The 111319-nt window shown below is 62.0% G+C and carries 112 protein-coding genes and 4 pseudogenes (1 of these 116 cut by a window edge); 82 read left to right on the plus strand and 34 right to left on the minus strand.

Translation table 11 applies throughout. The features are described from left to right. Positions 1–506: 506 nt before the first annotated feature. Positions 507–1220: a GntR family transcriptional regulator gene (locus tag J4E58_RS18735; RefSeq protein ID WP_087087804.1), complete on the plus strand. Its 714-nt coding sequence runs from the start codon at positions 507–509 to the stop codon at positions 1218–1220. 6 nt (positions 1221–1226) lie between these two features. Here J4E58_RS18735 and J4E58_RS18740 read toward each other — a convergent pair whose 3' ends face one another. Next, a complete protein-coding gene (locus tag J4E58_RS18740) occupies positions 1227–2177 on the minus strand; it encodes a PDR/VanB family oxidoreductase (RefSeq protein WP_087087802.1) in 951 nt (316 codons plus the stop codon). 120 nt (positions 2178–2297) lie between these two features. Continuing rightward, positions 2298–3353, minus strand: a complete 1056-nt coding sequence (locus tag J4E58_RS18745; RefSeq protein ID WP_087087800.1) for an aromatic ring-hydroxylating dioxygenase subunit alpha — start codon at positions 3351–3353, stop codon at positions 2298–2300. Between the two features lie 246 nt (positions 3354–3599). On the opposite strand from J4E58_RS18745, the pseudogene J4E58_RS18750 reads away from it, so the two are divergent. The 4 genes and pseudogenes from J4E58_RS18750 to J4E58_RS31995 all read left to right on the plus strand — a co-directional run. After that, positions 3600–3701 (plus strand): annotated as a pseudogene (locus tag J4E58_RS18750) (tautomerase family protein); the annotation flags it as partial. A 105-nt stretch (positions 3702–3806) separates the two neighbouring features. Beyond that, positions 3807–4901: an alpha/beta fold hydrolase gene (locus J4E58_RS18755; RefSeq protein ID WP_053260806.1), complete on the plus strand. Its 1095-nt coding sequence runs from the start codon at positions 3807–3809 to the stop codon at positions 4899–4901. Between the two features lie 56 nt (positions 4902–4957). Next, complete coding sequence (locus tag J4E58_RS18760; RefSeq protein WP_007932039.1) at positions 4958–6004, plus strand: alpha/beta hydrolase; 1047 nt, start codon at positions 4958–4960, stop codon at positions 6002–6004. Positions 6005–6057: 53 nt separating this feature from the next. Beyond that, positions 6058–7324: pseudogene (locus J4E58_RS31995) on the plus strand (cupin domain-containing carboxymuconolactone decarboxylase family protein). A 20-nt stretch (positions 7325–7344) separates the two neighbouring features. On the opposite strand, the gene J4E58_RS18775 reads toward J4E58_RS31995, so the two are convergent. The 7 genes from J4E58_RS18775 to istA form a co-directional block, all read right to left on the minus strand. Next, positions 7345–8238: a LysR family transcriptional regulator gene (locus tag J4E58_RS18775; RefSeq protein WP_087087793.1), complete on the minus strand. Its 894-nt coding sequence runs from the start codon at positions 8236–8238 to the stop codon at positions 7345–7347. Between the two features lie 100 nt (positions 8239–8338). Next, a complete protein-coding gene (locus tag J4E58_RS18780; RefSeq protein ID WP_087087791.1) occupies positions 8339–9019 on the minus strand; it encodes a phytanoyl-CoA dioxygenase family protein in 681 nt (226 codons plus the stop codon). Positions 9020–9024: 5 nt separating this feature from the next. Then, positions 9025–10098, minus strand: a complete 1074-nt coding sequence (locus tag J4E58_RS18785) for an FAD-binding oxidoreductase (RefSeq protein WP_087087789.1) — start codon at positions 10096–10098, stop codon at positions 9025–9027. 108 nt (positions 10099–10206) lie between these two features. Next, on the minus strand, positions 10207–10506 hold the full coding sequence (locus tag J4E58_RS18790) for a hypothetical protein (RefSeq protein WP_007932027.1): 300 nt from the start codon (positions 10504–10506) through the stop codon (positions 10207–10209). Positions 10507–10660: 154 nt separating this feature from the next. After that, on the minus strand, positions 10661–11056 hold the full coding sequence (locus J4E58_RS18795) for a GFA family protein (RefSeq protein WP_087087787.1): 396 nt from the start codon (positions 11054–11056) through the stop codon (positions 10661–10663). Between the two features lie 76 nt (positions 11057–11132). Next, the gene (gene istB / locus J4E58_RS18800; protein WP_087087785.1) at positions 11133–11876 is read right to left on the minus strand and encodes an IS21-like element helper ATPase IstB; all 744 of its coding nucleotides are present in this window, start codon (positions 11874–11876) and stop codon (positions 11133–11135) included. 102 nt (positions 11877–11978) lie between these two features. Next, complete coding sequence (istA, locus tag J4E58_RS18805) at positions 11979–12866, minus strand: IS21 family transposase (RefSeq protein ID WP_256583245.1); 888 nt, start codon at positions 12864–12866, stop codon at positions 11979–11981. A gap of 107 nt (positions 12867–12973) precedes the next feature. Here istA and J4E58_RS18810 point away from each other — a divergent pair, with 107 nt between their 5' ends. The 6 genes and pseudogenes from J4E58_RS18810 (at position 12974) to J4E58_RS18840 (ending at position 18477) form a co-directional block, all read left to right on the plus strand. After that, positions 12974–13387 (plus strand): hypothetical protein, encoded by a 414-nt coding sequence (locus J4E58_RS18810; protein ID WP_143481863.1) that lies wholly within the window; start codon positions 12974–12976, stop codon positions 13385–13387. Positions 13388–13449: 62 nt separating this feature from the next. After that, positions 13450–13680 (plus strand): annotated as a pseudogene (locus tag J4E58_RS18815) (hypothetical protein); the annotation flags it as partial. Positions 13681–14253: 573 nt separating this feature from the next. Beyond that, on the plus strand, positions 14254–15312 hold the full coding sequence (locus tag J4E58_RS18825) for a YncE family protein (RefSeq protein WP_087087781.1): 1059 nt from the start codon (positions 14254–14256) through the stop codon (positions 15310–15312). A 70-nt stretch (positions 15313–15382) separates the two neighbouring features. Next, positions 15383–16477, plus strand: coding sequence for a DNA glycosylase AlkZ-like family protein (locus J4E58_RS18830; protein ID WP_087087779.1), 1095 nt, complete (start codon positions 15383–15385; stop codon positions 16475–16477). Positions 16478–16480: 3 nt separating this feature from the next. Beyond that, positions 16481–17740 (plus strand): MFS transporter, encoded by a 1260-nt coding sequence (locus J4E58_RS18835; protein ID WP_143481862.1) that lies wholly within the window; start codon positions 16481–16483, stop codon positions 17738–17740. Positions 17741–17811: 71 nt separating this feature from the next. Then, complete coding sequence (locus J4E58_RS18840; RefSeq protein WP_143481861.1) at positions 17812–18477, plus strand: hypothetical protein; 666 nt, start codon at positions 17812–17814, stop codon at positions 18475–18477. 529 nt (positions 18478–19006) lie between these two features. On the opposite strand, the gene J4E58_RS18845 is transcribed toward J4E58_RS18840, so the two are convergent. Continuing rightward, the gene (locus J4E58_RS18845; RefSeq protein ID WP_146023027.1) at positions 19007–19522 is read right to left on the minus strand and encodes a hypothetical protein; all 516 of its coding nucleotides are present in this window, start codon (positions 19520–19522) and stop codon (positions 19007–19009) included. Between the two features lie 631 nt (positions 19523–20153). On the opposite strand from J4E58_RS18845, the gene J4E58_RS18850 reads away from it, so the two are divergent. Further along, positions 20154–21206 carry an alpha/beta fold hydrolase gene (locus tag J4E58_RS18850; protein ID WP_087087773.1) on the plus strand — a complete coding sequence of 351 codons (1053 nt, stop codon included), beginning with the start codon at positions 20154–20156 and terminating at the stop codon, positions 21204–21206. 129 nt (positions 21207–21335) lie between these two features. Here the strand turns inward: J4E58_RS18850 and J4E58_RS18855 are convergent, their stop codons facing one another. Next, on the minus strand, positions 21336–21872 hold the full coding sequence (locus J4E58_RS18855; protein ID WP_087087771.1) for an AAA family ATPase: 537 nt from the start codon (positions 21870–21872) through the stop codon (positions 21336–21338). Between the two features lie 256 nt (positions 21873–22128). Here J4E58_RS18855 and J4E58_RS18860 point away from each other — a divergent pair, with 256 nt between their 5' ends. Further along, positions 22129–22473: a cupin domain-containing protein gene (locus J4E58_RS18860; RefSeq protein WP_087087769.1), complete on the plus strand. Its 345-nt coding sequence runs from the start codon at positions 22129–22131 to the stop codon at positions 22471–22473. Between the two features lie 55 nt (positions 22474–22528). Here J4E58_RS18860 and J4E58_RS18865 read toward each other — a convergent pair whose 3' ends face one another. Beyond that, positions 22529–23014 carry a MaoC family dehydratase gene (locus tag J4E58_RS18865; protein ID WP_087087767.1) on the minus strand — a complete coding sequence of 162 codons (486 nt, stop codon included), beginning with the start codon at positions 23012–23014 and terminating at the stop codon, positions 22529–22531. Between the two features lie 75 nt (positions 23015–23089). After that, on the minus strand, positions 23090–23707 hold the full coding sequence (locus tag J4E58_RS18870) for a LysE family translocator (RefSeq protein WP_087087765.1): 618 nt from the start codon (positions 23705–23707) through the stop codon (positions 23090–23092). Between the two features lie 181 nt (positions 23708–23888). Between J4E58_RS18870 and J4E58_RS18875 the strand changes: the two genes are divergently transcribed. The 8 genes from J4E58_RS18875 to J4E58_RS18910 all read left to right on the plus strand — a co-directional run bounded on the left by J4E58_RS18875 (position 23889) and on the right by J4E58_RS18910 (position 32216). Then, a complete protein-coding gene (locus J4E58_RS18875; RefSeq protein WP_053260817.1) occupies positions 23889–24341 on the plus strand; it encodes an Lrp/AsnC family transcriptional regulator in 453 nt (150 codons plus the stop codon). A 45-nt stretch (positions 24342–24386) separates the two neighbouring features. Further along, positions 24387–24848, plus strand: a complete 462-nt coding sequence (locus J4E58_RS18880; protein WP_087087763.1) for an NUDIX hydrolase — start codon at positions 24387–24389, stop codon at positions 24846–24848. Between the two features lie 131 nt (positions 24849–24979). Beyond that, on the plus strand, positions 24980–25321 hold the full coding sequence (locus J4E58_RS18885) for a hypothetical protein (protein WP_087087761.1): 342 nt from the start codon (positions 24980–24982) through the stop codon (positions 25319–25321). Between the two features lie 98 nt (positions 25322–25419). Continuing rightward, positions 25420–26676, plus strand: a complete 1257-nt coding sequence (locus J4E58_RS18890) for a TolC family protein (RefSeq protein ID WP_087087758.1) — start codon at positions 25420–25422, stop codon at positions 26674–26676. Continuing rightward, complete coding sequence (locus J4E58_RS18895; protein WP_087087755.1) at positions 26673–28145, plus strand: efflux RND transporter periplasmic adaptor subunit; 1473 nt, start codon at positions 26673–26675, stop codon at positions 28143–28145. Before J4E58_RS18890 ends, J4E58_RS18895 begins: the two co-directional genes overlap by 4 nt. Further along, positions 28142–31297 carry an efflux RND transporter permease subunit gene (locus J4E58_RS18900; protein WP_087087753.1) on the plus strand — a complete coding sequence of 1052 codons (3156 nt, stop codon included), beginning with the start codon at positions 28142–28144 and terminating at the stop codon, positions 31295–31297. The genes J4E58_RS18895 and J4E58_RS18900 overlap by 4 nt, the downstream gene beginning before the upstream one ends. Next, positions 31294–31659, plus strand: coding sequence for a copper-binding protein (locus J4E58_RS18905; protein ID WP_087087751.1), 366 nt, complete (start codon positions 31294–31296; stop codon positions 31657–31659). The genes J4E58_RS18900 and J4E58_RS18905 overlap by 4 nt, the downstream gene beginning before the upstream one ends. Before the next feature lie 104 nt (positions 31660–31763). Continuing rightward, complete coding sequence (locus tag J4E58_RS18910) at positions 31764–32216, plus strand: hypothetical protein (protein ID WP_087087749.1); 453 nt, start codon at positions 31764–31766, stop codon at positions 32214–32216. A 59-nt stretch (positions 32217–32275) separates the two neighbouring features. On the opposite strand, the gene J4E58_RS18915 is transcribed toward J4E58_RS18910, so the two are convergent. Beyond that, on the minus strand, positions 32276–34027 hold the full coding sequence (locus tag J4E58_RS18915; RefSeq protein ID WP_087087748.1) for a phospholipase D-like domain-containing protein: 1752 nt from the start codon (positions 34025–34027) through the stop codon (positions 32276–32278). A 255-nt stretch (positions 34028–34282) separates the two neighbouring features. Between J4E58_RS18915 and J4E58_RS18920 the strand changes: the two are divergent. Next, positions 34283–34603 (plus strand): annotated as a pseudogene (locus J4E58_RS18920) (LysE family translocator); the annotation flags it as partial. 393 nt (positions 34604–34996) lie between these two features. On the opposite strand, the gene J4E58_RS18930 reads toward J4E58_RS18920, so the two are convergent. The 7 genes from J4E58_RS18930 to J4E58_RS18960 all read right to left on the minus strand — a co-directional run bounded on the left by J4E58_RS18930 (position 34997) and on the right by J4E58_RS18960 (position 42553). After that, positions 34997–35473, minus strand: coding sequence for a MarR family winged helix-turn-helix transcriptional regulator (locus J4E58_RS18930; RefSeq protein ID WP_007931992.1), 477 nt, complete (start codon positions 35471–35473; stop codon positions 34997–34999). 346 nt (positions 35474–35819) lie between these two features. Beyond that, on the minus strand, positions 35820–36584 hold the full coding sequence (locus J4E58_RS18935; protein ID WP_053260822.1) for a class II aldolase/adducin family protein: 765 nt from the start codon (positions 36582–36584) through the stop codon (positions 35820–35822). A gap of 23 nt (positions 36585–36607) precedes the next feature. Beyond that, on the minus strand, positions 36608–37594 hold the full coding sequence (locus J4E58_RS18940; protein ID WP_007931987.1) for a ketopantoate reductase family protein: 987 nt from the start codon (positions 37592–37594) through the stop codon (positions 36608–36610). Between the two features lie 81 nt (positions 37595–37675). After that, the gene (locus J4E58_RS18945; RefSeq protein ID WP_172963059.1) at positions 37676–38470 is read right to left on the minus strand and encodes an ABC transporter ATP-binding protein; all 795 of its coding nucleotides are present in this window, start codon (positions 38468–38470) and stop codon (positions 37676–37678) included. Beyond that, the gene (locus J4E58_RS18950) at positions 38467–40269 is read right to left on the minus strand and encodes an ABC transporter permease subunit (protein ID WP_007931983.1); all 1803 of its coding nucleotides are present in this window, start codon (positions 40267–40269) and stop codon (positions 38467–38469) included. The genes J4E58_RS18945 and J4E58_RS18950 overlap by 4 nt, the downstream gene beginning before the upstream one ends. Beyond that, positions 40266–41297: a branched-chain amino acid ABC transporter permease gene (locus tag J4E58_RS18955; RefSeq protein ID WP_087087746.1), complete on the minus strand. Its 1032-nt coding sequence runs from the start codon at positions 41295–41297 to the stop codon at positions 40266–40268. The genes J4E58_RS18950 and J4E58_RS18955 overlap by 4 nt, the downstream gene beginning before the upstream one ends. Positions 41298–41404: 107 nt before the next feature. After that, complete coding sequence (locus J4E58_RS18960) at positions 41405–42553, minus strand: ABC transporter substrate-binding protein (protein WP_007931979.1); 1149 nt, start codon at positions 42551–42553, stop codon at positions 41405–41407. A 790-nt stretch (positions 42554–43343) separates the two neighbouring features. Here J4E58_RS18960 and J4E58_RS18965 point away from each other — a divergent pair. From J4E58_RS18965 to J4E58_RS19020, 12 genes are all read left to right on the plus strand, one after another. Continuing rightward, a complete protein-coding gene (locus tag J4E58_RS18965; RefSeq protein WP_037036061.1) occupies positions 43344–44456 on the plus strand; it encodes an amidase in 1113 nt (370 codons plus the stop codon). Between the two features lie 27 nt (positions 44457–44483). Continuing rightward, a complete protein-coding gene (locus J4E58_RS18970; protein ID WP_007931976.1) occupies positions 44484–45656 on the plus strand; it encodes an acyl-CoA dehydrogenase family protein in 1173 nt (390 codons plus the stop codon). Between the two features lie 25 nt (positions 45657–45681). After that, on the plus strand, positions 45682–46041 hold the full coding sequence (locus J4E58_RS18975) for a hypothetical protein (RefSeq protein WP_007931975.1): 360 nt from the start codon (positions 45682–45684) through the stop codon (positions 46039–46041). A gap of 16 nt (positions 46042–46057) precedes the next feature. After that, complete coding sequence (locus tag J4E58_RS18980; RefSeq protein WP_007931973.1) at positions 46058–46588, plus strand: nuclear transport factor 2 family protein; 531 nt, start codon at positions 46058–46060, stop codon at positions 46586–46588. Between the two features lie 47 nt (positions 46589–46635). Continuing rightward, a complete protein-coding gene (locus J4E58_RS18985; RefSeq protein ID WP_007931970.1) occupies positions 46636–47910 on the plus strand; it encodes a Rieske 2Fe-2S domain-containing protein in 1275 nt (424 codons plus the stop codon). A 19-nt stretch (positions 47911–47929) separates the two neighbouring features. After that, positions 47930–48406 carry an aromatic-ring-hydroxylating dioxygenase subunit beta gene (locus J4E58_RS18990; protein ID WP_037036083.1) on the plus strand — a complete coding sequence of 159 codons (477 nt, stop codon included), beginning with the start codon at positions 47930–47932 and terminating at the stop codon, positions 48404–48406. A gap of 10 nt (positions 48407–48416) precedes the next feature. Beyond that, positions 48417–49157, plus strand: a complete 741-nt coding sequence (locus J4E58_RS18995; RefSeq protein WP_053260825.1) for an SDR family NAD(P)-dependent oxidoreductase — start codon at positions 48417–48419, stop codon at positions 49155–49157. 80 nt (positions 49158–49237) lie between these two features. After that, the gene (locus tag J4E58_RS19000; protein ID WP_087087744.1) at positions 49238–50197 is read left to right on the plus strand and encodes a PDR/VanB family oxidoreductase; all 960 of its coding nucleotides are present in this window, start codon (positions 49238–49240) and stop codon (positions 50195–50197) included. A 19-nt stretch (positions 50198–50216) separates the two neighbouring features. Then, entirely contained in the window at positions 50217–50717 is a 501-nt protein-coding gene (locus J4E58_RS19005; protein WP_007931961.1) for a flavin reductase, read from the plus strand. Between the two features lie 228 nt (positions 50718–50945). Next, entirely contained in the window at positions 50946–52223 is a 1278-nt protein-coding gene (locus J4E58_RS19010; RefSeq protein ID WP_102673045.1) for an OprD family porin, read from the plus strand. A 141-nt stretch (positions 52224–52364) separates the two neighbouring features. Then, positions 52365–53546: an alpha-hydroxy acid oxidase gene (locus tag J4E58_RS19015; protein ID WP_007931959.1), complete on the plus strand. Its 1182-nt coding sequence runs from the start codon at positions 52365–52367 to the stop codon at positions 53544–53546. 169 nt (positions 53547–53715) lie between these two features. Beyond that, entirely contained in the window at positions 53716–54339 is a 624-nt protein-coding gene (locus J4E58_RS19020) for an NIPSNAP family protein (protein WP_007931954.1), read from the plus strand. 84 nt (positions 54340–54423) lie between these two features. Here J4E58_RS19020 and J4E58_RS19025 read toward each other — a convergent pair whose 3' ends face one another. Further along, positions 54424–55467 carry an alpha/beta fold hydrolase gene (locus tag J4E58_RS19025; protein ID WP_087087742.1) on the minus strand — a complete coding sequence of 348 codons (1044 nt, stop codon included), beginning with the start codon at positions 55465–55467 and terminating at the stop codon, positions 54424–54426. Positions 55468–55876: 409 nt separating this feature from the next. Here J4E58_RS19025 and J4E58_RS19030 point away from each other — a divergent pair, with 409 nt between their 5' ends. The 7 genes from J4E58_RS19030 to J4E58_RS19060 all read left to right on the plus strand — a co-directional run bounded on the left by J4E58_RS19030 (position 55877) and on the right by J4E58_RS19060 (position 62844). Further along, positions 55877–56893: a TRAP transporter substrate-binding protein gene (locus J4E58_RS19030; RefSeq protein ID WP_087087740.1), complete on the plus strand. Its 1017-nt coding sequence runs from the start codon at positions 55877–55879 to the stop codon at positions 56891–56893. 37 nt (positions 56894–56930) lie between these two features. Beyond that, positions 56931–58871, plus strand: a complete 1941-nt coding sequence (locus J4E58_RS19035; protein ID WP_256583211.1) for a TRAP transporter large permease subunit — start codon at positions 56931–56933, stop codon at positions 58869–58871. Positions 58872–58879: 8 nt separating this feature from the next. Beyond that, positions 58880–59932 carry a LacI family DNA-binding transcriptional regulator gene (locus J4E58_RS19040; protein WP_037005878.1) on the plus strand — a complete coding sequence of 351 codons (1053 nt, stop codon included), beginning with the start codon at positions 58880–58882 and terminating at the stop codon, positions 59930–59932. 2 nt (positions 59933–59934) lie between these two features. After that, on the plus strand, positions 59935–60939 hold the full coding sequence (locus J4E58_RS19045) for an NAD(P)-dependent oxidoreductase (protein WP_087087736.1): 1005 nt from the start codon (positions 59935–59937) through the stop codon (positions 60937–60939). A gap of 18 nt (positions 60940–60957) precedes the next feature. Further along, the gene (locus tag J4E58_RS19050; RefSeq protein WP_053260832.1) at positions 60958–61767 is read left to right on the plus strand and encodes an amidohydrolase family protein; all 810 of its coding nucleotides are present in this window, start codon (positions 60958–60960) and stop codon (positions 61765–61767) included. Between the two features lie 142 nt (positions 61768–61909). After that, the gene (locus J4E58_RS19055; protein ID WP_087089275.1) at positions 61910–62605 is read left to right on the plus strand and encodes a tRNA (adenine(22)-N(1))-methyltransferase TrmK; all 696 of its coding nucleotides are present in this window, start codon (positions 61910–61912) and stop codon (positions 62603–62605) included. A gap of 80 nt (positions 62606–62685) precedes the next feature. Further along, the gene (locus tag J4E58_RS19060; RefSeq protein ID WP_007931951.1) at positions 62686–62844 is read left to right on the plus strand and encodes a DUF2986 domain-containing protein; all 159 of its coding nucleotides are present in this window, start codon (positions 62686–62688) and stop codon (positions 62842–62844) included. Between the two features lie 57 nt (positions 62845–62901). Here J4E58_RS19060 and J4E58_RS19065 read toward each other — a convergent pair whose 3' ends face one another. Both J4E58_RS19065 and J4E58_RS19070 read right to left on the minus strand, forming a co-directional pair. Further along, complete coding sequence (locus tag J4E58_RS19065) at positions 62902–64128, minus strand: MFS transporter (RefSeq protein ID WP_087089273.1); 1227 nt, start codon at positions 64126–64128, stop codon at positions 62902–62904. A 276-nt stretch (positions 64129–64404) separates the two neighbouring features. After that, positions 64405–66531 carry a TonB-dependent receptor domain-containing protein gene (locus J4E58_RS19070; RefSeq protein WP_087087733.1) on the minus strand — a complete coding sequence of 709 codons (2127 nt, stop codon included), beginning with the start codon at positions 66529–66531 and terminating at the stop codon, positions 64405–64407. A gap of 293 nt (positions 66532–66824) precedes the next feature. Here J4E58_RS19070 and J4E58_RS19075 point away from each other — a divergent pair, with 293 nt between their 5' ends. From J4E58_RS19075 to J4E58_RS19085, 3 genes are all read left to right on the plus strand, one after another. Continuing rightward, complete coding sequence (locus J4E58_RS19075; protein WP_087087731.1) at positions 66825–67307, plus strand: cupin domain-containing protein; 483 nt, start codon at positions 66825–66827, stop codon at positions 67305–67307. 356 nt (positions 67308–67663) lie between these two features. Beyond that, positions 67664–69409, plus strand: coding sequence for a SulP family inorganic anion transporter (locus J4E58_RS19080; RefSeq protein ID WP_087087729.1), 1746 nt, complete (start codon positions 67664–67666; stop codon positions 69407–69409). 55 nt (positions 69410–69464) lie between these two features. Continuing rightward, positions 69465–69857, plus strand: coding sequence for a GFA family protein (locus J4E58_RS19085; RefSeq protein ID WP_087087727.1), 393 nt, complete (start codon positions 69465–69467; stop codon positions 69855–69857). A 12-nt stretch (positions 69858–69869) separates the two neighbouring features. Here J4E58_RS19085 and J4E58_RS19090 read toward each other — a convergent pair whose 3' ends face one another. Beyond that, entirely contained in the window at positions 69870–70898 is a 1029-nt protein-coding gene (locus J4E58_RS19090) for a sterol desaturase family protein (RefSeq protein WP_087089271.1), read from the minus strand. A gap of 172 nt (positions 70899–71070) precedes the next feature. Here J4E58_RS19090 and J4E58_RS19095 point away from each other — a divergent pair, with 172 nt between their 5' ends. The 7 genes from J4E58_RS19095 (at position 71071) to J4E58_RS19125 (ending at position 78035) form a co-directional block, all read left to right on the plus strand. Next, positions 71071–71985, plus strand: coding sequence for a helix-turn-helix domain-containing protein (locus tag J4E58_RS19095; protein ID WP_087087725.1), 915 nt, complete (start codon positions 71071–71073; stop codon positions 71983–71985). Between the two features lie 67 nt (positions 71986–72052). Beyond that, positions 72053–72703: a 2Fe-2S iron-sulfur cluster-binding protein gene (locus J4E58_RS19100; protein WP_087087723.1), complete on the plus strand. Its 651-nt coding sequence runs from the start codon at positions 72053–72055 to the stop codon at positions 72701–72703. 4 nt (positions 72704–72707) lie between these two features. Further along, positions 72708–73703 (plus strand): xanthine dehydrogenase family protein subunit M, encoded by a 996-nt coding sequence (locus J4E58_RS19105; RefSeq protein WP_087087721.1) that lies wholly within the window; start codon positions 72708–72710, stop codon positions 73701–73703. Next, entirely contained in the window at positions 73700–75952 is a 2253-nt protein-coding gene (locus tag J4E58_RS19110) for a xanthine dehydrogenase family protein molybdopterin-binding subunit (RefSeq protein WP_087087719.1), read from the plus strand. The genes J4E58_RS19105 and J4E58_RS19110 overlap by 4 nt, the downstream gene beginning before the upstream one ends. A gap of 118 nt (positions 75953–76070) precedes the next feature. Then, positions 76071–76691 (plus strand): LysE family translocator, encoded by a 621-nt coding sequence (locus tag J4E58_RS19115; RefSeq protein WP_087087717.1) that lies wholly within the window; start codon positions 76071–76073, stop codon positions 76689–76691. A 108-nt stretch (positions 76692–76799) separates the two neighbouring features. After that, positions 76800–77420 (plus strand): LysE family translocator, encoded by a 621-nt coding sequence (locus J4E58_RS19120; protein WP_087087715.1) that lies wholly within the window; start codon positions 76800–76802, stop codon positions 77418–77420. A 153-nt stretch (positions 77421–77573) separates the two neighbouring features. Then, positions 77574–78035: a GNAT family N-acetyltransferase gene (locus J4E58_RS19125; RefSeq protein WP_087087713.1), complete on the plus strand. Its 462-nt coding sequence runs from the start codon at positions 77574–77576 to the stop codon at positions 78033–78035. 92 nt (positions 78036–78127) lie between these two features. Here the strand turns inward: J4E58_RS19125 and J4E58_RS19130 are convergent, their stop codons facing one another. The 3 genes from J4E58_RS19130 to J4E58_RS19140 all read right to left on the minus strand — a co-directional run bounded on the left by J4E58_RS19130 (position 78128) and on the right by J4E58_RS19140 (position 80093). Further along, a complete protein-coding gene (locus J4E58_RS19130; protein WP_087089269.1) occupies positions 78128–78610 on the minus strand; it encodes a GNAT family N-acetyltransferase in 483 nt (160 codons plus the stop codon). A 166-nt stretch (positions 78611–78776) separates the two neighbouring features. Continuing rightward, entirely contained in the window at positions 78777–79736 is a 960-nt protein-coding gene (locus tag J4E58_RS19135) for an HlyD family secretion protein (protein WP_087087711.1), read from the minus strand. A gap of 3 nt (positions 79737–79739) precedes the next feature. Beyond that, on the minus strand, positions 79740–80093 hold the full coding sequence (locus tag J4E58_RS19140) for a DUF3302 domain-containing protein (RefSeq protein WP_087087709.1): 354 nt from the start codon (positions 80091–80093) through the stop codon (positions 79740–79742). Positions 80094–80326: 233 nt separating this feature from the next. On the opposite strand from J4E58_RS19140, the gene J4E58_RS19145 reads away from it, so the two are divergent. Continuing rightward, positions 80327–81529 carry a PrpF domain-containing protein gene (locus J4E58_RS19145; protein WP_087087707.1) on the plus strand — a complete coding sequence of 401 codons (1203 nt, stop codon included), beginning with the start codon at positions 80327–80329 and terminating at the stop codon, positions 81527–81529. A 32-nt stretch (positions 81530–81561) separates the two neighbouring features. On the opposite strand, the gene J4E58_RS19150 is transcribed toward J4E58_RS19145, so the two are convergent. Then, complete coding sequence (locus J4E58_RS19150; protein WP_087087705.1) at positions 81562–82503, minus strand: AraC family transcriptional regulator; 942 nt, start codon at positions 82501–82503, stop codon at positions 81562–81564. A gap of 171 nt (positions 82504–82674) precedes the next feature. On the opposite strand from J4E58_RS19150, the gene J4E58_RS19155 reads away from it, so the two are divergent. Further along, the gene (locus J4E58_RS19155) at positions 82675–83373 is read left to right on the plus strand and encodes an alpha/beta hydrolase (RefSeq protein ID WP_087087703.1); all 699 of its coding nucleotides are present in this window, start codon (positions 82675–82677) and stop codon (positions 83371–83373) included. 44 nt (positions 83374–83417) lie between these two features. Here J4E58_RS19155 and J4E58_RS19160 read toward each other — a convergent pair whose 3' ends face one another. Next, positions 83418–84542 carry an endonuclease/exonuclease/phosphatase family protein gene (locus tag J4E58_RS19160; RefSeq protein ID WP_087087701.1) on the minus strand — a complete coding sequence of 375 codons (1125 nt, stop codon included), beginning with the start codon at positions 84540–84542 and terminating at the stop codon, positions 83418–83420. A gap of 215 nt (positions 84543–84757) precedes the next feature. On the opposite strand from J4E58_RS19160, the gene thpR reads away from it, so the two are divergent. Together thpR and J4E58_RS19170 are read left to right on the plus strand one after the other, a co-directional pair. After that, complete coding sequence (thpR, locus tag J4E58_RS19165) at positions 84758–85303, plus strand: RNA 2',3'-cyclic phosphodiesterase (RefSeq protein WP_087087699.1); 546 nt, start codon at positions 84758–84760, stop codon at positions 85301–85303. Positions 85304–85406: 103 nt separating this feature from the next. Then, a complete protein-coding gene (locus J4E58_RS19170) occupies positions 85407–85598 on the plus strand; it encodes a hypothetical protein (protein ID WP_007931882.1) in 192 nt (63 codons plus the stop codon). Between the two features lie 33 nt (positions 85599–85631). Here the strand turns inward: J4E58_RS19170 and J4E58_RS19175 are convergent, their stop codons facing one another. Both J4E58_RS19175 and J4E58_RS19180 read right to left on the minus strand, forming a co-directional pair. Continuing rightward, a complete protein-coding gene (locus J4E58_RS19175) occupies positions 85632–86117 on the minus strand; it encodes an adenosine-specific kinase (protein WP_007931881.1) in 486 nt (161 codons plus the stop codon). A 202-nt stretch (positions 86118–86319) separates the two neighbouring features. Further along, positions 86320–89883: a hypothetical protein gene (locus tag J4E58_RS19180; RefSeq protein WP_087087697.1), complete on the minus strand. Its 3564-nt coding sequence runs from the start codon at positions 89881–89883 to the stop codon at positions 86320–86322. 358 nt (positions 89884–90241) lie between these two features. On the opposite strand from J4E58_RS19180, the gene J4E58_RS19185 reads away from it, so the two are divergent. The 4 genes from J4E58_RS19185 to J4E58_RS19200 all read left to right on the plus strand — a co-directional run bounded on the left by J4E58_RS19185 (position 90242) and on the right by J4E58_RS19200 (position 93222). After that, entirely contained in the window at positions 90242–90520 is a 279-nt protein-coding gene (locus J4E58_RS19185) for a DUF3303 domain-containing protein (RefSeq protein WP_087087695.1), read from the plus strand. 108 nt (positions 90521–90628) lie between these two features. Then, positions 90629–90901, plus strand: coding sequence for a DUF4242 domain-containing protein (locus J4E58_RS19190; protein WP_087087693.1), 273 nt, complete (start codon positions 90629–90631; stop codon positions 90899–90901). Positions 90902–91198: 297 nt separating this feature from the next. Beyond that, complete coding sequence (locus tag J4E58_RS19195) at positions 91199–92188, plus strand: DUF2157 domain-containing protein (protein WP_007931873.1); 990 nt, start codon at positions 91199–91201, stop codon at positions 92186–92188. Beyond that, on the plus strand, positions 92185–93222 hold the full coding sequence (locus J4E58_RS19200; protein WP_087087691.1) for a hypothetical protein: 1038 nt from the start codon (positions 92185–92187) through the stop codon (positions 93220–93222). Before J4E58_RS19195 ends, J4E58_RS19200 begins: the two co-directional genes overlap by 4 nt. Before the next feature lie 52 nt (positions 93223–93274). On the opposite strand, the gene J4E58_RS19205 is transcribed toward J4E58_RS19200, so the two are convergent. Beyond that, the gene (locus J4E58_RS19205; RefSeq protein ID WP_007931870.1) at positions 93275–93628 is read right to left on the minus strand and encodes a hypothetical protein; all 354 of its coding nucleotides are present in this window, start codon (positions 93626–93628) and stop codon (positions 93275–93277) included. Positions 93629–93927: 299 nt separating this feature from the next. On the opposite strand from J4E58_RS19205, the gene ltnD reads away from it, so the two are divergent. The 6 genes from ltnD to J4E58_RS19235 all read left to right on the plus strand — a co-directional run bounded on the left by ltnD (position 93928) and on the right by J4E58_RS19235 (position 99998). Then, positions 93928–95013, plus strand: a complete 1086-nt coding sequence (gene ltnD / locus J4E58_RS19210) for an L-threonate dehydrogenase (protein WP_256583210.1) — start codon at positions 93928–93930, stop codon at positions 95011–95013. A gap of 10 nt (positions 95014–95023) precedes the next feature. Continuing rightward, the gene (otnK, locus tag J4E58_RS19215) at positions 95024–96316 is read left to right on the plus strand and encodes a 3-oxo-tetronate kinase (protein WP_087087687.1); all 1293 of its coding nucleotides are present in this window, start codon (positions 95024–95026) and stop codon (positions 96314–96316) included. Further along, positions 96313–96963, plus strand: a complete 651-nt coding sequence (locus tag J4E58_RS19220; RefSeq protein WP_087087685.1) for an aldolase — start codon at positions 96313–96315, stop codon at positions 96961–96963. Before otnK ends, J4E58_RS19220 begins: the two co-directional genes overlap by 4 nt. Before the next feature lie 193 nt (positions 96964–97156). Then, entirely contained in the window at positions 97157–98617 is a 1461-nt protein-coding gene (locus tag J4E58_RS19225; protein ID WP_087087683.1) for an SLC13 family permease, read from the plus strand. A gap of 19 nt (positions 98618–98636) precedes the next feature. Beyond that, on the plus strand, positions 98637–99419 hold the full coding sequence (gene otnI, locus J4E58_RS19230; RefSeq protein ID WP_087087681.1) for a 2-oxo-tetronate isomerase: 783 nt from the start codon (positions 98637–98639) through the stop codon (positions 99417–99419). 165 nt (positions 99420–99584) lie between these two features. Next, positions 99585–99998, plus strand: coding sequence for a hypothetical protein (locus J4E58_RS19235; RefSeq protein WP_062825650.1), 414 nt, complete (start codon positions 99585–99587; stop codon positions 99996–99998). Between the two features lie 21 nt (positions 99999–100019). Here J4E58_RS19235 and J4E58_RS19240 read toward each other — a convergent pair whose 3' ends face one another. Further along, positions 100020–100853, minus strand: coding sequence for a DeoR/GlpR family DNA-binding transcription regulator (locus tag J4E58_RS19240; protein WP_007931857.1), 834 nt, complete (start codon positions 100851–100853; stop codon positions 100020–100022). 200 nt (positions 100854–101053) lie between these two features. Here J4E58_RS19240 and J4E58_RS19245 point away from each other — a divergent pair, with 200 nt between their 5' ends. From J4E58_RS19245 to J4E58_RS19325, 17 genes are all read left to right on the plus strand, one after another. Beyond that, positions 101054–101356: a hypothetical protein gene (locus tag J4E58_RS19245; protein WP_087087679.1), complete on the plus strand. Its 303-nt coding sequence runs from the start codon at positions 101054–101056 to the stop codon at positions 101354–101356. Positions 101357–101495: 139 nt separating this feature from the next. Continuing rightward, positions 101496–102092, plus strand: coding sequence for an antitoxin Xre/MbcA/ParS toxin-binding domain-containing protein (locus J4E58_RS19250; protein ID WP_087087677.1), 597 nt, complete (start codon positions 101496–101498; stop codon positions 102090–102092). Next, positions 102092–102595, plus strand: coding sequence for an RES family NAD+ phosphorylase (locus tag J4E58_RS19255; RefSeq protein ID WP_087087675.1), 504 nt, complete (start codon positions 102092–102094; stop codon positions 102593–102595). The genes J4E58_RS19250 and J4E58_RS19255 overlap by 1 nt, the downstream gene beginning before the upstream one ends. Before the next feature lie 160 nt (positions 102596–102755). After that, positions 102756–103010, plus strand: a complete 255-nt coding sequence (locus J4E58_RS19260) for a pyocin S6 family toxin immunity protein (protein WP_062825653.1) — start codon at positions 102756–102758, stop codon at positions 103008–103010. A 67-nt stretch (positions 103011–103077) separates the two neighbouring features. Beyond that, positions 103078–103317: a pyocin S6 family toxin immunity protein gene (locus J4E58_RS19265; protein ID WP_087089267.1), complete on the plus strand. Its 240-nt coding sequence runs from the start codon at positions 103078–103080 to the stop codon at positions 103315–103317. A 184-nt stretch (positions 103318–103501) separates the two neighbouring features. Continuing rightward, positions 103502–103741 carry a pyocin S6 family toxin immunity protein gene (locus J4E58_RS19270; RefSeq protein ID WP_087087673.1) on the plus strand — a complete coding sequence of 80 codons (240 nt, stop codon included), beginning with the start codon at positions 103502–103504 and terminating at the stop codon, positions 103739–103741. A gap of 60 nt (positions 103742–103801) precedes the next feature. Beyond that, positions 103802–104044 carry a pyocin S6 family toxin immunity protein gene (locus J4E58_RS19275; RefSeq protein ID WP_310650901.1) on the plus strand — a complete coding sequence of 81 codons (243 nt, stop codon included), beginning with the start codon at positions 103802–103804 and terminating at the stop codon, positions 104042–104044. 109 nt (positions 104045–104153) lie between these two features. Next, a complete protein-coding gene (locus J4E58_RS19280) occupies positions 104154–104396 on the plus strand; it encodes a pyocin S6 family toxin immunity protein (RefSeq protein ID WP_087087668.1) in 243 nt (80 codons plus the stop codon). A 17-nt stretch (positions 104397–104413) separates the two neighbouring features. Continuing rightward, positions 104414–104653, plus strand: a complete 240-nt coding sequence (locus J4E58_RS19285; protein WP_087089266.1) for a pyocin S6 family toxin immunity protein — start codon at positions 104414–104416, stop codon at positions 104651–104653. Positions 104654–104841: 188 nt separating this feature from the next. Continuing rightward, complete coding sequence (locus tag J4E58_RS19290) at positions 104842–106302, plus strand: PAAR domain-containing protein (RefSeq protein WP_087087666.1); 1461 nt, start codon at positions 104842–104844, stop codon at positions 106300–106302. Next, the gene (locus J4E58_RS19295) at positions 106299–106688 is read left to right on the plus strand and encodes a hypothetical protein (RefSeq protein WP_087087664.1); all 390 of its coding nucleotides are present in this window, start codon (positions 106299–106301) and stop codon (positions 106686–106688) included. Before J4E58_RS19290 ends, J4E58_RS19295 begins: the two co-directional genes overlap by 4 nt. 24 nt (positions 106689–106712) lie before the next feature. Next, positions 106713–107123 carry a hypothetical protein gene (locus tag J4E58_RS19300; RefSeq protein WP_087087662.1) on the plus strand — a complete coding sequence of 137 codons (411 nt, stop codon included), beginning with the start codon at positions 106713–106715 and terminating at the stop codon, positions 107121–107123. A gap of 239 nt (positions 107124–107362) precedes the next feature. Then, entirely contained in the window at positions 107363–107647 is a 285-nt protein-coding gene (locus J4E58_RS19305; protein ID WP_087087660.1) for a DUF3077 domain-containing protein, read from the plus strand. 400 nt (positions 107648–108047) lie between these two features. Further along, on the plus strand, positions 108048–108875 hold the full coding sequence (locus J4E58_RS19310; protein WP_087087657.1) for a formyl transferase: 828 nt from the start codon (positions 108048–108050) through the stop codon (positions 108873–108875). 531 nt (positions 108876–109406) lie between these two features. Next, entirely contained in the window at positions 109407–109691 is a 285-nt protein-coding gene (locus J4E58_RS19315; RefSeq protein ID WP_087087655.1) for a DUF3077 domain-containing protein, read from the plus strand. 192 nt (positions 109692–109883) lie between these two features. Beyond that, positions 109884–110504 carry a dihydrofolate reductase family protein gene (locus tag J4E58_RS19320; protein WP_087089264.1) on the plus strand — a complete coding sequence of 207 codons (621 nt, stop codon included), beginning with the start codon at positions 109884–109886 and terminating at the stop codon, positions 110502–110504. A 424-nt stretch (positions 110505–110928) separates the two neighbouring features. Beyond that, positions 110929–111319 carry the start of a hypothetical protein gene (locus J4E58_RS19325; RefSeq protein ID WP_087087651.1) on the plus strand. 1757 nt of this gene lie beyond the right edge of the window, so only the first 391 of its 2148 coding nucleotides appear in the window; its start codon is at positions 110929–110931; the stop codon falls past the right edge of the window.

Below are 111319 nucleotides of genomic sequence, written 5' to 3' on the forward strand. Positions count from 1 at the left end.
TGCCCCACCACTCGGTGCCTCGCTAAGGCTCGGCATGCCCGAACGAAGGCATCGATCCGTGGGCCGCCGCCACAGGCCATCCATGGCCTGGGGCGGCTAACCCGGCATCCCTGCCGGGTTACCCACGGCTCAATGCCTGCGTTCGGCCATCGTGGTTAACGGGGCGTTCAGATCAAAAGCCAAAGCCAAAGCAAGACGGCGGCCTGCCGGCCGGCCTGGGTGGGTGTGTTTCCTGTAGCCGCTGCCGAGCCTGCGAGGCTGCGATCGACCCCGAAGGGGGCGCACGGTCTTGAGATCACTGAAGGCCTGCGGCCTTATCGCAGCCTGCGGCAGCGGCTACAGGGAGGCGTGTGCTGTGAGGCAGTAGGTTACGCATTTTCTGTAGGAGCGAGGCTTGCCCGCGATGGCGTCCGTGAGGTCGCCATTGTCGGCACGGTGCTATCCGCATGCCGCCGGCACAAGGCTTGCGGTACTATGGCCGCCCACGTTTTCTGGAAGTTGCCTGGATGAGTAAGCCCGGTCAATTGGTGCTGGTCGCGTTGCGCAAGATGATCGCCTCGGGCGAGCTGGCGGCCGGTGAACGGCTGATGGAGATTCCGACCGCGGAGTTGTTCGGGGTGTCGCGGATGCCGGTGCGTATGGCGTTCCGTACCCTGGAGCAGGAAGGCCTGCTGGTGCGGTTTGGCGGGCGGGGGTTCCAGGTGCGTTCGGTGAGTGCCGAGGACATTGCCGGCGCGGTCGAGGTGCGGGGTGTGCTCGAAGGGCTGGCGGCGCGTCAGACTGCCGAGCGCGGCTTGTCGGAGGCGGCGCGGGCGGCCCTGGAGTTGTGCCTGGCCCAGGGCGACCAATTGTTCGCCAAGGGTTATGTGACCGAGGACGACCTGGAGGTCTATCACGACCTCAACATGCGTTTTCACCAGGTGATTGTCGAAGGCAGCCACAACCCGGCGATCGCCGATGCCCTGGCGCGCAACGATAATCTGCCGTTCGCCTCGGTGACCGCGCTGGCGGTGGATCGCCAGGACATGGCTCGCGAATACCGGCGCTTCAACTACGCCCATATGCAGCACCATTCGGTGTTCGACGCCCTGGTCAATCGCCAGGGCGCGCGGGCCGAGGCGATCATGCGCGAGCATGCCAACGCGACCCTGCGTTATGCCGAGATCTTCAGCAGCGCAGCGGCGGACGAGCGGATGAAGGTCATCCTCCGCCCCGCCTGACTCCCTTCAGATATCCAGCACCAGCAGCGGCGTTTTCGAGCGCGAGCAGCAGGGGGTGAACTGGTCGTTGCGCGCCTGCTCGTCCTCGGTGAGGAACAGGTCGCGGTGCTCCGGCACGCCCTCCAGTACCCGGGTCAGGCAGGTGCCGCAAATCCCTTGTTCGCAGGACATGGCAATGTCGATGCCATGGCTTTCCAGGACCTGCACCACGCTCTTGTCCGCAGGCACTTCGAAGACCTGACCGTTGCTGGCGACCTTGACCGAGAAACTGCCGTCGGCGCGGGTATCGACGGGGGCGGCGGCGAAGTATTCGCGGTGCAGGCAGTCCTCCCGCCAGCCCGCGGCCTTGGCCGTGTCCAGCACATGCTGCATAAAGCCGCCGGGGCCGCACACATAGACATGAACATCGTTGCGCGGCGCGGCCAGGACCTTGGCCGCGTCCAGCGCCGTCTCGGGTTCCTGGTCGAAATGCAGGAACACCCGCTCGGCGAAGGATGAATCGCGCAGGCGTTGGACAAAGGCCGCGCGCTCGCTGGAGCGGGCGCAGTAATGCAGTTCGAAATCGGCGCCGCTGTGGGCCAGGCGCTCGGCCATGCACAGGATCGGGGTGATGCCGATGCCGCCGGCGAACAGCAGGCTGCGCCGGGCTTCATGGGCCAACGGAAACAGGTTGCGCGGCTCGCTGATGTGCAGACGCGTGCCGGGGTGGATCTGCTCGTGCATGGCCAGCGAGCCGCCGCGGGAGGCCGGGTCCTTGAGCACGCCGATCAGGTAGCGATGGCGTTCTTCGGGGTGGTTGCACAGGGAGTATTGGCGGATCAAGCCGCCGGGCAGGTGCACATCGATATGCGCGCCGGCGCTGAAGCCCGGCAGCGGGCGGTCATCGGCACTGGCCAGCTCGTAGCTGCAGATGTCCTGGGCTTCGTCGTTACGGGATACCACCACCACATCGATCATCGTCGGTCCTCCGAGTGCTGCCGCCCAGGGCGGTCACTTCTGTTTCTTTTCTTGGATAAAAGGCTGGGGAAAGGGCAGGGCGCGGCACCGGTGCACTGCCGGCGTAGCGCCGCGCAGGGCTCAGGCCGTGGCGATCAGTTGTGCTTCGCCGGCGCGCTCCTGGGCGATCAGGCGCTCCAGAACCCGCCGCGACTGCACGCCGCCGGCGTCGATATTCAGCTTGAGCAGGTTGCGCGTGGGGTGGGCCAGCAGGCTCTGCTGCTGGCGTTCGAGCATCTCCAGGTCTTCGCTGAAAATCTTGCCCTGGCCCTCGCGAATGCTCGCGGTCAGCGCCTCGTCCTGTGGGTTGAAGTTGCGCGCCATGCCCCAGAAGTACCAGATCGAGGTGTCGCTCTCTGGGGTGATGAAATCCACCACTATGCTCGATGCCTTGAACTGCGCCGGCGCGTTGTAGCCGCCCTGGCCGGCATGGGCCACGCCGACTTCGATCAGCACATGGCTGGGCGGGGTGAAGCGGCAGATCTGCCAGCGGTCCACCGGCACGTCGTCGGCCAGGCCGTTGCCGCGCAGGGCCATGCGCCAGAACGGCGGGGCCATGATGTTTTGCATATGCCGCGCGGTGACCACTTCATTACCCTCGACCGTGGTGGTCGGTGGCGCCTCGTCGATTTCCTTCTGGCCGATGCTGGAGGCGTGGACGTAGGTTTCGTGGGTCAGGTCCATCAGGTTGTCGATCATCAGGCGGTAGTCGCACTGGATATGGAACAGCCCGCCACCGTAGGCCCACTCATCGCTGACCGCCCATTCCAGATGATGGATCAGCGCCGGGTCGGCCAACGCCTGGTCGCCGGGCCAGACCCAGATAAAGCCGTAGCGCTCGACCACGGCAAAGGTCTTGTTGCACGGGAAGCCGCGCACCCGTTGCCCGGGCATTGCCACGGTCTTGCCATCGCAGCCCATCACCAGCCCGTGATAACCGCACACCAGGTTGCCGTTTTCCACATACCCCAGGGATAGCGGCGCGCCGCGATGGGGGCAGAAGTCCTCGACCGCCGCGACCCGGCCCTCCAGGCCACGGTAAAACACCATCTTCTCCCCACAGATCTGCCGCCCCAGGGGCTTGTCGGCGATTTCATCGGGGGTGCAGGCAACGTACCAAGTGTTCTTGGGGTACATGGAGGGCTCTCCTGGGAGTGATTGTTTTTATTTAATGGATCCATTAGAGGGGCTGCGGTGTTTGAGTGTCAACGACAAGGTCCAGGTTTAAGGTTTGTTTGTGGGCGATTATCGGACTGATAGCTGTTGCTTTCGCTTTTAATGGATCCATTGATAGGTGTTGTTAAACACCCCCCCCAATGACAGAAAAAACGCCAGTGATGAAGGAGGGATGTCGACGTGCGTCGACCCGAGCTGGCGAGCGTGCGACTGGGCCGGGCGCCAGGCATCGATGCCGAGGATGTGATGGTGGTGATTACCACCACTGAGGCAGAGGAATGGTCATTTGGCGGTGGGCGGGACAATTAGTCTACCTATGCGTTTCTGGTATCAGTCCTATCCAATCCGTGCCATTTATCAATCAATGGCCGAGGGGTAAGTTGGGGTTCTGCGATTTCCAATCGAGAGCCCTCCATGACCCAGCACCTGATCCGCAAGTACATGCCCGCCGCCGCTAGGGCGGGCACCCTCTGTTTTGCCCTGTGCAGCGGCGCGGTTGTTGAGGCGAGCGAGCGCGGTCCGCTGGTGATCGAGGATCAGGGCAGCCTGATCGCGGGCGGTGGCGTGCACACTCAGCCGGGCACCTTCGATCCCTACAACCCGATGAATCCCAATGGCCAGACCTACCACGGCGACCATGTATATGCCTTCTACCAGAAGCCGGTTAACGCACGCCCGCTGCCGATTGTCATGTGGCACGGCGCGGGGCAGTCGGCGAAGTCCTGGGAGACCACGGCCGATGGGCGTGAAGGTTTCCAGAACATCTTCCTGCGTCGCGGTTTCTCCACCTACCTGATCGACCAGCCGCGCCGTGGCGATGCGGGGCGCAGCCTGGTCGAAGCGACGATCAAGCCGGTGGCGGACGAGCAGTTGTGGTTCAACCAGTTCCGCATCGGCCTGTGGCCCGAGACCTTCGCGGGCAGCCAGTTCCCGCCGGGGCGGGCGGCGCAGGAGCAGTTCTTCCGTTCGATGACCCCCAACACCGGCCCTTACGACATCGAGGTGGTGTCCGATGGCGTGTCGGCGCTGCTGGAGAAGACCGGCCCGGCCATTCTGTTCACCCATTCCCAGGGGGGCGGGCCGGGTTGGCTGACGGCGATCAAGAGCCGCAACGTGCGGGCCATCGTCGCGTTCGAGCCGGGCAGCAGCTTCGTGTTTCCCGAGGGCGAGGCGCCGGCGCCGATTCCCAGCGCGTTCGACACCGTCGCCGCGCAGGTCGTGAGCCAGGCGCAGTTCGAGGCGCTGACGCGCATTCCTATCCTGATCCTCTATGGCGACAACATCCCCGCCCAGCCGGTGCGTTTGCCGGCCCAGGACAGCTGGCGCGCCCGGCTCGAGATGGCGCGCCTGTGGCGCGATGCGGTGAACCGGCATGGCGGTGACGCCAGGCTGATCCACTTGCCGGAGATCGGGATCAAGGGCAACAGCCACTTCCCGTTCTCGGACCTCAACAATGTCGAGATCGCGGACCTGGTTTCGAGGTTTCTTGCAGAGAAGTCTCTGGATTGACTATGGGCACGGCGGCTGGCTGCCGTGTTCTTCAAAAGCAGGGCAGGAGTATTCAAATGAAGCAAACGCTGAAGGCCACGCTTATGGCCGCGATGGTCGGGATGTCGGCCGCCGAGGCCGCGGACTACAAGCAGAATCCGTTCACCCTGGTCTACGAGGGCGCGATCAGCAAGAACGAGCCGGGCAAGGTCAACATCCATCCGGTCAGCTACAAGCTCAATGGCCTGGACATCTCCGCCAACGTCTACACCCCGGCGAACTATGACCCGGCGAAGCAATACCCGGTCGTGGTGGTGGCGCACCCCAATGGCGGGGTCAAGGAGCAGGTCGCCGGCCTGTATGCCCAGCGCCTGGCCGACCAGGGCTACATCACCATCGCCGCGGATGCGGCCTACCAGGGCGCCAGTGGCGGCCAGCCGCGCAGCGTGGACAAGCCCGCGTACCGCATCGAGGACATCCATGGCATGGCGGATTTCATCGCCGGATATCCCGGCGTCGATAACACGCGCCTGGGCCTGCTCGGCATCTGCGGCGGCGGTGGTTATTCGTTGGCCGCGGCGCAAACCGACAAACGCTTCAAGTCGATTGCGACGGTGAGCCTGTTCAACTCCGGGCGGGTTCGCCGCAATGGCTACAACGACTCGCAACTGGACAGCATCCAGCAACGCCTGCAGCAGGCTTCGGCGGCCCGTGCCCAGGAAGCGGCCGGCGGCGAAGTGCTGTATTCGGGGGATGCCAACCTGACTGACGAACAGATCGCCCAATTGCCCTTCGCGCTGTATCGGCAGGGCTACGAGTACTACTGGAAAACCCACGCGCACCCCAACTCGACCTTCAAATACACCACCAGCAGCCTGCTGGACCTGATGCGCTTCGACGCCACCCAGCAGATCGAACTGATCCGGCAGCCGTTGCTGATGATCGCCGGCAGCAAGGCCGACAGCCTCTACATGACCGAGGATGCGTTCGCCAAGGCCACCGGCACCCAGGACAAGGAGCTGTTCAAGATCGACGGCGCCACCCATATCGAAACCTACTGGGTGCCCCAGTATGTGGACGCGGCCATCAGCAAGCTGACGGCGTTCTACGCCAGGACGCTGTGATCGCCGCAACGGCTCGCCATTTCAATAGGCTCGACCAACGAGGAATTCTCATCATGAACAAGACCCTGTTGGGGCTCGCGGTATGTGCCGCGGCGCCCTTGGCTGACGCGGCCGGCCAGGCTGAAAACCCCAGCGAGCCTTTCGCCACCCAGCAGATCAGTCGTGCAGGTAGCCAGGCTTCGGTCGCGGGCCCGGAGGATTACTTTTCCGGGCGGGTGCGCGTCGATCCGCTGTTTCCCGCCAGCAGCTCGATCAATGCCTCCGGCGCCTACGTGACCTTCGAGCCGGGCGCGCGCTCGGCCTGGCATACCCATCCCGCGGGGCAGCGCCTGGTGGTAGTTTCCGGCGTGGGCCTGACGCAGGAGTGGGGCAAGCCGGTGCAGGAAATCCATCCGGGAGACGTGATCGTCTGCCCGCCGGGCGTCAAGCACTGGCACGGAGCCGCGGCGACGAGCGCCATGACCCACCTGGCGGTGACCGGCGCGGTGGATGGCAAGAGCGTGCAATGGCTGGAGAAGGTCACCGATGACCAATACAACGCCCGTTAAGCGGTGCAGGCCCGGAGGGATGACAGTGGCCTTCGCGCTGCTGAGCCTTAACCTGGCGATGACGTCGAGCCACGCCGCGCAGAACCCTAGGGAGCCTCAAGCCATGTCCTCCGTACCCACCGCTTCCGAGACGCTGTCCCACAAGCAGCAGGCCATCCCGTTGATCGCGGCGGCCATGGCCACCAGCAATATGCCGCGGCTCAATGCCGCCTTGAACCAGGGGCTGGATGCCGGACTGACCGTCAGCGAGGCCAGGGAAGTCCTGGTGCAGCTCTATGCCTACGCCGGCTTTCCGCGCAGCCTCAATGCCCTTGGCGAGCTGATGAAAGTGCTCGAGGCGCGCAAGCAACGCGGCATCGAGGACGTTCCAGGGCGCGAGCCCAGCGCCGGCATTCCCACGGGTGACGCGCTGCTGGCGACGGGCAAGGCCAACCAGACGCGGATTTCCGGCGCGCCGGTCCAGGGGCCGCTGTTCGACTTCGCCCCGGTGATCAACCAGTACCTGCAGGCCCATCTGTTCGGCGACATCTTCGAGCGCGACAACCTGGATTGGCAAAGTCGTGAGCTGGCCACGGTCGGCGCGTTGGCTGCCACCCCCGGCGCGGAGCCGCAACTGCGCTCGCACATGGCCGCCAGCATCAGGGTAGGGCTGAGCGCCGGGCAACTGCGGCAACTGGTCTGGGTGCTGGCCGAGCAGGGCGAGGCCGATGCGGCCAAGCGGGCCGGCGAGGCGTTGGAAGAACACCTGGCGGCAAGCGCCGGGCGGCCATGAGTCGGCCCCCGCTCAGGGCATCAGTTCGCGTAACGCAGGGCGTCGCGCAGCAGGGTGAAGGCCGGTGAGCTCTGGCGCCGGCTGGGGTAGTAGAGGTGGTAGCCGGAGAAGGGTTCGCACCAGTCCGCCAGCACGCGAATCAAGCGACCCTGCTCGACATGGGCCAGCACCAGGTCTTCCGGCATATAGGCCAGCCCCAGCCCCTTGAGGGCGGCGTCCAGGCGCATGGCGATGTTGTTGAACACCAGCTGGCCCTCGACCCGCACCTTCAGTGCCTGGCCCTTTTTCTCGAACTCCCAGGAGAAGATCCCGCCGTAGGTCGGCATGCGCAGGTTGATGCAATTGTGCTGCATCAGGTCGCTTGGCACTTTTGGCTTGGGGTAGCGGGCGAAGTATTCCGGGGAGCCAACCACGGCCATGCGCATGTCGGGGCCGATGCGCACCGCGATCATGTCCTTGGCGACTTGCTCGCCCAGGCGCACGCCGGCGTCGAAGCCTTCCGCGACGATATCGGTCAGGCCGTAGTCGACGATGATCTCGATGTTGAGGTCGGGATGCTCAGGCAGCAGCTTCTCCAGCGCCGGTTGCAGGACCGTGATCGCCGAATGCTCGCCAGCGGTGATGCGCAGTTTGCCCGCCGGCTTGTCGCGGAACTTGCTGAGCAAGGCCAGCTCGTCGTTGATTTCCTCGAACCGGGGGGAGACCACCCGCAGCAGGTGTTCGCCGGCTTCGGTGGGGGAGACGCTGCGGGTGGTGCGCGCCAGCAGCCTGACGCCCAGGCGTTCTTCCAATTGGCGCATGGCCCGGCTCAAGGCCGGCTGCGACATGCCGAGCCTGGCGGCGGCGCGGGTGAAGCTGCGCTCCTGGGCCACGGCGGCGAAGATCGCGAGCAGGTCGTAGCTTTCAGTGGTCATTTATCCGCCCCTGTTATGAACGATGGGGGATTATGCCATCCGATACAGGCAATCGTTCAGCACTTCATGGCCCTTGAGGGGAGGCGCGGCGGCGAGCGGACTAGACCCGGCCGAGGGCAAAGTCCGCCGGATCGAAGCGCTCGCTCGTGTCCATGCGGATATTGCGCAGGCCCAGGGTTTCCAGGTGCGAGGCATAGAGCGGTTCGGAAAAATAGCTGATCAGCAGCGAGCGGCGGCGTGCGCCGCTCGGGTTCAGGCAGCCCGCGTGCACCAGATCGACATCGAACACCAGGATGTCCCCGGCGGAACCTGAAAGCTGCACCGACCGGGACTCGTCGGTGAAGTCCAGTGGCGGCTCTCCCGGCCCGGGGCGATGGCTGCCGGGGACGATGCGGGTGGCGCCGTTCCCGGGGCCATAGTCGTCGAAAAAAGCCAGGGCGTTGGCTATGTCGCCTGGCCGCTGGGCCGACAGGTCGCGGTGCAGTTGCTGATGGCCGCCACCGGCAAGAGGTTCGCGACCTTCCACCTGGGAGAGGAAGAAGCGTTCCCCGATCAACTCGCCCACCACCGCCAGCACCTGCGGCAGGCGACACACCGCCTGAACCGTCGAATCCGCGTCCAGCAGCGAATGGCGCCAGTCCATGCCACGGGGCACAGGCCATTGGCTCGACGGCATCACGCCTGCGTCGAACACGGCACGCAGCTCACCCAGCCACTCGGCCGGGATCGCTTGGCGCAGCAGCACGTAACCCTCTCGATGGAGTTGCTCGCGGTCGGTCATGGTCCCTATGCCTGGAAAAATCGCCCGGGACGGCAGAGGGCAAGGGCAGGGGATGTCGTGTCGTCGATGATCTCCTCGCTGGCCAGGCGGCCGACTATCGCCGCCAGCGTGACGCCAGGGTGCATCGCACACACATACACATCGCCGATATCGGGCAGATAGCCGATGATGGGCGTGCCATCGACCGGCATGGGCCTGAGCCCGACACAGGCCGACTCCAGCTCGATGGACGCAACCCCGTGGAGCTCGTTCCGGATGGCCTGGGCGGTGCGCAGCGCTATCGCGGCTGGCTGGTTTTCCAACGTGTCGTCCAGGTAGTCTTCCGCCGCCAGCAGCGTGCCGTCCGGGCCTTGCCGCACTTCCATTTCCGGGCTGGAGATAAGGGTGCGCACGAGGTCGGGTTGTGAGGCGTAGCGGATCAATATGGCTGGGGAGGCCGCTATTGGCAGGGGCAGGTTCAGCAACTCGGTCAGCTGCTTGATGCCCGTCCCGGCGGCCAGCACGACAACGTCGGCCTCGATACGGCCCCTTGCGGTTGCGACGCCTGTCACCTGCGCACCCTGGGTGGTAAAGCCGAGCACCCGCGTCTGGGTGAGCACCTGCGCGCCATGAGCCTGGGCGCCGGCGATCAACGCCTGGGTTGCTTGCACGGCGTCCAGCGCGCCTTCTTCGGCGGCGTACATGGCCTGCTGCGGGGGATGCTTGAGGTTTGGCTCGAGGTCGAGGATCTGTGAGCGCGACAGCTGGGTTGCCGAAGGCGGGTGACCCGAGGCGTGCAGCGCTTCACTCGGGTTTGTGCCGTAAGACAGGGCACCGCTCCAGCGCACCTTCAGGCCAGGCAGCTCGGTTTCGAGCCGGCGGTATTCCTGGATCGCCGCACCGCGCAATGAGGCGATGGGATCGGGCCCGTCGTGGGCGGTGTTGATCCAGGCGAATGAGCGTCCCGTCACCCCGGACGCTATGTCTTCAGCCTCCACCAGAATGACCTTCGCGCCTCTGCCCGCCAGGTGATACGCCAGGGACGCGCCCACTATGCCCGCGCCAATGACCACGACGCGTTTGTTTACCGCGTTCCCCATATCAACCTCCATGTTGTCGACCTGATGAGGGTAGGGCATCCAGATAAACGAATACCCTGAGAACCGAGCGGCCTGCTTCGCAAGCTCCCTGTTATTTCTTTTGCACTGCTATTTCTTGCACTCCGCCAACACCACTTTGCAAGTGCCGGGCGTGCCGCCGGAGCGACCGGCATATCGGATGCAGTTATTCAGGGATTTCTGGCGCGCCATGCCCAGGGTGGAACCCCAGGCCAGGCCACCCTCGCCGGAAGTGGGCAGCGCTTTGGCGTAACAGTTCGAGCCGATGCTGGCGGTCGAATAACGATACTTGGCGGCTTTGCTTGAACATCCCGCGATCAGCGCCAGGTTGATGGCGAGCAGGGAAAACAGGATCCATGACGAGTATGGGCGTACTGCTGTTCTGGTCATTCCGGTTCCCCTGTATCAAGACGGTAGAGGCGTGTTCGCAGTGCTGTTCTATTCAGCTTAGAGGGTATCGCGCCTGGCCCTGGGGCCGTCTGGCGGAGTGGATGCGTTTGGGGGTGCCTTGCGTCGGTTGCCATCCGTGTTTGCCTTATCGCAGTCATGGTTCTTGCGGCCAATTGTCCTGGATTTCGTACCACGAAGCCTTGAACGCCACCTGAATGTGTTTCTGTTTATCCGCGGTGAAGGGCGTATCCAGAGTGCCCAGGGCGATCGAGATCCAGTCGGCGTATTCGCCCTGGTCCCTGGACCAGAACAGCGACGAACCGCACTGGCCGCAAAACTGGCGCAGCACCGTTTCGGACGATCGATAGGACTGGAGGTTCCCGGCGCCCTGCACGATGCGCAGATCGCTGCGCAACACGCTGCCATAGCTGGCGAATGCCGCCCCATGGCTTTTCCGGCACTGGCTGCAATGGCAGTGGGAAAGCGCCTTGGGGCGTGACGAGAGCTGGTAGTTGAAGGCAGCTTGCGAAATTGCATCACACTTGACCACCTAATTGCATTGCCACTGACCAGTCGTTTGCATTCGACTTGACCACTCCACCCAAAGGTGGAGTGGTCGTCAGTCTTCAGCGCTTTCTGCTTTTGAGTTTGCGCATCGATTCACCCTTGAGCGGAATCACATGCGCCTTGTGAGCGATCCGGTCCAACACCGCATCGGCAATCGTCGGATCGGTAAAAAGGTCGTACCATTTTTCCTTGGGGTACTGGCTGGTGATCAGCAAGGAACCATTATGTGATTGCTGGTCGATGATATCTAAAAGGAAGGGACCGAGCTGGGAGTCAATGCCCCCGATGCCCAGGTCATCGATAATCAGGAGTTGCGCCTTGATCAATTGCCTACGCAGTTTCGGAAGTGTGTGGTCCGCATAAGAGAGTGTGATGTCTTCAAACAGCTGTGTGGCCGTACGGTAGTAGGTATTGAACCCCAGGCGGCAGGCTTGATTACCAAAGGCGCAGGCTAACCAGGTTTTTCCGGTGCCGGTAGCGCCGGTCAAAATGAGATTCTGCCGGCGACGTAACCATTCACAATCTGCCAGTGTCGTGACCGCGTTGCGATCCAGCCCTCGGCTCGCCTTGTACTCAACGCCTTCCAATGTGGCCTGTGACTCGCGCAGTTTGGCACTTTTCAGAAAACGCTCAACCTTACGGGTTTCACGCTCACTCGTTTCGGACTCCATCATCAGGCCAAGACGTAAGTCGAACGGTTGTTTCTGAAGATTCGGTTGGTTCAACTGATGCTCATAGGCACGGGCCATACCTTTCAGGCCTAGATCAAGCAGTTGTTGGCAGGTATTCAATAACTGTTTCATACAGGCTTCTCCTCTTGGGAGGCGTAGTAGGTCGCTCCCCGGATATTCGAATGTTCAATGGCAGGCGTCGTAATCATTGGCGGACGCCGAAGGTCCGAGCCATTACGCAAAATGGCGCGAAGCCGTTCGGAGCTGACAATGCCAAGTGAGTTCGCATATGCGCAGGCTGACTCCAGACGCTGGTGAGGTGTATTGCCTTTCCGGGAGTGGCTTTAAGGCGGGTGAATCCGTTTCCTGAAATCGCACCAACCGACTTTTGGGATAGGAGCGCGTTACCCGTTGGTTCAGTTGCTCCATCCAATAGCTAATCTGCTGATTGAGTTTGTCCAGGGAGAAAAACGTCCGATCACGCAATCGCGCCAAGACAAAGCGTTGGACAATTTGCACACCGACCTCGGCCAGCGACTTGTCCTTTGGTTTGCGTGGCCGGGAGGGAATGATGGTGAAGTCGTAGTGCTCGGAGAGTTCTGAATAAGCCTTGTTGAGGACGAGACTGTTACGGGTAGTTTTGAGAGCCGCGGCCTTGAGGTTGTCTGGTACGACAAAGCGCGGCACACCGTCGAAGTATTCCAGTGCTTCGATGTGGCAACGAAGCCAGTCTTGTGTCGTTTGACTGGCGACAGCTATCGCAAATAGATAGCCGGAAGAGCCTAGGGTGGCAACAAACACTTGGCAGGCGGTGACTTCACCAGCATCAGGATCGGTGATCGGCATCGTGCGACCGCAGAAGTCGACAAACATCTTGTCGCCTGGTGCGTGCACTTGCCGCATGCTGATTTTCTGCGTTTTCACCCAGGCCCGATAGTGTCGGGTGAACTGCGCGTAAGACACCCCGTCGGGCTCTTTTTCCCGGAACTCTTGCCAGAGTAAGTCCAATGTCATGTCACGAAAGCGCAATTGCTCATGAATCTCATGCCACGGCGGTACGACTTTGCGTAGAGTTGGAGCACGACGGCGCTTAGTTAAAGCGCAAACTGAAGGTGGCGTCATCGAGTACCTTGAGGGACTCCTAGCGTTCACCGCTCAGTTCGAGTTGATCACGCAATGCCCGTACCGTGTTGTGCGATACGTGAACGATTTGAGCAAATGTGTTGTTGATGCTGAGCATTGAACTGCATGCGCGCAAAACCGGTTTGCCACTGCTGGGTTTGTTCATTCGCGACATTCTGCCGCTTGGGCTTGAGCCGCATCTCAAAATGTGGATGGTTGAAAACGACTTTATGCAGGCATCCGCCCATCTCAATCTGCTGGTCTACAACACAGAGCACGGTTACAAGCGCTCCCTGAGTTGGCCGCAGCGGGTCAAGGTCATGCAACGCTTGCTCAAAGGTGATTTCGGGCTGGATGTGCAGTTCGCTATGGCCCCACAATTTGACCTGAATGATGAAACGAATACCCCAGCGGTTGTCGTCAAGAATTACTGGCGTGCGACACGGCTACGCGAGTGGGGCTGGGAGCAGATTGCGAACGGTCGGTGTGAAAAGTTTCCACCGAGCGAACTCATGCTGTAAGCCAGATTCATTGGGGAACTTGGGGAGCAATGGACCCCAAAACCAACGCAAGCCCGAATTTGGAGGCCGGCAGCCTGATTCGGGAATACCTCTCTCCCAATGGCAACCTGGACCGATTGCGCGAAACCTGTGCAGAAGTTCAGGCCTCCGGCGGTAACAACTATTTACCGCTGATCTGGAAGCACTTTAAATCCCATCGTTCGCTATTGTTCCGCCTCAGTCATCTTCTCCGCTTGGAACCCACTACTCAAGATCATGCACTAATTCAGGCGCTTCAGTTCCAGGATAGCGAAAAGCCGGCAGTTTGATTCGTGATATCTGTCCCTCGAGGAAAATCTTGATCAACGTCGCCAAGCCTGTGCCGAAGTCCAGGCTACGGGCGGCAGTAACTATCTCCCGCTATTCTGGAAGCACTTCATATCCCATCGATCATTACTGTTCTGCTTGAGCCATGAAGCCAACAACCCAGGATCGCTCGCTGATCGAGGCTCGGCTGTTGATCCAGGACAATGCGAACTTGCATAGGGAGTTGATCGACGAGCATGCGGCCCCGCCGTTCGCCTCATATCTCTACGCCGTCGGCCTGCCAATAAGGCACCTATAAAGTGCGCAGCGAAGAAAAACGCACCGTCGCGCGACAAAATAATGCCCTCTGATAGTCGTACAATAAGGCCTTCAAAGCATCGATGCCCCACGAATTAACGTCATAAACCACTTTACCTGCATTTGGTATATATATTGCTTTCACGCAGGAGGCCCTTGACTGGAACGTGTCTGGGCAAACCTCGGAACGATCAATTTAGACTGTGGTGGCAGACAGAGCTCAGTTTTATTACTGAGCTGTGCCTGCCTAACAAGGAGTTCTAATGGCTATTGAATTTTACTCGACCGATACAGATCAAGGCACCATTTCGGTTATCAGGAAAGATGACCATGGTTACCAAGTTGTGAAACAGATAAAAGTTGGTAACGCCCCGCGAGGCTCTGTGAAGTTTACGAAAGCTGGGCGGGGATTTGTTTCCAATACAAGTGGTTGCACTGTTTCGGAGCTTGACCCATTCAATCACCGTGAAGTGCAACGAATCACGGTGGGCATGGGCCCACGCGGGATTGGCATCATTCCTGGCGACAGGTATATGCTTGTGTCGAACTCTGGGTCCGACACAATGTCTCTCGTGGATTTAAGTATCAGCAAAGAAGTGTTGCAGTTACCCGTTGGCCGAGATCCGCGCCACCTGGGGATAACAAAAGATGGCAATTGGGCATACGTATGCATCTGGGGAGACAGCTACATCTCGAAGTTGGATCTTTCCAGTCTCAAGGAAAATGTTGTGGAGGGCGTCAAGGAGGTCGCACGCATCGAGCTCCCTGAAAACTCAAATCCTTATAGCCTTAACATTGATCCTAGCGGTCGCTTCGCTTTGGTAGCGTGTAATGCTACCGATCACGTTCCAGTTATCGCGCTGGACTCCGATACAGTTCAATATAGGGTCGATGTAGATTGTGATGATGGGTTGTGTGGTGCTCGCGCAGTAGCCTTTTCGTCTGATGGTCAATTCGCATTCGTTACTCTGGAGCGGACAAATGCAGTAGCTGTCATTTCTTTAGAAACGTTCAGCATACAGCGCTATATCCAGGCAGGCTCGGCACCTCGAGGTATTATTCAAGATAACGATATGATCGTTATCTCGAACTTTTCAAGAGTTCTGATGGGGGCTGTGGCTGTCAACTCTGTCAAGCTGATACCTCACTCAATAACGTTTGTTAATTTAAAGGGCATCGACATAGCGAGTAAAGTCGCCATGCCGGCATCAAGTTATTCACAGACAAGGGTAGGTAACGGCCCCTGCAGTATTTCTATGTTTGATCCTGCAACAGTCCTTTTAGGTAATAGAAGCAACCTGCAGATGACTGTAGAGGCCTAAAGTGAATGGGCGCTATATTTAGCGCCCATTTTCTCTGCCTCCCCCGCTTTATAAAAGAATTACAAATAATATGAGTATCGCTATTTCTTCTAGAGAAGCCCGTAATATTGCTATCTTCAGCCAAGGATTGGGGCATGACGTATTATCGGTTACAGATATTTTTTCGAAAGTTGGATGCATTCAACTAGACCCTCTTAGGGCTGTTCGTGAGTCCCATGAACTAGTTTGCCTTTCAAGAGGTGCCTCTATGCTCGAGGCAACTTCACTACTGAGTAGCCAGTGCGCTAATCTTAGATTCGTCTACCCAGGTCATGCGCTAGCTTTGCTTCCAATAGAGTCTTGGCCTTGGTTTGGTTTTTTAAGACGCCGAATTTTACAATATGGCTGGCGTGGACCCACTCCGCAGCCCCAGTCTATAGTAAAAATTAGATCGATGATTTTGGAGGATTTTAAAATCTCTAGTCGAGATTTCAAAGATGGAAAGGGTGAAGGCTGGGCTAGATCCTCATCCTTGCGGATAGCAGCCGAATGGTTACTTTGGACAGGCGAATTGATATCTACGAGTAGGGCAGGGATTCATCGAGAGTACTCTGCTACGGAAAACGTTGTTCCACCTTACATTTTGAAAATGGAGATTACTGATTCAGATTGTTTTCATGAACTTGTTTCCAAGGCGATGAATGCACTAGGCGTGGCTAGTTTGGATGATATAGTAGATTACTTTCGTTTGCCAAAGGCCATAGTAGCACAGTGTATTGAGCAGTTAGAGTTCCCAGAAGTTAAGGTGGAGGGATGGAATTGCCGCGCTTGGGCTTCGCCACAGGGGTTGACGTTTGCGTCTTTCCAGGCTGAGCGATTAGTACCATTATCCCCCTTTGATTCTTTGATATGGCATAGACCCCGTCTTAAAAGACTGTTTGCAAAGGATTACCTTCTGGAGGCTTATAAACCTGCCAATCAACGGAGCTTTGGCCATTATTTTGTGCCAGTACTTGCAGGGGATGAGATAGTCGGCAGGGTTGCACCTCGTCGTGTTCGAGACCAATTAATAATTGAAAATAGGGAGTGTGTTAGCGACAATGATAATTGCTTAATTGACGAGGCTATTAATATTTTGATCAGCTGGAGCGCGGGAGCCAATTACTTCAAGGGAGAGAGGCTTTAATTGATGGATATATCTAGTGTTTCTTATAAGTCTCTATTGTCGCGACGTGGATTTGTTGGGCTCCTTTTATCCGCAAGCCTGGGGCGGCTAGCTGCCGGACTTATACCTTTCGGTCTTACTGCAGTCTATATGCAGGAGGATGAGTTTTTATCTGCTGGAGTTGCATCCATTTGCTTTATGTTTGCATCATCGCTTACAGCACCTGTCCGCGGTCGAATAATTGATAGATATAGCCCAAAAGTTATTTTGCCAGTTATGACGTTCTTGACAGCGATATCGCTATTTTTTGCGTTTGTTTTGTTAAGGAGTAACGATACTATATATCATGGTACTTTTTTTGTATTGATAGCTTCTGCGGTAGCACCTTTAAATAGTGTGGTTTTACGCTCAACTTGGTCGATTGTCGCCCCGAACGAAGACGAGCGAAGAGCTCTACATGCTTTAGATTCAATATTAGAAGAAAGTGTTTTTGTGTGCTCCCCGCTGTTAGTTGCGGTTCTATGGTCTTTCATAGGTCCTCAATGGGCGATACTTTTGGGTTCCGCAACCGTATTGTTGGGAACACTACTGCTTTTTTATTTTGCTTATCGCTCAGGGCCTCAAGTGATTGATGTTTTTGAGGCTAAGACACTGCCAAAAGTAGTGGTTAGATATTTTAAGAAGCCGATCGCGATGACAGCGCCAGGACTTGTTCTGAGCTTGCCCATGCTCAGCTTTGCATTCACCATAGGGTTTTGTAATATAGCATTTTCAGCTTGGTCGAGTTTTTACAGCACAGTGGCATTCACGGGTGTATTAGCGGCAGTTACTTCAGTCGGCGGTATTGTAGGAGGTTTGATTTATGGAAAGTTAAAGTTGTCGGATAGACATGCTGGAATAGCCTATTTTGCTATGCCATGCCTGTCGGCAATTTTTATTTCATTTATAGCGTTCTCAACCAGCTCAATTTTTTCGCTGGCTATAGCTTTTGTAGTAGGCCTAGCAATGACGCCGATGTTTATCGCTGCTTTTGTTCGCGTCCCTAAGGCGTTCGCAAGGGAAAATATAAATGAGGCGAATGCTTCGATCGGAGCCACATACAATGTCGGTTCCGGGATAGGTGCCTTGTTAGCTGGATATTTAATTGAAACCTATACATTGTCATTTGCTTTTTATACTGTGGTATTTTTCACAATAAGTACTATTGCGTTGGCGGTGCTTATTGCTCTCAAACTCCAATCTCGCCAACCAGTAACTCGCGAGCCGAAAGGTGCAATCACTTGATTATAATATGAATCATGATTGATTGTTGACAGCATGCAAGCAAGCTTAAACTTATTTCCTGAGGAGGATATATGAGTTCCTTCGTTTTCAAGAAAACACTTTCATGGGCAATCTTGCCGTATGTACGAGCCAGCAGGGGCTCTGTTACTGATGATAACAGTTCGGTTTATAACTCATTCCGGTATTTACGCCAAAGCAGGCGCAAAGAGAATTGCTGGCCTTGGCGGCTATACGATCAAATGGGCTGGGACGTTTGCTCCCCGGTTGATGTAGTGCTTGAGCCTCTCTTTGATGTGGAAATCTCGGCGTTACTTGAGGAGGAAGAAATACTCTCGATTGCTAACAGTGCAAATTTAAAAGAACTATGGAGAAGGGGGAGTTCATATATCGCTTTCCCTTCCTCCAACTGGCTGAGACTTTACGATTTCGATCGAGATGGAAAATGGGTTCCAATGTTTACACCCAATGGCCAAGGCACCGTTGAGTGGAATTTTGGGTGGAGTTTGAGTATTCCTGACGACATGGCAATATTGACTCTGGGGGCGGACAACTCGATAGCAGGTATTGATATACCCGGCGGGTTGATTTTATCAAAAAAAGCTAAAGATTTTGTTGATTTTTCAATTGCTATTAATATCAAAGAGCGAACTATGATCAGGCGAGGGGATGTGATAGCAAGACTGGTTCCGGTATCTAAGTCCGTGCTGAAAGTATCCTCAGAGTTTATCGATTTGTAACTTCTAGATTGGTGGTTTTCAGGAAGTCTAATTTCGATGCCTCCTCAATATTGGTACCTTTACTCGTTATAAATAGAGGCGTGATTTGGGCGTGCTCCGCACTTCATACTGTTCAGATTCTCAATCTGGCCAACATTTCCACATACTTGTGTTCAATAACGACTAGAAATGTGAAGCTACGTGTCCGCTATGGGGGCAAGTGTGTAAAGATACGAGATCATTCATCTCATGAGGCCTAGAGTTTTCGGCTAGTGAGGAGCTGGCAATTCGTCAAGGCTACGGTATTCAGTTCGTTCACAGGCTTGGCCGCCAGGCCACCAAAGGAGATGGCGGGGTCGATGTAGTGCATGCCGATTTGATGTCCTTCCAGCCCACATAACTCATCAGCGTCTTGAAACCCCAACCATTGGCCGTTACCTAGGTGACAAAGCCACGGCGCAGTGAGTGGCTGGTATACAGCTCGGCGAAAATGCTAGCGTGCTGCAGGATCTGCCGCAACAAGCTGATCAGACTGCCGGGATGTAGGTTGTTACCCCCAACGATCCAGATGACGGAACACTGCGCTGTGGGTGATGCCCGCGACACAGATCCAGTCGAGATAGGCCTGTACCGGGCAGAGGCGCTTCAGGGCCGGCATGTAATGAGTTGTGCCCAGGTTTTCCCGATCACCCTTGCTCTGCGGTAGGAATAGGCTCATGCCAGCACCTGCTCTGGCCTGAATATGCTCAACCTGCAGTCGACACAGCTCGTCGCTGCGAAAACCCCGCCAGAAGCCAATCAAAAGTAATGCCGTGTCACGCCGACTGCGCAGCAGGCTTATCAAATTGCCAGACTGCCGAGCCCGTTCGGCTTCCTGAGTCAACCACTGGACTGTCTGCTCCAAGTGTTGCAGCTGCAATGGGGTCGCCTGCTTGACTTGCGCTGGATGCAAGGTACGGATGTCTTTGAGTACCTGTCGCACGGTGGGCGTCTTGGTCGGATCGGGAAAGCCCTGGGTGATATGCCACTGGGCCAAGGCGGCCAAGCGCTGCTTGAGGGTGTTCAAACTCAGGGTGTTAGCGTAGTCCACTAGGTAGCGCACGATGCTGTCGCCGGTAGCGGGCAGGAACGCTTACGCTGGAGCATCCTCAAAACGCATACAAGCGGTCCTTTGCGTACAATTTTCCCCTCTGGGCGGCTGAATATATTCCTGCCCCAAAGTCAGGGCAGCCTTGCTGCGACTCGAGTTACATGGTCAAGTCAAATGCAATTAGGTGGTCAGTGCGAACGCAAATGGCTGGTCAGCGGTAATGCAATTGGATGGTCATTGCGAATGCAAATGACTGGTCAAGTTGAATGCAAACGGGTGGTCAAGTGCAATGCAATTGAGTGGTCAAGTCCATGCAATTACGCAGGCAGCTACCCTGGAAGGTGTCAGTCATTTAAGGGCGCCCATTTAAGCAGTCGGTGCTGGGGATGTCGAACGGTTGAACCCACAACCAAAAGCGGACGTTCAACCTTCTCACCAAAGACCGCGAACAGCGTTAACGATGAAAACTATGCACGGCGGTTCGAGTGTGGGCTTTAATGCTCGTGCTTAAATGCAGCCACATTGCTTCGACTCCGTACGAAGGTGGATGCGCCTGACGGCGGATTCAGGTTGCTGCGCACTTGTCTCATTCAAGGAAGAAACGACATTGAAAATAGCTTTCGGCGCCCTGTTGTTGACCTGGCTGGCTACTACCGCACTCGCTGACGAGAACCCTGTCGGCTTCCAAACTTCCATACTGGCGGACTCGCACAATGGGCGCGCGCTGGAGATGGTCGTCTGGTACCCCAGCGCAACTACCGCAGCCACGCAGATGATTGGCGATGATGTGGTGTTCGTCGGGGCTCCTGCCGTTCGTGACGCGCCGCCCGCTGCTGGCAAGCATCCATTGTTGGTGCTCTCCCACGGGTACAGAGGTAACTGGAACAACCAGATCTGGCTTGCCAGTGCCCTGGCTCACAGGGGTTACATCGTCGCCGCACTCAATCACCCTGGCACCACCACTCATGACCTTAGCCCTCAAGCCTCGGCGCAGTTATGGCAGCGGCCCGTCGATTTGCGCCGAGTCATTGACAGGGTCACGACTCAACCTGAAGAATTCGGCTCGGTCGCCAATGGCCGAATCGCAGTAGTGGGCCATTCACTCGGCGGCTGGACCGCCCTGGAGATCGCCGGTGCTCGTTTCGATCCAGACCGCTTCGCCCAGGAGTGCAAAGCCCACCCGCAGTTATCAAGTTGCACCAACTATGGAAAGATAAAACCCGCAAGCACCTCGGAATCAAAGGCCGCGTTGGCCGCCGATTTGCGCGATAAACGCGTCACTGCCGTGGTTGCATTGGACTTGGGTTTTTCACGTGGGCTGACCGATGAAAGCCTGGCCGCGCTGCCGGTACCAGCGCTGGTGATCGCTGCCGGCGCACCATCGCACGACCTTCCCGCTGAGTTGGAGTCTGCCAACCTGGCCAAACGCCTGCCTCCGGCGTCAAGCCGCTACGTCGAAATCAGCGACGCAAGCCATTTCAGCTTCTTGTCGGTATGCAAACCTGGCGCGGAGCTCATGCTCGAAGAAGACGTACCAGGCGATGGCATCATTTGCCGGGATGGCGACAGCGCTCGCCCGCGTGAGGTGATTCAACAGCAGGTTGCAGCGCTGATAGCCGAGTTTCTTCAGTCATCCATCGACAAAGAAGACAGTTTGTAGACTCGTGGTGCGGGAGCTGCCGCAGTTCAACAAAAAACCGCTGGAGCAGTTTCAGCGCCGGTGCAATCTGTCGGATCGGTTGAGTCCTCAGCCCAAAGCGGACGTTGTGCCGGGATGGCGACCCTGGATTCATTCAAGGCAGGCTTCAGGCGTCGCCGGCAGGCTATCGAGAAACGCGGTAATCTGCCGGCGGCCGCGCAAGTGCAGCGTGGGAATCTGCGGACCTATGGCCAGGCGTACCGCCTCGATACCCGGGCGGTAGCCTCGATCGAAAGTCCATACGAAGCGCAGGAAGGTCAGGAATGCCCGATCGAGCTTTTCCGCGCAGCCTGCGGCAAGGTCAGGCCGGGGACGGTTCATGATGCTGCGTATGATCACCCGGGTGAAACAGGTGAGCCGTGGCGTATCGAGCCAGATGATCAGGTCGGCACGGGGCAGGCGAAGGTCGAAGGTCCGCCGGGCATAGTTGCCTTCACACACCCAGGCAGCCGGTGCGAGCGCCGCGCGGACCCGTTCGCGGAACTGCTCGGCGTCGGGTTCGACCCAGCCGGGCTCCCAGAACAGCGTGTCCAGGTGGACCACAGGCAGGTTCCGGTGCTTGCCGAGGGCACGGGCGAGGGTGGATTTGCCACTCCCGGCATTACCCAGAATTACAATCCGTTGCATGGGCGCTTCCTGTCGCGAAAAAAGCCGGCGATTGTGCAGGTTTTGCATCGCCAGTTAAAGGCGAATAGCGGGGCCGACCGCGCCGGGAATGGAATGTGTGTTGCCAGTGTGGGGCCTGAAGCCGAGAGCAGGATGTCGATCCATCCTGGTCCCCATTGAGCGCCTGCTCCCGACCCTTTGTCGCCTGTCGGCAGCGCTCGCCTTTTCGGGGTGTCTACTGCTAGTGAGGCCCTGTAGGTACAGGGAGGAGAGCAGCATGAGCAATGAACAGGTGGCACCGGAAACCAAAGGGGTTGCAGTGCAGGTACTGGCAACCATTGACCTGGGTCCCGAAATCGAGGGCATGGCCGGGCGCCAACTCAGAATGCGCCTGGTGACCATCGAGCCTGGAGGCGTATTCGGGCCGATCCACAACCATAAAGACCGGCCAGGCGTCGTCTACATACTGGAAGGCACCATCACTGACCATCGCGATAGCGGCGACACCGACTATGGCCCGGGAGTGGGGTGGCCCGAGGACCGGGACACCACGCACTGGCTTGAGAACAAAGGGCCGATTCCGGCGCGGGAGATCTCGGTCGATATTATCCGGCAAGAGTGAGCCCGGGCCGAACATCGATACGGGCGAGCCAGACGCGCGGTTCGCCCAATGCCCATTATTCCCCCGCACCCGCCGCGCCATTGCTCGGGTCGCCCTCGGCCAGCATGCGCATCAGGATTGCCCGCTCCTTCGGCCCTGGCACCAGGCCGCTGGTCTGGCCTTCCAGGACGATGATGCCGTCTTCGTTGGTCATGCTGATGGCCGCCGTAGCCCGGCCTTGTTCGTCCAGCGCCTGGATGACCCAGTGGCAAGTGATGGTGTCGCCGGCATACACCGGCTGCTTGAACTGGAAGCTCATGGCCGAGGCCAGCCAGCCGATCTGTCCGCCGATTTCGGTGAGCAGGCTGGCGGTCAGCAGGCCATGGGAAACCGGTGCCCTGAAGCGCCGGGCCGCGGCGAACTCGGCATCGAAATGCACCGGGTTGTAGTCGCGGGACAGCGTGGCGAAGCCCTGGATATCCGCCTCTGAAAAACAGCGGGAGAGGGTGAAGCGGTCGCCTGCCTGAAGCCCTTCGGTGGCGCGCTGTCGGAAGCTTTTCATTGCGGTTCCTGGTCCTTTTGCGTATTCGGGGGAGTGCGGTTTCGAGCCTTTTGGATACCCGTGGAACATACCGGTTCAGCGCAGGATCTGCTCGATGAACAGCAGCACCGCGATGATGATCATCAGCGCCCCCGAGAGCCGGCTGACCGCTTGCGCGGCCACCGGGCGCGTCTGCAACACGGCGCGGGAAGCAAAGCCCACCAGCAGGTAGATCACCGCACAGCTGAAGGCATGCAGCAGCCCCAGCGCGACGATTTGCAGCGGCACCGGCCAGGCGGCCAGCGGGTCGGTGAATTGTGGCAGCAAGGCCAGGAACAGCAGGAACACCTTGGGGTTGAGGCCACTGACGCAGGCCCCCTTGAGGGTCCAGCGAGCCCAGGACGCGGAAGGCTGGGCCTCCCCGGCGCGGGGCACGGACGGGTTGCGCAGCATATTGATCCCCAGCCAGAGCAGATAGCCAGCCCCGCCAAGGGTCAGCAGCGAGAGGGCCAGGGGATTGCTGGCGATCAGCCCGCCGACCCCGGCGGCCACTATCAGCGTCGCCAGCAGATGCCCGATCAACAGGCCCGCCACCGCGGGTATCACCACTCGCCCGAACAGGCCGGCCGATATCGCGTAGGCCCAATCCGCCCCGGGGGTGATCACAAATAGAAACGACACCGCCCAGAACGCCGCGAAAATACTCAGGCTCATGGCCGTCTTGCCTTGTGCTGCTGGGCGAATGCTGTTTCTGGGCTGTCGACGGTGGTGTTAATCGGGGAGGGCATGCTTCTTTCTCGCAAAGATCAGGTTTGCCGAAAGATTAATGGAGTGCGGTGAGAATATTTTCTCTATTATTCCAGTCCTAATAAGGTTTTTGGGTAGATCCTTCCATATGGACAGAATTGATCAGAAGATTCTTGCCGAGCTGCAGGCGGACGGGCGTTTGTCGGTGACCGAACTGGCGGAACGGGTCGGCCTGAGCCTGTCGCCGTGCCATCGTCGCGTGCGGGCGCTGGAGGAGTCGGGGGTGATCCAGGGCTATCGCGCCCAGTTGTCGCCCAGCGCCCTGGGCCTGACGTTTTCGGCGATGGTCTTTGCCACGCTGCGTGAGGGCGATCACCAGGCGGTGGCCGCCTTCGAAGCGGCGCTGCTGCCGATCCCGCAGGTCGTCGAGGCGCAACGGCTGTTTGGCGAGCCGGATTACCTGCTGCACGTCATCACCCGCGACCTGCCGGCCTTCCAGCAGCTTTACGATGACCGCCTGTCCAAGCTGCCCAACGTCCAGCGCCTGACCTCGACCCTGGTGATGAAACGGGTGATTCAGGACCGCTCGCTGCCGTTGTGAGACGCGTCGACAAACACATCAGAACAACACTTCAGGGAGATACCGATGCGTGAACGAAAATCGGCAAGATTGCTGGTCATCAACCCTTCGCGAAAGGTCCTGCTGTTCCGCTTCCTGCACAAGGAAGGAGCGCTGGCGGGGGATGACTATTGGGCCACGCCCGGTGGCGGGCTTGAAGGGGACGAAACCTTCCAGGTCGCGGCGATTCGTGAACTGCACGAGGAAACCGGTATTCAGGTCAGCGCGGTGGGAGAGCCGGTGGCCGGTCGCCGGTTCCCCATGCAACTGCCCAGCGGCGAATGGGTGACCTCCGTCGAGCAATATTTTGTGGTGCACGCGCCAGATCAGCCGCTCTCTCGTGCCGGCTGGACCTCGGCCGAGGCCCAGGTGATGGCCGACCATCATTGGTGGTCCGCCGATGATCTGCGAGCCACCGAGGCCACCGTCTGGCCGCAAGCGCTGGTGCACATGCTGGAAGAGGCGGGGGTGTTCGAGCGGTCCTTGTAGCGTTTTTTTCGCGGGCTAATCCTGGCTTAATCCAGCTCCGCTGATATGGCGCGCAGCCGGGCTTTTTCGGCGGCCGGTTTCTGCGATCGGCGCAATTGTAAGAGCGGCTTTCCACCCCTAGACTCCAGCCCATGAAACGCTACCTGCGATTTTGTCTTGTCTTCCTGATCAGCCTGGCGCTTCCCCTCAGCGGGATGGCGGGCGTCCAGGCGCCGACCGAACCCTGCCCGATGAAGACCCAGGGCATGGCGATGATGGACGACATGGGCATGGACTGCTGCAACGACCTGAAAAGCCCGGTCGAGCACGGCAAACCCTGCAAGCCGGGCCAGGAATGCAAGACCGGCGGGATGCTGCAAGTCTCGATCGTCAAGCCTGCCGTAACCCTGAGCCACCCCGTTGTCCTGTCCTTCTCCAGCGATTTTCTGCCCGTGCAAAACCTTTCCGGGGTATGGCGACCGCCCCGGGCCTGATTCCTGTATCCCCCTGAACCTCATTCCGTATTAACGGGATGACATGGCTGCGTGCCTGTCTTTCGGGCGCGCGGTGGATCATCACAGGAATCGTCAACATGAACCCCAAGTGCTATTGCACCGGCTGGTCCCTCGTGGCCGGCCTGGCGGCGGGCGCGCTGGTGTGGCCGAGCCTCGCTGGCGCCTTGACCCTCGACGAGGCGTTGCGGCTGGCCGAGAACAACGCGCCGTCGCTGACTGGCCAAGACGCGAAAATCCAGGCCGCCAGCAGCGCGGCCATCCCCGCCGGCGAACTGCCCGACCCCAAGTTATTGCTGGGGGTACAGAACTACCCCATTGGCGGCCCGGATCGCTGGCGTCTCGACCAGGACGGCATGACCATGCAGATGGTCGGCATCCGCCAGGAAATGCCCAACAGCGCCAAGCGCAAGGCCCGCGTCGAGGTCGCCGCCGGAGCGGTCGAACGGGCCGCCGCCGAGCGTCGGGTGGAGTTGCTGAACGTGCGCCAGGCCACGGCCCTGGCCTGGATCAACAGCTATTCGGTGGAGCGCAAGGAAGTGTTGCTCCAGGACTTGTACAAGGAAAATCGCCTGCTGGGCGACACCGTGCGCGCACAGATTGCTGGTGGCCGCGGGCTACCGGCGGACGCGGTGACGCCCCGGCAGGAAGCCGCGCAATTGGCGGAGCGCGAGGACGAACTGAGCAGCCAGCGGACCCAGGCTCGGGCCGCGCTCAAACGCTGGATCGGCGGCGCCGCCAACGACCGGCCCGAGGGACGTTTGCCCGAGTGGCCGGTGGACAGCGCAGGCTACGCGCACAAGCTGCAACACCATCCTGAACTGGCGGCGTTCGCGCCCATGACCCGCGAGGCGCAAGCCAGGGTTCATGAGGCCGAGGCCGACAAGCAGTCGGACTGGAGCTGGGAGCTGGACTATCAGCGCCGCGGCCGTGAGTTCGGCGACATGGTCAGCGTGCAGTTTTCCTGGGACTTGCCGTTGTTTCCCGGCTCGCGCCAGAACCCCAGAATCGCCGCCCGGCAGGCCGAGCTGAGCCAGTTGGAGGCCGAGCGCGAAGCCCTGTCCCGGGAGCACGCCCAGCAGTTGGAAGCGCAGTTGGCCGACTACCAGCGCCTGGATCGTGCGGTGCGCCGCAACCAGCAAAGCCTGGTGCCGTTGGCCCGGGAAAAGGTCGACCTGAGCCTTGCCAGCTACCGCGCCGGCAAGGGCGACCTGGCGGCGGTGGTCGCCGCCCGCCGCGAACTGATCGAAGCCCGCCTCAAGCAGATCGACGTCGAGGAACAGCGTGCCCTGACCAACGCTCGGCTGTATTTCGCCTATGGGGAGACCGCGCAATGAATGCATCGATATGGAAAGTCGCTTCGCTGGTCGGCGTCTCGCTGGCCCTGGGAGGGGCGGGTGGTTACTGGCTGGCCCAGCCGCGCAGGGGTGAAATGCCGGTGGTGGCGGTCGGGCAGGAGGCATCGGCCGAGCCCAAGGCGCTGTACTGGTACGACCCGATGTACCCGCAGCAGAAGTTCGACAAGCCGGGCAAGTCGCCCTTTATGGACATGCAACTGGTGCCGCGGTACGCCGAGGGCCAGGGAGCCCAGGGGGATGGCGCGGCGGTGCGCATCGATCCGAGCCTGACCCAGAACCTCGGCCTGCGCCTGGCCAGCGTCACGCGCGGGGTGTTGGCCAGCAGCGTCGATGCCGTCGGGGTGCTGGCGTTCAACGAGCGCGAGGTGGCGGTTGTTCAGCCGCGCACCGCGGGTTTTGTCGAGCGGGTGTATGCGCGGGCCCCGGGGGATCTGCTCAAGGCCAATGCGGCCCTGGCGGAGATCCTGGTGCCGGAATGGGCAGCGGCCCAGGAAGAGTTCCTCGTCCTCAAGGCCAGTGGCGATGCCGCTCTGCTGGCGGCCGCTCGCCAGCGACTGCGCCTTAGCGGGATGCCAACAGCCGTGATTGCCCAGGTCGAGCGCAGTGGCAAGGCCCAGCCGACCCTGACCCTGAGCAGCCCCATCGGCGGTGTGCTGCAAGAGCTGAATGTCCGCCAGGGCATGACCCTGGCCGCCGGCGAGACCCTGGCCCGGGTCAACGGTTTGAATAGCGTCTGGCTGGCCGTCGCGGTTCCGGAGTCGCAGGCTGGCTCGCTCGTCACCGGGCAGGTGGCCGAGGCTCGTTTGCCGGCTTTTCCGGGGGAGGTGTTCGCCGGCAAGGTCGACGCGATCCTTCCAGAGGCCAATGCCGACAGCCGCACGCTGCGGGTGCGGGTCGAGTTGCCTAACCCGCAAGGTCGACTGCGGCCGGGCATGAGCGCCCAGGTCAGCCTCAAGCGTGCGACCCAACAAGCCCTGTTGTCTGTGCCCAGCGAGGCGGTGATTCGCACCGGCCGCCGGGCCCTGGTGATGCTCGCCGAAGACGGGGGGCGCTACCGCCCGGTGGAGGTGCAGCCAGGGCCGGACAATGCTGGCCAGACGGCGATTTTGAAAGGCCTGGAGGAAGGGCAGCAGGTGGTGGCGTCCGGGCAGTTCCTGCTGGATTCGGAAGCCAGCCTCAAGGGCATAGTCGCCGCTTCCTTGGCGGCCCCCGCAGCCGTCTTGCATGAAGCCGAAGGGCAGATCCTGGCCATCGACCGTCAGGAAGTCACGCTGGCCCATGGTCCCTTCAAGAGCCTGGGCATGCCGGCCATGACCATGACCTTTCCTCTGGCCAATCCTGGCCTGACGCAGGGCCTCAAGGTGGGCGACAAGGTGCGGGTGGCGCTGAGCCAGAGCGGCAATGAGCTGCGGGTCCAACGCCTGGAAAAAGCGGGGAACCAGCCATGATCGCGGCCGTGATTCGTTGGTCGGTGGCCAACCGTTTTCTGGTGTTGCTGGCGACGCTGTTCGTCAGCGCCTGGGGTGTCTGGTCGGTGCAGAGCACGCCGGTCGATGCGCTGCCGGACCTGTCGGATGTGCAGGTGATCATCCGCACGCCCTATGCCGGGCAGGCACCGCAGATCGTCGAGAACCAGGTGACCTACCCATTGGCCACCACCATGCTCTCGGTGCCGGGGGCCAAGACCGTGCGCGGTTATTCGTTCTTCGGCGACAGCTTTGTCTATGTGTTGTTCGAAGACGGCACCGACCTGTACTGGGCCCGTTCGCGGGTGCTGGAGTACCTGAGCCAGGTCCAGAGTCGCTTGCCGGCCAGTGCCAGGCCGGCGCTGGGGCCGGATGCCACCGGGGTTGGCTGGATTTTCCAGTACGCCCTGGTGGACCGCAGCGGCGGGCATGACCTGGCGCAACTGCGGGCCCTGCAGGACTGGTTCCTCAAGTTCGAGCTCAAGACCCTGCCGAACGTGGCGGAAGTCGCCACGGTGGGCGGTATGGTCAAGCAGTACCAGGTACTGCTCGATCCGCTGAAACTGGCCAGCTTCGGTATCACCCAGGCCGAGGTCGGCGCGGCGATCGGCAAGGCCAACCAGGAAACCGGTGGCGCGGTGCTGGAGATGGCGGAGACGGAGTTCATGGTGCGGGCATCCGGTTACCTGAAGACCCTCGATGATTTCCGCGCCATTCCACTCAAGCTGACGGCGGGCGGGGTGCCGGTGACCCTGGGGGAGGTCGCGACGATTCAGCTCGGCCCGGAAATGCGCAGCGGCATCGGCGAACTCGACGGCGAGGGCGAAGCGGTGGGCGGCGTGGTGATTCTGCGCAGCGGCAAGAACGCCCGGGAAACCATCGCGGCGGTCAAGACCCGGCTTGACGAGCTGAAACGCAGCCTGCCGGCGGGGGTGGAAATCGTCACCACCTACGACCGCAGCCAACTGATCGACCGCGCGGTGAGCAACCTCGGCCACAAGTTGCTGGAGGAGTTCATCGTCGTGGCGCTGGTGTGCGGGATCTTCCTCTGGCACCTGCGTTCCTCCCTGGTGGCGATCATCTCCTTGCCGATCGGGGTGTTGATCGCCTTTGTGGTGATGCGGCACCAGGGGCTCAACGCCAACATCATGTCCCTGGGCGGGATCGCCATCGCGATCGGGGCCATGGTCGATGCGGCGGTGGTGATGATCGAGAACGCCCACAAGAAGCTCGAGGCCTGGCACCAGGCCCATCCCGGGCAAACCCTGCAAGGCGAGCCGCGCTGGCAGGTGATCACCGAGGCGGCGATCGAGGTCGGGCCGGCGCTGTTCTTCTGCCTGTTGATCATCACCCTGTCGTTCATCCCGGTGTTCACCCTGGAGGCCCAGGAAGGGCGGCTGTTCGGCCCGCTGGCGTTTACCAAGACCTACGCCATGGCCGCGGCGGCGGGGCTGTCGGTGACCCTGGTCCCGGTGTTGATGGGTTACTGGATTCGCGGGCGGATTCCCAACGAGCAGCAGAACCCGCTGAACCGCTGGTTGATCGGTATCTATGAACCGGCCCTGGAGGCGGTATTGCGCAGGCCCCGGGCGACCTTGCTGGTGGCCTTGCTGGTGTTTCTCAGTGCGCTATGGCCGATCTCGCGTCTAGGGGGAGAGTTCCTGCCGCCGCTGGACGAAGGCGACCTGCTGTACATGCCGTCGGCGCTGCCGGGGCTGTCGGCGCAAAAGGCGGCGCAGCTGCTGCAACAGACCGACCGGCTGATCAAGAGCGTACCTGAGGTCGAGCATGTGTTCGGCAAGGCCGGCCGCGCGGAAACCGCCACCGACCCGGCGCCCCTGGAGATGTTCGAGACCACTATCCAGTTCAAGCCCCATGACCAGTGGCGCCCGGGCATGACCCCGGAGAAACTGGTGGCGGAGCTGGACCGGGTGGTGCGGGTCCCGGGGTTGACCAATATCTGGATTCCGCCGATCCGCAACCGTGTGGACATGCTCGCCACTGGCATCAAGAGCCCGATCGGGGTCAAGGTGGCCGGCAGCGATCTGCGGCAGATCGATGCCGTGACCCAGGCCGTCGAGCGGGTGGCCAGGAACGTGCCCGGGGTCAGTTCGGCGCTGGCCGAACGCCTGATAGGGGGCCGTTATATCGACGTGGACATCGACCGCCAGACGGCCGCGCGCTACGGCCTGAACATCGCCGACGTGCAGTCGATCGTCAGTGGTGCCATTGGCGGTGAAAACATCGGCGAGACCATCGAAGGGTTGGCCCGCTTCCCGATCAGCCTGCGTTACCCCCGTGACTGGCGCGACTCGCTGGGGGCTCTGGAGCAGTTGCCGATCTACACCCCGCTGGGCAGCCAGATCACCCTCGGCACCGTGGCCAAGGTCAAGGTCAGCGAGGGTCCACCGATGCTCAAGAGCGAAAACGCCCGGCCTTCGGGCTGGGTGTATGTCGATGTGAGGGGGCGGGATATTGCCTCCGTGGTCGCCGACCTGCGTCGGGCGGTGAGCGAGCAGGTCCAGCTGCAGCCGGGCATGAGCCTGAGCTACTCCGGGCAGTTCGAGTTTCTCGAGCGGGCCAACGCCCGGCTCAAGCTGCTGGTCCCGGCCACCCTGCTGATCATCTTCGTGCTGCTGTACCTGACCTTCACCCGCTTCGACGAAGCCTTGCTGATCATGGCCACGTTGCCGTTCGCCCTGACGGGCGGGGCGTGGTTCCTCTATTGGCTGGGCTTCAACCTGTCGGTGGCCACCGGCGTCGGTTTTATCGCCCTGGCCGGGGTGTCGGCGGAGTTCGGCGTGATCATGCTGCTGTACCTGAAGAACGCCTGGGCCGAGCGCGAGGAATCCGCCGAGCGTACCGAGGCTGGATTGCTCGCGGCGATTCGCGAAGGCGCGGTGCAGCGCGTGCGCCCCAAGGCCATGACCGTGGCGGTGATCATCGCCGGCCTGCTGCCGATCCTGCTGGGCAGCGGCACCGGCAGCGAAGTGATGAGCCGCATCGCCGCGCCCATGGTCGGCGGCATGCTCACCGCGCCCCTGTTGTCCCTGTTCGTCATACCGGCGGCCTATCGCCTGATGCGCCGCCGGCACCTTCGCGCTGTCTCCATCACACAAGGAAAAAACCTATGAAACCGATCCAGATCGTTATCGCTGGCACCCTGGCCGCGCTGTCCCTTGCCGCCCACGCGCAGGACATGCCCGGTATGAAAATGGATGGCATGAAAATGGACGGCATGAACGGCATGCAGATGAAGCAGGAAGCCCGACAGGTTCAACAGGCCAGTGCCGAGGGCACGATCAAGGCCATCGATGCCTCGAAGCAGCGGGTGACCATCGCCCACGGCGCCGTCCCCGCCGTGCAATGGCCGTCGATGACCATGACCTTCGCCGCGACCGCAGAGCAGTTGGCGGGACTGGCGATTGGCGACCGGGTGACCTTCGCATTCCGCCTGGACGGCGGCGCGGCCACTATCGTTTCCATCAGGAAATAAAACCACTAGGCCGGCATGCGCAGGCATGCCGGCCTCACGCTCATTATTCACAACGGCGCCGTCGGCTCGTTCCTCTCTCTACCAACCATTAGAGGGAACGCCCGATGAAAAACACCGAACTCAGCCACATCATCCTCAGTGACCACTCGCGCATCGAGGCCGCCATCAGTACCGGTGCGGCCTGGGAAGTCTGGTTCCAGGTCGAGTTTCTGATGCTGCTGCGCGCAGCCCACCTGGGAGTCGCCCGCGAAGTGCCTTACCCACCGCCGAACCAGGCCCTGCACCTGGATGTACTGGCCAGCCAGGGTGTCGAGAGCTATGCCATCGAGGTGAAAGTCGAGAGCGCCACCAATGCTGGCAACAAACTGTTGGCGGAAACCCGCAAGGACATCGAGAAAATCGCCAAATACACCGAGCCGGTCGAGGCCCGCTGGGTGGTTTCCCTGGCCTATAGCGACGTGGCCAAACGCTCGTTGCGCGGGTTCACGGTGGAGAACAGCGGCCACGCCATCTACCACGAGGCCGGTGCGATCGGCTGCATGATCTTCTCGGTTTGACCCGCACAGGCGCCAGCAGGGCATGAGGCCTTCCTGGCGGCTTTCGACAGTTCGTGCCCTTAGTGAGAGAACAACTGCCGGTCGCCTTGTTTCTGCGAACCTGCGACGTAGTACGCCTCGAACCAGGCGGGCTGGCCCGAGATCGCCGTGGGTTTTTTCAGCAACAGTGGCGGTGGCTGCTTCCCCTGGGTCTCATCGGCGCTGGTGAAGGCTTTTTGCATCACGCTGCGAAAGTGCAGGTGATCGAATATCAGCAGGGCCTGGATGGCATAGACCACGGCGATTTTCTGGTCCTCGATCAGGATCAGGTGATCGCCGTTTTTTTCTTCCCCCGAAATGGACAGGTTCGAGGAACCGGTGAAGACCTTGGCGCTCGGCAGGTTGAAGTCGGTGACGACGAACTTGTTGTGTACCGAAATACCGGTGCCGCCGGACCACTCGCTGCGAAAAGGTTCCGGTGCGTACTTGGCGAGATAGGCGAAATCCACCTCGGCCGAGGTGCCATCGGGCTTGATCACATCCATGCCCGAGGCCTTGTCGGTCACGCCATAGTTGAACACCGGACGCTTGTAGAGGCGGCTGATCGACTCGTACAGGGGGCCGCTGGTGATCTGGTTGAGGAAGGCGATGTTGAACAGCACCGAGCGGCTGGCCTGGTCGATCGCGCCGCCGATCGGGCTGAGCGACAGGTCGCTGCCGTTGTGTGGCGAGAAACAGAAATGCAGGCGCGGGCCGGCGGTCGTTGCGGTGCCGGTTTCGATCACGTGCCATTTCTGCGCCAGGTCGCTGGCCTCGAAGTTTTTCGGATCGCTGAAGCTGGCGTCGAAGACCCGACCGAACAGGTCCGCTACCTCGAGGTGCTTGAACAACAGCGCATTGTTGTTCTGCACATAACAGCCGCGGAAGCTGAAGTTGGTGGAGCCGCACAGCACCTGGTAAGGCTTGCCGTTGCGCCGGGCGATCAGCACCTTGTGATGCTGCAGGCCATGGAAATGGCTGCGTCGAACCCGGTCCGCGCCGGCCGAGGCCAGCAGGCGGCTGGCGGCCCGGGTCTCGCAGCTGTCGGGGGCGGCGTGATCGCCGGCGTCGTCGATAATGATGCGCAGGCGACTACCCAGCGCCTCCAGTCTGGCGAGGATGTCCGGTTCGTTGAAGTCGTAGGCGAAGACATCGAGGGTGGTGTCCGGCTGCCGTAGGACTTCATCCAGCACCGCGAAAATCATCGACACCGCCTCGAAGCCGAGCCACTGGTACATGGCCGTCTCGGTCTTCGGGTGGTCGAGCCCGTCCTTGGTTTTCGATGGAATCAGGCTCTTGCCATACACATCGACCTTGACGCCCGCGGGCACCCGGTCGCGGAAGGCCTGCGAGGAGGTAAAGCCCCGGGTGAAACCAATGTCGAGGATGCCTTCGTAGCTGATGGGGTCGAGGTCGATCGACAGTTCGATGGCCGTGCCGGGAACCAGCTGGCCGTCGTTGGCCATGTGCATCATCTGGCCCCGGTAGGTGAAGGTGCCTTGGTCGACCTCATGGGGGACGTGAACCCAGCGAAACTTCTGGAAGGGCGCTTCCAGCGAGGAAAACTTGCGCTGGCCATCGACCGCGCTGTGGGTTGGCTCGTCGTAGGCGAAGGCGATGCGGTTGGGCAGGGGCTTGAAGTCGGTGCTGCCGGGAAACCGGCATTCGATGGCGAACCCCACCAGGTCGGGGGGAGGGGTGTCGACATCGAAACCGATCAGGCACATGCGTTCGCCGCGCCACAGCTTCATGGTGAAACCGTCGAGCGTCTGGGTGTTGTAGAAATCGGCCATGGGGGTGCTCCTTGCGCGGGGGGACGAGTCAAGCCGGGGCTGGATGTGTGCAGCGTAGAACAGCGCGGCGGGCGGTGGCGGTTTTAGCACGGGCCGGGTCGCGGGGGCGGGTTGTATTGCGCCCCGATGCTCTTATATGTTGCAAGCCCGACCCGTTCGACTCCTTGCAGAGAAGCCCTCGATGAACCTCGCCACCCTGTTGCTGTTTCTCCCGGCCTGCTTCGCCCTGAACATGGCGCCCGGGCCGAAACCGAAAAAAAGACCGCGCCCCTGGGGCTGGCCGCGCTGCCCCGGCAGGAGTTCCTGGTGGCCATCGGCAACCCCAAGGCGATCCTGATCTTCACCGCCTTCCTGCCGCAATTCGTCGACCCCGCGGCCCCGGTCCCCGGCCAGTTCCTGGTGCTCGGCGCCTTGTTCCTGCTGCTGGAATGGATAGCCATCAGCGCCTACGCCTGCATGGGTCTGCACATGCGCCGCTGGTTCGCCGAGCCGCGCGGCAAGAAGATCTTCAACCGCTGCTGCGCGGCGTTGTTGTCGGCGGCGGCTTCGGTGTTGCTGTTGGCGCGGCGGGCTTGAGTTGTCCGTAGATGTGCGTGCTCTTGCCGGGGGCCGTTGACGTCGCCTTCCAGCGTGATGGTTGGCACTTTGAACGATATGCAGATCGCTTCGCAGCACCTGCCCTAAGGGGCGAATGCCACCCATGGCTTTTACGGCGCTGGCTGCAATGGCCAGTGGGAAAGCGCTTTGGGGCGGGACGAGCGCTGGTATTCAATGGCGCCGCACAGGCAGTTGCCCTGGAAGGTGTCAGTCATTCAAGGGCGCACCTTGAAGCGCAAGGGCGCTCATATAAACGGCCGGTGTTGGGGAGGTAGAAGGGCTGGTTTCGGCCGTGGATTCAATCGGCCGATGCAGCGGATTGGCCATAAGCGGGTACTCAAGCTACGGGCCTGGCGTTTTGCTCGCTGCGGTTCAGTCTTCCGGCAGGTTATTGAATATTTTTTCCAGGGTTCCGTTCAGTTTGGTGATCTGGGCCTCGGTCAGGCCTTTGAAACTGGTGCGGAAGATATCGCTGGTGCAGTGCTGGACTTCTTCGATGGTATGGCGGCCGATATCGGTGAGGGAGACCTGAGTCACGCGCCCATCGCTGGCGCTGGTGTTGGTCTCCACCAGGCCATCGGCTTTCATGCGATAGACAATTTTGGTGATGGTCGAGAGCTTTGCGATGGCATGGATGGAGATTTCCGAAATGCTTGATTCGCCATTTTCCTTGAGGATGAACAGAATCCGCCAGCGCGGGATATCCATATCGATTTTTTTCAGCGCTTTCTCCATGGCCATGGAGTAGCGGCCATGCAGGCGAGCCAGCCAGTAGAAGGGAAAATCTTCCTTCTTGAAGTCTTCACTGGCGGGGTTGTATCGGCTCAGGCGCTTTTTCGGGGTGGTCATAAAGGTTGGCGTAGTCTTTCTGGTGAGCTGGGTTGATAGCGGGCGCCATTGTCGCGCCGCACGCAGCAAAAAACCAGCAGACAGGTCACAGCGTGCCTTGGGCAAGGCCTTCAGGTCGGACGCTCGTGTGTGAGGTTTTGACGAAAGTATCGGCCACCCTTGATCGGCTAAAACAGGGTGGGTAGGAGTGCGAAGGCCGGGGTACGGTTGAGCATGCAGAGCCGCGCCTGGGGCTGTTCGGCGCTGCTGCGAATCGCAGGGCGAGCCCGCTGATTGGCTCGATCGATTCCGTCAGGCGGCTGGCCGCCTGACGGACCCTTGAACCAGCCACTGAGCGCTCTCGCGATTACCAGCGCGGGCCGAGTTCGGCGCACATTTTGCGAACCATGGCGTCGAAGAATTTCACCGCGAAACCGCTGTCCCGAATGAGCATGGCCGTGAGTTCGGCGCACTTGCGGCTGATCGCCTCCGGCAGCGGATTGTCTTCACCGCCCAAGGCGCCGGCCTGGCACTGGATTTCGGCGGCGCGCTGCACCGTCCACAACAGGAAGAACGCCTTGGCGATACTGCTTTCGCCGACGGCAATGCCGTGGTTGCGCAGCACCAGAATGTGCTTGTCGCCGAGGCTGTCGATCATTCGGGTTTTTTCGTCATCAAACAGCGTGATGCCTTCGAAGGTGTGGTAGCCGATCCGACCGTAGAGTTGCGCCCCATAAAAGTCGTTATGAGCAAAACCGGCCTTTTTCATGACAATCGCCGAAATCGGCGTGGTGTGCGTGTGGATCAGGCACTGAATATCTGCGCGCGCACCGTGCACTGCGCTGTGCAGGGCGAAGCCGGCAGGGTTGCCGTCATAGGGCGAGTCTTCGAGCTTCTTGCCGTGCAGGTCGACCTTGAGCAGGTTGGCCGGCGTCACTTCGGTGTAATTCAGGCCGAACGGGTTGACCAGATAGTGGTGCGCCGGGCCGGGCAGGCGTGCGGAAATATGGTTGAAGATGGTCTCGGTCCAGCCAAAGAAATCCACCAGGTGGTAGCAATGCGCAAGTTGCACGCGCAGTGCCCATTCTTCGTCGCTGCACGTCTGGGGTGTTGCCGATGGGGTCTGGTCCATGTCGATGTCCTGGTTGTAGTGAGTCAGTGACGGGCCTGTTCGCCGCGAAAGCGTGCCAGGGCAATGAGGTGGCGAGTGATGGGCATCGGGATCGCCATGCCATCGGCCAGCTCCAGCACCGCATCGCCGATGGCGGCCAGCTCCAGAGGGCGGCCTTTCTCATAGTCCTGCAGCATTGAGGTGCGCACGGCGCCCATGCCGGCGCCGAGTTCGAGAAAGGTCCTTGGATCGATGCTCACGCGCGCGCCATAAGCGGCGGCCGTCAGCAGGGCTTCGTGCAGACAACTGCTGACCAGGTCGCGGAGCTCCGGCAGGCTGTAAAGCTGCTCGAGGGTGGCGCCGGTAATCACCGAGAGCGGGTTGGAGGTGAGGTTGGCGATGATCTTGGTCCACAGGTTGTCGCGGATGCGGTCGGTGGCTCGCGCTTCTATTCCGACACTTTCAATCAGTGCGCGCACACGCTCCAGGCGCGGGCTGAGACGGTTGTCGGGTTCGCCGAAAATCATCAGGTGCGGGGTGCGCGATTCGGCCACGGCGCTGGCCGGGCAGTGTGCGGTGATGAACACTACGCAGCCGATCACGTGACGCAGATCCAAGGTCCGGCTGAGAATCGACTGCGGATCGACCGCGTTCACCTGTTGCCCCGCGTAGCGTCCACCCTCGCCGTGGAAGTACCACCACGGCACGCCGTTGACCACCGGGATCACCACCGTCTCGGCAGTCATCATCGGTTGCAACTGCGGCAGCAGGGTGGCCAGGGCTTGTGCCTTGGCGCAGAGAAAAATCAGGTCTTGCTCGCCGAGGCTGGCGGCGTCGTCGCTGGCGTCGACCCGTACATGGTGGTGGCCGTCCAGGTCGTTCAGGTGGATGCCGTCACGGCGGATGGCGCTCAGGGTTTCTCCTCTGGCCAGTACCTTGACCATGTGGCCGCTAGCAGCCAGACGTGCTGCCAGGGTGCAGCCGATAGCACCGGCACCGGCGATGCCGATGCGTAGGGGGATAGCGTTCATCGCGACTCCAGATGTTCAAAGGCCGGATAAGACCGTGCTCGACGCGCCCGGCGCCCTTCGGTCGCCGGGGCAGGGCAGCCGTCAGTTGGCGAGCATTTCCTGGTGCTTGCTGGCCAGGCCCAGATAGGCTTCGATCACGCGCGGATCGTCGGCCAGTTGCTGCGCCGGGCCCTGTATGGCGATCTGGCCGGTTTCCAGCACATAGGCGTAATCGGCCACCCGCAGGGCGGCGCGCGCGTTCTGCTCCACCAGCAGAATCGATACCCCTTGCTCGCGCAGGGCGGTAATGATCCGGAAAATCTCCCGGGTAATCAGCGGCGCCAGGCCCAGGCTCGGTTCGTCGAGCATCAGGAGCTTGGGCTTGGCCATCAGTGCCCGACCCACGGCGAGCATTTGTCGTTCACCGCCAGACAATGTCGCTGCCAGTTGTTCACGGCGCTCCCAGAGACGCGGGAACAGCTCATAGATTTCGGCCAGCGTCTCGCTGTAGCGCCGGTCGCCCCGGCGATGGCGCTGGAAGGCGCCGAGCAGCAAGTTGTCGGCCACGCTCATGCTGGTGAACAGCTCGCGTTTTTCCGGCACCAGTCCCAGGCCCCGTGAGACCATCACTTCCACTTCCGGCAAGGCTTCCAGGCTGCCATCGAAATGAACCTGCCCCCGGGAGCCAAGCACGCCCATGATTGCCGAAAGCAGGGTGGTCTTGCCGGCGCCATTGGGGCCAATCACCGTCACGATCTGGCCCTTGCCCACCGTCAGGCTGGCGTCGCTCAGCGCTTCGACTTTGCCATAGGCCACGCTCAGGTCCTTGATCTCCAGCACGGCGTCGTCGACCTGGTTGCGCGGTGTGAGGTGCGGTTCCACTTGCATGTTCATCATTCGGCTCCTCCCAGATAGGCTTCCAGTACCGCGGGATCCTTCTGTACGTCTTCAGGCAATCCCTGGGCGATCCGCTGGCCGAACTCCATGACCACCACGCGGTCGACCAGGCCCATGACGAAGTCCATGTCGTGCTCGACCAGCAGGATCGCCATGCCTTCGCTGCGCAGGCGGCTGAGCAGGACGCCCAGGGCTTCCTTTTCTTTCAGACGCAGGCCGGCCGCGGGTTCGTCGAGCAGCAGCAGGTACGGGGCGGCGCACAAGGCGCGGGCAACTTCCAGAATCCGTTGTTGGCCCAGGGCCAGGCTCCCGGCCTCTTCATACAGGTAGTCGCCGAGGCCCACGCGCTCCAGTTGATGCCTGGCTTCGCCGAGCAACCGGGCTTCCTCGCGACGATCCAGGTGCAGGGCCGCCGACAGCACGCCTTGCTTGCCACGCAAATGCGCGCCAATGGCGACGTTCTCCAGCACGCTCATGTTGCCCAGCAGTTTCACGTGCTGGAAGGTGCGGCTCATGCCCATGCGTGCCACTTGCCGGGCATTCAGGCCATTGATCTTCTGGCCCATGAACAGCACATCGCCGCTGCTCGGTGTGTCGACACCGGATAGTTGGTTGAACAGGGTGCTTTTGCCGGCGCCGTTGGGGCCGATCAGCGCGAGGATTTCGCCGGAGCGGATTTCCAGGCTCATGTCGTTGTTGGCCACCAGCCCGCCGAAGCGTTTGGTCACATGCCGCGCTTCAAGGACTCGTTCGCCATGTTCAGGCCGTCGCCGATGTGCCAGCGGCACAGCCGGGGCGTCGGTGCTGTGGACCTGGCGGCGTACCTTGGCGCGGGCCGGTATCAGGCGCGCCAGCAATGGCCAGAGACCGGCGGGCGCACGCTGCATGAGGACCACGATCAGAATGCCGAACACGATGATTTCGTAGTTGCCGGTATGCCCCAGCAGAGCCGGCAACCAGTCCTGCAACCACTGCTTGAGCAGGGTCAGGATGCCCGCGCCGAGCAGGGCGCCCCAGACGCTGCCGACACCGCCGATCAAGGCCATGAACAGGTAGTCGATGCCCATGTTCAAACCGAATGGCGTCGGATTGACGAAGCGTTGGGTGTGGGCATAGAGCCAGCCGGAAATCGCCGCGAACACCGCGGAAATGATGAAGATCACCATCTTCGAACGGAAGGTGTCGACGCCCATCGATTCGGCCATTGCCTGGCCACCCTTGAGGGCGCGGATGGCGCGGCCTTCGCGAGAGTCGAGAAGGTTCTGGGTGATGACGATCGCCAGCAACAGCAGGGCCCAGATCAGGTAGAAAATGTTCTCGCCCTTGTCCAGCTTCAGGCCGAACAACGAGATCGACGGCAGGCCACCGACGCCGGTATGGCCGCCCAGAGATTCCAGGGTGCCGAACAGGTAGTATAGCGAAAGCCCCCAGGCAATCGTCCCTAGCGGCAGGTAATGCCCGGACAGCTTGAGCGTCAGCGCGCCGAGAATCAGCGCGACCGAAGCGGTGAGCACCACGCCCACCAGCAGCGTCAGCCAGGGTGACGTTCCGGCCCAGGCCAGCCAGGCTGGCAATTGTTCGGCGGTGGTCAGGTAGGCCGAGGTGTAGGCACCGAGCCCGACGAACGCGGCCTGGCCGAAACTGGTCATGCCGCCGACGCCTGTGAGCAGCACCAGCCCCAGCACCACCATGGCGTACATGCCGATGTAGTTGAGCAGGGTGACGTAGTAGGGGGGCAACAGCAGCGGCGCAATGCCCACCGCCAGCAACAAGGCAAGTAACAGGTAGCGCGAATTCATTCTTCTTCCTCCACATGACGACGGGTGAATGAACGCCAAAGCAGGAACGGAATAATCAGCGTGAACACGATGATTTCTTTATAGGTGCTGGCCCAGAACATGGAGAAGGCTTCGATCAGGCCCACCGCCAGGGCGCCGAGTGCGGCGACCGGATAGCTGACCAGCCCGCCAATGATCGCCCCGACGAAACCTTTGAGGCTGATGACGAAACCGGAGTCGAAGTACAGTGTGGTGATCGGCGCGATCAGGATCCCCGAAAGCGTGCCGATCAGCGCGGCGAGCAGGAAGGTCGACTTGCCCGCGAGCGTCGGGGAAATCCCCATCAGCCGGGCACCCATGCGGTTGATCGCGGTGGCACGCAAGGCCTTGCCATAAAGCGTGCGCTCGAAGAACAGGTACAAACCGACGATCAGCCCCAGGGACACGGTCAGGACCCAGAGGGTCTGGCTATTGAAGGTCACCGGACCGAGTTCCAGCCCGGCTTCGGAGAAGGGCCTGGTGCGGGCGCCTTCGGGGCCGTACAGCAATAGCGCCATACCGGTCATGCTGACGTGCACGGCGATCGACACAATCAGCAGGACCAGCGAACTGGCCGAGGCGATCGGTTGGAACACCAGGCGGTAGATTTGCGGCCCCAATGGTACCACCAGCGCCAGCGTCAGCAGCGCCTGGAGCGCCATCGGCAACTCGGCCAATGGCAAGGTGTTGATCAGCACCGCCAGCAGCCCCGCGTAGCCGAGCTTGAAGAGAATGCGTACGGCAAGCCGAAGGCTCGCACGTGCCGCCCCCCACAGGTCGAGCGCGCAATCGATCAGTGTCAGGCCGAGTAGCAGCCAGACCAGGGCCGTCGGGTGGCCGTTCTGCAACGTGGCCATGGTCAAGGCGCCGTAGGTCACGAATTCACCCAGGGGGATCAACAGGATCCGGGTCACGGTGAACACCAGAAGGATCGACAGGGCCAACAGCGCATAGATCGCGCCGTTGGTCATGCCGTCCTGGCCCAGCAGCATGGCTATCTGGAAATTCATAATGAGAGCTCTTGTCTACGGATTGAATATCAGGCCCGCGTGCAGGTGCGGATCGCCTCGTCGGCAATCGAGCGGGGCGTGCGGCGGGCCGTGCAACCAGGCTTCGATCAATGGTCTTGCAGCAGCATCCAGGTGCCGTTCTTGACCACGATCAATTCGCGGCCGCGTTCGTCAAAGCCGCTGTGGTCTTGCGGTGTCATGTTGTAAACACCCTGGGTGCCGGCCAGTTCGTGGCTTTGCTCGAGTGCATCGCGCAGGGCCGCGCGAAACTCGGGAGTTCCGGGTGCGCCTTTCTTGGCTGCAATCGGGATTGCCTGCTGTAGCAGCAAGCCGGCGTCGAAGGTGTTCCCGCCGAAGGTCGCCGGTTTGCTGCCATTGAGCTTTTCGTAGGCCGTGGTGTAGTCGCTGGCGATTTTCTTCGAGGGGTGGCTGTCCGGGATTTCATCGATTACGAGCATCAGGCTGGCAGCCAGAATGGTGCCTTCGACCTTTTTTCCGCCCAGCTTGAGGAAGTCCGGCAGTGCCGCGCCGTGGGTCTGGTAGATCTGCCCGCGATAGCCCTGATCGAACAGTGTGGTCTGCGGCATCACCGCCGAGCTGCCGGGCGCGGCGACCAGTACCGCGTCGGGACGGCTGGCGAGTATTTTCAGGCTCTGCCCGGTGACGGACGTGTCCTGGCGCTGGAAGCGCTCGTTGGCCACGACCTTGATGTTGTGCTGCGCCGCCAGGCCGCTCACAACCTTGGCCCAGTTCTCGCCATAAGGGTCACCGGTGCCGATGAAGCCGAGTGTCTTCACGCCCTTCTTGGCCATGTGTTCGAACAGCGCCTTGGCGATCAGGTCATCGTTCTGCGTGGTCTTGAATACCCATTTCTTCTGCTCGGTCATCGGCAGCACCACCGCGGCGGTGCCAACCGGGGCCAGCAGCGGCACGCCAGCTTCGGCGACGAACTGGATCACACCCATGGCATTGGGCGAGCCGCTCGGGCCGATGATGGCGTCGACATTTTCTTCGTCGATCAACTTCTTCAGCGCCTTCACCGTAGCGCTCGGGTCGCTCGCATCATCCAGAGAAATGTACTTCACCGCCTGATCGCCAGCCTGGGCCGGCAGCAGGGGGATAGTGTTTTTCTGGGGTAGCCCGACCAGTGCGATCGGCCCGGTGGAGGAGGTAATGACCCCGACTTTCACATCTGCCTGGGCGGCAGCGCAGACGGCACTCAACAACAACGTGGACACGGCTTTTCTGAAAAGCATGACTTTCTCCGAAGAGTTTCAACGCGGCAAAAGGCTAATGGTCAGCCGCCCCGACCACGACGTGGTGCGAGTACGGCCCAAGGTACGGCCCTGTTTTTTTGGGCGAACTGCTGCGACACCCCTGGGGCGTTACCGAGCCATTGAGATGGCGCTCGACCATGAGCTATCGATCGAAGGCGATGAGGGCAAAAGCAGGTTGCATGCCAGAAATTTTTTGGTGCAGGGCGCAAACCCGTCATGGCGATACCCGGAGCGGGCAGTGTCGAGGCGATCCTGCCAAGGCCTTCCGGCGGTCTGTCACAGGGGCATCTGGAAGGCGGATAAAACCGGCACCACACCATGCTGGGCAAGGCTTTGATCTGGATCAATAAAGGCCTTGATCGACCCCGAAAACCAAGAATTTGAACACTGAAAAATCAGTGTTTTTTTATGTTTTTTAAGTGGTTTTTTTCACGGTTTTATTTTTTTGTTTTTGGGTTTTCTGACGGAAGAGTCAACTCGATATTTTTCAAATGTTTTGTTGTTAATCGTTATTGATATCTAATTAACTTATTGATTTATAAGGGTAAATATTATGTTTTCCGGTTTTTCCTATCTCTGTGCCGGTGTTACCAAACTGCACGTCACTGGTGCGAAAAGTGAAAATCTGCACCGAAAATACACATCTTTTTATTTGGTAAAATTCAATTGACATTTCACGTAATTATTATGATTTTAGATTTAAGCGTTCACCCAGGCTTTCATGCCGAGGGCATCCGTTCTGGCGATACACAAAGAGCAGGTAAAGAGCATGTCGATCGTTGTCCAGGATTTAGCTTTAGGGGGAGATGGCCTTTCGGTCATGGTGAAGGACACCATCGATATCGCGGGCTATCCGACCCGTGCTTCAAGCAACGCACTGGTCGATGCTCCGGCGGCCGGCGAGCATGCCCAAGTGGTCCGGGCGCTCCTGGGTGCGGGCTGCCGGATCACCGGCAAAACCAGCCTGCATGAACTGGCTTTCGGGACTACCGGCCTCAACGCCTGGACGGGCACGGCAGCCAATCCGCGCTACCCGGGCTATATACCGGGTGGCTCCTCCAGCGGTTCGGCGGCGGCGGTGGCGGGCGGGCTTTGCGACTTCGCGCTGGGCACCGATACCGGGGGCTCGGTACGGATTCCCGCGGCGTGCTGCGGGGTTTTCGGCCTCAAGCCTACCTTTGGCCGGATCAGTCGCCAGGGTGTCATGCCGACGCACAGCACCCTCGATTGCGTAGGCCCCCTGGCGCGGGATATGGATCGCTTGATCGAAGCGATGGGCATCATCGATCCCACGTTCGCCCCCGTCCCGCTGCCCGAGCATCTTGCTATCGGCGTAGTCGCGGTGGAGGTCCACGAACAGATCCAGGCGGTGGTTAACCAGGCGCTGGGGCGTTCGCACTTCAAGCTGCTTGAGCAGACGCTGCCTGGTATGTCCGCAGCGTATGGCGCCGGGATGGCGATCATCAACGCCGAAACCTGGGCCGCGTGCGGTCATCTGCTGCAAACCGGCCGGGTCGGCAGCGATGTCGCCGACCGTTTGCGCGCAGCCAGCCTGACCACGGCCAAGTTCGTTGAAGAAGCCGAAATCACCCGTCGCGCGTTTACCGCAGAAGTGGACGCAGCCCTGGCGATCACCCCAATCCTGGCCATGCCGACCATGCCCGACTTCCCATTGCGGGTCGTCGATGCGGCCGACACTCGCGCCGCCCTGGGCATGACCTCACTGGTGCGCGCTTTCAATCTTTCCGGTCATCCGGCTCTGAGCATTCCTCTGGAAAGCGCTTCGGGGCTCCCGATAGGCCTGCAACTCATTGCCGCCCATGGCGCGGACGAACTGCTGTGTGCAGTCGCCCGCGAGCTGGTCCGGCGCCTGGAAGAGTAAATCGTCATGCTTACTATGGAGAAACCCATGACTGCGCCAAGCGAGCTGAATCACCAGCGCCGTGTGCCGATCACGGCGAATGAAGCCTTTCAGAATCTGTTGGTCGAGATTCGCACGCGTGCCCGGAATGAAGAATTCGACCAGCAAAAATGCATCTCGCAGGATGTCATCGAACAGTTCCGCACGCTCGGCGTCTATCGTGCCCTGGTGCCCAAGCGCTTCGGCGGTGACGAGCGCTCACCGGCCGAGTTTTGCCAGATGGTCGAGGACATCTCCATCGCCGATGGGTCCGCCGGCTGGGTCGCCAGCTTCGGCATGAGCCCGGTTTATCTGGCGGCGCTACCGCTGGAAACCCTGCAGAAAATCTACGCCGACTCGCCTGACGTGGTATTCGCCGGCGGGATCTTCCCACCGCAGCCCGCGCCATTTGTCGAAGGTGGTCTGGAGGTGAACGGGCGCTGGAAATTTTCCAGCGGCTGCATGGGGGCGTCGCTGATCGGGGTGGGCATCAGCCCGAAGAACGGCGAGATGCTCGGCCTTCCACGGCTGGCGGTGATGCCTCGGGAAAAGGTGCGGATCGAGCAAACCTGGAACGTCGTCGGCCTGGTCGGCACCGGCAGCCATGACGTCGTCGTCGAAGGCGTCGTGGTGCCTGAGGAGTGGACGTTCGTTCGCGGCGGTCCTTCGAGTCTTGACGAGCCGTTTTTCCGCTATCCGTCCCTGTCGTTCGCCACTCAGGTCTTGTCGGTGGTCGGCCTGGGCGTTGCGCGCGCTGCCCTCGACGAGTTGAGTGGCATGGCCAGTGGCCGAATCTCCGTGACCGGTGCGCCGTCATTGTCCGACCGGCCGCTGGCTCAGGTCGAAATGGCCAAGGCCGAAGCGGCGCTGCGCGCTGCGCGGTCGTGGTTCTACCAGGCGATCGACGATGCCTGGGCCAGCGTCCTGGCCGGCGATCCGGTGAGTGTCGAGCAGACCAATATGCTGCGCTTGTCCTCGACCCATGCCACTCGTGTCTCGGCCGATGTAGCGCGCACCGCGCAAATGCTTTCGGGTATGAGCGGGGTGTACCGTACCAGCCCCCTGTCGCGCTTCGTCAACGACACCCAGGTCATTACCCAGCACGCCTTCATGGGCGACATGACTTACCAGAACGCCGGCGCGATTTTCTTCGGCAATAAGCCGCTGCCGGGCTACCTGTAATTTTCCCTACTGATTGGTGAACCCCATGACCGATAAAAAATCCCTGCGAGTCCTGTTCTGCATCGGCATCAACCAGAACTTCTTCGATGCTCCGCGTCCCGAGGCGCTGGAGGTATGGGCCGCGTTCGGCGTCATGTGGAACGGCATCGCCGATCTGCCTGGCGTGACCGTGCTGGGCAACATGGACGATGACCAGAGCATGGTCGGCCCCTCCGCCGGTTGGCCCTGGACCACGTATCTGCTGGCCGATGTGCCGGACATCGAAACCGTCCACGCCGCCTGCAATCTGTTTCGCACCACGGAGGTCGGCGATGGCCCCTACAAACTTTGGAAGTACTGCAAGGTCGAGGCCCGTACCGGTCGCGAACTGATCATCCAGCGCTGAATCGAGAGCAGTCGCCATGTCATCACAAGAGCATTTGCGCGCACTGGAGCAGCGGCTCCAACAGCTGGAAAGCGAGAACGCCATTCGCGCCTGCATGAACCGCTACATGTTCCTGTGCGATGAACTGGGCGTGGGCTCCCCCCTCGAGGAGCTGGCCGCTCTGTTCACGGCGCAGGCGATCTGGGAAGGCAAGGGAGCCAGGTACCAGAACAGCTTCGGCGGTTACCGCGGGCGTGAGGCGATCAAAGCGATGTTTGCGACCTACATGGTCGAACCTGCGCACTTTTCGCTGAACGTGCATTTCCTGACCTCGGAGCTGATCCGGGTCAGCGGCGAGACCGCGGATGCCAGTTGGGTGATGTTGCAGGCCTCGACCTTTGCCTCGGGTGCCTCGCACCTCAACAGCGCTCGCCTCAGCGTGCGGTTCGCCCAGGAACAGGGGCAGTGGCGCATGGCGCACTTTCAGACCGAGAACCTGTTCAGTCGCCCGGTCGATACCTGGAATAGCGCCGCCCACCTGCCCGTACCTGGCCAATCCGGGGAGTGACACCCGGAATTCTTGAAGTCGGCGACGCCTGCCGACGAGGAGTGATCGTGAATAACCTGATAAACACCGTAACGCTGGACGCCAGCCCCTCCGACCTGGTTCTGCATGACCGTGTTCACACGTCGATGTACACCGATGGCAAGCTCTTCGAGCAGGAGCTGGACAAGATTTTCTACAGCACCTGGATCTGGGTCGCGCATGCCAGCGAGATTCCCGATTCCGGCAGCTACAAGAGCACTTACGTCGGCAAGCAGCCGGTAATCGTCGTACGCGACCGCAAGAAAGACGTGCATGTGTTGCTCAATCGATGCCGCCATCGTGGCGCAACGGTGTGCGAACACAAGAAGGGCAAGACCAACAGTTTCGTCTGCCCTTATCACGGCTGGAGCTACGCCCTGGATGGCAGCCTGCGTGGTGTGCCGCACCCGGAAAGTTACGGCGATTGCCTGGAAAAGGCCGACTTGCCTTTGGTCGGCCTGCGTGTCGAGCAATACAACGGCATGATCTTCGCCACCTTCAAGGATGATATCGAGCCCCTCGTCGACTTCCTCGGCCCGGCGAAGAAGTGGATTGACCTGTTCATGAAGCAGGGCGCCGGTTACCCGGTCAAGGTGGGAGGCGAGCATCGCTTCCGCTTCCCCGGCAACTGGAAAATCCAGCTGGAAAACACCACCGATGCCTATCACTTCCCGCTGGTGCACAAGTCGTTCCTGTCGTCCGTGGATGAACAGACGCTGGAGCTGTTCGATTTCGTCAAAGGGCCGGGCTACGTCGAAGACCTCGGCAACGGCCACAGCGTGATGGTGATGATCCCCGACCTGGTCGATCTGGAGGCCAATCTCGATTTGCCGATCCCGGCGCGCTTTGAGGATCTGGCCGCGCAACTGCGCGCCGAAGGCCAGGACGAGGAATCGGTCCGCCGTATCGTACGCGCGGTAGGCGGTTCGGGCTTCAACCTCAACCTGTTCCCGAACGTCGCTTGTTCCATGGCGTTCTTCCGGGTGCTGCAACCCATCGCAGTGGACGAAACCGAAATCCATCACGCGGTGATCACCATGGACGGTGGCCCGGCCGTGGCCAACCGTTATCGCCTGCGCCTGCATGAGCACTTCCAGGGCCCGATGGGGTTTGGCACGCCGGACGATTCCGAGGCATGGGAGCGCGTACAGCGCGGCGCCAGTGCCGGCACCGATCTGTGGATCATGCTCAATCGCGGCCTGCCGGGCGAAAAGGAGTCGGAAGACGGGCGGGTGAGCGATGTGAGTGCCGAGACCGGCATGCGCGCTGGCTACCAGCAGTGGAAAAAAATGATGTCGGCCTGAGTCGATGGAGAACACCATGATCAATCTGCAATTGCTCAACCAGGTCAGCGCTTTCATTTGGCAGGAAGCGGACATGCTCGATCACGGCGATTTTGTCGAATGGCTCGATCTGTGGACCGAGAACGCGACTTACATCATCCCGATCGATCCGCTGGAAACCGATTTCGAGAACACCCTGAACTACGCCTACGACGATCACCACATGCGTCAGTTGCGCGTGGCCCGATTGACCAGCGGCGAATCGATTTCGACCACCCCGCGGGCGCGCACCGTGCGCAGTCAGTCGCGCTTTCGCCTGTTGTCGGATCGAGACGGGGTGGTCACCGTGCGTTGCGCACAGAACCTGCGCGAGTTCCGCAAGGATGTGCTCAAGCAGTACACCGCCGATGTCACATTCGAGCTGGTGCTCAGCGGTGACAGTTTCAAGATCCAGCGCAAGCTGATTCAACTGATCAACTCCACCGATACCCTCGCGGGTATCGGTTACATCCTCTGAGGACGCTGCCATGACACAGGTTGCATTGGTCACCGGAGCGGCCCAGGGGCTGGGCAGGAGCATTGCCGAGCAACTGCTGAACAGCGGCTACCGGGTCGTGATCAGCGACCGCTCGCTGGAGTCGGCGCAAGCCACCGCCGCTGAGCTGGACGCTACTGGCGAACGGGTGCTGGCGCTCAAGCTCGACGTGTCGAGCAAGGTCGATTTCGAGGACGCTCTGGCGGCTGTCGTCGCGCATTGGGGGGCGTTGCAGGTGGTGGTGAACAACGCCGCGATGACCATGACCACGCCCGTGATGCAGATCAGCCCGGAAGAGTTCGACCGGGTGGTGAGCGTTAACCAGCGCGGCACGTTTGTCGGCTGCCAAGTGTTCGGCAGCTATCTGGCGACCCGGGGGTACGGGAGGATCATCAATATGGCCTCCCTGGCCGGGCAGAACGGCGGCACCGCGACCGGCGCGCATTACGCCGCCTCCAAGGGCGCAATCATCACCTTGACCAAGGTCTTTGCCAAAGAGCTGGCGGCCTCCGGTGTCACGGTCAACGCCATCGCCCCGGGCCCTGTCGAGTCGCCGGCGGTACGTGCCGCCGTGCCGCCCGAGCGCCTGGAAAAACTGATAGAGGCGATTCCGGTCAAGCAATTGGGCAACGCCGCATTCATCGGCAGGCTGATCGTGCAACTGGCCAGCGAAGACGCCTACTTCACCACCGGGGCGACCTGGGACGTGAACGGCGGGCTCTTCATGCGCTGAGGTCATTGGCGCCACGTTTTGCAACAGCAGCAGGGCGTGCCCAGGTGCGCGCCCGTACAACCAATTCGGGACAGTCCGGTATGAGCGATCAATTATTGAAAGTTGTCGTGCGCAAGCGCGAAGAGCAGGGCGAAGGTGTCGTCGTGCTGGATCTGAGCGATGCGTCGGGACAGCCCTTGCCCGCGTTCGAGGCGGGCGCGCATGTCGATATCCATCTCAAGGCTGGGCTGGTTCGTCAGTATTCGCTGTGTGGCGATCCGGCCAACGCCAGCGCCTATCGCTTGGGGGTACTCAAGGATCCCGCCTCGCGGGGCGGTTCGGTGGCGGTGCATGAGTGGTTGCAAGAAGGGCGCGAGATCGAGATCAGCCTGCCGCGCAATCACTTTCCGCTGGCCAGCGATGCCAGGCGCTCGATCCTGATCGGTGGCGGTATCGGCATTACCCCGATGGTCGCCATGGCCTACGCATTGAATGCCCGCGGCAGCGATTTCGAACTGCACTATTGCGGCCGCTCGCGCAGTCGCAGCGCCTTTCTCGACGAGTTGGGCAGCGCTGCGTTTGCTTCCCGGTTGCACACGCATTTCGACGACGAAGCCGTCGAACAGAAACTCGACCTGTCCAGGGTGCTGGGCACCCCCCAGGCCGGTGTACACCTGTATGTCTGCGGACCGTCCGGCTTCATGGACTGGATCATTGCCCAGGCCCTGGAAGCAGGTTACGCCGACGATCATGTGCACCGCGAATACTTCCAGGTCGAAGTCGACACCTCGGGCGCGGGCTTCGAAGTGGTTGCCCAGCGTAGTGGCAAGACCGTCCAGGTGGTCGAGGGCCAGAGCATTGTCGAGGCACTGGCTGCCGTGGGCATCAGGATTGACGTGTCCTGTGAGCAGGGCGTTTGCGGCACCTGCTTGTGCGACGTTATCGAAGGCGAACCGGATCACCGCGACGTGTATCTCACGGATGACGAAAAATCCGCCAATGACCAGATTCTGGTGTGCTGTTCCCGAGCCAAATCCAAGAAGCTGGTGCTGGATATCTGATAGACCGGAGGGTAAGACCATGGTCGATACAACGGGATTTCGTAACTCAATGGCAATGCTCGGTGGTGCGGTTTCGATCATCACCACCGATGGCCCTGCGGGTCGTTTCGGCTTCACCGCTTCGGCGGTGTGCAGCGTGACCGACCAGCCGCCGACACTGTTGGTGTGCATGAATCGCTCGTCGTTTTCCAATGTGCATTTCAAGAGTAATGGGGTGCTGAGCGTTAACGTCCTGACGCCGGGGCACCAGGAGGTATCGGGGGCGTTTTCCAACCGCAACCTCGATGCCGAGCAGCGCTTTTCCTGCGCATCCTGGACCACCCTGGAAAGTGGGGCGCCACTGCTCGATGAGGCACTGGTGAGTTTTGACTGCCGCATCGCCCAGGCTCATGAAGTCGGATCGCACACAATTTTCTATTGCGAAGTCCTGGGTATCCGTAATGGCGAAAGCCAGGAAGGCCTGGTGTATTTCAATCGCGCCTACCACCGCTTGGGAGATGCATCCAAAGCAACTCCCTGACAGGGCTGGAACCCGGAAGTTTCGATAAGGACTTCCATGATCATTAAGTTTATTGAATAACAAGAAAGCAGTTGTCGCTGTTCTGGCGAATGACTGTGTTACGCCTTTTTTTGCAGTGAGTGGTTATAAAAACAATACTGCGGATTGACTGCCTAAGTTTAACTTTTGCTGAACTAATCTGCTTCCACTAGCCGTGCCTTTGTGCATGTAAAAAAGAAGGAACGCTTGATGTCTCAGAATCGCTGGGTAAGCCGTGGCGTCACTCCTGTGACCGTGATGGGAATCTTCATGCCGGTCGTTGTATATGCCGACTTCGTAGATGACAGACAAGTCAGTCTGGGGATGCGCAACTTCTACATTGACCGTGATTTCAAACAGCATGACGCGCCGCAATCCCGGGTGGGCAGTTGGACCCAAGGTTTCGATTTTCGCGCGATCTCGGGTTACACCGAAGGCACGCTGCAGTTTGGCCTGGACCTTTCGGCGCAGTACGCCTATCGCTTGGACGGCGGCGGTGGACGGGGCCCGGACAGCATCATTCCGTACGATGCCAGCAAGGGCGAACAAGTCCGTGACTATGGCCGTGCGGCGCTGACCGGCAAGGTGCGTTACAACAAAACCGAACTCAAGATAGGTGAACTTCGTCCGACGTTGCCGGTGGCCTACATCGACGATTCGCGGCAATTGATCACCACGTATCACGGTGTACAGATCGAGTCCAGGGAAGTGGAAAAGCTGACACTGACGGGCGGTCGCTTTACCGAAATCAGCTCCCGGGAGTCTTCCAATACCGAGAAGATGTACTTGTTCAATGGTCCCAACATCAAACGCCGCAGTGATGGGTTGAACTTTGCGGGTGCCACCTATGTATTTACCCCAAACTTGTCCGGTACTTATTTCTTCGGGCAACTGGAGGATATCTATAAACAACACTACCTGGGGCTGACCTATAACCATGATCTGGGTGCCGGTTACGGCTTGAAGACAGACCTTCGTTACTTCAATCACAGTGAAGACGGCAAAGCGCTGTACGGCGATATCGACAACCGCTCCTATGGCGTCATGACCACCCTGAAAAAAGGCGCCCACGCCTTCGGTGTCGGCTACCAGCGCATGCTCGGCGAGTCGACATTCCCGACGCTCAATGGCTATGCGCCGCAGCCTTACCTGGTGAACTGGTCGACAGTGGCGTTCGTCAAGCCGAACGAAAGCTCCTGGCAATTGCGTTATGACTACAACTTCGCGGGCGTCGGGTTGCCGGGGTTGAAATTGATGACGCGTTACATACGCGGCACCGGTATCGACCGAGGCAGCAATAGCCTCGAACAGAACGTCGAAAGTGAACGCAACATCGTGCTCGGCTATGTGGTGCAAAGCGGTCCCCTGAAGGACTTAGGTTTCGAGTGGCGCCGGATTGACGTAAAGACGCGCTATGGCAATGGCAGGGCGTCGGGGGTGGACTATCAGGAAAATCGCCTGATCACGACCTACACCTGGAAGTTCTGAAATCCCTGGAAGTCGTTCGCGGCTTCCAGGCCGGCCTGCGCATCCGGCACGGTTGAACTTCAACATTGTTTTTCCTTCGTCCGGAGCGCTCCTTCCGGACTTTTTTACCGCGGTTTTTATGCCGCGCTTTAAGGATTGCCTATGCGTCGTTTTTATACCGGCTGCGACTTGGATCGCGTTCACAGTATCGCCGAATTGGCCGAGATAGCCCGGCGGCGCTTGCCTTACTTCGTGTGGGAGTACCTCAGCGGCGGTGCGGAGGCCGAATTGACGCTCAAGGATAATCTCGCGGCGTTCAGCGCCTTTGGCCTGCATTCCAGGGCCATGGTGCCCTGCCATGCGCCCGACACTTGTCGCGCCGTGCTCGGCCGGGTGTTGCCCATGCCGATGCTGATTGGGCCGACGGGCTATAACGGCCTGCTGCACCGCGATGCCGACATTCACTTGGCCAGGGCGGCAACGGCACGGGGGCTGCCCTTCAGCCTGAGTACCGCGTCCAATACCTCGCTTGAAGAGCTTGTCGCGGCGGTGCCTGGTGTCGACCTGTGGTTCCAGATGTACGCCATGCGCGATCCGCGGGTGCAAAACGATTTGCTGCAGCGGGCCGCCGACGCAGGCTGCCGGACCCTGGTGTTGACCTGTGATGCGATGGTGCTGGGTAATCGCCAATGGGACCGGCGCAATTTTGCCAGGTCGCGCCAGCTGACATGGCGCAACAAGCTGGATGTGGTCCGCCACCCGCGCTGGCTCAAGCAGGTGATGTGGCCATCGGGGCTGCCCGGCATGGGCAACCTCGAACCCTACTTGCCACCGCGCGAGCGTAACCCCCTGGGATCGATGGCGTTTATCGGCCAGCAGATGGATACCTTGCTCGACTGGGACATGTTGGCGCGTTTGCGTGAGCAGTGGGGAGAGCGACTGTTGCTCAAGGGCGTATTGCATCCGGCAGATGTGGAGCGCGCCATCACCCTTGGGCTCGACGGCGTGGTGGTGTCCAACCACGGTGGTCGCCAGCTGGACGGTGCACTGAGCAGTCTCGACGCGCTGGCGGCCATCGCCCCGCAGGCACGGGGCAAACTCAGCCTGCTGCTCGACGGCGGCATTCGCCGTGGCAGCGACATCGTCAAAGCGCTCGCCTTGGGTGCGGATGCCGTGCTGCTGGGCCGATCCACCCTTTACGGGGTGGCGGCGGCCGGTGAAGCCGGAGCAGGACGGGCATTGGACCTGCTGACGGCTGAACTCGCACTGACCATGAACCTGATGGGCTGTACCCACCTCAATCACCTTGACGGTGACAGCGTGTTCCAGCGTCGACGCGCTTGAGCATCAAACTGCGTTGCAAGCTGGAACAGCTAACTGCGTTGCAGAACCGCCCGGATATTTGACCGCGCGCTCGAGTCGAGGGAGCTGTCGCCGGTTATCAGCGACGCAATGTATTTTTCGTTGTGGGTGCGGATCATCCACGCATCTCTGGTCCTGAGCCGAGGTATTCATGAAGCTGTACGAGTTGATCACGTTCACCGTGCGCGTGCGCACTGTCGCCATCGCCATGGTGTGTCTGGAACAGCGCCTGCTGGCGCAAGGCGCCGGCGTGAAGTTGATGGGGTGCTGGGCATCGGAGGTCGGCCCGCTGAATCAGATCGCGATGTTGCGCGGCTTTGCCGACGAGGCGTCTCGCCAGGTCGAGCGCGAGCGTTATCTGGCGGCTGCCGACGCGTTTGGCATTGAGGCGTATCTGATGGAGATGCGCGTGGAAAACTATTCGTTGTTTCCCTTTCTCCAGCCGCTGCCTGCCGGGCGGCACGGGCCGTTCTACGAGTTTCGTATCTACGATCTGCTGCCATCCGGTCTGGCACCCACGCTGAGGGGCTGGAAAAAAGCGCTGGGCCCCAGAACCGCCGAGCAATATTCGCCGGTATATGCCGCCTTCTATGCCACCGACGGTCAGTTGCCTCGGTACTTGCACATCTGGCCGTACTACTCGCTCGAACAGCGCCTGGACGTGCGCACCCGTGCCGTACAGGATGGCGTCTGGCCGCCGGAAAACTCAGGTCCGCAACTGCGCGACATGCATTCGACGATCTACCTGCCGGCGAGCTTTTCGCCGTTGCTGTGAGACGGCCGCTGATCGGTGAGGCGCGGTTCACTCAACGCTAGTCATTCCCCACGCCATGTTTTGCCCAGGACAGTCAGGCCGACCTCACAGCTGATCCGCATCGATCACTGCCTGGGCGAACGCCCGCGGGTCTTCCTGCGGCAGGTTGTGGCCGATGCCGCCGCTGATCAGGCGGAACTGGTATTTGCCGGTGAAACGCTTGGCGTAGTCCGCGGGGTTCGGGTGCGGCGCGCCGTTGGCATCGCCTTCGAGGGTGATGGTCGGCACGCTGATGGTTGGGGCCGTGGCCAGTTTCTGTTCCAGTGCGGCGTAGCGGCTTTCGCCTTGAACCAGCCCCAGGCGCCAGCGGTAGTTGAACACCGTGATATCGACATGGTCGGGGTTGTCCAGGGCCTTGGCGCTGCGCTCGAAGGTGGCGTCGTCGAACGTCCATTGCGGCGAGGCCAGTTGCCAGATCAGCTTGGCGAAGTCGTGGGTGTTTTTCTCATAGCCGGCGCGACCGCGATCGGTGGCGAAATAGAACTGGTACCACCACTGCAATTCCGCCTTGGGCGGCAGCGGATTCTGGCCGGCCGCCTGGTTGCCGATCAGGTAGCCGCTGACCGACACCAGCGCCTTGACCCGCTCCGGCCACAGCGCCGAGACGATGTCCGCCGAACGCGCACCCCAGTCATAGCCGCCGAGCACTGCTTGCTTGATCTTCAGCGCATCCATGAAGTCGATGACGTCACTGGCCAGCGCGGCCGGTTGGCCATTGCGCAGGGTTTTCGCCGACAGGAAACGGGTATCGCCGTAGCCGCGGGCATAGGGCATCAGCACCCGATAACCCTTGGCCGCCAGCAAGGGCCCAACCTCATCAAAGCTGTGAATGTCGTACGGCCAGCCGTGCAGCAGAATCACCACCGGGCCATCGGCCGGGCCGGTTTCGGCGTATGCCACATCCAGCAGCCCGGCGTTGACATGCTTCAGCGGGCCGAACGGCGAAGGGGCGGCATAAGTGGTGCCGGTGCTGCTCGCGTCGGTTTGCGCCGCTGCGGGCGTCTGCGCCTGGGCCGTGCCGAGAATGCCGAACAGGGTGAGGGCCAGGACCGACGCGCCGATGGTGTGGTTGCGCAGTGTCATCTTCATGCTGATCTCTCCATTGGATTGCAAGCCGTGGGGCGGGGGACCTGGCTGATCCCCTTCAACCTGGGTTGCATTTGACGGCCGCGACGTATCTGGCCTGTGTCCGAATCCCGGGGCGGATGCAAGCGCGTGTACCGGGGAGGGCGGTAGATACAGTGGGATACACGACGTAGCCCGCGAGTCCCCGCGGATAGCCGTGGCAGGGTACGAAGCCGTTCGTGTGTCCGGACCGGCGACGGTTTTCGACCGCGCCGTGGCCCCGTCGGACGCTTTGTTCGAAGGCAATGTCTGCTTCGTGGGCAAATTTCCATTGCCAGATCCGGGTTATTGGAGGTAGTTTGTAAACGATTTAGTAAAACGTTTTACTAACTCATGCAAATGTCGCAAAACAACAACAAAAGAGAACAGCCTCATGCCTCTGACCCGACGTCGTTTCGTGCAGTGTGCCGCCCTCAGTGCCTGCGCGCTGGCCCTGCCTTCCATTGCCCGTGCCGCCCCTTCGGTATTGCGCTTGTCCTCGACCATGACGGCGGACGAGAACTCGGCGCACTACCTGTTCTACCAACGCCTGGCCGAGAACCTGAAACAGTCCGTGGGCGACCGTATCCGTATCGATTTTTTCCCCAACGGCCAACTCGGCAAAGAGGCCGATGTGGTGCAACAGGTGCGCCTGGGCTCGATCGACCTGATGGTCTCCGGGAGTTCGATCTGGGCCACGGCCCTGCCGGAACTGGCGCTGCTGGACCTGGGGTTCCTGTTCGACAGCTACGAGCATGTCGCCCGCTCCGTGGATGGCGGCGTCGGCGAGATCTACAACGGGCTGCTGCGCGAGCGCACCGGTTGCTCGGTCGTGGGCTGGGGCGCGCATTTCAGCGCGCGCAGCGTCTATACCAAGCCGCCGATCAAGGATCTCGAGAGCATCAGGAATACCAAGCTGCGGGTCCTGCCGACCCAGGCGTTCATCGAAACCTTCAAGCTGCTGGGTGCGATCCCGACCCCCATTGCCTTCAATGAGGTCTACACCGCCATCCAGACGGGGGTGGTGGAAGGCTTCGAACACGATGCCGCCAGCGTACTGGCCAACAAGCTCGACGAAGTGGTGAGCCACAGCTGGCAGACCGACCATTTGTTCAGCCCTTGCATTGCCGTGATCGGCAAGCGCGGGCTGGCGAAGATTCCCGCCGACCTGCAACCGGTGTTCATGGCGGCGGCCCGGGAAGCCAGCGTGTCCCAGCGCCGGGCGGCCGCGATCAAAGGCGCCGAAGCCATCGCCGCGCTGGGCAAGGGCGGCATGACCTTCTTCCCCATGGCTGACGCCGAGCGCGCCAGCATCCGTACCCTCATGCGCGACAAACTCTGGCTGCCGTTCACCCGGACCACGCCGTCCATGGCGTCGGTGCTGGGACTTATCGACGCGGCCAGAGCGTGATCCAGGCCAGCCCCCATAACAAGAGGAGACAGACACCATGAGTTCATCCGACGCTCTCGCTGTCGCGGATCAAGTGGTAGAGGAACATCCCGGGCAGACCAACGCAGCGGCCGCCATGGCCGACGACTGGGGCTTTGCCACAACGCCGGGCAGTGGCGGCTTGCTGGCGCTGCTGTGTCGGTGGGTCGAACGCCTGTGCGCGGTGGTGCTGGCGCTGGACGTGGCGGTGGTGTTCGTCTCGGTGATCCTGCGCTACTTCGTGCATCACCCGGTGGACTGGGCCGAGGAAGTTGCCCGTGGCCTGATGGTCATGCTGGTGTTTCTCGGCGGCGCTACGGTGCTGGCCCGCAAGCAACATGTACAGGTGGACTTCTTCCGCGCGCTGTTGCCCGCCGGCTGGCAGCAGGCCGCGCAGCAGACCGGGGGCTGGTTGGTCGCGGGCACGGCGGCGGGGCTGGCGTTCTCGTCCTGGCTGTTGCTGCAAGACTCGGTCAACGTCGTGACCCCGATGGGCTTGCCGCAGTGGCTGAATGTGCTGCCGGTGTTCGTCGGCGCGCTGCTGATGACGGCGGTGGGCGTTGCCAATGCCGTCAACGGCGCCACTCCCGTCACCTGGCTGACGTTGCTCGGCTGCCTGCTGGTCGGCGGCTCGGTGTATGCCTGGAACACCCAGGTCGAGGCTTACGCCCTGCAACCCTGGGGACTGCTGGTCGGCGGCTTCTTCGGCGGCCTGCTGGCGGGCGTACCGATTGCCTTCGTCCTGGCCCTGTGCGCCTTGCTGTACTTCATCGGCGATCCGTCGCTGCCGATGGTGATCTACTCGCAACAGGTCATGGCCGGGATGGATCACTTCGTGTTGCTGGCGATTCCGTTTTTCGTGCTGGCGGGGCTGCTGATGGAAGCCAACGGCATGTCCTCGCGCCTGATCGAACTGCTGGTGCGGCTCTTCGGCCGGGTACGAGGCTCGATGAACCTGATCGCCATCCTGGCCACGGCATTTTTCTCCGGCGTGTCGGGTTCGAAGCTGGCGGATATCGCCGCGGTAGGCGGGATCGTCGTGCCCGCCGTGCGCCGCACCCGCCAGGACCCGGCGGAGACCGCGGCGGTCCTGGCGGCCTCCGGGGTGATGGCGGAAACCATCCCGCCGTGCATCAACATGATCATCATGGGCTTTGTCGCGAACATTTCGATCGGCGGCCTGTTCCTCGCCGGCATCGTGCCGGCGGTGATGCTCGCCCTGGGCCTGGCGACCCTGGCGGTGATCTTCGGACGCAAGGTCGACCCCGACCTGGCCTTCCCCTCGCGCCGGCCGGTCGTGCGTCTGCTGGGGGGCGCGCTGGTGGCGCTGATCATGGTGACGATGATCGGCAAGGGCGTGACCTCCGGCGTGGCCACCTCCACCGAGGTGTCGGCGTTCGCAGTGGTCTACGCGCTACTGGTGGGCGGGCTGACCTTCCGCGAGCTGACGTTCAAAGGCATCGCCAGGCTGTTCGTGCGCTCGGCCTCGATGGCCGCGGGTATCCTGTTCATCATCGCCGCCGCCTCCAGCCTGGCGTTCGCCCTGACGATCCTGCAGATTCCGGCGATCATTTCCGACTTCATGCTGGCCTTGGCGCATGACTATGGCCCCGTGGCGTTTATGATCACCTCGGTGATCATCATGGTGGTGTTCGGCGCGGTGCTCGAGGGCGCGCCGGCGCTGATCATCTTCGGCCCGCTGCTGGTGCCGATCGCTGTGCAGGTGGGCGTCAGTCCTTTTCACTTCGGCACCGTCGCGGTGATCGCCATGGGCCTGGGGTTGTTCTCGCCGCCGTTCGGCCTGGGGCTGTTCGCCACCTGCGCGATGACCGGCACGCGGGTCGAGGAGGTTTCCCGGCGGATGGTCAAATACCTCTGCCTGCTGGCGGCCATGCTGATTTTGATTGTCCTTGTGCCATCGATTTCCCTGTGGCTGCCGCGCACTTTCAATATGGGTTAATGCAAAACATGACAACGATTCACGATGTGGCCGCTCTGGCGGGGGTTTCGGTCAGCTCTGTGTCCAATGTGCTCAACCAGCGCACCGACAAGCTCAGCGCCGACACCTTCGCTCGCGTCGAAGCGGCGATTCTCAAGCTCGGCTACCAGCCCAACCGGGTGGCGCGGCAGCTCAAGACTGGCCATACGCCGATGCTCGGCCTGCTGGTTCCGTCCACCGCCAACCCGATGTACGGGCAGATCGCCCTGAAGATCGAGGCCGCCGCCCGGGCGCAGTTTTCCTACCGGCTGCTGTTGGGCAACACCCACCGCGACAAGCAGCAGGAGGCCGGGATGTTCGATGACCTGCTGTCGTTCGGCGTGCGTTCGGTGATCGTGGTCTCGTCCCAGGACGACGAGCGTCACCTGGAGGCCGCGGTACAGCGTGGGCTGACGGTCGTCAGTTACGACCGGCAAACCACCGAGGACGGCGACTCGCGGGTGGACCATGTGTCGCCGGATAACTTCCAGGCGGGCTATATCGCCGCCGCGCACTTGATCGAACACGGTCATCGGCGCCTGGCGTTTCTGGTGCCCAGCGGCAAGACCATCAGCCGTACGGCGAAGATCGAGGGCTTTCGCGAGCGCGCCGCGCAGGAGGGCGCGCAGGTCAGTGCCACAGTCATCGAAGGGCCGGTGCTCGAGACGTTCGGCGATTCGGAGCTTGCCGACCTGGGATTCGCCATGGCGGCTGATCTGGCGGCAATGACGCCCAGGCCGACCGGTGTCGTCACCGTCAACGATATGCTCGCCATGGGCCTGATGTCCGGGCTCATCCAGGCGGGGCTGCGGGTGCCCGAGGACATCTCGGTGGTCGGCATGGACGGCCTGTCCATTGCCGCGTTCAGCAACCCCAGCCTGACATCGGTGGCCATGCCGCTGACCGAGATGGCCGACATCATGGTCCAGCGCGCGGTCGAGCGTTCCCGCGACCCACAGCTGCCCGCTGTCAATCTGGTGTTCCAGCCAATGCTGATTTCCCGACATTCGGTGGCCCGGCCCGGCGCCGACAAGCGAGCGTGACCATGACTGAGATCTTCCTGACCCATGCCCCCGGCGTGCGCGCCAATTACTACGCCGAGCAGCCGCTCAGGCAGCTTCAGGCCCTGGGCAATGTCCGGCTCAACGACTCGCCCGATCCGCTGTCGCTGGAGCAACTGGTCGATCGGGCACAGGGCTGCTCGATCATTGTCGCCAGCCGCGAGGCGGCCGCGCCCGCCGAATTGTTCGAACGCCTGCCACAGCTTGCGGCGATCTGCCGGGTGGCGGTGGACATCCGCAACATCGATGTTGAAGCCGCCAGCCGTCACGGCGTGCTGGTCACCCATGCGACGCCGGGGTTCGACCGCTCGGTGAGCGAATGGGTGATCGGCGTGATGATCGACCTGGCGCGGGGCATCAGCCGCGCGGCCGCCGATTACTGGCAGGGCAGGGCGCCGCAGGTGCTCATGGGGCGGGAGTTGCGCGGGGCGACGCTGGGGATCATCGGTTACGGCTTCATTGGCAAGCGCCTGGCCGACATTGCTCGGCTGCTGCAGATGCGCGTATGGGTCAATGACCCGAATGCCCGGGTCGATGAGCCTGGCATCGAACAGGTGTCGTTCGAGCAGGCCATCGGCGCCGCCGATTATGTGGTCTGCCTCGCGCCGGCGGTCGAGCGGACCTACAACCTGTTCGGGCGCGAGGCCTTTCGCGCGATGCGCCCTGGCGCGTTCTTCATCAACGCCTCGCGCGGGGAACTGGTGGACGACGCTGCCCTGCTCGAGGCGCTGGAGCAGGGGCTGATTGGTGGCTGTGCGCTGGATGTCGGCCGCGCGCCAGACCAGATGCCCGGGCCGCTGCTGGCCGCCCATCCCAAGGTCATTGCCAGCCCGCACATCGGTGGGCTGACCCCCGAAGCCAGCGAGCATCAGGCCATGGACACCGTGCGCCAGGTCCAGGCCTTGCTCGCAGGACGAGTTCCGCAGGGGGCGGTGAACCTGGCGCGCGCGGACCGCGCCCGGGATGTATTCCGGCTGCAATCCCACTAACCAGGAGTACCCGCGACTATGACCTTGCCCAGCCACGCCACCGACTGCCACGTGCACGTGTACGACCCCGTGCGCTTTGCGGCGCCATCGCCGGTCCCGACCGCGACCTGGAGCGACTACGCGCGGATGCAACAGCAACTGGGCCTGCAGCGCGCGGTGCTGGTCCAGCCAGTGGGGTACGGCTTTGACAATGCCTGCCTGCTGGATGCGCTGGTCCAGGCCGGCCAGGCAGCGCGGGGCATCGCCGTGATCAAGGCCGAAACGCGCTGGAGCGAACTGTCCCGCCTGCATCAGCAAGGTGTGCGCGGCGTACGTTTCATGATGGTGCCGGGGGCGGGCGGGGTGCTGCCCTGGGACGCGCTGGAAAGGATTTCCTGGCGTATTGCCGAACTCGGCTGGGTGATCAATCTGCAACTCGACGGCCGCGACCTGCCTTGTTATCAGGAGCGTCTGCTGGCGTTGCCGAGCAGGCTGAGCATCGACCATGTGGGCAAGTTCCTCGAGCCGGTCCCCGTTGGCCATGCTGCCTTCCAGACCCTGTTGCGCTTGCTGGACGGCGGCAATACCTGGGTCAAGCTTTCCGCTCCTTACGAAACCTCCCGGGTCGGCGCGCCGCTGTACGAGGATGTCGGCGTACTGGCCCAGACGCTGATCAATAGCCACCCGGAACGTTGCCTGTGGGCAAGCAACTGGCCGCACCCGGGGCGCGACCCGAGGCCGAGCGACAGCGCCATGCTCGACCTGCTGTCCCACTGGGCCACGGACGGCGCCTGGCGCCGGCGCATCCTGGCGGATAACCCGGCGGTCCTTTACGGCTTCGACGACTGAGGCGGCTAGCGGGCGGTGCCTGGCAGGACGGCGCGAACCCTGGCCCCGGTCGCATAAATTTGAAATGCACGCCATTGCCCGACAAAATCGCGCCCCGATCCGGCCAAAGGCGCCGGACGTTCGTGGTGAAAAGGGGCGGCAGTTGAACCAACAGACATTGTCCATGCGCCTGGAGCGCGTGGCGGCGCATGTGCCAGCGGGTGCGCGCCTGGCCGATATCGGCTCGGATCACGGCTACCTGCCGGTGGCATTGCTGCGCCGTGGCCTTATCGCCGCGGCGGTGGCTGGCGAGGTGGCGTTGACGCCGTTCCACGCGGCCCAACGCAGCGTGCGCGAAAACGCGCTGGACTCGGGCATCAGCGTGCGCCTGGCCAACGGCCTGGCGGCGATCGAGCCGGAAGACGGGATCACGGCGATCAGCATTTGCGGCATGGGCGGCGAGACCATCCGCGACATCCTCGACAGCGGCAAGGCCCGCCTGAGCGGCCAGGAACGCCTGGTCCTGCAGCCCAACGGCGGCGAGCAGCCCCTGCGCCAATGGCTGATGGAGCATGGCTACCGCATCCTCGGCGAGGAAGTGCTGCGGGAAAACCGCTTTTTCTACGAAATCATCGTCGCCGAGCGCGCCGGGCCAGTGAGCTACACCGCCGAGGAACTGTACTTCGGCCCGCTGCAACTGCAGGCCCGCAGCCCGGCCTTCCTGGCCAAGTGGCAGCGCATGCTGCGCCTGAAACACAAGACCCTGGCCCACTTCGCCCGTGCCCGGCAGGCCGTGCCCGAGGAGACGGTCCAGGACATCGCCCGGCAGGCTCGGTGGATCAGCGAGTTGCTGGCCTGAGCGCGGTCCAGGGGTTGTACAGGAAGGGGCGCTTTGAATCCCCTATCATTCAAGCATTCACAATGCCGAGCAGAAAAAACATGAATCGTCGCAAGAAAATCAATCAGCTATTAAAGGCTAACGCGAAAAAGGCCAGTGCCAAGCTGGCACCGCGAAAGCCCAAATACATCAGCAAGGCCGACCGATTGAAGCTGGCTGCCGAATCCAGTCCGGAGTCCGTGGTGTCCTCCGAGAGCTGATCCATGGCGCTTGAGCGGCCATTGCTTCTACAAGGCCCGGCTATTTACATCAACCTGTTAGCCGGGTTGGGCCGCCAGGCTATTACTGACCTTGCGTCCCAGCACAAGTACCGTGACAAAACCGCAGCCCACCAGGACCGTGGCCAGGCTCAACAGCACCGAGCTGCCCAGCTGGTCGACGATCCTCCCGCCGAAGAACGAGCCCAACGCAATAATCACCTGGAACAAGGCGACGAAGAGTGGCATGCCGCGTTCGACATCCTTGGGCGCTACGACAAACATCCAGATACTGGCGCAGGCCGGGAAGGCGCCGAAGGCGAAGCCCCAGAGCGCGATCAACATCGCAGCGCCAGTCATGCCGGTGGCGAAGTAGGGGAACAGGGCAGTGCTGGTGCCGATCATCAGTGCGACCAGCAACAGGGTATGACGCACGCTCCGGTTGGCGGCGAAACCAGCGAAAATATTCCCCACGACCCCGGCCACGCCATACAGCAGCAGAAATGAACCAATAGTCGGCCCATCGAAGCCGGCACTCTGTTTGAAGAAGGGGGCGACATAGGTGTACGCGGCAAAGTGCGCCAGGCCGATCAGCAAGACTGCGATCAGTCCGACCCGAGCTTGTGGGTTGATGAACAAGGCCGGCAGGTCACTGATGCGAATGGCCTTGTCCGGGGTGAGCCGCGGAAGCAGGAAGACCTGCGCCAGCAGCACCGGTATACCCAACAGCGCGGTGACCAGGAAGGTCATGCGCCACCCCATCAGGCCACTCAGCCAGGTGCCTACGGGCACGCCCAGTACGGTGGCCAGGGTCACACCGACCATGATGATCGAGGTGGCCTGGGCTACGCCCACTCCTTTGGGGGCCAGGCGGCCGCTAAGGGCAATGGCGGTAGCCCAGAAACCGCCGATGCTGATGCCCAGCAGCACACGGCCGAACAGCAGCAGGTTGAAGTCGCTGGCGTAGGCCACGACCGAGTTGGCGATGATCATGATCAGCGTCAGGCCGATAAGCAGATTGCGACGGTCCAGGACACCGATGCCCACAGACAGCAAGGGGGCGGCGAGGGCGGCCATGATGCCGGGCAGGGTAACCATCAGACCGGCGTGGCCAGCAGTGATGCCCAGGTCGCTGGCGACATCGTTGAGCACGCCCACCGGGAGAAACTCGCTGGTCACCAGGGCGAAGGCACCCACGGCGACCGAGAGAATCGCCAGCCACTGTTGTTTGACGCTCTGTTGACTATGTTCGAGGAGGCCGTGAGGGGCCTGGCTTGCGCTTGACATGGTGCTGGGTTCCAAGGGGGATGTCGCCTGAGGCGGACAGGGGCGCGGGGGAAAATTCGAGGCGATTATAGGAGTCGGTTTTGGCACGCCGAGAGGCGAGCCTCTCGATAATAATCATCAATGCCATCGATTAAACGCTGGGCGAGTACCGGCTGTTGGTCGGCCGCGACCCATTCGGTAACGGTCATCCCTGTCACATTGATCCGGCAAGATGAAGGGGCACGACGTCCTGAACGCGCCTGGGTATAGGGCGGAAACCGCCCAGATTCGACCCCCTCAGCGCAAACTCCACGACACCCCGAGATACATCGCCATGCCTTCCCCCGGCGTCGATCGCGCCGCGTCCAGGCCTTTGTCGTCGTAGCCCGGGGTGACGGTGGCGGCGTAGTGCTGGTCGGTCAGGTTGCGCAGGTCGAGCCAGGTCTGCCAGTCGCCCTTGGGCGCGTTGTAGCCCAGGGTGGCGCCGAACAGCGCGTAGGGATCGGCGTAATAGCTGTTGGCGTAGTCCACCGCCACCTTGGACACCAGTTGCGTGTTGAGCGCGGCGAAGAAGCCCTGGGGCCAGTCGTAGCGCAACTCGCCCTGGTAGTAGTGCATCGGCAGGCCCGGCAGGCGGTTGTCGCCGAAACGTTCATCGTCGCGGTAGTGGAAGTCGCTGAAGGTGTAGCTCTGGCGCAGGCTCAGCTGGCCGCCGTCGTCCCGCGACCACAGCTTGCTGTCCAGGCTGGCTTCCACGCCCTGGTGCACCGTGGGGCTGGAGTTGAGCTCGTAGGGGGTGGTGGCGTTGGCGTCCGGCAATACCGAGAGCAGTTCGTGGCGTACCTGGGCGTAGTACCAGGCCAGGCTCCATTGGCCGATGGTGCTGTCGCCACGGCCGCCGAGTTCCAGGGTGGTGGCGGTCTGGTTTTGCAGTTTGATCGGGTCGCGCTGGGTGCCGGTGGCGGCGCCGCTGCCGGCCGGGAAACGAATGTTGGAGCTGTAGATCAGCGACCAGGGGTGGGGCGCCTCGACCGAGCGGCTGAGGTTGCCGAACAGTTGCAGGTCGGGGGTCAGCTGGTAGCGCAGGCCCACGCGCGGCGCGTAGTCCCAGTCGCCGAGGCTGGTCTTGCCACCGCCGTCGGGGTAGGTCACGGCGCTTTCGCGGCGGGTATAGATGGCGGCCAGGCCGGTGGTCAGCCACAGGTCGTCGGCGATTTCCAGGTCATTGCCCAGATGCAGGACGCTGTCCGAGCCCTGGTAGGTGAAGTTGCGCATATGGGTGCCCGGCGCGTAGCCGGCGGTGTTGCCGCCGGGGATACGCACCAGCTCGCTGGCCCCTGAGTTGGGCAGGTGCTTGGTCACCCGCAGGCCCAGGGTGCTGTGGCTTTCCAGGCCCCAGAGGGTGTCGCGGCGCTTGTAGTCGAAGGTGCCGCTGACATCGGTGTAGGCCACCTTGAGGCGGTTGGGGCCTTCGCGCAGGTCCATGGGGTAGTCGTGGTAGACCAGGCCGGTCTGGATACTCGAATCGTCGTCGATGTACCAGGTGGTCTTGTTGCCGATAAAGGTGCTGCCCGGCTGGTCGCGGCTGTCGTTACGCGTCACGTAGGCCGGGTTGGCTGCCCGCGGGTCGTGCTCGATGGAGCGCTGGGTGACCCGCCCGGCGAGGTCGTTGTCGGTCTGGCGATGGCGGATGTAGAAGCGGGTTTCCAGGTTCGGGTTGAAGCGATAGCCGAAGTTGGCGATCACCCCCTGGCTCTTGCTGGCGCTGTGGTCCTGGTAGCCATCGGAGCGGGCGTCGGTCAGGGACAGGTAGTAGTCGAAGTCGCCCAGCACCTGCCCGGAGCTGACCTGGCGCTGCTGATAACCGTGGCTGCCCGTGGCGTAGCGCACCTGCAACTTCGGCGCGTCGTAGCCGGTGTGGCTGATGTAGTCGATGGCGCCGCCCAGGGCCAGGGCGCCGCGGTCGAAACCGTTGGCGCCGCGCAGCACTTCCACACGGTCCAGCCACAGCGGCTCGAGCAACTCATAGGGCGTGCCGCCCGGGCCGCTCAACGGCAGGCCGTCGAGCATCGTGTACAGCCCCGAGGCATGGGCGCCCGGCGCGCGGTTGATCCCCGAACCACGGATCGAAATCTTCACCCCTTCGTTGCCCGCGGACTGGGCATAGACCCCCGGCTGATACGCCAGCACATCCTGGTTGCTGGCCACGCGGCCCTGTAGCGGGCGGCGCAGGTCGACCACATTGCTGCCGCCGGGCACCTGGGCCAGCCGCGCCTTGGCCTCCTCGATCGATGCGTCTTCGCCACTGCGCTCCTCGGCGCCGATCAGCACCTGTCCCAGCTCCAGGCCCTGGGCTTCGGCCAGGGCCGGACAGACAAGGGCCAGGCCCAGCAAGGCAGAGGGCAGGGGACGGGGCGAGGGCATCGGGGGGAACTCCAGGCATGGGCAACGGGCAGTGAGAACTGCGACGTATGAAAGAACGAAGGAAACACATGGCAATTTTGTCTTTTGCCAGGCAAGCGCAGATCGGCGGGAGTCCAGCGTCCATGCCCGTGCGCTATCAAGGCTGTTCGCAATGGATATATCCGCGCATCGGCGTTCGGCTATCGTCACCCTATATGACTCGATCGCGCAGCCGCTGTGCTTTTGCGTTGACGCTATGTTGGGTTGGCCGCTGCTGCGATTCACACAGAGCTCTCAAACGCGAGGACATCACGATGGGCGTCCACAAAGCTGTTGCTGTTTCGCTGGCCCTGCTCGGCGCAACCTTCCTGGCATCGGCCGCTCTGGCCGAGGGCACAGGGTTGATTGCCGCCACCCCCGCCGAACTGAAATGGACACCCGCGCCCTCGGTAGGGCCCGGGGTGATGATTTCGGTGATCGAAGGCGACCTGAAAAAACCAGAGCCTTTCACGATGCGCCTGATGCTGCCGGCCAACACGAAAGTCGGCGTGCATACCCACCCCGTGACCGAACGTGTCACCGTGATCTCGGGCACCTTCTACTTCGCCACCGGCGACAGCTTCGACGCGGCCAAGGCCAAGGCCTATCACCCAGGTGACACCCTGATCATTCCCGTCGGCATGCCGATGTACGCCGCCACGCAAAAACAGGAAACCGTGCTCCAGCTCCACGGCACGGGCCCCTGGGGCATCACCTACCTCAACCCGGCGGACGACCCCAGGAACAGCAAAAAATAGCGAGCAGAGCCTGGCAGTGAATCCGTCGTGCCCGACCTCACCAGCCCTGTTGTCACCTGGAAAGGGCAACCGGGGATTCACTCGATCAGGTTGAGCATGGGCAAATCGGCTGGCGAATACTCAGCTAATGCCGCAGGCGGGCATTGGCTGCCATGCTCTGTCGTTTTGGGGAGGGCTGGCGGCGGAGGGCTTGCTGCGGTCTGTCACGGCGTCTGCCAGATCAGGGGACGATCGATCTGCCGATATGTGGTTGAAAAACACGCAAAGAAAACCGACTCTGCTTACCTCTCATCCAGGGCCCGACGTTTCGCGCCCGCCATCACCCTTCGTCAAAGCCCTCGATCAAAGGTGCCTCCATGCTGCTTGCCCGCTGGCTGCCAGGCTTGGCCAATCTCCTGCAATACCGCCGCGAATGGTTCAGGTACGACTTGCAGGCCGGTTTGTCGGTGGCCGCCGTACAGATCCCGATTGCCATCGCCTACGCCCAGATCGTCGGGCTGCCGCCCCAGTACGGCTTGTACGCCTGCGTCTTGCCGATGATGGTCTATGCCCTGGTGGGCAGTTCGCGGCAGTTGATGGTCGGGCCGGATGCGGCCACCTGCGCCATGGTCGCCGGGGCGATCGCCCCTCTGGCGCTGGGCGATCCCGAGCGCCTGGCGCAGTTGGCGGTGATTGTCACGGTGCTGGTCGGCCTGATGCTGATCGGCGCCGGCATTGCCCGGGCGGGGTTCATTGCCAGCTTTTTCTCGCGGCCGATCCTGATCGGCTATCTGAACGGCATCGGCCTGAGCCTGCTGGCCGGGCAACTGGGCAAGGTGTTGGGCTACAAGATCGAAGGCGACGGTTTCATTCTCAGCCTGCTGAACATGCTGCAGCGGCTTGGCGAAACCCATCTACCGACCCTGGCCATCGGGGCGGGCGCCCTGGCGCTGCTGATCTGGCTGCCGCGGCGTTTTGCCAGGTTGCCGGCGGCGCTGGTGACGGTGGCTATCGCCACCCTGTGCGTCGGGGTGCTGCGCCTGGACCGTTACGGGGTCTCGGTACTGGGGCCGATCCCTTCGGGCATGCCGCAGTTGAGCTGGCCCGAGACCAACCTGAGCGAACTGAAACGGCTGCTGCGCGATGCGCTGGCGATCGCCACGGTGAGTTTTTGCAGTGCGATGCTGACGGCCCGCAGCTTCGCCGCCAGGAACGGCTACACGGTCAACGCCAACCATGAGTTCCTGGCGCTGGGCGTGTCCAATATCGCCGCCGGGGTCTCCAGCGGTTTCGCCATCAGCGGCGCCGATTCGCGCACGGCGGTCAACAGCATGGTGGGCGGCAAGAGCCAGTTGGTGGGGATCATCGCCGCCCTGGTGATTGCCCTGATCCTGCTGTTCTTCACCGCGCCCATGGCCTGGATCCCCCAGGCGGCGCTGGGGGCGGTGCTGTTGATGGCCGGCTGGGGGCTGATCGATATCCAGGCGATGCGGGTCATCCGCAAGCTCAGCCGTTTCGAATTCTGGCTCTGTGTGCTGACCACCCTGGGGGTGATTGGCGTGGGGGTGCTGCCGGGCATCATCGTCGCGGTGCTGCTGGCGATCCTGCGGTTGCTCAAAAGCATCTATCAGCCCACCGACGCGGTGCTGGGCTGGGTGCGCGGGATCGAAGGCCAGGTCGATATCAGCCAATATCCGCAGGCGCGCACACTGGCGGGGCTGGTGGTGTATCGCTTCGATGACGCGATCCTGTTTTTCAACGCCGACTACTTCAAGGCGCGCCTGCTCGAGGCGGTCGAACGCGAGCCCGAGCCCCGCGCCGTGCTGCTGGTCGCCGAGGCGGTGACTTCGATCGACGTCAGCGGCATCGTGGCCCTCAGGGAGCTGCGCGACACCCTGCTGGCCCGCGGCATCATCCTGGGCATCGCCCGGCCGCACGGGGCATTCCTGCGGATGCTGGTGCGTTCAGGCCTGGCGCGCGAGCTGGAGCAGCAATTGTTGTTCCCCTCGGTACGCGCCGGCATCCGCGCTTATCGGATCTGGCGCAATCAGTTGCAGCGCAAGGCGCAGAAAGAGGCGCCTCGGGCCGGCACCCTGCCAGCGCCCGCCAAGCCGACACCATGACTGGACGCGGCCTTGGCCAGCCACCACCAACGCTTGACCCAAGAGGAGGTACGGCATGCAACGATTCACCGGCGGTTGCCTATGCGGCAAGGTGCGGCTCGTGGCGTCGGGGCCGCCATACCGGGTCGGTTTGTGCCACTGCCTCGACTGCCGCAAGCACCATGGCGCGCTGTTTCATGCCTCGGCGATCTTCCCCGAGGACGCGGTGACCGTCGAGGGCGAAACCCGCGACTACGCCGGGCGGTATTTCTGCCCGCACTGCGGCTCGTCGGTGTTCGCCCGCAGCGCCGACGAAATCGAAGTGAACCTGGGTGCCCTGGACACCCCCGACCAACTCAAGCCCAGCTATGAAAGCTGGACTATTCGTCGCGAGTCCTGGCTGCCGGCGTTTCCACTCGCCAGGCGCTACGAGCGCGACCGCGATGCCAGCAGTCGCTTCGAGCAATAGCTGTCGCCCCGGCTATGACCAGGGCGTCTCGGGCGCCACCCCGCGCGGGCGTTTCGCCAGGAGCTTGCGGGCGGTGTCGACGAAGGGCGTGACGATCAGGCTGTAGACCGTCAGGTAACGCCGGTGGTCCCGCTCGCCGGTGCCGAAGCACAGCGGCTCGGGTGTCGAGGAGGTGACGTAGAGCGTGCCGAACATCCAGTCCCAGAGGGACAGGTTGGTGCCGAAGTTGCGGTTGAAGTGGCGGGGCGCGTCGCTGTGATGGATCTGGTGCTGGGCCGGGCTGTTCAACACATGCTCCAGCCGCGGGCCGAACGACAGCCAGACATGGCTGTGCCGCAGGTTGGCCGCCAGGCTGTTGAAGATGAATATCAGGTAGGTCACGCCGAACAGGGTGTAGCGGCCGATCTCGCCGCCGCAGGCATACCAGAAGCAGCCGGCGTAGAGGCCCAGGCCGAGGCTGATGCTCAGCTTCTCGACGATCTTTTCCACGAAGTGCACCCGGCTCGCCGTCGCCGGCACCAGCACCGGCGCCGAGTGATGGACCTTGTGGAAGGCCCACAGCCAGCGCGAGTGAAACGCCCGGTGCGCCCAGTAATGGAGGAAGTCCTTGAGCAGGAACAGCCCCAGCCCGTAGAGCAGCGCCAGCCCCAGGTTCTGCCCCAGGCGCGGACGTTCGCCCCAGAGGTTGCTGAAAAAGGCCAGGTAGTCCCCGGAGCGCAGGATGTAAGGGTCGACCAGATGGACGATGGGCAGCACCAGCGCGACCTTGAGGATGGCGCGCACGAAGTAGTAGCGGTAATCCAGCAGCGCCGAGGAATGCAGGTGCACCCGGCCGCCGCCGAGAAATTGCCAGAACGACCGGGCGTGGCTCAGGCCGCGGCGCTTTCGGAAACGGAACAGGCCATAGGCGACGCCGTAGGACACGCACAGGAACAAGACCCCGAGGCGGCCGTTCAGATTGAAAATGCCGAGAAACTGCGCGGTGACAGGGGCGATCACCCACTCGGTCAGGTGCTTGTAGACAAGCGACAGGGCATCCACGAATCGCCAGCCTCTGAGCCAGAAAAAAAGAATGGCATTGTAAATCAGTTCGGTTTGGCCGGGCAGGGTGGCGCGACAAGCAGGCAAGGTGCCCCGCGCGCCATCCGCCTGGAACTGGCCGCGACTGTTGGAGTACGCTGGCTGCTCGCTGTATTCCGGAGGTGCCTGGCTCATGACCCTGTTACGGGAATCCGCAAACCGGTTGCTGCAACCTCGGGTGGGCGCGGGCTGCATCCGCGCGCGCGGCGCCGAGGGCGCGGTCCTGCAGTCGGCGTCGTTGTTCGACGGCCTGGTGACCATCGATCATCGTCGCTGGGCCTGCCGCGAAGCCGAGCTCAGCTGGACGGCGCCGCAGCACGTGGTGATCCTCACGGAGCGCGGGGCAACGGCAAAGACTCATATCCGCAGCAGTTCAACGCTCAATTACGAGGGTTGCGACCGCCCCGGCTCGATCAGCTTCGTGCCGGCCGGCGTCGAGCGCCAGGGTTATTTTCGCGATGCCGACCTGATCTATACCGCCCTGTGGATCGACACTGCCCTGGATTTTCCCGGCTGCCCGCGGCTGGCCGAATTGCCCATGCGCATCAACAGCGGCGATGGGGTGATCCATTCGCTGCTCGCCGCCCTCAGCGCCGAGATGGCCGGTGGGTATGTCCCGGAAGCCAGCTACATAGAGCATCTGGTGGCGCTGGTGGGGCTGCGCCTGGGCCGGGTCGATACCGGCAGCGCTGGCAGCGGACGCCTGGGGCCGCAACTGCTCAAGCGCTTGAGCGACTACGTCGATGCACGAATCGAAGGCAGCCTCTCGCTGACCGAACTGGCGCGGATCGCCGGCATGCCCGTGGACACCTTCGCCCGGCATTTCAAGGCCGAAACCGGCATGGCGCCCTATGCCTATGTGATCGAGCGCCGGGTGCGCCGCGCCGAAAGCCTGCTGCGGGCCGGCAGCATGCCGATCAGCGCCATGGCGCTGGAGCTGGGGTTCTCCAGCCAGAGCCACTTCACCTCGACCTTCCGGCGGATCATCGGGACCACCCCGAACAGCTACCGCCAGCAGGCGTCCAGAATCCTGACAAGCTCGTCCTGATACCTGAAAGAACGGTGCCGCGCCCTTGGCGATACTCGCGTCCAGCCGTTCATTTCAGGAGAGCACCATGCAAGACCTGGACTCACCGCGTCCGTCGCGCCGCGCGCTGCTGCAAGCCGGGGCCGCCGCCAGCCTGCTCTGGGTGGGGGGCAGCGGCGCGCTGGCCCAACCCGCCCCGACGCCGCCCAGCCCCTCCCGTCCATTGCCGTCCCAGGCGATCACCCTACGCATCAATGCCAGCGACCAGTTGCTGGACCTCGACCCACGCACCACCTTGCTCGACGCGCTGCGTCATCAACTGGGCATGACCGGCTCGAAGAAGGGCTGCGACCACGGCCAGTGCGGCGCCTGCACGGTGCTGGTGAACGGCCGCCGGATCAACGCCTGCCTGAGCCTGGCGGTGATGCATGACGGCGACGAGATCACCACCATCGAGGGGCTGGCCAATGGCGACCTGCTGCACCCCCTGCAGGCCGCCTTTATCGCCCGTGACGCTTTCCAGTGCGGCTACTGCACGCCGGGGCAGATCTGCTCGGCGGTCGGCATGCTGCAGGAGGTGCGCGCCGGTTGGCCGAGCCATGTCACTGAAGACGTGGCGTCCCATTCCGTCAGCCTGAGCGACAGGGAGATCGGTGAGCGCATGAGCGGCAACCTGTGCCGCTGCGCCGCCTATCCCAACATTGTCGCCGCCATCCGCGACGCCGCCGAGGAGGCCTGAGCCCATGATGCCTTTCAGCTATGCGCGTGCGAGCGATGTGCAGCAGGCGGTCAGCCTGATGGCCGCGCAGCCACGGGCGCGTTTTATCGCCGGTGGCACCAACCTGATCGACCTGATGAAGCTGGGCATCGAGCGGCCCAGCCACCTGATCGATATCAGCCGCTTGCCCCTGGCCGCGATCGAGGACAGCGCCGAGGGTGGCCTGCGTATCGGTGCCCAGGTACGCAACAGCGAGTTGGCCGCCGACCGCCGTGTGCGCGAGCGCTACCCGCTGCTGTCCCAGGCGCTGCTGGCAGGTGCGTCGGGGCAGATCCGCAACAAGGCCTCGACCGCCGGCAACCTGCTGCAACGCACGCGCTGCCCGTACTTCTACGACCCGGGCATGGCCTGCAACAAGCGCGAGCCCGGCAGCGGCTGTTCGGCCCTGCGGGGGCACAACCGCATGCACGCGATTCTCGGCGCCAGCGAGTCGTGTATCGCGGTGCATCCCTCGGACATGGCGGTGGCCATGGTCGCCCTGGAGGCGCGGGTGGAGACCCTCCTGCCCGACGGCCAGCGCCGCTCCCTGGCCCTGGATGAGCTATACCGCTTGCCCGGGACCACGCCCGAGCTCGAAACCCGACTGGCCCATGGCGAGATGATCGAGGCCATCACGTTGCCGCCGCCACTCCCGGGACGGCAGCTGTATCGCAAGGTGCGCGATCGCGCTTCCTATGCCTTCGCTTTGGTCTCCGTGGCGCTGGTGCTCGAAGTCCGCGCGGGGCAGGTGCGCACGGTCCGCGTGGCCCTCGGCGGCGTCGCCCCCAAACCCTGGCGGGCCACGGCAGCGGAGCAGGTGTTGCTCGGCCAGCCATCCGCTATGGTGGTTTACCAGCGCGCTGCCGAGGCCGCCCTGGCCGGCGCGCGCGGGCAGGGCGGCAACGATTTCAAGATCCCCCTGGCCAAACGCACCCTGCGCCAGATGCTGGCCAGTGCGACTCAAGAGCGAGCATTGGCATGAGCACATCAGGACCCACCCCATCCGCCGCCAACGGCCCGATTGGCCAACCGCTGGACCGGGTCGACGGCCGACTGAAGGTCACCGGCCGCGCGACCTACGCCTACGAGCAGCGGGAAATGGGCGACACCGCCTATGGCTACATCCTCGGCGCGACCATCGCCCGGGGCCGCATCAGCGCGATCGACACCCGCGAGGCCGAACGCACGCCGGGTGTGCTGTATGTCATGACCCATCGCAACGCACCGGCCCAGGCGGCATTCGGCCCGGCGGTGACGCCGACCACGGGCGAGGTGTTCACCCGGGCCCGGCCGGTGTTGGCGAGCGACGCTGTGCGCTACTACGACGAACCGGTGGCGCTGGTGGTGGCCTCGACCTTCGAGGCCGCGCGCGCGGCGGCTCGGCTGATTCGCGTGCGCTACTCGTCGGAGCAGGGCGACTTCGACCTTGCTTCCCGCCTGGCCCAGGCCTACAGCCCGCCGCGGACCAACGCCGGCTTCCAGACCGACAGTGCCATCGGCGATTTTGAATCGGGGTTCGCCAATGCGCCGGTCAAGCTCGACAGCACCTACAGCACCCCGTACCAAAGCCACGTGCCAATGGAGCCCCATGCCTCTATCGCCGTCTGGTCCGGGGACGAGCTGACCCTCTACACCTCGGCGCAAACCCTGGCGAACTTCCGTGGCGGGCTGGCCAACACCCTGGGCATCGAGCCGGCGCGTGTGCGTATCGTCAGTCCTTATATTGGCGGCGGCTTTGGCGCCAAGCTGATCATCCATCCCGACGCGGTGCTGGCGGCGCTGGCCGCCCGAGTGCTCAAGCGCCCGGTGAAGGTGGCCTTGACCCGCCAGCAGATGTTCGCCAACGCCGGTTATCGCCCGGCCATGCAGCATCGGGTGCGGCTGGCGGCGGACAGCAGCGGCAAGCTGACGGCGCTGGGGCACGACGTCTGGTCGAGCACTTCGCGTTTCGAAGAGTTCTGCGAGCAGACCGCGGTGTTTGCCCGCTCGCTGTATGCCGCGCCAAATCGCCTGACCCGCCATCGGCTGGTGCCGGTGGATCTCAATCGCGGCGAGTGGATGCGCTCGCCGGGCGAAGCGCCGGGCATGCTCGCCTTCGAGAGCGCCATGGACGAGCTGGCCGAACGCCTGGGCCTGGACCCCATCGAACTGCGGGTGCGCAATGAGCCGGAGTTGGACCCCGAACTCGGCGTGCCGTTTGCCTCGCGCAACCTGTTGGCCTGCATGCGCACCGGTGCCGAACGCTTCGGCTGGAGCCGCCGCAAGCCCAAGTCCGGCAGCGTGCGCGAGGGCAGCAAGTTGATCGGCATGGGCATGGCCGCGGCGATCAGGCCCAATTACCTGGGGTTGTCCAGGGCCCTGGTGAGCCTGGGTCCGACCGGACGGGTGCTGGTGCGCCTGGATATGACCGATATCGGCACCGGCACCTACACCATCCTGACCCAGGTCGCCGCCCACAGCCTGGGGGTGCCGATGTCGGCGGTGCAGGTGCAACTGGGTGACAGCCGCTTCCCGCAGACTTCGGGCTCCGGCGGCTCCTGGGGAGCGGCCAGTTCCGGCTCGGCGGTGGAGGCCGCCTGCCAGGCCTTGAAGCAGCGGATCATCCAGGCCGCCGGCGCGCCTTACAACCAGGCGCCGGTACGCTTCGCCGACGGCCGTATCAGCACCGGCGAGCGCTCGGAGCGCCTCAGCGATCTGCTGCTGCGAGTGGCTCCCACGGGGTTGCAGGCCGAAGGCAGCGTCGGGCCGATGGGGGAGGACTACAAGCAGTTTTCCCAGCATTCCAACGGCGCGCACTTCGTCGAAGTCGCGGTGGACATCGACACCGGCGAAGTCCGCCTGCGGCGCATGCTCGCGGTGATCGGTGCCGGGCGCATCCTCAACCCCAAGACCGCGCGCTCGCAGATCCTCGGCGGCATGGCCTGGGGCGTCGGCGCGGCCCTGATGGAGCAGACCCTGCTGGACACCCGCCACGGCCATTTCGTCAACCACGATCTGGCCGAGTACCTGATACCGGTCAATGGCGATATCGCGACGATGGACGTGCTGTTCCTCGAAGAGCCCGATCCCAGGGCCAACGCCCTGGGCATCAAGGGCCTTGGCGAGCTGGGCGTGTGCGGGGCCGGGGCGGCGGTAGCCAATGCGGTCTACAACGCCACCGGCATCCGCGTGCGCGAGTTTCCGCTGACCCTGGACAAGCTGCTGCCCGGGCTTGCGGCCCTGGAGGAGTAGGCGCAGCCTGCATCGACAAAAAATCTCGACGGCATGCCCTGGATTGGGCAGGCTTGTGGGGCTGCGGCAGCCCGGTCGGTTGCTGTGGAACTCAAGCCATCAGCCGACGGACACCTCCATGAACCTTGCCTCCCTGATGCTCTTCCTCCCGGCCTGTTTCGCCCTGAACATGGCGCCTGGGCCGAACAACCTGCTGTCGATCCGCAATGCCACCACCTATGGCTTCCGCGCTTCCTGCCTGGCGGGAGTAGGGCGGCTGGCCGCCTTCGCGGTGATGATCGCCCTGGCCGCGGCCGGGCTGGCGGTGGTGCTGCAAGCTTCGGAACTGCTGTTCCACGGGATCAAGATGCTCGGCGCTGGCTACCTGCTGTACCTGGCGTACCAGCTGTGGACCGCGGATACCCAGGTCGAGGCCGAGAACAAGACCGCGCCACTGGGCCTGCTGGCCTTGGCCCGGCAGGAATTCCTGATTGCTATCGGCAATCCGAAAGCGATATTGATCTTCACCGCCTTCCTGCCGCAGTTCGTCGACCCGCAAGCCCCGGTTCCCGCCCAGTTCCTGGTGCTCGGCGCACTGTTCCTGGCCCTGGAATGGATCGCCATCAGCGCTTACGCCTACATGGGCCTGCACCTGCGCCGCTGGTTCGCCGAGCCACGGGGCAAGAAGCTCTTCAACCGCTGCTGCGCGGCGTTGTTGTCGGCGGCGGCTTCGGTGCTGCTGTTGGCGCGGCGGGCTTAGTTTTGGCCGGCGGGAATAGGGCGATAGGAAGGGATGCGCATCGGCATGAATTTCAATCGGCTGCCTTTCAAGGATAATCTTTCGCCTACCTCTGGCTGAGACCCACCTATGCCTTTCCTCGACAACCTTATTGCCTTCACGTTTGCAGCGACACTATTGACCCTGACGCCCGGCCTCGACACCGCCCTGGTATTGCGAACGGCCACTGTGGAAGGAAAGCAGCAGGCTTTACGCGCGGCCCTTGGCATCAGTGCGGGCTGCCTGTCGTGGGGCGCCGCCGTGGCTTTTGGACTGGGGGCACTGATTGCCGTGTCAGAGCTGGCGTTCAATGTCTTGAAATACTGCGGTGCGGCCTATCTGGCTTGGCTCGGGCTCAACATGCTGTTGCGGCCCCGGCAATCGTTGTCCCCTGCCGGCGGCACTGACAAGACAACGACGAACTGGTTCTTCAAGGGGATGATGGGCAATGTCCTGAATCCCAAGATCGGTATTTTCTACGTCTCTTTCCTCCCCCAATTCATTCCGCAAGGCCAGCCATTGATTGCCTGGACGTTTGGCCTTGTCGGCATTCACCTCGCCATCGGATTGCTCTGGTCGATCATCCTGATTGGCGCGACCCAACCGCTGGCCAAAATGTTGCGCAGCGAGAAGGTGATTACCTGGATGGATCGCGCCACTGGCATGGTTTTCGTGCTTTTCGCTGCTCGTCTTGCCTTCAGTAAACGGTAGGTTTTGAGGCCGTTCGGTGGTCATGTCCGTGATGGCGACGAATATCGGCAGCCGAGGCGAGAAGGGCCAGCGAAGCCGCATTTTTCGGCGTTCGCTTGCCAGTCGCCGTGACTGGCGGCTTCTGGCCGATACCTACCCACACAAGGATCTCGAGTGGTTATGTCAACGGATGAACTGGCGATACGCCAGATCTCAGCGCTTTCTCCGCAAGTCCTGGCACTGGAAGCGGAGGCGGTTGCGGACGGTTTCAGGTTTCTTACGCGCTTGGTCGCAGAGTGGGAGAACGGTTCGAATCGGTTCGATCAACCGGGTGAGTGCCTGTTGGGCGCCTTCCGCAGCGGGCAACTGATTGCCATCGGTGGCCTTACTCGTGACCCCTATGCCGGGCCGGATATCGGCAGGCTAAGGCGGCTGTACGTCGCGCGTGCAGCAAGGGGCCGGAATCTGGGCAAAGCCCTGGTGCAGCGGCTTTTGGAACACGCGGCTCAGCGATTTTGTGTGGTACGCCTATCTACGGATACACCAGAGGGCGCCGCGTTTTACCTGCGCTGCGGGTTCCAGCAGATACAGGATGATTTTGCTACGCACGCAAAGTCATTGGCCGATGCCACATAACCAGGTCATTGGAGGGCAGATGGGGTGGCGTAGCCGGTCAACGGCGAAGAGTGAAGGTTTTGCAGGCTTGCACAGCCTTGCAGCAGGGGACATCAGCGCGATAGGCCCATCGTCGGAATGCACTGACGAACATAGTAATTATCGAATTCACCGCTTTCGATGAAGTGAAAACCATGGCGGGTATAGAAACGATTCGAAGCGCTGCCTTTAAGGGCACCCACTCTAATAGGGAGCCCAGCTACATCCGCCTCTTTGAAAATCTGGGCGAGAACAGCAGAGCCTATCCCTGATCCCTGCGCGGTCGGTCTCACATACAAGTGGTCGAGCAAGAGTTCAGTGCGCCGGTGCTTGACCACGACAAAACCAACCCTCTCTCCAGATACCTCGATGTAGCGTGTATTGCGGGCCTCAAACCCGCTAAGAAAGCGTTCGCGTGCGCGCACTGGATCAAATCGCCCAACCCGCTCCAGGCTTTCGCGCATGGCCTCGATTCGAATGGCTACAAGATTGTCCAAGTCGCTTTGTTGAGCCAAGACCAAAATGACCTGGGAATTTTTATCGGCTGTGACGGGCATCATTTGCGCTCTGACTGCCATTCAGGGAAGCCAGTATAGAGAGAAGGGAAACAAGCGGCCCACCCGTTTTTTCTGTCGAGGCCAACAGGCGAAAGCAGCCACTCGACCGGTAGTGAAATCAAGCTGGACTTGCAACGCACCGAGTATCAGGCCCGACCCTGGTTCCTCAATGGAACGGGAAGATGTAGTTCATCCAGGCCGACATGCGCAGGAGGATCTTGCGCATGATCGCCACATGGTGGAAGTGCTGGCTGTAGAGCGCCGCCTGGCCATAGGCGCCACCGGGCATGAGCCTGGCGTAGGGCAGGTAGTCCGGGTCGGTGATTTCGATGACCACTGGCACCCGCCCCGGCGGCGGTGAGCCGGTGTAGCTCAGCAGGGTGCCGGACGGCTGGACCTGCCCTTCGCCGATCACCGTGATGACATTCTTTACCCGGCCCTTGAAGACGCGGCCGGGGATACCGTCGAACGCCACTTCCGCCTCGTCCCCCGGGACCAGGCGCAGCAGGCTGTTCTGGCGCATCCAGGCAGAGAAGTAATGGCCCTCGTCGGGAATGAACACCATCGACGGGCGCAGCGGCAGCTTGCTCGCCATCATTCCCGGGCGCAGCGACACATGGGTGACGAAGCCTTTGCTCGGGGCGCGGACCACGGTGCTGTTCAGCTCGAACTGGGCGTTGTCGATCTGAGCCTGCAGGTCGTCGACCCGGGCAATCGCGGCCTCCTGCTCGCGGCGGGTGCCGAAGTTGCGCCTGATCAACTCGTTGATCCGGTACAGGTCGCCCCGCGCCGCTGTCTGCTGGGCCTTGAGCGACTTGAGGCGGTTCTCGAAAGGCTCGGGGTCGATGCGAAACAGCACGTCGCCCGGCTCCAGCGGCGTGTTGCCCTGGACCGGCACCTCGATCACCCGGCCGGTGACGACCGGGATCACGGGCACTGAGACGAAGTAGGAGCGCGCCACTTCCGAATAGGGGTGGTTGTAGTTCATCAGGAAAATCAGCGCGCCGATCAAGACCACGCCGCCCAGCACGGCGGTGGGCACCGTCCATTTGTTCAGCGGGATACGGAAGATCTTGAAGATGGCCACGCAGATGGCGGTGTAGGTCAGGATCAGTAACAGGTCCATGGGTCACAGCTTCCCTTCCGGGCGGGGCCCGGCCTGGGATTGTCCTTCCAGTCGCTCGATCCGCTGTCGCAGCTCGGCCAGTTCTTGGGCCAGATCTATTTCGGCCTGCATCCGCGCCTTGTCGGTCGCGAAACCCCAGCCCCGGTCCTCGCGGTACAACATGGCCCAGATCCACAGGAACGGCCACAGGGCATGGAGCGTGAACAGACTGACCCAGCCTGCCGCGTGAATGGCGTCCTGATGTGGATGGTTCCGATGGACGGCAATTTCGTAGGGAATGTCGTGCAGGACGATGATTCCGTAGAACAGGGTTATTCCGGCGAAGACAAGCATGCCCAGCGCAATCTGATCGAGCATGATTCGCCTCCCGGAAGCCTTCAGCTCGCACGCAACCGCTTATGAAGCACCTTGGTCAGCCACAGCCATGGGATAGCCCGATGGCGCGGGCCTTACGCAATCCATACTAGTTCAAGTTCGTTCATCTGCCTGGCTGCCCTGCAGGGCGCGCGCGGCCCTGGACCTGGAAAGCTGCGCTCGCCCAGGCCGCGGTTTATGATCGTTGCCTGTCGTCCCTCACTGCGAGCCCGATCATGCCTTTTGAACTGGACCTTCCCGAAATCCGCGCCGGCATCGTTGAATTCCCTGTCTGGCATGCGCGCGGTGGTACCTCCACCGGTTTGATCCTGGCTCGCGAAACCCTGCCCAAGGACCCGTTGCTGGTCGAAGAACTGCTGCGCCACCTGATGGGGGTGCCGTTGAGCGGCGAGCTGCCGGGCAATAACCAGATCACCGGCCTGGGCCGTGGCGGGCCCACCAGCAACAAGGTGTTCATCGCCGAGCGCCAGCCTGGCGAGGCGCGGATGGTCAGCACCCTGGCGCAGTTGGCGGCGGGTAAAAGCGCGATCGACTGGAGCGTCAACTGCGGCAACATGTCGGCGGCCTTGCCCCTGTATGCCCTGGAGCGTGGCTGGCTGAGCGCGGACGAGGACAGCGCGCAGATCGAGATCTTCAACAGCAATACCCAGACCACCATGCTCGCGCGCCTGGCGTTCCGCGACGGTCGCCTGCTGAGCGATACGCGCATTCCCGGGGTCAATGGCGTGTTCCCCGGGGTCGACCTGTTTCTCAGCGATCCGGTGGGAGCCAAGACCGGCCAGCTGTTTCCCACCGGGCAACGCATCGATCTGCTCAATGGCGTGCGCGCCACCTGTCTCGACGTGGCGGTGCCAATGGTCATCGTCCAGGCCGCGGACCTGGGCAAGACCGGCCTGGAAACCCCGGCACAGCTGGACGCCGATGCCGACTTCAAGGCCCGGTTGATTGGCTTGATGGTCGAGGGCGGCTTGCGCATGCAACTGCGCAACCGCGGCGGCGCCTTGATGAGCGCCGAGGAGCTGCAACGCAGCGAAACCCTGCCGAAGATCTGCATCGTCAGCCCGGTCCAGGGCGCGGGCGATATCAACACCCGCTATTTCACCCCGCAAAACGCCCATCCTTCATTGGCCGTCTCCGGTGGCTGCTGCCTGGCCGCCGCCTGCCTGGCGCAAGGCACCGTGGCCCATGAACTGCTCAATACGCCCAAACCCCTGAGCGCCACCACGGCGGAATACCCGGTGTCGATCGAAAACCCGGCGGGGGTGCTGGACACCTTGATCACCGCGCGCGAGGAGGGCGCCTCGATCCGTATCGACGCGGCCGCCTACCGGCGCAGCGCGCAGATCCTGCTCAAGGGCCGGGTGCCGCTGTACAACGCCTCGGCGGCGTTGGTCGCGGCGTTGCAAGGGCGGGGCTGAGTCCCGGACCGGAAAGGTGGCGGCAAATCCGCTCAACCCCGTGAGCGATATTCGCTGGGGGCGACCCCGAACTCGCGGCGAAAGGCCCGGCTGAAGGCGGCTTCGGATTCATAACCCAGCTGTTCGGCGATCCGTGAAATGCGCAGGCTGGAGGTCTGCAAGCGCTGACTGGCCAGTTGCATGCGCCAGTGCATCAGGTAACGCATCGGCGATTGGCCCACCAGGCGGGTGAAGCGTTGCGCCAGGTTGGAGCGCGACTGGTTGACCAGGCCGGCCAGGCGCTCGACGCTCCACGCCGCGCCCGGTTCGGCGTGCAGCAGCGCCAGCGCCTGGCCGACCAGCGGGTCGCGCAGGGCGGCGATCCAGCCGCTGATGCCTTGCGGGGCGTGGGCCAGCCAATGGCGCACGGCCCAGATGAACATCAGGTCGATGATCCGCGACAGCATGATGCTGCTGCCGATCGACGGGTTGCGCACTTCCTTCTGCATCGCCGCCACCGTCAGCGACAGCCATTCACGGGAGCCGATCAGGTCGCTCGGGTCCTCGCCCTGGCAACTGACTTGCAGCACCCCGGGCAAACCCTGGCTCAAGGCCTGGCCGCACCCGCCCTCGAACCGGAAGACTCCGCTGGTGATGCGCGCTGGCAGGTCCGGGCTGGCATCCGCAGCGCTGTGCAGTTGATGAGCCTGGCCGTGGGGCACGAACAGGATGTCCCCGGGCATCAGGCTGGTGGTTTGGTTATTGCCGTCGAGCCTGAGCTGGCAGCCGGCGTCCTGGATCACATGGAAGCAGGCGCCGCCCGCCGCTCGCTGCAGCAGCTGGCCGGGTCGCAGCAGCGTCTCGCCCAGCAGCTCGCCATGCATCCGCGCCAGGCTGAACACTTCGAAAAACACATCGGCGGCCGGGTGCCGGAGGTCGGCTGGCGGGACGGCTGGGGGCAGGTGTCTCTGCACAGTCTTCGGCTTTTCGGTCATGGTCGGTCGGCACCGTCCCCTTCGATAATGAGCGTGTCCGAGCATAAGCCAGCACGGGGGAGGGCGTCTCCTGCCTGTCACTTGACGAGCGACCTGCCCCGCAATGCCCAGGGCCCGGCAGTACCGCCGCCATCGGCGAGCGGTCTTTATCCAGACAGAGGATTCAAGCTCATGAGTGGTCAGCCTACGATTGTGTTGGTGCACGGTTTTTGGGGCGATGCGGCCCATTGGAGCAAGGTGATCATCGAGCTGGCGCGCAAGGGTTACAGCGCGATCCGCGCGGTGGAGATGCCCTTGACGTCGCTGGCCGATGACGTCGAGCGCACCCGCAAGATGATTGCCCAGGTCGATGGCCAGGTGTTGCTGGTGGGGCATTCCTACGGCGGCGCGGTGATTACCGAAGTGGGTGACCAGCCCAATGTGGTCGGGCTGGTGTATATCGCCGCCTTCGCCCCGGATGCCGGGGAAAGCCCGGGCTGGATCACCCAGCAGCACCTGCCCGCGGCGGCGGCCAACCTCGAGCCCGACAGCGATGGCTACCTGTGGCTCAAGCCGAAGGCCTTCCATGAGAGCTTCTGTCAGGACCTGGGCGCCGACGAAGCGCTGGTCATGGCGGTGACCCAGAAGGCGCCGCTGGCCAGTACCTTCGGCGATACCATCAGTGCGCCGGCCTGGAAGAAAAAGCCCTCCTGGTACCAGATCTCCAGCGACGACCGCATGATCCATCCGCGCAACCAGCAAATGATGGCGGCCCGGCTCAACCCACAAAAGACCCTCACCCTGGCCAGTTCCCATGCCTCGCTGGCCTCGCGGGCGGCGGAGGTCGCGGCCTTTATCCACGAGGCCGCCAGCGCCACCGTCAAGGGCTGACCAGGCCACCCCTCAGGCCCCGCTCGCGAGCGGGGCCTTGCGGCCTACAGGTCCAGGTCGACCCACACCGCCGCGTGATCCGAGCCGGCGTTTTCCTTCTTGTCCAGCTGCGGGTAGACCTCCCAGCGCTTGGGCTGGCTGCCCGGCCACATGCCCTTGCGCCATACGCCGCCGGCGGTGACGGTGGCGAACAGCGCCGGGGAGAGCAGCAGGTAGTCGATCTTGTTCGCCGCCTTGCAGGTGTCGAAGGTGCCGGGGTAACCACCGTCGTCGAAGGCCGGATGGACAAAGGCATCCTTGAGGTCGGTGCCCTTGAGCAAGGGCTCCAGCGGCGCGCTGTCCGGGGTGTCGTTGAAATCGCCGACCACCGCGATATAGGCCTCGCCCTGGGCCACCAGCTCTTGGTAGATGAGCTTGATCCGCTCGGCCTGGGCCAGGCGTTTTTTCGCCGAGGCCGCAAGGCCGCCGAAGCCTTTGCTCTTGAGGTGGTTGACCAGGACGATCAGCTGCTTGTCCTTCTGTTTTCCAGAAGGCAGCGGGATATGAAACTGCGCGCAATCGCGGGAAAAAATCAGCTCGCCGTTGGCCGCGGTGTCGTCGACATGGCTGCGCAGCTGGCCGATGGGGTAGCCTGCGGCGGTCATCAGGCCGACATCGATGCCCCGCGTATCGTTGCCGTCGATCAGCATCACATGCCGGTACAGCGGGCCTCCCAGGGCACCGATGATTTCCGTGTTGAAGTCGCGCAGGGCCGGGCGGCTTTCCGCCTCGACCACCGCCAGCACATCGGCGTGCAGGTCGATCATCACCCGCGCGGTATTGCGCATCGCTTCCAGGTCCACCGGGGCCTCGATCAGCTCCAGCGAACCGACCCACTCGGTGCGGCCGTTGGCGACAATCTCCAGGCCGCCGGCCTTGGGCCGCTTGACCAGGCTGCCGCGGTTCTGCCGCAGGATCACAAACGGACCCTTGTCCGACTTGCTCAGGCCCAGTTCGATCAGCAGCTTGACCATCTGCGCCTTGTCCTGGTCGGTGTAGATGGGCTCGCCCAGCAGCTGGTTGAGCTTGGCGAAACGCTCCAGCACCGGCTTGCCTTCGGCCCAGCCTTCCAGGTTCATGGCCTTGGCGCGGTTGAACAGGTTTTCAACGTTGTAGGACGCGAGTCTCATCGGGCTCTTCCTTTGCGTGGGGCGGACGTCAATGCGCATTACAACCGATAAAAATGACCGAATGCCGACGGACGCGGCGTCTTGTTGCCTTCTTTATGCTGAACTCAAGAAAGGGCGAAACCGGCCTGGGATTCCCGGTGGGCGACTCGCAGAGGGCCGGTGGGGGAGTAACCTGACAGGCAGCACTTCGCCCGGGCCGAATCGGAGGACAGGGCATGAATGATGAGTCCCGCGAGCAGGGCGAGCCGTTCAAGCGGCTGTTCTTCGCCTTGCCCTGCACCGCCGCCCAACGCCGGGCCATTGCCCAGTGGCGCAGCGCCCTGGGGCTCAGGAGCGGCCGGCCGGTGCCGGCGGAAAACTTTCATTTGACCCTGATGTTCCTGGGCTCGGTCACCGTGGCGCAGATTCCGCGGATCTGCGCCGCGGCGGCGAACGCGCGAACGCCCGGTGAGGCGCTGCACGTCCCGCTCGACCGCCTGGAGGTCTGGCGCCGGGCCGGGGTCTTGTTGCTGGCGCCGACACAAGCGCCGCTGGCGTTGCGCCAGCTGGTGTATGCCTTGCAGGAGGCGCTGCTGCCCCTTGGGTTGGTCGATTCGCCGCGGGAATTTCGTCCGCACTTGACCTTGATGCGCGACTATCGGGCAGCGGTGCCCGAGTCCCAGACCCCTGCGGATTTTCAGCTGAGTGCCCGGCACTTCGCCCTGTACGAGTCGCATAAGGGCCGTTATCGGCCGCTGGCCGAATGGGCGTTGGCGCGGTGACGCTCGGGGCAGCCCTGTCGACAGGTTCGCCGGTCAGCCGAAATCCGAGTGCCTCGGGGCCTGCACGTTATAGTTGATGAGGCCGAATCAATAGTAGGAGGGCATGCGCCAGATCGTCAGCAAAGAGCCGTGGTGGGCCGCGCCGCCGAAACCGGGCCAGGATGAGTCCGAGCTGGACTGGGGCTGGCTGGTCACTTACAACGAGGGCGAGCCGCGCTTCGAGTTCGTCAAGGAGCGCCCTTCGGAGCAGGAGATCCGTCAGCGCAAGAGTTGCCGGACCACGCCGTCCGAGTAGCCGGTCGGCGCGGAGGGCAGTCTTGCGCGATCCTTATTGTTTGTAGCCGATCTGCCGCAGCAGGTTCTTGCGCCAGAGGATGTCGTCGTCGCCTTCCAGGCCCTTGGCGCAGAAACCATCCACCACCCCCAGCACCGCCCGGCCCTGCGCCGTTTCAGCGAGAATCACCTGGCTCGGGTTGGCGGTCGCGCAGAAGATGCGGCACACCTCAGGCACCATCTTCAGGGTGTTGAGCACGTTCAACGGATAAAAACCGTCGCCAAGAAACACGATAAAGCTATGGCCGGCGGCGATCGCCTGGGCGTTCTTTTGCGCCAGCGCGATCATCGTCGGATCGCTGCCGGACCAGCGCACCAGGCATTGGCCGGAGGCTTCGCAAAAGGCCAGGCCAAAGGCGATGTTCGGCACGCTGGCGACCAGGGCTTCGTGGATGTCCTCGACGGACTTGATGAAGTGGGTCTGGCCGAAAATGAAGTTGGTGGCTTCCGGCTTGTCGATGTTCACGCTGATCAATTGCATCTCGAACCGCTCCTTGCCGATGTCGCGCGGCGCTGGGGGCGTTGACGGAAAGGGGACGCCCGTCGTAGCCCGTTATCGGCGAGGCGGGATTGCTTCCAGCAACAGATCAAGCATAGCCATTCATTGGCTGCTATCGGGTTGGTCATGCTTGAACGATGGCCATCAACGGCTGATCGGCCCGTTCGTTCCTGACCGTCAGCGGCTAGAACTTGGCGTAATTCAATGCATCGACAATCAGCGAGCCGCCCACGCCGGTCAGCGACAGCAGCAGGGCGCGCACCAGTGGTTCTTGCGAGTAACTTGAGAAGGCTCCGGTATGGAGGTCGTTTATGCGTCCGCGGATCAGTTCGAGCTTGTTGTAGATTGGTGCGTTGTCGGGTGTTTCCAGCAGGTAGTTATCAAGATGCTGTAATGCTGCGCTACGCGCTTTTTCCGCGGCACGGCGCAGCGACAGCGCGGAAATGAGCAAGATCAGGGCGGTCAACAGGTATGAAATGACCATGCTGGGCGGGGTCGGCCAGTTGTCGAACACACTGTTGCGCGACGCAATCAGGATCAACATGACCACCGTCGGGGCATAGATCAGGCGATTGACGGTGGCCGTGCGTTTGGCGATCAGCTGCATGTCCACCCAATCGTCGATGCAGGGGTGCAGAGACACACCGAAAATCCTCTGGTGCTCCTCGCGCAGCCCTTTTGGCCAGATCGCGTAATGCGTGCTCAGGTGACGGATGAATCGTGTCAGCAGGAGGTTGGCATCCACCACCCAGAACACCAGCAGTTGGAAGGCCAGGGTGGGCAGCAGCCAGCTTAACGTCCAGATCGGCGACTCGCCGCGGATGGGCAGTCCTTCCATTGGCCAGAGCACGAAGAGCACGCTGGTGACCACCACGAATATCCAGGTGGCGAGAATGCTGCGCAGCATTCGGGCACCGAAGGTGCCTCCGGTGCAGTGTTCTTTCCAGAAGCGTGTTACGAAAATGATCGTGCGCTTGTCAGCGGCATTTGCCTGGATCACATCCGTCAGTCGCGAAGGCGTGTGCCAGTCGCGACTGACGGATAAGAGCGGGAGCAGGGTCAGGAACAGGCAACGTCCCAGGGCGGCGCGCCACTTTTGCAGGGTTGTGCCCTTTTCTCGATGAACGAGGCGCAGCAGTTGCCTCCACAGGCTCGTTCGCAGCTTGTTCATGTAAAGGTCCAGGTGGTAGGCCTGTTCGATCTCGGTACTGTTGATGCGCAGATTGCGCCAGCCCCAGGCCAGCGCCGCGATCGAGATGATCATGGCGAGCAGGCGCAGGGCCACGGTGGGCCAGGCACTGATGCCCTCGAACAGGGACATCGGCTCGCCCAAGCCGTCCGCCGTCAAGGCGCGCCGAGTCTGGTACATCCACAGCAAGGCCAGGACGAATACCACGATCGGTACCACGACGTACCACGCCGAGGCGTCGAACAAGCCACTGCTTGCAGGGACGGGGACCTGTCCGGGGTGCGCTGGTTGGGGCTGATGACGGCGGACAAGTTCCGAGCAAACGATGCCCAACAGGATCAGCACGAAGGCGGTCCACATGAACTCCACGCGCCAGAACTGCACGGCGAGCCATGCCGACAGTCCGGACACCACAAACATCGTCAACGAGATACTGCGCACCCAGGCTGGCAGTTTGTCGTCGCTGGGTTGCACAGAGGTCCACCACCAGCCAAGAAGGATCGCCAATACCAACAGGATGAACGAAAGCGGTCCGGCCCAGAAAAGTGACTGCTTTTCATCGAACTTGTCGCGTACCGACTGGGATAGTTCGGGATAGGGAGGACGCGAGGGGTCCTGCAGGCAGCGCAGCGCCATGATGTCGTGCGTCGCTTGTCGGGTCTGGCCGGGTGCGGCGCAATCCTTGGGGCGTGCCGCGGTGAGCTGGCTTGACAGGGGAATGAAGCCGCTGATGCCCACCTCATAGATGCTTGGCGAAAGCAGCTCCGATTTGGAGTAGTCGAACTTCGCCCGCTTGGCCTCGTAGGGTTGTGGCGCCTGCGCCGCCAGGACCGCGATGAACACGGCACTTTGCAAACTGTCGCGGAACGGCGGCACATCCTGCTGCAGGGCACGCGTCAGCGTGAGTCCGTAGGGTGCTGCCAGGACGAGGTTGCGGGTGGTCTGGGCCTGGCCGCGCTGGAGCATGCGCGCATCGAGGTTGGTCGAGAAAAACACTTTGTTCGGCATCCGCCCCTTGAGCGCCTGCAACACCAACAGCTTGTCGTAGGTATCGGCCCCCAGCACCCCGATGGCACCGATGCCGCTGCTGCCGTTACGGCGATAGGCTTCGTCCTCGCGGGCGATGTGGTCGGCGAGGCGGCGCAGGTAATCGAGCTGGGAATTGCCGTCGGACTTTTCCAGCGGGCTCAGATCCAGGGTGTTCTTGTCCTTGCTGTTTTTATTGTCATCGCTACCAGGCGCCTTGTTGACGCTTGCGGCTTCCTCCGGAAGGCGCCCGTCCATGCCTCGCAGATAACTGAAGCGCAATACCCAGTCATCAATGGTAGACAGGTCCTTGCCATCGAGACGTGCGTCATTGGCAACCTTGGATTTGAAACTCTCGATCAATGCGCGGCTGTAGAAACTGTCCCACTCGGAGACCAGCGCAATGCGATTGGAGCGCTGCCAGCCTCCCGAGCCGCAACGGGTTCCGACCCGCAGCAATGCCCCTTGGCTGCATTGCACTCCAGCAACTGGATCCACATGGCGCAGCTTCAGCTCTTCCAGCAGCAGGCTCGTCATGACGCCGTCGTCGCTGACGGTGCGCAGCAGTTTCATGGAGAGTTTCGGCGCCATTGGTGTTTGCTGCTGGGAGGTTGCTTCACCGGGCGAAGGCTTGCCCAAGGCATGCATCAATGTGTCGTAATCAGCGGTGGCCAGAGGTGAGTAAATCTCGATATCGGGCTTGGCGTGGCCGTTGGCTTCGTCCCGATACATATCGAGCAAGACTTTCGAGGTGGAGGGGCCGATGACCTTCAGCAGTGTCTGGTTGGACACACCAGGGCAGGTTTGTGGCGGGCCGCAATCCGAATGAAGCCTGCTCTGCAGGGTGAGGCGCAAGGCTTCGAGTCGTTGTAGCGGGTGTGAGCCCAGATGCTCCTGCTTTACCCAGAGCAGAATGGTCCGGGCGGATGGGCGCTGTTTGTCCTGCATGTCCCTGGGTGGGTCGAATGGGTTGGCAATGAAGGTTTCATAGGGGATCTCTGCGTACTTCGACTTTTCTTGCTGACCGGCTTGCGACGTTATCGGCGTGCCTGACAGGTCGTCGGCAAGGGCCAGGCAGCGGATGTGCTGCTCGTCCTCGGGCACCATGCGCGAGTTTTTGAACCCGGCCAGGATTGCATAGCGAATGCGCCGGCGCAGCTCCACTTCATCGGCATAGGGGCCGCCTTCGACCAGCGCCACTATGAGTTGGGGAGGCTCTGGCGGTGGTTGCTGCAGTTCGGCGTCCAGTACCAATGGCTTGCTGACTACAAGCTGGGGGCTGCATTCAAAGTCATTACTTGGGGGCTTGTTACCCTCCTTGAACTTTTTGCGATAACGCTCGAGCGCATCGAACGGGTCCTGCCACAGGCGCGCTTCTATCGGTGGTTGCGCCTGGAATTGTGCGCCGATGGGGCGTGGTTCGAGGAAAGGCTCGCGAGTGAGGGCGAAGGTCGAGACGACCAGACTGAGGATGAGGGCGCTACCCGGTAACCAGAGGACGAGGTTGTTACCTGAGCCATTGCTGTTGTCCATGGTCTTTTCCCCCTTCCTTAGGTGTAGGGCCGACCGCTATGCATAGGTATAGCCCCCGGATCAGGCTTTATCTACCGGCCCTCCGACGCTGCAACGAGGGTGTCGCAGGGCCAAACGAGCGTGCTTTCAAGCGGCCTGGGGCGCGCGAGCAATTGGGCCGCTGACCGGTGGCTTCATGCTGGGGGCGGGAACAGGATCGGCGGTCATGCGGCGGGGGCGCAAGGCTGCTATTCCTTCCCTTGGGACAATCGTTTCAGACCAGACGGAATGCGGGTCGATACCGATGCGTGGCCGTGGTCAAGGTGCCTGCCAGGTGCGCGCGCAGAACAATGGGCGCCAGTTTCGCTGGAGGTGGCAAATGTTATTCATTGTCAGCTGGTCAATCAGTCCCGAACGTCGTAACAGTGCGATCGAGCGATTTCTCAAGACAGGTGGGGCGCCACCCGCAGGGGTGAGCATGCTGGGGCGTTGGCATGCCGTTGGCGGTATGACGGGGTTTGGGATCGCGGAAACCAGCGATCTCGCGCTGATGCAGAAATGGGTGCTTGAGTGGAGCGACCTGCTGCGCATGGAAGTGCCCCCGGCGTTGACCGATGAACAGGCCGCGCCGCTATTGGCGGCAGCGCTTGGCAGGTAACGGGCAAGCAGACCGTTGGCGATCCGCCGAGGGCTGTCTGCCTCGGCCAATATACGGGGTAACGCTGTTTGTCGGCGTGCCCCGGCCATTCACGAAGTGGAGGTTGTCATGCCGAAGTTCGTCATCGAGCGCGAGATGCCGGAAGCCGGGGCGCTTACGCCGCAGGATCTGCAACAGATCTCGCAAAAATCCTGCAAGGTTATCAATGAGCTGGGGTCGCAAGTGCAGTGGCTGCATAGCTACGTCACGGGCGACAAGATCTATTGTGTCTATATCTCCCCGGACGAGGAACTCGTCAGGGAGCACGCCAGGCTAGGTGGTTTTCCGGCGGACCGGGTATCGCGAGTCACCTCAATCATCGATCCGACGACGGCGGAGTAGGGGCTGCCGCCGAGGTTCGCGCGCCAACAGCTAAGGAGGTTGTAGGAACGAGCTTGCTCGCGATGAACGTGAGAGCGCCGCGTTTACCCAGTCAGTGGGCGTTATCGTTAACGGCTATCGCGAGCAAGCTTCGCTCCTACAGTAACGAGCTGGGATCAGCTTTTTTGTGGTTACGGCGTGCCGCGCGGCGGTCCGCTGGGCGTCTTGATAGACAAACGGCTGCGCAGCGCTTGGCTATGCTGTCGAGTCTATAGCCGGTATGCAGCCGGTCCCCATGTCCCCAGCCCCAAGAGCGCCATGAGAAAAACCACCCAGCAGATGTTGCTCCACGAAATCGCCGACTGGCGCCACCGTGGCCTGATCGATGCCGAGGCGCAGCAGCGGCTCGGCGCCCTGTACGAACGTCCCGAACACCGCTTGTCCACTGTCCTGCAATGGCTGGGCATCGGCGCGGTGCTGCTGATCGGCATGGCGGTGCTGGGCGGCATTGGCCTGCTGGCCGAGTCGGTGCTGGTGGGGGCGGTGCTGTTTTTCGCCGCCGGTGTCGGGCTATGGCTGATCGGCGCGCGCCTGGCCCGCGACCCGGCGCGACGCATGCCGGTCACCGGGGTGGCGATCCTGACCATCGGCCTGATCCTGATGGGCGCCAGCCTGTTGCTGGGCAGCTCCGACAGCGAGACCGGCGACTTCGGCAACCTGCCCCTGGCGCTGCTGGTCACCGCCGCCCTGAGCATCGCCACCGCCTATGGCTATCGCCTGCGCTGGCCGCTGCTGCTGGGCCTGCTTTGCGTCTTCCACGGCCTGGGTTCGTGGGAGTGGTATGGCGGTTCCGGCACGTACTATTTTGGCATCCAGGACCCGCGCTCCATGGCCGTGATCGCTGCGTTGACTGCGCTCCTGGGGCTCTGGCACCAGCGCGCCGAGGATCACGCCTTGCGCCGGTTCAGTGGCTTCGGACGGCTGTATGTGATCTTCGGATTGTTGTACTTCAACTGTTCGCTGTGGTTCCTCAGCCTGGAAGAAGCTTACCGCCAGACCCTGACCTGGACCCTGTTATTCACCTTGGGCGCCATCGTCCAACTGGTACTCGGCGCGCGCTTCAAGCATCCCAGCTTCACCGGTTTTGGCGTGGTGTTCCTCGGCATCGACCTGTACACGCGCTTTTATGAGTACGCCTGGGAACAGCTGAGTGCCGCGGTGTTTTTTGCCGTGGCCGGCGCCCTCGGCATGCTCCTGGGCTGGTTGTTCGAACGCACTGCGCTGCGCGCCGGGGAGGCTGGCCAATGACCCCGGATCGCCGTAATCGCCAGGTGCACAACGCTCTGGACCAATGGCTGCGCGACGGCCTGATCGACACCCAGGCCCACGCGCGGATCGCCGAGCTGTACCCGCAGACCCGCTGGGACTGGCGTTCCCTGGGGCGCTGGTTCCTGACCTTCGGCGCCATCAGCCTGGCGGCGGGCTTGCTGATCCTGCTGCATGAGCACCTGACGTTCACCTTGCCGAAGCTGGCGGGCGGCCTTGGCCTGTTGATGGTCGGCTTGTTTGTCGCCGGGCGCTGGCTGCTGGGCAAACAGCTGAAGCTGCTCGGCGCGACCCTGGAGTTGCTCGGCGGTTTTGCCCTGATCGGCCTGAGCCTGGTGCTGGGCATGATCTACTCCGACGGCTCGGGCAACTGGCCGGCGCTGTTGCTGGTGGACCTGCTGCTGTTGCTGGCGCTCAGTTATGTGCTGAACAACGTCTTGCTGCTGACCCTGTGCAGCGTGCTGTTCTTTATCTGGTTCGGCGGGCGCAGCGGTTATGAGTCGGGGTGGGGCGCCTACTGGTTCGGCATGAACTACCCGCTGCGCTTCCTCGGCGCGGCCCTGGCCATGGTGCTGTTCGGCTTTGTTCATCTGTGGGGCGAGGCCTCGACGCTGGCCCGTTATCGCGGCTTTGCCAAGGTGTGGATTTCCGCCGGGCTATTCATGGCCCAGATGTCGTTGTGGCTGCTGTCGCTGTTCGGCAGCTACGACCTGATCGACGGTCCGTGGCACCTGGCCGAGTCCGGCGAACTGGTGTTGTTCAATGGGCTGTGGGCGGCGTTCAGCCTGGGCTTGCTGGCACTGGGCATTCGCCTGCGCTTTTCCATGCTGGTGGGCTATGGCGCGACCTTCTTCATCATCCAGCTGTACACGCTGTTCTTCACCCAACTGGCGGACACCCTGGGCTGGTTCGTCAGCCTGCTGATCGCTGGCGGCAGCCTGTTGGGGCTGGTGATCTGGCTGGAAGGCAAACGCCAGCAACGCCGGGCTGTGCCGGGCGAAGCCGGATCGGTGTAGGGAAGGGGAGAAGCCCATGCCCGAAGTTGTGGGCATGGGCAGGCGACGGACCCTAGGCTGTCAGTCGTTTTTCAATATCCCGGTAGGTTTCGCTGTCTGTGGCCGCCAGCAGTTTGCGGCCATCCTTGAAGGTGCCGATGAAGGTCACCTCGGTTTCCTTGCCGGCTATCAGGTAGCCCGCAAGCGCACCCACCGGACCCAGCAGCATGGCCCCGGCGATGCCGTAGCCAATGGCGTCCCTGTTGGTGATGCTGTCCTGTGTCGCGATTTCCAGGTGTTTGAATGCGGAGGCTTTGACCTCGACACCTGGGGAGGGGTTGGTCACGGTCGGCAACTTGAAGACGCCCTGTCGGTACTCGCCATTCCCTTGTAGAAAATCACCAGCCAATACATTGATCTTTGCCATGTTGAATATCCTTGTTCAAGCATTGCGGACTGACCATACAGCGCCGTCCCACGCCCACCGTCAATGGGCGGGCGATGAAGGGCGGTACCACTGATCGGTGATGTTGCGCCTAACAGCATCGGTCTCGAGTGTAGACGTTTGGTTGACGCAGATCAGTGCGCTGGTCGCAATGGGCTACCGCTCGTCCGTTTGATTCTGCGCGGGCTGCAAGGCTGCCACGAGCTATCTGGTGTTCATGGTCTGCAATGTTAATAAATGTTAGATTGAAAAAATACTTCACATAATCTGTTCATTGGTGGATGATCGGCCACAACCTGATAACAACAAATCACAGGACGGCCCCTCGATGTCCGACAAGGTCTCGATTCACCCGCCAGGCGACCCTGTCGCCCCCGCCGCCCGTGCTGCCCTTTACCTCGCGGCCCGCCGCCCGCGCCTTGCCGGCGTGGAGCAAGCCGCTGTCTTCCCTGGAGTACCCCATGAATAACAAGAATGTCGGTGTTGTCGGCCTGGGCGCGATGGGCCTGGGCATTGCCCGCTCGTTGCTGCGCACGGGTTTCAAGGTGCATGCCTGTGACGTGCGTGAAGCGGTCACCCAGCAGTTCGCCAGCGAAGGCGGGGTGGCCTGCGCGTCGCCGGCGCGGATGGCCGAGGCCTGCGATGTGATCATCACAGTGGTGGTCAACGCCGAGCAGACCGAAACCGTGCTGTTCGGTGGAGAGGGCGCCGTGTCGGCCTTGGGTGCCGGCAGCCTGGTGATCGGTTGCGCCACCGTGGCGCCGACCTACGCGGTGGAGCTGGGCGAGCGCCTGGCCGAACAGGGCCTGCTGTACCTCGACGCGCCGATCTCCGGCGGCGCGGCCAAGGCCGCCGCCGGCGAGATGACCATGATGACCTCCGGCCCGGCTGCGGCCTACGCCAAGGCCGAAGCGATACTCGCCGGCATGGCGGGCAAGGTCTATCGCCTGGGCGACGCCCATGGCCTGGGTTCCAAGGTCAAGATCATCAACCAGCTGCTGGCCGGGGTGCACATCGCCGCGTCCGCCGAAGCCATGGCCCTGGGCCTGCGCGAAGGGGTGGACGCCGACGCCCTGTACGAAGTGATCACCCACAGCGCCGGCAACTCCTGGATGTTCGAGAATCGCGTGCCGCATATCCTCAAGGCCGACTACACAGCGCTGTCGGCGGTGGACATCTTCGTCAAGGACCTGGGCCTGGTGCTGGATACCGCCCGCGCCAGCAAATTCCCGCTGCCGCTGTCGGCCACCGCGCACCAGATGTTCATGCAGGCTTCCAGCGCCGGTTTCGGCCGCGAGGACGACTCGGCGGTGATCAAGATTTTCCCGGGCATCGACCTGCCGACCGCCAAGCCCGAGCCTGTCTGAGGAAGCTTTCATGACCCATTCCACCGCACGCCCGTTGCTGGGCTGCATCGCCGACGACTTCACCGGCGCCACTGACCTTGCCAACATGCTGGTGCGCGGCGGCATGCGCACGGTGCAAAGCATCGGTATCCCCAGCCGCGAAGTGGCGGCCGGGCTGGATGCCGACGCCATCGTCATCGCCCTCAAGTCGCGCACCACGCCGGTGGCCGAGGCGGTCGAGGAATCCCTCGCGGCCCTGGACTGGCTGCGCGAACAGGGCTGCGAGCAGATCTTCTTCAAGTACTGCTCGACCTTCGATTCCACCGCCGCCGGCAATATCGGCCAGGTCAGCGAGGCCCTGCTCAAGACCCTGAACAGTGATTTCACTCTGGCGTGCCCGGCGTTCCCGGAAAACGGCCGGACCATTTTCCGCGGCCACCTGTTCGTCCAGGACCAGTTGCTCAGCGAGTCGGGCATGCAGCATCACCCGCTGACGCCGATGACCGACGCCAACCTGGTGCGCGTGCTGCAGGCCCAGACCCAACTGAAAGTCGGCCTGCTGCGCTACGACAGCATCGCCGGGGGCGTCGAGGCGGTGCGGGCGAAAATCGCCGAACTGCGCGCGCAGGGCGTCGGCATGGCCATTGCCGATGCGTTGTCCGATCAGGACCTCTACACCCTGGGCAGCGCCTGCGCCGACCTGCCGCTGCTCACCGGCGGTTCCGGCCTGGCCCTGGGCCTGCCGGGCAACTTTCGCCGCGCCGGCAAACTGCGCGACTTCGACGCGGCGTCGTTGCCGACCGTTGCAGGCGGCGAAGTGGTGCTGGCCGGCAGCGCCTCGGTGGCCACCATCGGCCAGGTCGCGGCCTGGCTGGAGGCCGACCGTCCGGCCCTGCGCATCGACCCCATGGCCCTGGCCGCCGGCGAGCCGGTGGTGGAAAACGCCCTGGCCTTTGCCCGCGACAGTGACGAAACCGTACTGATCTACGCCACCAGCACCCCGGCCGAGGTCAAGGCGGTGCAACAGCAGCTCGGCGTCGAACGCGCCGGCGCGCTGGTGGAGAACGCCCTGGGCGAGATCGCCGCGGGCCTGCGCCAGAACGGCGTGCGGCGCTTTGTGATTGCCGGTGGCGAAACCTCCGGTGCGGTGGTCAAGGCGCTGGGGGTCAACCTGCTGCAGATCGGCGCGCAGATCGACCCGGGCGTGCCGGCCACAATCAGCAACTCCAGCGAACCGCTGGCGCTGGCTTTGAAGTCCGGCAACTTCGGCAGCCGCGACTTCTTCGCCAAGGCCCTCAAGCAACTGGCCGGAGGTGGCCGATGAGCGCCGCGGCGGACAAGGAACAGGCCCTGCGCGAAGAGATCTGCGACGTCGGCCGCAGCCTCTACCAGCGCGGCTACACCGTGGGCAGCGCCGGCAATATCAGCGCGCGTCTCGACGATGGCTGGCTGATCACCCCGACCGACGTCTGCCTCGGCCGCCTCGACCCGGCGACCATCGCCAAGGTCAACCTGGCGGGGGAGTGGGTGTCCGGCGACAAACCGTCCAAGACCCTGGCCCTGCATCGCCAGGTCTATGACCGCAACCCGGGCGTCGGCGGCGTGGTGCACACCCATTCCACCCACCTGGTGGCGCTGACCCTGGCCGGGGTATGGCAGCCGGATGACATCCTGCCGCCGCTGACGCCGTACCAGGTGATGAAGGTCGGGCACATCCCGCTGATCGGCTACCAGCGCCCGGGTTCGCCCAAGGTCGCCGAGCAGGTGGCGCAACTGGCCAACAGCGTGCGCGGGGTGATGCTCGAGCGCCTGGGGCCGGTGGTCTGGGAAAGCTCGGTGGCCAAGGCCAGCTACGCCCTGGAAGAACTGGAAGAAACCGCGCGACTCTGGCTGATGAGCAACCCCAGGCCGGCGCCGCTGGATCAGGCAGCCCTGGATGAGCTGCGCGAGACCTTCGGCGCGCACTGGTAGGTAGCGCGCTGCTGCAACTCGAAACTGTAAACCGACATTGCAAGCACCGCCCGGGAGTTGTCCTCAGTCTCTCGACGGCCCCGGCTTGCCTTTAAAAAACAATAACAACAGGACATCCCCGCATGACGTTCCCTGACTGCAGCTGTTTTGGCTTCACCGGCGCTTCTTTCTCTTATGAGGGAGGGGCCGCGCAATGAGCCCGCTTATCCTGATGTTGACGGCCGGCGCGGGCATCGCGCTGCTGCTGTTCCTGGTGCTCAAGTACAAGTTCCAACCCTTTGTCGCGCTGATGCTGGTGAGCATCCTGGTGGCGCTGGTGGCCGGGGTGAAACCGGCTGATCTGGTGGCGACCATCGAAGGCGGCATGGGCAAGACCCTCGGCCATATCGCGATCATCATCGCCCTCGGCGCCATGATCGGGCGGATCATCGAGCTGTCCGGCGGCGCCGAGGCCCTGGCCAAGACCCTGATCGAGCGTTTCGGCAACCGCCGCACGCCGCTGGCGCTGACCATCGCCGGGTTCATCATCGGCGTGCCGGTATTCTTCGAAGTCGGGGTGATCATCCTTATGCCGCTGGCCTATGGCGTGGCGCGCCGGGCGCGCAAGCCGCTGCTGGTGTTCGCCTTGCCGATGTGCGCGGCGCTGCTCACCGTGCATGCGTTCCTGCCGCCCCATCCGGGTGCCGTGGCCGCGGCCAGCCAGCTGGGCGCCGACCTGGGCCGGGTGCTGATGTTCGGCCTGCCGATCACCGCCTTCCTGTGCTACGTCGGCTACCGCGTGGCCGGGCGCATGACCCGGCGCTTCTACCCGATGACCGACGACATTCGCGCCGAAGTCTATGGCCCCCACGTGACCAACGAGGACCTGCTGGCCTGGACCAACGGCAATGCCAAGGACCCGCAACAGGCCGCGGTGGCCGTGTCCCACATGGGCCTGGAAGAGTCCACCAGCGCCATAGTCGCCAAGCTGCCGCCAGCACCCGCGCCCGGTTTCGCCCTGATCGTCAGCCTGATCCTGCTGCCGATCGTGCTGATCCTGCTGGGCACCCTGGCCACCTCGCTGCTGCCGGCCGAATCGACCTTGCGCGGTGTCATGACCGTACTCGGCGCGCCGCTGGTGGCGCTGCTGATCGATACCTTGCTGTGCGCCTGGCTGCTGGGTTCGCGCCGTGGCTGGAGCCGCAACCAGGTGTCGGACGTGATCGGCTCGGCCTTGCCGGGCGTGGCCATGGTGATCCTGATCGCCGGGGCCGGCGGGGTGTTCGGCAAGGTGCTGGTGGACACCGGGATCGGCGCGGTGGTCTCCGACCTGCTGCGCACCACCGGCCTGCCGGTGCTGGCCCTGGGCTTTTTGCTGACCATGCTGCTGCGCGCGGTGCAGGGTTCGACCACCGTGGCCCTGGTGACCACCGCCGGGATCATCAGCCCGCTGATCGCCACCCTGAACCTGACTCCCAACCACATGGCGCTGCTGTGCCTGGCCATGGGCGGTGGCGGGCTGGCGATGTCGCATATCAACGACGCCGGCTACTGGATCTTCACCAAGCTCGCCGGGCTCAACGTCGCCGACGGCCTGCGCACCTGGACCGTCATCACCACCTTGCTCGGTACCCTGGGTTTCTGTATTACCTTGCTGATCTGGCCTTTTGTCTGAGCCGTTTTTAGGAGCCAACATGCCTCGTTTTGCTGCCAACCTAAGCATGCTCTACCCGCAACACGGGTTTCTCGAGCGTTTCGCCGCCGCGGCGGCCGACGGTTTCGAAGCGGTGGAATACCTGTTCCCCTACGACTACAGCCCCCAGGAACTCAAGCAGCGCCTGAGCGACAACGGCCTGGTCCAGGCCCTGTTCAACGCGCCGCCCGGCGACTGGGCGGCGGGCGAGCGGGGCACCGCGACCCTGCCGGGGCGCGAGGCGGAATTCCGCGCCGGCTTCGAGCGCGCCCTGGAATACGCCGCGGTGCTGGGCAATTCGCGCATTCATGTAATGGCCGGCCTGCTGCCCTCGGAAGAGCTGCGCGAACGCCATCACGCGGTGTACCTGGAGAACCTGGCCTACGCCACCGCCCAGGCGGCCAAGGCCGGGGTCACCGTGCTGCTGGAACCGATCAACACCCGCGACATGCCGGGCTTCTTCCTCAACCGCCAGGACCAGGCCCAGGCGATCTGCAAGGAAGTCGGCGCGAGCAACCTCAAGGTGCAGTTCGACTGCTACCACTGCCAGATCGTCGAGGGCGACCTGGCGACCAAGCTGCGCCGCGACTTCGCCGGCATCGGCCATATCCAGATCGCCGGCGTGCCGGACCGCCACGAGCCGGACCTGGGCGAGTTGAACTACCCCTACCTGTTCGCGCTGATGGACCAGCTGGGCTACGACGGCTGGGTCGGTTGCGAGTATCGGCCGCGCGGCGATACCTCGGCTGGCCTGCAATGGCTGCGGGACTGGAAAGCCTTCTGAGGGGCGGGTGGGGCGGCGCCACGGGTCAGTGGGTGCCGCCCGCGAAGCGCGATTCTGCGGGAATCTGAACATTTCTGAAGGTGTCGGCCTTCGCTCCCCGGCTGCGGGTACATTGGCTCCCTGTCGCCAGGGCCATCACTGGTGCCATCAATGGGAGCGGGGAGCATGGAAAAGTCGATATTCGTCGATCAGTCGGGCCTGGACGACGCGCCTTGTCGTCCGCACGATCTGCATTGGGAACAGATCCCCACCGTGACCCTGGAGCGCATCGAGCGCGAATACCGTCGTGCCCGGCGCACCACCATTCTTGGTCAGTGGATCAATATCGCCAGCGTGCTGCTGGTGGTGCTGAGCGCCGCCTGCGGCCTCTGGCTGTGGAACCACTTCCGCGCCCAGGGGCTGGACCAGGGCTTTGGCTTGCGGCAACTGTTCGTGCTGCTGTTCTTTTTCGCCAGCCTGTGCGCGGTGGTGGAGTGGCTGCGGCGCATTCGCCGCACGACCCGGGTGGCCCTCGACGGGCTGGGCGAAGACCTGCGGGATATCGCCTGCGTGCTGTGGTTCAGAAAACAGCACCAGTGAGCCGCACCCGCGCAGCGGCTGTCAGTCTTTCGCTGCAACCGCTTGCGAGTCGGAGGGCAGCAGCAATTCCACCCCCTGTTTGCGAATCCCGTCCGCCGCGGCCTGGGCCAGGTCGTCGTCGCTGATGATCACGTCGAACTGCTCAAGCCCAGCGATGCGGTACATGCTGAAGGTGCCGTACTTCGAACTGCTGGCCACCAGCACCACCTGGGACGCCGACTGCATCGCCACCTGCTTGACCTCGACCTTCAACGCCGACGGCGTGGTGATGCCGCGGCGCAGGTCCCAGGAGCTGGTGGACATGAAGGCGATATCGGTCACCACCTGACGCAGGGTCGCCACCGCCAGCCCGCCGACGCAGGAATGGTTGTCGTGGTCGAGCTGGCCGCCGGTGTGGATCACCGTCACCTGCGGCGCCTCCATCAGCGCCTGGACGATGCCGAAGTCATTGGTCACCACGGTCATGCCCGACAGCGCCTTGATGTACGGCACGATCTCCAGGGTGCTGGTGCCGGCGTCCAGGTACACCGTCATGTCCGCGTGCAGCAGCCGCGCCGCCAGCCGGGCCATGGCCTGCTTCTGCGGCAGCTCGACCACCGCCTTGCTCTGGTGGCTCGGCTCGCTGTGCAGCTGGCTGGCGATACGCACCCCACCGGTCACCGAATAGGCCCGGCCTTCCTGCTCCAGCAGCGCGATATCGCGGCGCACGGTCATGTGCGAGCAGTCGAACATCTCCATCAACTGATGCACGCTCAACACCTGGTGCTTGCGCAACTGGCGCAGGATCAGCTCGCGACGCTGCTCGGGAATCATCGGGGCGCCGCTATCGCTGGCGATGTCCTTGGGGTTGGGCATTGAGGCTCCGCAGTGGCTGGGCAGAAGGTAGGTAACTGGCGGACATAGTAGCGAATCCGCGGGGCGTGGACGAGAACCCGTATAGGGCCGCATGGCTCTGCTTCTGTAGGAGCGCAGCTTGCGCGCGAAGAACGATGACGCGATATTCCTGCATTGCGCGTGACGGCTATCGACCGGCAAGCAGCTACCAAGGAGCGGTCATGAACCCCAAGCGTTATGAACACCTGACGATCAGCGTCGAGCCCCATGAAATGCGCATGAGCCATTGGGTGTACGCACCCAGGGTGGTGGATGCTCGCGATGGCCGGGTGCTGCTGGACCTGAGTGGCGGGCCGTGGGACCTGGTGTCCTGTTCGCCATCGACGGCGGCGGTGGAGCTGCTGTTGCGCAAGTATCCCGGAGAGCGTGAGGCGCTCCGCCTGAGCATTCGCCTGGCCGACAACAGCCTGTGGCTGGGCGACAACCCGGTCGCTGCCGGGGATATCGCAGGGGCGCTGGGCTGAGCTGCGCCTTTGCGTCCAGGGGCTGCGCCATTGCGCGAAGCGTCACCGGGGCCTGACGACCGTTGGTAAGCTGGTGGTTCTTTCTTTTGCCAAATGGCATTAAAGTGAATGCCATCTGTCATCAGGCCGGGAGATGATCATGACCGCCGCCGCCAAGAAAACCGCCACCGTGAAACCTTCGGCCGAGGCTGAGAAGGCCAAGGGCAGTGCGCCCAAGGCCATCGCCAAGGTCGAACCGCGCAAGCCCTCCGCCAGCCGCATCCGCGGCCCCAAGGCCAACCTGCTGCGCGAAGAGGCGGCGGTCTATGCGCTGCCTTCGCCCATGGTGCGCGGGCTGCTGCCGGGCACTGACGCCGATGACCCTATGGCGGTGTTCAGGGCCACCCAGCTGGGGTTCTCCCTGGGTGCGGTGATCGAGCTGGTGGAGTCGGTTGAGGCCTTCAAGCGCTACAACGTGCTGGCGAAGATCGTCGGGTTTTCCGAGCGCACCCTGGCGCGGCGCCTGAAGAACCAGGACCAGGCCCTGACCCCCGAACAGAGCGCCCGCGCCTTGCACTACGCGCAAGTGCTGGAGAAGGCCGAGGCGGTGCTGGGCTCCCGGGCGCTGGCCGAAGACTGGATGACCCAGCCGGCGCTGGGCCTGGATGGCGAAGTCCCCATCGACCTGCTGGCCAACCCGGTGGGCTATGAACTGGTGACGGACTTTCTGCACCGGCTCGAGTTCGGGGTCTACTGATGCTCACCGACCCCCTGGCCCCGGCCCTGCATTTCTGGCGCCTCGACCAGGCCCGACATGCCTCGACCTGGAACAGCGGCATTGGCGCCGAAGGCAGCGGCGGACGCTGGAACCCCAAGGGGGTGCAAGTGGTGTACGCCAGCCTGGACGCCTCGACCGCGATCCTGGAAGTGGCGGTGCACAAGGGCTTCAAGGCCCTCGACTGCCTGCCCCACACCCTGACCGCGGCCCGGGTGCTGGAGCCGTCGCGGGTCCACACCGTCCGCCCCGAAGACATCCCCAACCCCAACTGGCTGATCCCCGGCACCCCCAGCCACAGCCAACAAGCCTTCGGCGCCAGCCTGCTGGAGCAGCACGCCTTCGTGCTGATCCCCTCCAGCGTGTCGCGCCATAGCTGGAACCTGCTGATCAACCCCTTGCTGGCCACGGGGTTGTATGAGCTGGTGTTGCAGGAGCGCTTTGCGCTGGATGGGCGGTTGAGTCCGCCGGAGCATGTCGTGTAGCGCAGCAGCGCCGAGCAATTTCAGAATCTTCCTACATCCCGGCTCTAGCCACTTAGCGTAACGTTCCGTTGCCAACTGCAACCAAACTTGCCCCCATCTTGATGGGGGCTTTTTTATGGACGATGTGGAAGTGGACACGGCCTGCTGAAAAGGAGTTTTTATGTGCCTATGCATCACTGGCTTTCTACCTGATGAAGCTAACGACAGTTCATTGCAGTACGAGTTGGACGTCTCGTCTGAGTTTGAACAGGCCGTAATGGAAATATTGGGCTGGAGGAGCTTGGCAACTGAAGCCGATGGTGAGCTACTGCTCACCAAGGAGCAGGTCAGGCAGATAGCAACGGCCATCAACGAAGTCTTACCTGACGACCTTGATATGTTTATTGGTGTTGAGGCATCAATGTTGAGGCGATAGCTCAGGAACGTTTATGAGTAGGGCACTCTGCGCAGGGAAGAACCACACTCAAATGAAGAGGAGTTTTATGTACTTGCGCATCACTGGTTTTCTACCTGACGAAGCTAATGACGACTCATTGCAGTACAAGCTAAAAGTCTCATCTGAATGTGAGCAGACCGTAATGGAAATATTGGGTTGGCAGAGCTTGGCAGCCGAAGCTGATGGCGAGCTGCTGCTCACCAAGGAGCAGGTCAGACAGATAGCATCAGCCATCAAAGAATCCTTACCCGATCACCTCGATTTGTTTATTGGTGTTATTGCGTAGCGCCGCTGTTGGGTTGATACCTGGCAGAACACCAGTCACCACTGAAATTGGGATACCCCCCCATGTACCTCTGCCTCACTGGCTTTTTACCTGGGGACTTCCCGCACAGGTGCGATTGAAACAGGTGAACAAACCAAACCTGCCAAAGCCGGTAGAACAACCCCAAAATAGAGAGGCGGTCAGCATGTTTTTATGGGTTAGCGGTTTCTTGCCGGGCGATAACGAAGACGACTCACTGAAGTACGAGCTCAATGTACCTCACGAGTTTGAACGAAAAGTCCTGGATACTCTTGGATGGACAGACTTGGAAAACAGCCCCGAGGGCGATTGGCTACTTAACACTATGCAGGTACAGCAGATTGCAAAGATTGTTGGCGAATCTCTTCCGGCAGACTTGGATTTGTTCATCGGCGTAACTGCGTAGAACGGGTGAATCATGTCTGGACGAACAGCAGAAAAATAGGAGTGCTTTATATATCTGTGTATCACCGGCTTTTTGCCTGACAATTTCAGCGACACCTCATTGAAATACGAGCTGGACGTAGCGCCTGAATTCGAACAGCAGATCGTAGCCCTACTGGGTCATAAAAGCCTCAACGCCATGGCAAGCGGGGAGTGGTTGTTGACGGTGGAGCAGGCTCGGCAGATCGCTGTTTTGATCAAAGAACCCATTCCTGATGATCTGGATATTTTTATTGGGGTTGAAGCGTCCCTGTTGGGTCGATAGTTCAGGAAACATCGATGAATGGGTTACTCGGTACGGTGTGGGTGAGGATGACAAAAAGGCAGGGAGTCCGACTCTGCAACGACGGAATGAACGAGGCCAGCAGACCCTTATGTTTTTATGTATCGCAGGCTTTTTTCCCGATGGTCACGAAAATGAATATGTGCAATTTGAACTGGACGTAGCAGCGGAATTCAATCAGGCCGTGCTTGATCTGGTCGGCTGGAGCTCCCTCGAAGAGGGCGTGAAATATGGCGTTGTAGCGTTAACCGCAACACAAGTCAGGCAGATTGAGAGTGTGCTTGGGCAACCCATACCGAGTGATCTGGATATCTGTATCAGCGTTTTTGCCTAGAAACTGGGATGCGGTCTATGCACCTGTACCTCACCGGCTTTTTATCCGATGGCTTTGATGACACGTCATTAAAATATGAGTTGGACGTTGCTCCGGAATTTGAACAGAAGGTCATGGACATCTTGGGCTGGGAAAGCCTCGCCGCAGAGGCTGATGGTGAGCTACCACTGACCAAGGAACAGGTCATGCAAATAGCTGCCGCCATCAAAGAATCCTTACCCGATCACCTCGATTTGTTTATTGGCGTGGTGGCGTAGCTCCACCCATCATCCGTGATCCTCGTCGACCCATTGAAGGGCGAAATCAGGAAGTTCTGATCGTTCTTCTCGTCCCCTACGATTAGCAAAGGTTTTTAGTACGGAGGTTTGGGAAAGCTCTGATATTTACGACTTTTCTGCATTGATAGGGTCGGTGCCTGAATTTTTCAGACACTCAGGATGTACTCATGGCCTATGTCATCAGGGAAGGAGACCCGACCACGACCGGTGGAAAGGTTATCGCAGGTTCATCAACGACCATCGTTGAGTACCGCAAAGTTGCACGCATCACCGACCCGGTGTGGTGCCCGGTGTGCCAGTCGGTGGGGTATATCGCGGAGGGCCATAACACATGGCTGGATAACCAACAGGCTATCGCGGTAGAAGGGTGCGCCGTTCAGTGTGGCTGCCCTGTAGGTTCTAACCGTCTTGTCGCCACTCAATCTTCTGTCCTCTCGGATAATCAGCCAGCGGTTCCTGTTCCCGCCGCCTTGGTGCCGCAAGTTGTGGCGAACACCCAGCAATGGGCCGAAGCGATCAGGCGGGGATATTCGCAAAACCAATTCGCAGATTCACTGCCGCGCGATCAGGTAAAGGGGCTGGCGCCCATCAGCGAAACGGCGCTGTCAGCGCCCGCTCGCTTGTCGCAACAAGGCGTAGAGCCGGGCTTTTATATCGTTCAGTCCCCGATGAGCCGTGCAGCCCTCGAAGTGGTGCTTTTCGGTCGGCCCGACGCGGCCCTCCTGGAGAAGTTTCGTCGGCTCAACCCCCAACTGACGGACACCGCCAAACCCGGCCAGATGGTGGTCCTCAGCCATCCCGAAAACCATCAGTGCAGCCGGGAAGAAGCCCTGCTGATGGACGCAGCGCAAAAGGTCAGCGCCGCGTTGGACACCCTCACGGCCGAGGAGGCGGCCTTTATGGTCCAGTACCGGCAGCAGATCGAGTCCGTGCTGTCTTATGGCTCAACCAACCTTGGGGTCGCGACCGCTGCCGCCGGCAACCATCTGGACGGCATTAAAAGAACCTTGCAGGCCATCGAATCCCTCCATCAAACCTACTTCCTGCGGGATGGGCATCTACGCAGCGTCCAGTTCTTCGCCGAACGGCGGGCGCTGCTCGCCCGGCTGGACGCAAACCTCACCGCCATCACGAAAATGAGCATCGCCTTTCCTGACCACCCCGACCTGAAAACCGCCCTGGGAATTTCCAGCCGCAGCCTGGTTCATCACTGGACCAAAGCGGGAGCAGCGGGGCAGATACCGGGATATGCGACGCATATCGAGGGCGTGTCGAAGGCTTCCACAGTGCTCAAGTATGGTGGCTGGATTGGCACGGCTTTGGGCGGTGGAGTGTCTTACGTGAAAGTTCAGGATGTTTGTTCTGCGGGGAATAAAGAGGCTTGCGAGAAGGTGAAGTTTACTGAGGTGGGGAGTTTTGTTGGTGGGGTGTTCGGAGGGGCAATCGCCAGCCCGGTTTTAACCCAGGCTATGACTTCCATCTGTGCTGCAGTTGCTGTTCCTACAGGGGGGATGGGCGGTGTTGTCTGTGGCTTGGTGGTGGTTGGAGCGGGGAGCTATTTGGCAGGGAAGGGTGGAGGCGCCTTCGGAGAACTCCTCGGAGAAAATATTTATGAGGTCGGGCAATGAATAAGTTAAGTACGGCGGAATACGTGCTTACCTTTTTGGGTGTGGCCACGTTTTTGGGTGGGGGAGTTACTGCAGGGGTGTATTTCTATCTGAGTTGCACCCGAATGGATGAGATTTTGGGGTATGTAAAAAACTGCAAAGTAGTAAGTAATCAAAGGTATTATCTTTATATGGGCGCTTGGGGGCGCTTTTTAATGATTGGGATGATTTCGGGCGCCTTGGCATACTCTAACTATCAAATTAGAAAGGGGATGATGGATGCTGGTGATGTAGATGATTTTCCTGAGCCGCTCAAGCGGAGACTGATTGCAATGTTTAACATGCAGTTAGTATTCCTGGTCTGTCTAATAGTTGAGTTTATTGTTCTGAAGTTGATCAGGCCGTGATAAGTGGCGTTATGAGGTTTTCAATTGGGCCTGCTTAACCTGGCGGCAGTTGTGCTTGCATTCACATTTGCCGGAATACTTGTTGGTGCCTTTGCCCTGATGGGTGTTTTTCTGTATGTCGGGTATTCACGTATGGAGGAAATGCTGGGCCATCTTGAGAATTGCCAAGCAATACAGCAAAGAAGGTTTCTTATGCACGTCGGGCCGTGGGGGACAGTCATGCTTACGGCGTCGATTGCGGGAATCATGACATTTCCCGGAATCTATCTTCGTCACGGCGGAGTCAGTCAGGCGGACTTGGACGCTTTTCCATCGCCCCTGAAGCGCAAGCTGATCCTGTTGCATATCGTGAATATTGCGCTGGCCGTGGGTGGTTTTTTGGTCGGCGGAGCAATGGTTGTGTGTTGGAACTATGTAAAAAAAGGCGGACTTTAAGGCCGCGAGGTTCGGACATAAACTGCCACGCCTTTGTCGTTGCCCTGTATCGAGCCCAGAGCTAGCCTTTGATCGTCGCTGCAAACGCAGTGATCGGGCTTGGTAACCCGTTTTGATACAGGCGCATCGATATGGAGTTCAATTATGTGCGCCGACAAGTCGTCCGCAGATCGCGGCTTTTCTAATCTCCTTTTCCTGCTCAATTACGTCTGCTTCCCAAGAGCAAAAGGAGGTGCGCTATGAGCACCTCCACCCCCGTCAAAACCCTCGGTTTCGTCACCTTCGGCCCTTGCGGCGATGGCGAGCAAACTCTGTTCCGCGTCAATGCCGACGTACCTCTGCACCAAGCCCTGGAACACGCTTCGACCCTGCTGTACTACGCCAAGAAACTCGCCCTGGATGCAGCGATGGAAGAGCAGGGCGAACGTTACGCCTGGGCCGCGCACTTTCTGGCGGAGATGGGCAAGGCGGTGATCGATGATGTGGGATTGGGACTGAGGGAAGAGGAGGTATTGCAGGCTTAACAGGTAGGGGGATGTTGGGGAGGGCGCCGTTTCTGGGTGGCAGGGAAACGGCGTTTTTTAGGGCGGTCACCCCGGCACCACACTGTCGATTTCCCAAAGTCTGGTTCGACTATCTTTCAGGGAACGACGCCGATGGATCGCAATGACCGTCGGCGTTCCCTTCGGCGGGCCATCCAGGACCTGTTCTCGCAGTTGCTGCTGGGGCGCCGTATCGGTCGGGAGCTGCCCGGGGACGTAGCGACGACAAAAGAGCAACTATGCTAGGCCTGATGCCGAAATTGATTGAGCAGATCGGGCTTCCCGTCCTTGCGTCGTGGAAAAGCAATGGGAGTGGGATCGATCCGCTTGGGTTTAATTGACCGTCGCTGCCTCTCAAGGTCGGTCTGTTGGAGGTCTGAAGTTGCGTATCGCTTTTTTGGTGAACCGAGATGTGGAGAGCAACCTCACTCTCAACTTCCTGTTGCCCGAGATTCACGAGAGCACCGTGGGGATATTCCTCTCGGAGAGAGTGGGAACGGGCAGCAAGGTACCCCGCATGCTCGGACAACTCGCATTGATCGAGCAGGACCTCTTCAATGCCTTGGCTCCGGGGGTGAGCGGATCGAGCGATCAGGTCAGCAGCGGCCATCGATTCGGTTTTGCAGAACTGCAGCAACGCTTTGGGGTACCTGTGCGGGTATTGCCCAGCTTGCGGGATCCGGCGGGCCTGCAAATGCTGCAGGAGGCGGGAGCGGATCTGTTTGTCTCAATCCGCTTTGGTCAAATCCTCTCCCATGAAGCGTTGGTCATTCCGTCACGCGGCGTCCTCAACCTTCACTCTGGCCTCTTGCCTCACTATCGAGGCGTTCTCGCGACGTTCCGGGCGCTGCTCAATGGTGACCCCGAGATCGGCTGTACGCTCCATTGGATAGACAGTCCCGGCATTGATGTGGGTCGCATCATTGAGACGGCGCGGGTGACGGTCGAAAAGGAGCGCTCCTTGCTGTGGCACATCCTTGCACTTTATCAACCAGGCGCGGGCCTCATCCTGGACGCAATCAGACGCCTGGAGCGCGGCGAGCCCATGATGGGGGCGCCTCAGGATCCATCTGCAGGCGCCTACTACTCCTTTCCCAGCGAAGATGACCTGATGCGCTTCACCACACTGGGGTGGCGGCTCTTCGATCGCGAGGACGTCTGGGATCTTTTCGAATCGTACGGATTTCCGTTGCGCACGCGCACGCTTTGAGCGTTGAACGGCCGCCAGGCTTCCAGATGTATCGTGCTGTTTGCCTCCAACATCCGGTCACGAGAGGCACGCCAGAGCGGTGGTCCGCATGCCATGACCCGGTGGAAGGAAGAGGCTCACAGGGCTGGAGAGGCATTGATCTGGCGTTTTTCCAGCGTTGAATCTGACCGTCTCGCGTGAGCGGCTGCATGACTGTGTTTCCAGTTGCGACCAAGGCCGGATAGGCCGACTCCTCGATACCCCGCGCAGAGCGCGGCCCGCCCTGAGTGACCGCATTCCAGATATTTCCAAGACGATGGGGTTAGACATAAACTGCCACGCCTTTGTCGTTGCCCTGTATAGAGCCCGAGACTAGCCTTTTGATCGTCGCTGCAAACGCAGTGATCGGGTTTGGTCGCTCGACTTTGATACAGGCGCAACGATATGGAGTTCAATCATGCGCGCTGGCAAATCATCTGCAGATCGCTGTTTTTCTAATCTCCTTTCCCTGCCCAATTACTCCCACTTTCCAAGAGCAAAGGGAGGTGGGCTATGAGCACCTCGACCTCTGTCAAAACCCTCGGCTTCGTCACCTTCGGCCCTTGCGGCGACGGCGACCAAACCCTGTTTCGCGTCAACGCCGACGTGCCTCTGCACCAAGCCCTGGAGCATGCGTCGACCCTGCTGTACTACGCCAAGAAACTTGCCCTCGATGCTGCCATGGAAGAGCAGGGCGAACGTTACGCCTGGGCCGCGCACTTTCTGGCGGAGATGGGCAAGGCGGTGATCGATGATGTGGGGTTGGGTTTGAGGGAAGGGGAGGAGCTGAAGGTTTAGTGGAGGGATGTTGCAGAGCGCCGTTTCTGGGTGGCAGGGAAGCGGCGTTTTTTAGGGTGGTTACCCCGCATCGCACTGTCGATTTCCCAGAGTCTGGTTCGACTATCTTTCAGGGAATGCAGCCGATGGGTCGCAATGATCGTCGGCGCTCCCTGCCTGAGCACTTTCACGCAGACGAACCAGGAGAAGACCATGCGCAAGCTAATCGTTGCCGCTTTCATGAGCCTGGATGGCGTTATCCAGGCGCCCGGCGGGCCCGAAGAAGATACCAGCGGCGAATTTCGCTTCGGCGGCTGGGTCGTACCCTACGCCGACGAAGCCTTTGGCCAGGCCATGCAGGAGCTGTTTTCGCAACCGTTCGACTTGCTGCTGGGGCGGCGCACCTACGACATATTCGCCGGGTATTGGCCGCACATACAGGCCGGTTCAAGCAACAGCGCCATCGCCGACCTGTTCAACCGCGTGCCCAAGCATGTGGCCACCCATAGTCCCGAGACGCTTGATTGGCACAACAGCCATGCGCTGCAAGGAAACCTCGCCGACGCCATACAGGCCCTCAAACAGCAGGACGGTGCCCACCTGTTAACACAGGGCAGCGGCGATCTGGTGCGCCAACTGCTGGCCGCCGGGTTGGTGGACGAGCTTCGGCTGATGATCCATCCCATCGTATTGGGGCGCGGCAAGCGGTTGTTTGATGAGCACGCACAGGCGTCGGCCTTCACGTTGGTGAACTCAACGAGTACTCCTGGCGGGGTGTTGATTGCCCACTACGTTCGGAGTGGCGACGTACAAACAGGAACCTTTGAAGAGTAGGAAAGAGCGTGAAGGCGTTGGAGCCCGACGCCTCGGGCTGATAGTCGTCACTGGAGCTTTGGGATATGAAGAGGCTCCTGGGTGTTGGCTGAGAAGGGAAAGCAGGGCGGTTCTGAATGACCGCTAACGGCCGATTCTGTTGAAAAAGTCGGTTCTTCGAAACCGCCCACATACTGACCGCTGAAAATGCGTTTTTTGCGCGCCGCTACGCGAAATCTGAGCCCGGAATCCTCTGCTCAATGTAAAGATTTCAATCTCAAGCGCGTACTTTTCTACCGTGGAAATCAGAGCCGACTTTTTCAACAGAATCGGCCAAAAGCAGACCTTCATCTGAAACGCCTACTAGGGAACTCGCCATGGAGTGCGACTAACTTCAAAATTATCGCTATTGTTAAAATCCCAGTTCTGTTGCCAAGGAGGACTCATGAGCGCATCGTCGATACCATTGGAAAGCGAGGTTGCGGCTTGGCTGGTACAACTGATCGAAAGCGAAGGCTTGCATGACGCTATCGCTGGAAAGGATGCCTTGGTATCAATAGCCGAAGGCGTGCGCCAAGCCCACTTCATTCCCTCATTTGGTATCGACTATAGATCCAGATTAGCCTCCGCAGACGCAGCTGAGCATGTGCTCAATCAGCTGACATCGCTAGAAATCATCTCCGTCAATATGAGCATCTCTCTTACAACTGGAGAGGTGCTTCGACCGGACATTCTTTGCTTCAACCCGGAGTCAAGAACACTGGTTGTTTTCGAGATCAAGAGAGCGGCAGAGACTGAGCGACAGACAGTCACTGAGCTGGGGGGCTATGAGCAGG

The sequence above is a fragment of the Pseudomonas sp. FW305-25 genome, from assembly GCF_017351415.1.
In the GTDB taxonomy this organism is placed as follows: Bacteria; Pseudomonadota; Gammaproteobacteria; order Pseudomonadales; family Pseudomonadaceae; genus Aquipseudomonas; species Aquipseudomonas chlororaphis.

What these genes read in the sequence shown, in the direction of transcription:
- J4E58_RS18735 (WP_087087804.1), top strand. Translation starts at nt 507, where the DNA reads ATGAGTAAGCCCGGTCAATTGGTGCTGGTCGCGTTGCGCAAGATGATC.
- J4E58_RS18740 (WP_087087802.1), bottom strand. Translation starts at nt 2,177, where the DNA reads ATGATCGATGTGGTGGTGGTATCCCGTAACGACGAAGCCCAGGACATC.
- J4E58_RS18745 (WP_087087800.1), bottom strand. Translation starts at nt 3,353, where the DNA reads ATGTACCCCAAGAACACTTGGTACGTTGCCTGCACCCCCGATGAAATC.
- J4E58_RS18755 (WP_053260806.1), top strand. Translation starts at nt 3,807, where the DNA reads ATGACCCAGCACCTGATCCGCAAGTACATGCCCGCCGCCGCTAGGGCG.
- J4E58_RS18760 (WP_007932039.1), top strand. Translation starts at nt 4,958, where the DNA reads ATGAAGCAAACGCTGAAGGCCACGCTTATGGCCGCGATGGTCGGGATG.
- J4E58_RS18775 (WP_087087793.1), bottom strand. Translation starts at nt 8,238, where the DNA reads ATGACCACTGAAAGCTACGACCTGCTCGCGATCTTCGCCGCCGTGGCC.
- J4E58_RS18780 (WP_087087791.1), bottom strand. Translation starts at nt 9,019, where the DNA reads ATGACCGACCGCGAGCAACTCCATCGAGAGGGTTACGTGCTGCTGCGC.
- J4E58_RS18785 (WP_087087789.1), bottom strand. Translation starts at nt 10,098, where the DNA reads ATGGGGAACGCGGTAAACAAACGCGTCGTGGTCATTGGCGCGGGCATA.
- J4E58_RS18790 (WP_007932027.1), bottom strand. Translation starts at nt 10,506, where the DNA reads ATGACCAGAACAGCAGTACGCCCATACTCGTCATGGATCCTGTTTTCC.
- istB (WP_087087785.1), bottom strand. Translation starts at nt 11,876, where the DNA reads ATGAAACAGTTATTGAATACCTGCCAACAACTGCTTGATCTAGGCCTG.
- istA (WP_256583245.1), bottom strand. Translation starts at nt 12,866, where the DNA reads ATGACGCCACCTTCAGTTTGCGCTTTAACTAAGCGCCGTCGTGCTCCA.
- J4E58_RS18810 (WP_143481863.1), top strand. Translation starts at nt 12,974, where the DNA reads ATGCTGAGCATTGAACTGCATGCGCGCAAAACCGGTTTGCCACTGCTG.
- J4E58_RS18825 (WP_087087781.1), top strand. Translation starts at nt 14,254, where the DNA reads ATGGCTATTGAATTTTACTCGACCGATACAGATCAAGGCACCATTTCG.
- J4E58_RS18830 (WP_087087779.1), top strand. Translation starts at nt 15,383, where the DNA reads ATGAGTATCGCTATTTCTTCTAGAGAAGCCCGTAATATTGCTATCTTC.
- J4E58_RS18835 (WP_143481862.1), top strand. Translation starts at nt 16,481, where the DNA reads ATGGATATATCTAGTGTTTCTTATAAGTCTCTATTGTCGCGACGTGGA.
- J4E58_RS18840 (WP_143481861.1), top strand. Translation starts at nt 17,812, where the DNA reads ATGAGTTCCTTCGTTTTCAAGAAAACACTTTCATGGGCAATCTTGCCG.
- J4E58_RS18855 (WP_087087771.1), bottom strand. Translation starts at nt 21,872, where the DNA reads ATGCAACGGATTGTAATTCTGGGTAATGCCGGGAGTGGCAAATCCACC.
- J4E58_RS18860 (WP_087087769.1), top strand. Translation starts at nt 22,129, where the DNA reads ATGAGCAATGAACAGGTGGCACCGGAAACCAAAGGGGTTGCAGTGCAG.
- J4E58_RS18865 (WP_087087767.1), bottom strand. Translation starts at nt 23,014, where the DNA reads ATGAAAAGCTTCCGACAGCGCGCCACCGAAGGGCTTCAGGCAGGCGAC.
- J4E58_RS18870 (WP_087087765.1), bottom strand. Translation starts at nt 23,707, where the DNA reads ATGAGCCTGAGTATTTTCGCGGCGTTCTGGGCGGTGTCGTTTCTATTT.
- J4E58_RS18875 (WP_053260817.1), top strand. Translation starts at nt 23,889, where the DNA reads ATGGACAGAATTGATCAGAAGATTCTTGCCGAGCTGCAGGCGGACGGG.
- J4E58_RS18880 (WP_087087763.1), top strand. Translation starts at nt 24,387, where the DNA reads ATGCGTGAACGAAAATCGGCAAGATTGCTGGTCATCAACCCTTCGCGA.
- J4E58_RS18885 (WP_087087761.1), top strand. Translation starts at nt 24,980, where the DNA reads ATGAAACGCTACCTGCGATTTTGTCTTGTCTTCCTGATCAGCCTGGCG.
- J4E58_RS18890 (WP_087087758.1), top strand. Translation starts at nt 25,420, where the DNA reads ATGAACCCCAAGTGCTATTGCACCGGCTGGTCCCTCGTGGCCGGCCTG.
- J4E58_RS18895 (WP_087087755.1), top strand. Translation starts at nt 26,673, where the DNA reads ATGAATGCATCGATATGGAAAGTCGCTTCGCTGGTCGGCGTCTCGCTG.
- J4E58_RS18900 (WP_087087753.1), top strand. Translation starts at nt 28,142, where the DNA reads ATGATCGCGGCCGTGATTCGTTGGTCGGTGGCCAACCGTTTTCTGGTG.
- J4E58_RS18905 (WP_087087751.1), top strand. Translation starts at nt 31,294, where the DNA reads ATGAAACCGATCCAGATCGTTATCGCTGGCACCCTGGCCGCGCTGTCC.
- J4E58_RS18910 (WP_087087749.1), top strand. Translation starts at nt 31,764, where the DNA reads ATGAAAAACACCGAACTCAGCCACATCATCCTCAGTGACCACTCGCGC.
- J4E58_RS18915 (WP_087087748.1), bottom strand. Translation starts at nt 34,027, where the DNA reads ATGGCCGATTTCTACAACACCCAGACGCTCGACGGTTTCACCATGAAG.
- J4E58_RS18930 (WP_007931992.1), bottom strand. Translation starts at nt 35,473, where the DNA reads ATGACCACCCCGAAAAAGCGCCTGAGCCGATACAACCCCGCCAGTGAA.
- J4E58_RS18935 (WP_053260822.1), bottom strand. Translation starts at nt 36,584, where the DNA reads ATGGACCAGACCCCATCGGCAACACCCCAGACGTGCAGCGACGAAGAA.
- J4E58_RS18940 (WP_007931987.1), bottom strand. Translation starts at nt 37,594, where the DNA reads ATGAACGCTATCCCCCTACGCATCGGCATCGCCGGTGCCGGTGCTATC.
- J4E58_RS18945 (WP_172963059.1), bottom strand. Translation starts at nt 38,470, where the DNA reads ATGATGAACATGCAAGTGGAACCGCACCTCACACCGCGCAACCAGGTC.
- J4E58_RS18950 (WP_007931983.1), bottom strand. Translation starts at nt 40,269, where the DNA reads ATGAATTCGCGCTACCTGTTACTTGCCTTGTTGCTGGCGGTGGGCATT.
- J4E58_RS18955 (WP_087087746.1), bottom strand. Translation starts at nt 41,297, where the DNA reads ATGAATTTCCAGATAGCCATGCTGCTGGGCCAGGACGGCATGACCAAC.
- J4E58_RS18960 (WP_007931979.1), bottom strand. Translation starts at nt 42,553, where the DNA reads ATGCTTTTCAGAAAAGCCGTGTCCACGTTGTTGTTGAGTGCCGTCTGC.
- J4E58_RS18965 (WP_037036061.1), top strand. Translation starts at nt 43,344, where the DNA reads ATGTCGATCGTTGTCCAGGATTTAGCTTTAGGGGGAGATGGCCTTTCG.
- J4E58_RS18970 (WP_007931976.1), top strand. Translation starts at nt 44,484, where the DNA reads ATGACTGCGCCAAGCGAGCTGAATCACCAGCGCCGTGTGCCGATCACG.
- J4E58_RS18975 (WP_007931975.1), top strand. Translation starts at nt 45,682, where the DNA reads ATGACCGATAAAAAATCCCTGCGAGTCCTGTTCTGCATCGGCATCAAC.
- J4E58_RS18980 (WP_007931973.1), top strand. Translation starts at nt 46,058, where the DNA reads ATGTCATCACAAGAGCATTTGCGCGCACTGGAGCAGCGGCTCCAACAG.
- J4E58_RS18995 (WP_053260825.1), top strand. Translation starts at nt 48,417, where the DNA reads ATGACACAGGTTGCATTGGTCACCGGAGCGGCCCAGGGGCTGGGCAGG.
- J4E58_RS19000 (WP_087087744.1), top strand. Translation starts at nt 49,238, where the DNA reads ATGAGCGATCAATTATTGAAAGTTGTCGTGCGCAAGCGCGAAGAGCAG.
- J4E58_RS19005 (WP_007931961.1), top strand. Translation starts at nt 50,217, where the DNA reads ATGGTCGATACAACGGGATTTCGTAACTCAATGGCAATGCTCGGTGGT.
- J4E58_RS19010 (WP_102673045.1), top strand. Translation starts at nt 50,946, where the DNA reads ATGTCTCAGAATCGCTGGGTAAGCCGTGGCGTCACTCCTGTGACCGTG.
- J4E58_RS19015 (WP_007931959.1), top strand. Translation starts at nt 52,365, where the DNA reads ATGCGTCGTTTTTATACCGGCTGCGACTTGGATCGCGTTCACAGTATC.
- J4E58_RS19020 (WP_007931954.1), top strand. Translation starts at nt 53,716, where the DNA reads ATGAAGCTGTACGAGTTGATCACGTTCACCGTGCGCGTGCGCACTGTC.
- J4E58_RS19025 (WP_087087742.1), bottom strand. Translation starts at nt 55,467, where the DNA reads ATGAAGATGACACTGCGCAACCACACCATCGGCGCGTCGGTCCTGGCC.
- J4E58_RS19030 (WP_087087740.1), top strand. Translation starts at nt 55,877, where the DNA reads ATGCCTCTGACCCGACGTCGTTTCGTGCAGTGTGCCGCCCTCAGTGCC.
- J4E58_RS19035 (WP_256583211.1), top strand. Translation starts at nt 56,931, where the DNA reads ATGAGTTCATCCGACGCTCTCGCTGTCGCGGATCAAGTGGTAGAGGAA.
- J4E58_RS19040 (WP_037005878.1), top strand. Translation starts at nt 58,880, where the DNA reads ATGACAACGATTCACGATGTGGCCGCTCTGGCGGGGGTTTCGGTCAGC.
- J4E58_RS19045 (WP_087087736.1), top strand. Translation starts at nt 59,935, where the DNA reads ATGACTGAGATCTTCCTGACCCATGCCCCCGGCGTGCGCGCCAATTAC.
- J4E58_RS19050 (WP_053260832.1), top strand. Translation starts at nt 60,958, where the DNA reads ATGACCTTGCCCAGCCACGCCACCGACTGCCACGTGCACGTGTACGAC.
- J4E58_RS19060 (WP_007931951.1), top strand. Translation starts at nt 62,686, where the DNA reads ATGAATCGTCGCAAGAAAATCAATCAGCTATTAAAGGCTAACGCGAAA.
- J4E58_RS19065 (WP_087089273.1), bottom strand. Translation starts at nt 64,128, where the DNA reads ATGTCAAGCGCAAGCCAGGCCCCTCACGGCCTCCTCGAACATAGTCAA.
- J4E58_RS19070 (WP_087087733.1), bottom strand. Translation starts at nt 66,531, where the DNA reads ATGCCCTCGCCCCGTCCCCTGCCCTCTGCCTTGCTGGGCCTGGCCCTT.
- J4E58_RS19075 (WP_087087731.1), top strand. Translation starts at nt 66,825, where the DNA reads ATGGGCGTCCACAAAGCTGTTGCTGTTTCGCTGGCCCTGCTCGGCGCA.
- J4E58_RS19080 (WP_087087729.1), top strand. Translation starts at nt 67,664, where the DNA reads ATGCTGCTTGCCCGCTGGCTGCCAGGCTTGGCCAATCTCCTGCAATAC.
- J4E58_RS19085 (WP_087087727.1), top strand. Translation starts at nt 69,465, where the DNA reads ATGCAACGATTCACCGGCGGTTGCCTATGCGGCAAGGTGCGGCTCGTG.
- J4E58_RS19095 (WP_087087725.1), top strand. Translation starts at nt 71,071, where the DNA reads ATGACCCTGTTACGGGAATCCGCAAACCGGTTGCTGCAACCTCGGGTG.
- J4E58_RS19100 (WP_087087723.1), top strand. Translation starts at nt 72,053, where the DNA reads ATGCAAGACCTGGACTCACCGCGTCCGTCGCGCCGCGCGCTGCTGCAA.
- J4E58_RS19105 (WP_087087721.1), top strand. Translation starts at nt 72,708, where the DNA reads ATGATGCCTTTCAGCTATGCGCGTGCGAGCGATGTGCAGCAGGCGGTC.
- J4E58_RS19110 (WP_087087719.1), top strand. Translation starts at nt 73,700, where the DNA reads ATGAGCACATCAGGACCCACCCCATCCGCCGCCAACGGCCCGATTGGC.
- J4E58_RS19115 (WP_087087717.1), top strand. Translation starts at nt 76,071, where the DNA reads ATGAACCTTGCCTCCCTGATGCTCTTCCTCCCGGCCTGTTTCGCCCTG.
- J4E58_RS19120 (WP_087087715.1), top strand. Translation starts at nt 76,800, where the DNA reads ATGCCTTTCCTCGACAACCTTATTGCCTTCACGTTTGCAGCGACACTA.
- J4E58_RS19130 (WP_087089269.1), bottom strand. Translation starts at nt 78,610, where the DNA reads ATGCCCGTCACAGCCGATAAAAATTCCCAGGTCATTTTGGTCTTGGCT.
- J4E58_RS19135 (WP_087087711.1), bottom strand. Translation starts at nt 79,736, where the DNA reads ATGGACCTGTTACTGATCCTGACCTACACCGCCATCTGCGTGGCCATC.
- J4E58_RS19140 (WP_087087709.1), bottom strand. Translation starts at nt 80,093, where the DNA reads ATGCTCGATCAGATTGCGCTGGGCATGCTTGTCTTCGCCGGAATAACC.
- J4E58_RS19145 (WP_087087707.1), top strand. Translation starts at nt 80,327, where the DNA reads ATGCCTTTTGAACTGGACCTTCCCGAAATCCGCGCCGGCATCGTTGAA.
- J4E58_RS19150 (WP_087087705.1), bottom strand. Translation starts at nt 82,503, where the DNA reads ATGACCGAAAAGCCGAAGACTGTGCAGAGACACCTGCCCCCAGCCGTC.
- J4E58_RS19155 (WP_087087703.1), top strand. Translation starts at nt 82,675, where the DNA reads ATGAGTGGTCAGCCTACGATTGTGTTGGTGCACGGTTTTTGGGGCGAT.
- J4E58_RS19160 (WP_087087701.1), bottom strand. Translation starts at nt 84,542, where the DNA reads ATGAGACTCGCGTCCTACAACGTTGAAAACCTGTTCAACCGCGCCAAG.
- thpR (WP_087087699.1), top strand. Translation starts at nt 84,758, where the DNA reads ATGAATGATGAGTCCCGCGAGCAGGGCGAGCCGTTCAAGCGGCTGTTC.
- J4E58_RS19170 (WP_007931882.1), top strand. Translation starts at nt 85,407, where the DNA reads ATGCGCCAGATCGTCAGCAAAGAGCCGTGGTGGGCCGCGCCGCCGAAA.
- J4E58_RS19175 (WP_007931881.1), bottom strand. Translation starts at nt 86,117, where the DNA reads ATGCAATTGATCAGCGTGAACATCGACAAGCCGGAAGCCACCAACTTC.
- J4E58_RS19180 (WP_087087697.1), bottom strand. Translation starts at nt 89,883, where the DNA reads ATGGACAACAGCAATGGCTCAGGTAACAACCTCGTCCTCTGGTTACCG.
- J4E58_RS19185 (WP_087087695.1), top strand. Translation starts at nt 90,242, where the DNA reads ATGTTATTCATTGTCAGCTGGTCAATCAGTCCCGAACGTCGTAACAGT.
- J4E58_RS19190 (WP_087087693.1), top strand. Translation starts at nt 90,629, where the DNA reads ATGCCGAAGTTCGTCATCGAGCGCGAGATGCCGGAAGCCGGGGCGCTT.
- J4E58_RS19195 (WP_007931873.1), top strand. Translation starts at nt 91,199, where the DNA reads ATGAGAAAAACCACCCAGCAGATGTTGCTCCACGAAATCGCCGACTGG.
- J4E58_RS19200 (WP_087087691.1), top strand. Translation starts at nt 92,185, where the DNA reads ATGACCCCGGATCGCCGTAATCGCCAGGTGCACAACGCTCTGGACCAA.
- J4E58_RS19205 (WP_007931870.1), bottom strand. Translation starts at nt 93,628, where the DNA reads ATGGCAAAGATCAATGTATTGGCTGGTGATTTTCTACAAGGGAATGGC.
- ltnD (WP_256583210.1), top strand. Translation starts at nt 93,928, where the DNA reads ATGATCGGCCACAACCTGATAACAACAAATCACAGGACGGCCCCTCGA.
- otnK (WP_087087687.1), top strand. Translation starts at nt 95,024, where the DNA reads ATGACCCATTCCACCGCACGCCCGTTGCTGGGCTGCATCGCCGACGAC.
- J4E58_RS19220 (WP_087087685.1), top strand. Translation starts at nt 96,313, where the DNA reads ATGAGCGCCGCGGCGGACAAGGAACAGGCCCTGCGCGAAGAGATCTGC.
- J4E58_RS19225 (WP_087087683.1), top strand. Translation starts at nt 97,157, where the DNA reads ATGAGCCCGCTTATCCTGATGTTGACGGCCGGCGCGGGCATCGCGCTG.
- otnI (WP_087087681.1), top strand. Translation starts at nt 98,637, where the DNA reads ATGCCTCGTTTTGCTGCCAACCTAAGCATGCTCTACCCGCAACACGGG.
- J4E58_RS19235 (WP_062825650.1), top strand. Translation starts at nt 99,585, where the DNA reads ATGGAAAAGTCGATATTCGTCGATCAGTCGGGCCTGGACGACGCGCCT.
- J4E58_RS19240 (WP_007931857.1), bottom strand. Translation starts at nt 100,853, where the DNA reads ATGCCCAACCCCAAGGACATCGCCAGCGATAGCGGCGCCCCGATGATT.
- J4E58_RS19245 (WP_087087679.1), top strand. Translation starts at nt 101,054, where the DNA reads ATGAACCCCAAGCGTTATGAACACCTGACGATCAGCGTCGAGCCCCAT.
- J4E58_RS19250 (WP_087087677.1), top strand. Translation starts at nt 101,496, where the DNA reads ATGACCGCCGCCGCCAAGAAAACCGCCACCGTGAAACCTTCGGCCGAG.
- J4E58_RS19255 (WP_087087675.1), top strand. Translation starts at nt 102,092, where the DNA reads ATGCTCACCGACCCCCTGGCCCCGGCCCTGCATTTCTGGCGCCTCGAC.
- J4E58_RS19260 (WP_062825653.1), top strand. Translation starts at nt 102,756, where the DNA reads ATGTGCCTATGCATCACTGGCTTTCTACCTGATGAAGCTAACGACAGT.
- J4E58_RS19265 (WP_087089267.1), top strand. Translation starts at nt 103,078, where the DNA reads ATGTACTTGCGCATCACTGGTTTTCTACCTGACGAAGCTAATGACGAC.
- J4E58_RS19270 (WP_087087673.1), top strand. Translation starts at nt 103,502, where the DNA reads ATGTTTTTATGGGTTAGCGGTTTCTTGCCGGGCGATAACGAAGACGAC.
- J4E58_RS19280 (WP_087087668.1), top strand. Translation starts at nt 104,154, where the DNA reads ATGTTTTTATGTATCGCAGGCTTTTTTCCCGATGGTCACGAAAATGAA.
- J4E58_RS19285 (WP_087089266.1), top strand. Translation starts at nt 104,414, where the DNA reads ATGCACCTGTACCTCACCGGCTTTTTATCCGATGGCTTTGATGACACG.
- J4E58_RS19290 (WP_087087666.1), top strand. Translation starts at nt 104,842, where the DNA reads ATGGCCTATGTCATCAGGGAAGGAGACCCGACCACGACCGGTGGAAAG.
- J4E58_RS19295 (WP_087087664.1), top strand. Translation starts at nt 106,299, where the DNA reads ATGAATAAGTTAAGTACGGCGGAATACGTGCTTACCTTTTTGGGTGTG.
- J4E58_RS19305 (WP_087087660.1), top strand. Translation starts at nt 107,363, where the DNA reads ATGAGCACCTCCACCCCCGTCAAAACCCTCGGTTTCGTCACCTTCGGC.
- J4E58_RS19315 (WP_087087655.1), top strand. Translation starts at nt 109,407, where the DNA reads ATGAGCACCTCGACCTCTGTCAAAACCCTCGGCTTCGTCACCTTCGGC.
- J4E58_RS19320 (WP_087089264.1), top strand. Translation starts at nt 109,884, where the DNA reads ATGCGCAAGCTAATCGTTGCCGCTTTCATGAGCCTGGATGGCGTTATC.